General features: G+C 47.1%; 91 protein-coding genes, 1 other RNA gene, 1 pseudogene and 1 riboswitch (2 of these 94 running past the window's edge). Of the genes and pseudogenes, 41 read left to right on the top strand and 52 right to left on the bottom strand.

Annotated features, from left to right (window positions below):
* The 3 genes from phoR to JFT56_RS06165 all read right to left on the bottom strand — a co-directional run.
* Positions 1–505: the 5' portion of a phosphate regulon sensor histidine kinase PhoR gene (phoR, locus tag JFT56_RS06175; RefSeq protein ID WP_198782813.1), read on the bottom strand. It extends 794 nt beyond the left edge of the window; only the first 505 of its 1,299 coding nucleotides appear in the window; its start codon is at positions 503–505; the stop codon falls past the left edge of the window.
* Positions 506–585: 80 nt separating this feature from the next.
* A complete protein-coding gene (gene phoB / locus JFT56_RS06170) occupies positions 586–1,275 on the bottom strand; it encodes a phosphate regulon transcriptional regulator PhoB (RefSeq protein WP_007646631.1) in 690 nt (229 codons plus the stop codon).
* A gap of 186 nt (positions 1,276–1,461) precedes the next feature.
* The gene (locus tag JFT56_RS06165) at positions 1,462–2,430 is read right to left on the bottom strand and encodes a porin (protein WP_198782812.1); all 969 of its coding nucleotides are present in this window, start codon (positions 2,428–2,430) and stop codon (positions 1,462–1,464) included.
* A 291-nt stretch (positions 2,431–2,721) separates the two neighbouring features.
* Here JFT56_RS06165 and rdgC point away from each other — a divergent pair, with 291 nt between their 5' ends.
* Positions 2,722–3,636 (top strand): recombination-associated protein RdgC, encoded by a 915-nt coding sequence (gene rdgC / locus JFT56_RS06160; RefSeq protein ID WP_198782811.1) that lies wholly within the window; start codon positions 2,722–2,724, stop codon positions 3,634–3,636.
* 158 nt (positions 3,637–3,794) lie between these two features.
* On the opposite strand, the gene JFT56_RS06155 is transcribed toward rdgC, so the two are convergent.
* Positions 3,795–5,606 carry a M61 family metallopeptidase gene (locus tag JFT56_RS06155; RefSeq protein WP_198782810.1) on the bottom strand — a complete coding sequence of 604 codons (1,812 nt, stop codon included), beginning with the start codon at positions 5,604–5,606 and terminating at the stop codon, positions 3,795–3,797.
* 134 nt (positions 5,607–5,740) lie between these two features.
* On the opposite strand from JFT56_RS06155, the gene JFT56_RS06150 reads away from it, so the two are divergent.
* The 6 genes from JFT56_RS06150 (at position 5,741) to JFT56_RS06125 (ending at position 12,949) form a co-directional block, all read left to right on the top strand.
* Positions 5,741–7,906, top strand: a complete 2,166-nt coding sequence (locus JFT56_RS06150; RefSeq protein ID WP_198782809.1) for a tetratricopeptide repeat protein — start codon at positions 5,741–5,743, stop codon at positions 7,904–7,906.
* Between the two features lie 150 nt (positions 7,907–8,056).
* Entirely contained in the window at positions 8,057–9,613 is a 1,557-nt protein-coding gene (locus JFT56_RS06145; RefSeq protein WP_198782808.1) for a GGDEF domain-containing protein, read from the top strand.
* A gap of 56 nt (positions 9,614–9,669) precedes the next feature.
* The gene (gene ppnN / locus JFT56_RS06140) at positions 9,670–11,025 is read left to right on the top strand and encodes a nucleotide 5'-monophosphate nucleosidase PpnN (protein ID WP_198782807.1); all 1,356 of its coding nucleotides are present in this window, start codon (positions 9,670–9,672) and stop codon (positions 11,023–11,025) included.
* A 27-nt stretch (positions 11,026–11,052) separates the two neighbouring features.
* A complete protein-coding gene (gene xni / locus JFT56_RS06135; protein WP_198782806.1) occupies positions 11,053–11,838 on the top strand; it encodes a flap endonuclease Xni in 786 nt (261 codons plus the stop codon).
* A 109-nt stretch (positions 11,839–11,947) separates the two neighbouring features.
* A complete protein-coding gene (locus JFT56_RS06130) occupies positions 11,948–12,376 on the top strand; it encodes a DUF3192 domain-containing protein (RefSeq protein ID WP_198782805.1) in 429 nt (142 codons plus the stop codon).
* A 174-nt stretch (positions 12,377–12,550) separates the two neighbouring features.
* Positions 12,551–12,949, top strand: coding sequence for a hypothetical protein (locus JFT56_RS06125; RefSeq protein WP_198782804.1), 399 nt, complete (start codon positions 12,551–12,553; stop codon positions 12,947–12,949).
* Positions 12,950–13,469: 520 nt separating this feature from the next.
* Here the strand turns inward: JFT56_RS06125 and JFT56_RS06120 are convergent.
* A complete protein-coding gene (locus JFT56_RS06120; protein WP_198782803.1) occupies positions 13,470–16,295 on the bottom strand; it encodes a prolyl oligopeptidase family serine peptidase in 2,826 nt (941 codons plus the stop codon).
* A 254-nt stretch (positions 16,296–16,549) separates the two neighbouring features.
* On the opposite strand from JFT56_RS06120, the gene JFT56_RS06115 reads away from it, so the two are divergent.
* Positions 16,550–17,557, top strand: coding sequence for an isocitrate dehydrogenase (locus JFT56_RS06115; protein WP_007646592.1), 1,008 nt, complete (start codon positions 16,550–16,552; stop codon positions 17,555–17,557).
* A 133-nt stretch (positions 17,558–17,690) separates the two neighbouring features.
* On the opposite strand, the gene rlmM is transcribed toward JFT56_RS06115, so the two are convergent.
* The 4 genes from rlmM to JFT56_RS06095 all read right to left on the bottom strand — a co-directional run bounded on the left by rlmM (position 17,691) and on the right by JFT56_RS06095 (position 20,927).
* The gene (rlmM, locus tag JFT56_RS06110) at positions 17,691–18,776 is read right to left on the bottom strand and encodes a 23S rRNA (cytidine(2498)-2'-O)-methyltransferase RlmM (protein ID WP_198782802.1); all 1,086 of its coding nucleotides are present in this window, start codon (positions 18,774–18,776) and stop codon (positions 17,691–17,693) included.
* 176 nt (positions 18,777–18,952) lie between these two features.
* Positions 18,953–19,345, bottom strand: a complete 393-nt coding sequence (locus JFT56_RS06105; protein ID WP_198782801.1) for a DUF423 domain-containing protein — start codon at positions 19,343–19,345, stop codon at positions 18,953–18,955.
* 42 nt (positions 19,346–19,387) lie between these two features.
* On the bottom strand, positions 19,388–20,035 hold the full coding sequence (locus tag JFT56_RS06100) for an alpha/beta fold hydrolase (protein WP_198782800.1): 648 nt from the start codon (positions 20,033–20,035) through the stop codon (positions 19,388–19,390).
* Positions 20,016–20,927 carry a transcriptional regulator GcvA gene (locus JFT56_RS06095; protein WP_198782799.1) on the bottom strand — a complete coding sequence of 304 codons (912 nt, stop codon included), beginning with the start codon at positions 20,925–20,927 and terminating at the stop codon, positions 20,016–20,018. Before JFT56_RS06095 ends, JFT56_RS06100 begins: the two co-directional genes overlap by 20 nt.
* A 177-nt stretch (positions 20,928–21,104) precedes the next feature.
* Between JFT56_RS06095 and JFT56_RS06090 the strand changes: the two genes are divergently transcribed.
* Positions 21,105–21,344, top strand: coding sequence for a hypothetical protein (locus JFT56_RS06090; protein WP_198782798.1), 240 nt, complete (start codon positions 21,105–21,107; stop codon positions 21,342–21,344).
* A gap of 123 nt (positions 21,345–21,467) precedes the next feature.
* Here JFT56_RS06090 and thiI read toward each other — a convergent pair whose 3' ends face one another.
* The 3 genes from thiI to pomA form a co-directional block, all read right to left on the bottom strand.
* Positions 21,468–22,925: a tRNA uracil 4-sulfurtransferase ThiI gene (gene thiI / locus JFT56_RS06085; RefSeq protein WP_198782797.1), complete on the bottom strand. Its 1,458-nt coding sequence runs from the start codon at positions 22,923–22,925 to the stop codon at positions 21,468–21,470.
* A gap of 275 nt (positions 22,926–23,200) precedes the next feature.
* Entirely contained in the window at positions 23,201–24,133 is a 933-nt protein-coding gene (locus tag JFT56_RS06080; protein ID WP_198782796.1) for a flagellar motor protein MotB, read from the bottom strand.
* 3 nt (positions 24,134–24,136) lie between these two features.
* Positions 24,137–24,904: a flagellar motor protein PomA gene (gene pomA, locus JFT56_RS06075; RefSeq protein ID WP_198782795.1), complete on the bottom strand. Its 768-nt coding sequence runs from the start codon at positions 24,902–24,904 to the stop codon at positions 24,137–24,139.
* A 310-nt stretch (positions 24,905–25,214) separates the two neighbouring features.
* On the opposite strand from pomA, the gene xseB reads away from it, so the two are divergent.
* From xseB to dxs, 3 genes are read left to right on the top strand one after another with little or no spacing between them, the layout of a single operon-like run.
* Positions 25,215–25,454, top strand: coding sequence for an exodeoxyribonuclease VII small subunit (gene xseB / locus JFT56_RS06070; protein WP_007646581.1), 240 nt, complete (start codon positions 25,215–25,217; stop codon positions 25,452–25,454).
* Positions 25,455–25,456: 2 nt separating this feature from the next.
* Positions 25,457–26,338, top strand: a complete 882-nt coding sequence (gene ispA, locus JFT56_RS06065; protein ID WP_198782794.1) for a (2E,6E)-farnesyl diphosphate synthase — start codon at positions 25,457–25,459, stop codon at positions 26,336–26,338.
* A 21-nt stretch (positions 26,339–26,359) separates the two neighbouring features.
* On the top strand, positions 26,360–28,228 hold the full coding sequence (gene dxs, locus JFT56_RS06060; RefSeq protein WP_198782793.1) for a 1-deoxy-D-xylulose-5-phosphate synthase: 1,869 nt from the start codon (positions 26,360–26,362) through the stop codon (positions 28,226–28,228).
* Positions 28,229–28,377: 149 nt separating this feature from the next.
* Here dxs and grpE read toward each other — a convergent pair whose 3' ends face one another.
* Positions 28,378–28,998 carry a nucleotide exchange factor GrpE gene (gene grpE / locus JFT56_RS06055; protein WP_198782792.1) on the bottom strand — a complete coding sequence of 207 codons (621 nt, stop codon included), beginning with the start codon at positions 28,996–28,998 and terminating at the stop codon, positions 28,378–28,380.
* A gap of 99 nt (positions 28,999–29,097) precedes the next feature.
* On the opposite strand from grpE, the gene nadK reads away from it, so the two are divergent.
* From nadK to JFT56_RS06020, 7 genes are all read left to right on the top strand, one after another.
* On the top strand, positions 29,098–29,976 hold the full coding sequence (gene nadK / locus JFT56_RS06050) for an NAD(+) kinase (RefSeq protein WP_198782791.1): 879 nt from the start codon (positions 29,098–29,100) through the stop codon (positions 29,974–29,976).
* 728 nt (positions 29,977–30,704) lie between these two features.
* Positions 30,705–32,348: an L-lactate permease gene (locus JFT56_RS06045; RefSeq protein ID WP_198782790.1), complete on the top strand. Its 1,644-nt coding sequence runs from the start codon at positions 30,705–30,707 to the stop codon at positions 32,346–32,348.
* A gap of 76 nt (positions 32,349–32,424) precedes the next feature.
* Positions 32,425–35,229 (top strand): FAD-binding and (Fe-S)-binding domain-containing protein, encoded by a 2,805-nt coding sequence (locus JFT56_RS06040; RefSeq protein WP_198782789.1) that lies wholly within the window; start codon positions 32,425–32,427, stop codon positions 35,227–35,229.
* 310 nt (positions 35,230–35,539) lie between these two features.
* Positions 35,540–36,283: a (Fe-S)-binding protein gene (locus tag JFT56_RS06035; protein WP_198782788.1), complete on the top strand. Its 744-nt coding sequence runs from the start codon at positions 35,540–35,542 to the stop codon at positions 36,281–36,283.
* A gap of 10 nt (positions 36,284–36,293) precedes the next feature.
* Positions 36,294–37,688, top strand: coding sequence for a lactate utilization protein B (locus JFT56_RS06030; RefSeq protein ID WP_198782787.1), 1,395 nt, complete (start codon positions 36,294–36,296; stop codon positions 37,686–37,688).
* Position 37,689: 1 nt separating this feature from the next.
* Entirely contained in the window at positions 37,690–38,259 is a 570-nt protein-coding gene (locus JFT56_RS06025) for a LutC/YkgG family protein (RefSeq protein WP_198782786.1), read from the top strand.
* A 316-nt stretch (positions 38,260–38,575) separates the two neighbouring features.
* Positions 38,576–39,754: an AAA family ATPase gene (locus tag JFT56_RS06020; protein ID WP_198782785.1), complete on the top strand. Its 1,179-nt coding sequence runs from the start codon at positions 38,576–38,578 to the stop codon at positions 39,752–39,754.
* A gap of 99 nt (positions 39,755–39,853) precedes the next feature.
* On the opposite strand, the pseudogene JFT56_RS19895 reads toward JFT56_RS06020, so the two are convergent.
* From JFT56_RS19895 to JFT56_RS06000, 5 genes and pseudogenes are all read right to left on the bottom strand, one after another.
* Positions 39,854–39,979 (bottom strand): annotated as a pseudogene (locus tag JFT56_RS19895) (transposase); the annotation flags it as partial.
* 217 nt (positions 39,980–40,196) lie between these two features.
* On the bottom strand, positions 40,197–40,418 hold the full coding sequence (locus tag JFT56_RS06015; RefSeq protein WP_198782784.1) for a hypothetical protein: 222 nt from the start codon (positions 40,416–40,418) through the stop codon (positions 40,197–40,199).
* Positions 40,419–40,678: 260 nt separating this feature from the next.
* Complete coding sequence (locus tag JFT56_RS06010) at positions 40,679–41,536, bottom strand: restriction endonuclease (RefSeq protein ID WP_198782783.1); 858 nt, start codon at positions 41,534–41,536, stop codon at positions 40,679–40,681.
* Positions 41,537–41,617: 81 nt separating this feature from the next.
* Positions 41,618–41,893, bottom strand: coding sequence for a hypothetical protein (locus JFT56_RS06005; RefSeq protein ID WP_198782782.1), 276 nt, complete (start codon positions 41,891–41,893; stop codon positions 41,618–41,620).
* A 57-nt stretch (positions 41,894–41,950) separates the two neighbouring features.
* A complete protein-coding gene (locus tag JFT56_RS06000; protein ID WP_198782781.1) occupies positions 41,951–42,283 on the bottom strand; it encodes a hypothetical protein in 333 nt (110 codons plus the stop codon).
* Between the two features lie 437 nt (positions 42,284–42,720).
* Between JFT56_RS06000 and JFT56_RS05995 the strand changes: the two genes are divergently transcribed.
* Positions 42,721–42,912: a hypothetical protein gene (locus tag JFT56_RS05995; protein ID WP_198782780.1), complete on the top strand. Its 192-nt coding sequence runs from the start codon at positions 42,721–42,723 to the stop codon at positions 42,910–42,912.
* A gap of 250 nt (positions 42,913–43,162) precedes the next feature.
* Here JFT56_RS05995 and bdpA read toward each other — a convergent pair whose 3' ends face one another.
* Together bdpA and JFT56_RS05985 are read right to left on the bottom strand one after the other, a co-directional pair.
* Positions 43,163–44,674: a BAR domain-like protein A BdpA gene (bdpA, locus tag JFT56_RS05990; protein WP_198782779.1), complete on the bottom strand. Its 1,512-nt coding sequence runs from the start codon at positions 44,672–44,674 to the stop codon at positions 43,163–43,165.
* Between the two features lie 184 nt (positions 44,675–44,858).
* A complete protein-coding gene (locus tag JFT56_RS05985) occupies positions 44,859–46,235 on the bottom strand; it encodes an MATE family efflux transporter (protein ID WP_198782778.1) in 1,377 nt (458 codons plus the stop codon).
* A 400-nt stretch (positions 46,236–46,635) separates the two neighbouring features.
* On the opposite strand from JFT56_RS05985, the gene JFT56_RS05980 reads away from it, so the two are divergent.
* Positions 46,636–48,180, top strand: a complete 1,545-nt coding sequence (locus JFT56_RS05980; protein WP_198782777.1) for an MFS transporter — start codon at positions 46,636–46,638, stop codon at positions 48,178–48,180.
* Between the two features lie 60 nt (positions 48,181–48,240).
* Here JFT56_RS05980 and JFT56_RS05975 read toward each other — a convergent pair whose 3' ends face one another.
* A complete protein-coding gene (locus JFT56_RS05975) occupies positions 48,241–48,756 on the bottom strand; it encodes a DUF3087 domain-containing protein (RefSeq protein WP_198782776.1) in 516 nt (171 codons plus the stop codon).
* Positions 48,757–49,086: 330 nt separating this feature from the next.
* On the opposite strand from JFT56_RS05975, the gene JFT56_RS05970 reads away from it, so the two are divergent.
* Positions 49,087–49,872 (top strand): substrate-binding periplasmic protein, encoded by a 786-nt coding sequence (locus JFT56_RS05970; protein WP_198782775.1) that lies wholly within the window; start codon positions 49,087–49,089, stop codon positions 49,870–49,872.
* A gap of 31 nt (positions 49,873–49,903) precedes the next feature.
* Here the strand turns inward: JFT56_RS05970 and JFT56_RS05965 are convergent, their stop codons facing one another.
* The 9 genes from JFT56_RS05965 to malQ form a co-directional block, all read right to left on the bottom strand.
* Positions 49,904–51,013, bottom strand: a complete 1,110-nt coding sequence (locus JFT56_RS05965) for a CobW family GTP-binding protein (protein WP_198782774.1) — start codon at positions 51,011–51,013, stop codon at positions 49,904–49,906.
* A 7-nt stretch (positions 51,014–51,020) separates the two neighbouring features.
* Entirely contained in the window at positions 51,021–52,457 is a 1,437-nt protein-coding gene (locus JFT56_RS05960; protein WP_198782773.1) for a DEAD/DEAH box helicase, read from the bottom strand.
* A 141-nt stretch (positions 52,458–52,598) separates the two neighbouring features.
* Positions 52,599–55,649, bottom strand: coding sequence for an EAL domain-containing protein (locus JFT56_RS05955; protein ID WP_198782772.1), 3,051 nt, complete (start codon positions 55,647–55,649; stop codon positions 52,599–52,601).
* 108 nt (positions 55,650–55,757) lie between these two features.
* Positions 55,758–57,407, bottom strand: a complete 1,650-nt coding sequence (locus JFT56_RS05950) for a glycogen synthase (protein WP_198783503.1) — start codon at positions 57,405–57,407, stop codon at positions 55,758–55,760.
* A 118-nt stretch (positions 57,408–57,525) separates the two neighbouring features.
* Entirely contained in the window at positions 57,526–58,788 is a 1,263-nt protein-coding gene (gene glgC, locus JFT56_RS05945) for a glucose-1-phosphate adenylyltransferase (RefSeq protein ID WP_198782771.1), read from the bottom strand.
* A gap of 153 nt (positions 58,789–58,941) precedes the next feature.
* Entirely contained in the window at positions 58,942–61,455 is a 2,514-nt protein-coding gene (locus JFT56_RS05940; RefSeq protein WP_198782770.1) for a glycogen/starch/alpha-glucan phosphorylase, read from the bottom strand.
* Positions 61,456–61,473: 18 nt separating this feature from the next.
* Entirely contained in the window at positions 61,474–63,690 is a 2,217-nt protein-coding gene (gene glgX, locus JFT56_RS05935; RefSeq protein ID WP_198782769.1) for a glycogen debranching protein GlgX, read from the bottom strand.
* A 6-nt stretch (positions 63,691–63,696) separates the two neighbouring features.
* Entirely contained in the window at positions 63,697–65,919 is a 2,223-nt protein-coding gene (glgB, locus tag JFT56_RS05930) for a 1,4-alpha-glucan branching protein GlgB (protein ID WP_198782768.1), read from the bottom strand.
* Positions 65,920–65,944: 25 nt separating this feature from the next.
* Positions 65,945–68,152 carry a 4-alpha-glucanotransferase gene (gene malQ / locus JFT56_RS05925; protein WP_198782767.1) on the bottom strand — a complete coding sequence of 736 codons (2,208 nt, stop codon included), beginning with the start codon at positions 68,150–68,152 and terminating at the stop codon, positions 65,945–65,947.
* A gap of 528 nt (positions 68,153–68,680) precedes the next feature.
* On the opposite strand from malQ, the gene JFT56_RS05920 reads away from it, so the two are divergent.
* The 4 genes from JFT56_RS05920 to JFT56_RS05905 all read left to right on the top strand — a co-directional run bounded on the left by JFT56_RS05920 (position 68,681) and on the right by JFT56_RS05905 (position 72,108).
* Positions 68,681–69,316, top strand: coding sequence for a peptidylprolyl isomerase (locus JFT56_RS05920; RefSeq protein ID WP_198782766.1), 636 nt, complete (start codon positions 68,681–68,683; stop codon positions 69,314–69,316).
* Positions 69,317–69,557: 241 nt separating this feature from the next.
* Positions 69,558–70,706, top strand: coding sequence for an L-threonine dehydrogenase (gene yiaY, locus JFT56_RS05915; RefSeq protein WP_198782765.1), 1,149 nt, complete (start codon positions 69,558–69,560; stop codon positions 70,704–70,706).
* Positions 70,707–71,230: 524 nt separating this feature from the next.
* Complete coding sequence (locus tag JFT56_RS05910; RefSeq protein WP_198782764.1) at positions 71,231–71,602, top strand: cytoplasmic protein; 372 nt, start codon at positions 71,231–71,233, stop codon at positions 71,600–71,602.
* Positions 71,603–71,895: 293 nt separating this feature from the next.
* A complete protein-coding gene (locus tag JFT56_RS05905; RefSeq protein WP_198782763.1) occupies positions 71,896–72,108 on the top strand; it encodes a hypothetical protein in 213 nt (70 codons plus the stop codon).
* Positions 72,109–72,166: 58 nt separating this feature from the next.
* Here JFT56_RS05905 and JFT56_RS05900 read toward each other — a convergent pair whose 3' ends face one another.
* From JFT56_RS05900 to aceB, 3 genes are all read right to left on the bottom strand, one after another.
* The gene (locus tag JFT56_RS05900) at positions 72,167–72,535 is read right to left on the bottom strand and encodes an acyl-CoA thioesterase (RefSeq protein WP_011790136.1); all 369 of its coding nucleotides are present in this window, start codon (positions 72,533–72,535) and stop codon (positions 72,167–72,169) included.
* Positions 72,536–72,927: 392 nt separating this feature from the next.
* On the bottom strand, positions 72,928–74,250 hold the full coding sequence (aceA, locus tag JFT56_RS05895; protein ID WP_198782762.1) for an isocitrate lyase: 1,323 nt from the start codon (positions 74,248–74,250) through the stop codon (positions 72,928–72,930).
* Between the two features lie 124 nt (positions 74,251–74,374).
* The gene (gene aceB / locus JFT56_RS05890) at positions 74,375–76,024 is read right to left on the bottom strand and encodes a malate synthase A (protein ID WP_198782761.1); all 1,650 of its coding nucleotides are present in this window, start codon (positions 76,022–76,024) and stop codon (positions 74,375–74,377) included.
* 847 nt (positions 76,025–76,871) lie between these two features.
* On the opposite strand from aceB, the gene JFT56_RS05885 reads away from it, so the two are divergent.
* A complete protein-coding gene (locus JFT56_RS05885; RefSeq protein ID WP_198782760.1) occupies positions 76,872–79,307 on the top strand; it encodes a TonB-dependent receptor in 2,436 nt (811 codons plus the stop codon).
* A 65-nt stretch (positions 79,308–79,372) separates the two neighbouring features.
* Here JFT56_RS05885 and JFT56_RS05880 read toward each other — a convergent pair whose 3' ends face one another.
* The 4 genes from JFT56_RS05880 to JFT56_RS05865 form a co-directional block, all read right to left on the bottom strand.
* Positions 79,373–81,142 carry a monovalent cation:proton antiporter-2 (CPA2) family protein gene (locus tag JFT56_RS05880; protein WP_198782759.1) on the bottom strand — a complete coding sequence of 590 codons (1,770 nt, stop codon included), beginning with the start codon at positions 81,140–81,142 and terminating at the stop codon, positions 79,373–79,375.
* Positions 81,143–81,387: 245 nt separating this feature from the next.
* Positions 81,388–83,130, bottom strand: coding sequence for a GGDEF domain-containing protein (locus JFT56_RS05875; protein ID WP_198783502.1), 1,743 nt, complete (start codon positions 83,128–83,130; stop codon positions 81,388–81,390).
* A 48-nt stretch (positions 83,131–83,178) separates the two neighbouring features.
* Complete coding sequence (locus JFT56_RS05870) at positions 83,179–83,394, bottom strand: hypothetical protein (RefSeq protein ID WP_198782758.1); 216 nt, start codon at positions 83,392–83,394, stop codon at positions 83,179–83,181.
* 39 nt (positions 83,395–83,433) lie between these two features.
* Positions 83,434–84,225: an SAM-dependent methyltransferase gene (locus JFT56_RS05865; RefSeq protein WP_198782757.1), complete on the bottom strand. Its 792-nt coding sequence runs from the start codon at positions 84,223–84,225 to the stop codon at positions 83,434–83,436.
* 333 nt (positions 84,226–84,558) lie between these two features.
* Here JFT56_RS05865 and JFT56_RS05860 point away from each other — a divergent pair, with 333 nt between their 5' ends.
* Complete coding sequence (locus tag JFT56_RS05860) at positions 84,559–85,050, top strand: outer membrane protein assembly factor BamE (protein WP_198782756.1); 492 nt, start codon at positions 84,559–84,561, stop codon at positions 85,048–85,050.
* A 98-nt stretch (positions 85,051–85,148) separates the two neighbouring features.
* Here the strand turns inward: JFT56_RS05860 and JFT56_RS05855 are convergent, their stop codons facing one another.
* Together JFT56_RS05855 and JFT56_RS05850 are read right to left on the bottom strand one after the other, a co-directional pair.
* Positions 85,149–85,481 (bottom strand): RnfH family protein, encoded by a 333-nt coding sequence (locus tag JFT56_RS05855; RefSeq protein WP_198782755.1) that lies wholly within the window; start codon positions 85,479–85,481, stop codon positions 85,149–85,151.
* Positions 85,471–85,908 (bottom strand): type II toxin-antitoxin system RatA family toxin, encoded by a 438-nt coding sequence (locus JFT56_RS05850; RefSeq protein WP_198782754.1) that lies wholly within the window; start codon positions 85,906–85,908, stop codon positions 85,471–85,473. The genes JFT56_RS05855 and JFT56_RS05850 overlap by 11 nt, the downstream gene beginning before the upstream one ends.
* A 269-nt stretch (positions 85,909–86,177) precedes the next feature.
* Here JFT56_RS05850 and smpB point away from each other — a divergent pair, with 269 nt between their 5' ends.
* Together smpB and ssrA are read left to right on the top strand one after the other, a co-directional pair.
* Positions 86,178–86,669, top strand: a complete 492-nt coding sequence (smpB, locus tag JFT56_RS05845; RefSeq protein ID WP_007646482.1) for an SsrA-binding protein SmpB — start codon at positions 86,178–86,180, stop codon at positions 86,667–86,669.
* A 72-nt stretch (positions 86,670–86,741) separates the two neighbouring features.
* Positions 86,742–87,097, top strand: a transfer-messenger RNA (tmRNA) gene (ssrA, locus tag JFT56_RS05840).
* Between the two features lie 620 nt (positions 87,098–87,717).
* On the opposite strand, the gene JFT56_RS05835 is transcribed toward ssrA, so the two are convergent.
* From JFT56_RS05835 to JFT56_RS05820, 4 genes are all read right to left on the bottom strand, one after another.
* Entirely contained in the window at positions 87,718–88,314 is a 597-nt protein-coding gene (locus JFT56_RS05835) for a hypothetical protein (RefSeq protein ID WP_198782753.1), read from the bottom strand.
* Between the two features lie 505 nt (positions 88,315–88,819).
* The gene (locus JFT56_RS05830) at positions 88,820–89,152 is read right to left on the bottom strand and encodes a heavy-metal-associated domain-containing protein (protein ID WP_233095572.1); all 333 of its coding nucleotides are present in this window, start codon (positions 89,150–89,152) and stop codon (positions 88,820–88,822) included.
* Positions 89,149–89,466, bottom strand: coding sequence for a hypothetical protein (locus JFT56_RS05825; protein WP_198783500.1), 318 nt, complete (start codon positions 89,464–89,466; stop codon positions 89,149–89,151). Before JFT56_RS05825 ends, JFT56_RS05830 begins: the two co-directional genes overlap by 4 nt.
* Positions 89,467–89,482: 16 nt before the next feature.
* On the bottom strand, positions 89,483–90,622 hold the full coding sequence (locus JFT56_RS05820; protein WP_198782752.1) for a transglutaminase-like domain-containing protein: 1,140 nt from the start codon (positions 90,620–90,622) through the stop codon (positions 89,483–89,485).
* Between the two features lie 565 nt (positions 90,623–91,187).
* Between JFT56_RS05820 and JFT56_RS05815 the strand changes: the two genes are divergently transcribed.
* On the top strand, positions 91,188–92,462 hold the full coding sequence (locus tag JFT56_RS05815) for a serine dehydratase subunit alpha family protein (RefSeq protein WP_198782751.1): 1,275 nt from the start codon (positions 91,188–91,190) through the stop codon (positions 92,460–92,462).
* A 49-nt stretch (positions 92,463–92,511) separates the two neighbouring features.
* Complete coding sequence (locus JFT56_RS05810; RefSeq protein ID WP_198782750.1) at positions 92,512–93,171, top strand: helix-turn-helix transcriptional regulator; 660 nt, start codon at positions 92,512–92,514, stop codon at positions 93,169–93,171.
* 133 nt (positions 93,172–93,304) lie between these two features.
* On the opposite strand, the gene JFT56_RS05805 is transcribed toward JFT56_RS05810, so the two are convergent.
* Together JFT56_RS05805 and JFT56_RS05800 are read right to left on the bottom strand one after the other, a co-directional pair.
* Positions 93,305–94,891 carry a hypothetical protein gene (locus tag JFT56_RS05805; protein ID WP_198782749.1) on the bottom strand — a complete coding sequence of 529 codons (1,587 nt, stop codon included), beginning with the start codon at positions 94,889–94,891 and terminating at the stop codon, positions 93,305–93,307.
* Between the two features lie 204 nt (positions 94,892–95,095).
* Positions 95,096–96,010: a DUF368 domain-containing protein gene (locus JFT56_RS05800; RefSeq protein WP_198782748.1), complete on the bottom strand. Its 915-nt coding sequence runs from the start codon at positions 96,008–96,010 to the stop codon at positions 95,096–95,098.
* Positions 96,011–96,229: 219 nt separating this feature from the next.
* On the opposite strand from JFT56_RS05800, the gene JFT56_RS05795 reads away from it, so the two are divergent.
* From JFT56_RS05795 to JFT56_RS05780, 4 genes are all read left to right on the top strand, one after another.
* Positions 96,230–96,730 (top strand): hotdog fold domain-containing protein, encoded by a 501-nt coding sequence (locus JFT56_RS05795; RefSeq protein WP_198782747.1) that lies wholly within the window; start codon positions 96,230–96,232, stop codon positions 96,728–96,730.
* Between the two features lie 100 nt (positions 96,731–96,830).
* On the top strand, positions 96,831–97,268 hold the full coding sequence (locus tag JFT56_RS05790; RefSeq protein ID WP_198782746.1) for a nucleoside deaminase: 438 nt from the start codon (positions 96,831–96,833) through the stop codon (positions 97,266–97,268).
* 79 nt (positions 97,269–97,347) lie between these two features.
* Entirely contained in the window at positions 97,348–98,586 is a 1,239-nt protein-coding gene (locus JFT56_RS05785; protein ID WP_198782745.1) for a DUF418 domain-containing protein, read from the top strand.
* 48 nt (positions 98,587–98,634) lie between these two features.
* Positions 98,635–99,153 carry a DUF1294 domain-containing protein gene (locus tag JFT56_RS05780; protein WP_233095570.1) on the top strand — a complete coding sequence of 173 codons (519 nt, stop codon included), beginning with the start codon at positions 98,635–98,637 and terminating at the stop codon, positions 99,151–99,153.
* Here the strand turns inward: JFT56_RS05780 and JFT56_RS05775 are convergent.
* The gene (locus JFT56_RS05775; RefSeq protein ID WP_198782744.1) at positions 99,150–99,764 is read right to left on the bottom strand and encodes a TetR/AcrR family transcriptional regulator; all 615 of its coding nucleotides are present in this window, start codon (positions 99,762–99,764) and stop codon (positions 99,150–99,152) included. The two genes, JFT56_RS05780 and JFT56_RS05775, sit on opposite strands and share 4 nt — an antisense overlap.
* A 263-nt stretch (positions 99,765–100,027) precedes the next feature.
* On the opposite strand from JFT56_RS05775, the gene JFT56_RS05770 reads away from it, so the two are divergent.
* A complete protein-coding gene (locus JFT56_RS05770; RefSeq protein ID WP_198782743.1) occupies positions 100,028–100,507 on the top strand; it encodes an HPP family protein in 480 nt (159 codons plus the stop codon).
* 80 nt (positions 100,508–100,587) lie between these two features.
* Here the strand turns inward: JFT56_RS05770 and tnpA are convergent, their stop codons facing one another.
* Positions 100,588–101,025, bottom strand: a complete 438-nt coding sequence (gene tnpA / locus JFT56_RS05765; RefSeq protein ID WP_198782742.1) for an IS200/IS605-like element ISSod23 family transposase — start codon at positions 101,023–101,025, stop codon at positions 100,588–100,590.
* Between the two features lie 197 nt (positions 101,026–101,222).
* Positions 101,223–102,566 carry a short-chain fatty acid transporter gene (locus JFT56_RS05760; protein WP_198782741.1) on the bottom strand — a complete coding sequence of 448 codons (1,344 nt, stop codon included), beginning with the start codon at positions 102,564–102,566 and terminating at the stop codon, positions 101,223–101,225.
* 250 nt (positions 102,567–102,816) lie between these two features.
* Here JFT56_RS05760 and JFT56_RS05755 point away from each other — a divergent pair, with 250 nt between their 5' ends.
* The gene (locus JFT56_RS05755; RefSeq protein WP_198782740.1) at positions 102,817–103,287 is read left to right on the top strand and encodes an FKBP-type peptidyl-prolyl cis-trans isomerase; all 471 of its coding nucleotides are present in this window, start codon (positions 102,817–102,819) and stop codon (positions 103,285–103,287) included.
* A 119-nt stretch (positions 103,288–103,406) separates the two neighbouring features.
* Here JFT56_RS05755 and JFT56_RS05750 read toward each other — a convergent pair whose 3' ends face one another.
* Positions 103,407–106,013, bottom strand: coding sequence for a glycosyl hydrolase family 18 protein (locus tag JFT56_RS05750; RefSeq protein ID WP_198782739.1), 2,607 nt, complete (start codon positions 106,011–106,013; stop codon positions 103,407–103,409).
* Positions 106,014–106,126: 113 nt separating this feature from the next.
* A riboswitch (cyclic di-GMP riboswitch) is annotated at positions 106,127–106,215 on the bottom strand.
* A gap of 333 nt (positions 106,216–106,548) precedes the next feature.
* On the bottom strand, positions 106,549–107,334 hold the full coding sequence (locus JFT56_RS05745) for an ROK family protein (protein ID WP_198782738.1): 786 nt from the start codon (positions 107,332–107,334) through the stop codon (positions 106,549–106,551).
* Between the two features lie 372 nt (positions 107,335–107,706).
* Between JFT56_RS05745 and JFT56_RS05740 the strand changes: the two genes are divergently transcribed.
* Complete coding sequence (locus JFT56_RS05740) at positions 107,707–109,494, top strand: aminopeptidase P family protein (protein ID WP_198782737.1); 1,788 nt, start codon at positions 107,707–107,709, stop codon at positions 109,492–109,494.
* 72 nt (positions 109,495–109,566) lie between these two features.
* Here the strand turns inward: JFT56_RS05740 and JFT56_RS05735 are convergent, their stop codons facing one another.
* A complete protein-coding gene (locus JFT56_RS05735) occupies positions 109,567–110,820 on the bottom strand; it encodes an HD-GYP domain-containing protein (RefSeq protein ID WP_198782736.1) in 1,254 nt (417 codons plus the stop codon).
* Between the two features lie 544 nt (positions 110,821–111,364).
* On the opposite strand from JFT56_RS05735, the gene JFT56_RS05730 reads away from it, so the two are divergent.
* Together JFT56_RS05730 and JFT56_RS05725 are read left to right on the top strand one after the other, a co-directional pair.
* Positions 111,365–112,933 carry a PAS domain-containing methyl-accepting chemotaxis protein gene (locus JFT56_RS05730; protein ID WP_198782735.1) on the top strand — a complete coding sequence of 523 codons (1,569 nt, stop codon included), beginning with the start codon at positions 111,365–111,367 and terminating at the stop codon, positions 112,931–112,933.
* 276 nt (positions 112,934–113,209) lie between these two features.
* The gene (locus JFT56_RS05725; RefSeq protein WP_198782734.1) at positions 113,210–114,511 is read left to right on the top strand and encodes a DEAD/DEAH box helicase; all 1,302 of its coding nucleotides are present in this window, start codon (positions 113,210–113,212) and stop codon (positions 114,509–114,511) included.
* Positions 114,512–114,634: 123 nt separating this feature from the next.
* Here the strand turns inward: JFT56_RS05725 and JFT56_RS05720 are convergent, their stop codons facing one another.
* Positions 114,635–115,343 carry the 3' portion of a response regulator gene (locus JFT56_RS05720; RefSeq protein ID WP_198782733.1) on the bottom strand. It continues 551 nt past the right edge of the window, so 709 of the gene's 1,260 nt are visible here — the last part of the coding sequence; the start codon falls outside the window, past its right edge — the gene reads right to left on this strand; it ends in the stop codon at positions 114,635–114,637.

Raw genomic sequence — 115,343 nt, 5'->3', positions numbered from 1 at the left:
AAGGTAATTCCAACGGTTCTTTGTATTGTGCGGTTTTAATATAAGCGGAAAAATCGGGATGACGGATGAGGTTATCAATACGCTGACCATTATCCTGCGGCCAAACAAAACCTAGGATAAGTTGCGCTAACTTATTACACCATAAAATATTATGCTCTGAGTCGAGCACGACGGCGGCATCGGGCAGCGCTTCAGCACCTTGGCGGAACCGGGCCAACAACGCGGCTAATTGCCCAACACGGCGGCGATTCTTCCCTTGGAGGCGATAAATACCGTTAAATATCCCTTCCCAGCTCCCACTGCCCTGCGGCGGCGTGAGTTTTCTATCCCGCCATAACCAAAAGTTAAGCCGTGCTAATTGGCGATAATGCCACAACACTAGACCGAGCAGGCCAATAGTGAGTATCCAGAGGGGGCTCCCAACCAATAAACCCAGCAGCAAACAAAGCAGTAGAAAAACTGCCAAGCGCGTAAATAACCGATACCCTGAATAAGAGTGAGACATAGATAAACCCAGACATCAGGCTAAATAGGAGGAGCACAAGATAGCCTAAAAGCCAACTTGTGCCTATCTCTTATTCGGCACTATATGCGTGTTGAAAAACGATAACCTGCACCACGAACAGTCTGGATCAAACGATCATGTCCAGATTCTTCAACGGCTTTACGAAGACGTCTAATATGCACATCGACGGTTCTGTCTTCCACATATACATTGGTCCCCCACACGTTATCGAGCAACTGTTCGCGGCTATAGACACGTTCTGGGTGCGTCATAAAAAAGTGCAATAAGCGAAACTCAGTAGGCCCCATATCGAGTACCGTCTCACCCACACTCACCCTGTGACTGACGGGGTCGAGCAGTAAACCTTGCACATCAATGGTTTCTTCTAAACGAGTAGGAGCACTGCGGCGCAATACGGCCTTAATACGGGCGACCAACTCTTTAGGGGAAAAGGGTTTAGTGATGTAATCATCGGCGCCGACTTCGAGGCCTTTGACTTTATCTTCCTCTTCACCACGGGCGGTTAACATTATGATCGGAATTTGGCGGGTAAACTCATCTTGTTTCAAGCGTTTCGCCAGTTGAATACCACTTCCGCCAGGAAACATCCAATCCAATAAAATCAGATCGGGGTAAGGCTCCTTTAGCAGCGCAATGGCCGAATCAAAATCTTCCGCCGCAGAGGTCGTAAACCCATGCTGTTCCATTACAAAAGTCAGCATCTCGCGGATGGCTAACTCGTCTTCTACTATCAATATCCTTGCAGTCATATGTGATTTTCTGTCAGTGAATGTCAACACGGCTATTATTAGTCATTTTTATTACAGATTTATGAATAAGTGCGCCGCACAAGCCATATAGTAGCGATAATTGTCATATTAAGTTTATATAACTGTTTGTTTATCGCAATAAAAAAGGAGGCAATCTGCCTCCTTAATTCAATCTTAATACTGAGATTAGAACTTGTGTTCTAAACCAATACCTATGTATTTGTCATCATCGGTATTCGCTTCTAACGAACGGTTAGTGTAGAAGGCGAATAATTTTGTTGGCTTACCTAAGCTGTAATCCGCACCGACTGACCATGAATCACCTAAGTCTTCCATGTCTTGGAATTGTGCTTTTAATGTCACAGCATTGATATCGTAAGCGGCGCTTAACAGGTAACCCGTTGCACTTTCTGCTGATACTTCAACTGGTAAAGAGGTTGTTTTATCAAGCTTGTAAGTCTGTTCCTGTTGCTGGTACATACCACCCAGTTTAATTCCGGCTAACTTAGCTTGTAAGCTGGCACGGACAATCTCATATCCAGACACATCTGAATCATAGGCAAGAGAGGCATAAACCGCGGTTTTCTTTAACTTAGCGTCACCATACATGGCCGCAGCACTAAAACCGTCTTGGGCAAATTGACTTTTTACATCGTTACCTTCGGCAACATAAGTAACACCGAATACAAAATCACCGAAGGAAGGTGTTAGGTAAGTCGCCGTTTGAGCAGCACGAACTTCACCCTTGAACAGCTTACCTAAGTCACCTGAAAGGTCGTTGAATTGATCAACATCACCTTGAGAAATTTTTAGCAGTGTATCGTTACGACCCACAGAGAACGAACCAAAGGAGCCTTTCAAACCCACAAATTGGTTACGTGCAGTAAAGTTATCGCTTGATGCGGCACCCGTATCAACTTGGTATTCCACTGTGTAGAAAGCGGTAAGTGAGCTTGATAACTCGAAATCACCCTTCACACCAAAACGAGAGGCATTACTTTGAATAGTTGTTGTAGCATCACCTTTCTCATCATTTGATTGAGCGGTGACATTCAACTTACCATAAACAGTCAGTGGCTCAGCGGCATAAGCTGAAGCCAGAGTTGCAGAAGCTAGCGCAGAAGCAAGTAGAGTTTTACAAAAAACGTTCATCATTTAATCCTTTCGACGTTATGTTCGTCTTGGTTATTGGTTTGGAACGACCGAAAGTGTGCAATGAATGTGTTTCAGTTTTATTTCAAATGTGACAACTTAGTTTTTGCCATTGGGACTCGCCTGACATTTCGAAATAAAAAGCCAATAACCACAAGGGTTACAGCGGGATTTTTTTCAATGTTACAATTTGATGAATTCTGTATCTGGGTAAAGATTTGACTGTTTAGCACAGGTTTACCCAGCCCCAACTATGCCGTAAACTGCCACTTTATTTTCCAATGAGCGCCTCTTATGTGGTTTAAAAATCTTACTCTTTATCGTTTCAATAAACCTTTTGCCGTCGAAACTGAAGCGCTTGAAACTGCGCTGGCCGATTTCACTTTCTCTCCGTGCTCAAGCCAAGATGTCAGTAAATTTGGCTTTTCCAACTCACTGGGCAAACAGGGCAGTTCACTGGTACACAGCGCCAATAATCGCCATCTGATCTGTGTGACCAAAGAAGAAAAAATTCTCCCCGGCCAAGTCATTAAAGAAACCTTGGAAGAAAAAGTCGCCCTCATCGAAGATGAAGAAAATCGAAAACTCGCGAAAAAAGAAAAAGATGCACTGAAAGATGAAATCATCACTAGCTTACTGCCACGGGCTTTTTCACGCCGCAGCCAGACTCGCGCACTGATTTTACCTGAGCTGGAAATGATCCTCGTCGATAGCTCAAGCGCCACTAAGGCCGAAGAACTATTAGCGTTATTACGTAAAGCGTTAGGCAGTTTACCTGTGATCCCACTGAGCTTTAAAGCGCCTGTTGAATCCCATTTAACCGAATGGTTAAAGAATGGCAGCGCACCATTACCCTTTGAAATGCAAGATGAGGCTGAACTTAAATCCGCCGCCGACGAAGGCGGAATCGTACGCTTTAAGCAGCAGGATCTAAAGGAAGATGAAGTATTAGCCCACCTCGCCACAGGCAAAGAGGTCCATAAGCTAGCCCTACACTTTGGACAATCTATTGCCCTGCTGTTGCAATCGGACGCCAGTGTTAAGCGCCTTAAGTTCTCTGAAGAATTTAGAGCGGGTAACGATGAAGTTGGCACCGATGACCCAATGGCCCGTTTAGATGCCGATTTTGCCTTGATGGGCAGTGAGTTAGTCGCCTTAATGCATGCAATTGTCTCTGCTTTAGGTGGCCTTGAAGAAACTCAAGCTTAATACCCAAATTAAGCCCCTAAGCGCACCTAGAAAGTAAAAAGGCGCAGCGGTTAACCGCTGCGCCTTTTTAATGATTAACAATTGCTTTAAAACACCGGCATTTATGCGAGTGAGCCGTTTCATTATCGAATACAGTCTCACTCGAGCACAGGTGCGAATTAGCTTTTAGTCACTAACTCACCTTTATTGTCGAACGGCCAATCAATACCTAACCAAGCCTTAAAGAAAGCTTTTTGCTGCTTAGTCGCTTTAGCATCACCCTTGAGCACTAGCTTACCGCTTTGCTGCTCGCTGAGCGTCATCTTCACTTGCTTGATTTTATCGTTGCTAAATAATGTCACGTCTATGCTATCGCCCGCCTTAAAGTCTTTGATGCGCTTATCAAAACCCGCAGCCGTCACCTTGAGACCATTAATAGCTAACATTTCATCCCCAGCAACAATCCCCGCCTGCCACGCGGGACCATTACGCAGCACTTGGTCTAACACTAAAGATCCGTGGGTGCTGCTTAACTTCATGCCCGCAAATGCCTCGGCTTTTGAATCTTTGCCATAGGAGATCACTAACCCAGCCTGTGACAACAACGCAGGGAAATCTAAGCTCATGGGGCTATTCACATTCGCCTGCCACCAATGCGCATAATCTTTGCCGGATAAATCCTTCAGTATGTGCTGCACATCATCGACACTATAACCCTTAGGCACTCGGTGGTCTTGATATAAACGGCGGTGCACGTCGCGGTATGAATGCTTAAGCTCAGAGTCTTGTAACAGTGAAAAATCCAGTGCCAGTGAGGTTAAAAAACCCTCTGAATAAATGTTTACACTGTGATTAATGGCATAATCGCCCCCTGTGCTGCTCCACTCACCTAAACTCGCCTCTGCAACAGACTGGATCTCACGCCCAGGATTAAGCTGGCTTTTCTCAACACGTTTAGCTAAATCTTCGAGGAACTCTTTAGGTGTTATCACCCCTGCACGTAGCAACAACTGATCTTCAAAATAGCTGGTAGATCCTTCGGCTATCCACAATAATTCCGTCATGTTTTCATGCTGATAATCGTAGGGAACCAGCCCAGCGGGACGGTAGGCTTTCACGTTCCAAGTATGGATAAACTCATGGGAAGCCGTGCTAATAAAACGCAGGTAATCCTTGCGTTCACGGAAACTAAAGCGCGGTAATTGGATCACTGTGGAGTTTAAGTGCTCAGTCGCACCACTGGCGCCGCTGGTGGCATGCACCATATAAACGTATCTATCAAAGGGATAATCATCCCAAATCGCCTTCGCCTGACCACTTAATGCGGTTAAATCCTTAACCACTTTCTCTGTGTCATAGTTACCCTCACCCCAAAAGATTAACTCATACTCTTTGCCGTTAGCACTGAATGATTTGTGGGTGCTGATGCCCGTTTCTATGGGGGAGTCGATGAGCACATCATAGTTGGGGGCCACGAAAGAATGTGCGGCATTGCCCGAGGACATACCAGAGTAACTTTGCCAGTTTTCGGGCACCTTTAATTGGACGGATACGGGTTCAGTACGAAATTGAGGGCTGTACATAAACACGCCGCTCGCATCTAAATAGGCATGACTCGCATCGATATGCCGCACCCTTTGGCCGAGTTCATTAGCATACAACTGATAACTAACGGTGACACTCGTTGGCTTACTGAGTAAAACTTGCCATTCGCCACTGGCGCTGCGCTTCCATGGGAGAACTTGACCTTGGCTATCTTTAGCACTGAATAAACGCACGCCGTCGGATAGGGGCAAGACTTGGTATTTACCCGTCCGCCACACGGGCAGATTAACGGTTAAATCACTCGCGTTCACATGGGGGAAAGTCACACTCACCTGGGCCAAATGCTGCTCTGGCTGACTCAACTCAATTTGATAATTTACATCGGCAAACACATTGCCCGAAAATAATGCACTTAATACCAAGATTGATAATCTGTTGGGTTTCACTCTTGCTTCCTTCTGTTATTATGCTTCTTATGATTTTCCCAAGTATAACAAGTCGATGTAGCATCCTCATTAGGCGCTAACAAAAGCTAACAAAATAAATTCCTTGATTTAGGAAATATGGGATCCCCTTTCAAATGCATAAACTCATCGTTATTCTCGTGACCTTGTTGCTGTCAGTCTCCTTTAGCACCCTAGGGCGCGATCTCGAATCGGAAGAGATTGAACTGCGTGAAACTCCGCAGAAAATGTACGACAGCTTAAATAAATCGATTTCTTTTCCTATCGCCTTTAAAAATCGGGAGCAGTTCGAACGCGCCGCTAAGGAACAAGGCTATAAACCCGATGAGTTCGAACATATTTTGCAACTGCTCGCAAGGCTCAATATGGAGCCAAATGTTAAATCTAAGGTTGGATTCCAAGATGCTAAGACGCTAATCGAACTCCTCACTAGCATTGCCCAATCTCCCTATGAACAAGCTATGGTATCTATGCTGCAAGGCCGCTACCTTGGGCGAACAGAGCAAAAATATCAAGAAGCGATAACCTTCTATAATGAGGCGTTAACTCGCATTAACGACAGCTTCGATATCGAAGCCATGCTGCTCAAACATACGATTCACGAACATTTAGGTGGCTTGCATTTAGTGATCCGCCAGGACGTGCCAGCATTAATGCACTTTCATACCTACAGGGATATTGCCTACAAGCTCAGAAATGATTATTTAATTGCGGCAGCTGAATCAAAACTTGGCCACTATTACAATAAAAATCAACAACTCACTAAGTCGCTACAACATTACAGCGAAGCTGTTCGACTTTCTAATCGCTCTAACTATCCCTCAATGAAAACCCATCTTCAGCTACAACTGGCTAAGGTGTATCGAGATTTAAAACAATGGGATGAAGCACTAAAGAATGCCCATGAGGCTGCGGCTGGCTTTAAAAAACTCGGCAATGACACTTATCTATCCAGCTGTATGACAGTGATCGCTATGGTATACGGCGAGCAAGGGGACTGGAATAAAGCGATAGATTACTACCTTAACGCCCAGCAATTAGATGTTAAGCGTGGCAACTATATTGCCCAAGGCCTCAACTTTCATAACCTTGGCCAAGCCTATTCAAACATCAATGACAATGTTAGTGCCCTAAAATATTTATTGATGGCAAACCAAATATTTAAAGAAAAACAAAGCCATCACTACCTTGTTTACAATGAACTCTTAATTGGGGAGATAGCCCAAGCCAAGGAAGACTGGCCGCTGATGATGGCCCATGCCGACAACGCCCTAGCACTCGCTAGCGAGTTAGAACTTGCGGATGAGCAAAAATCCGCGTTGACACAAATTGCCCTCGCCGCCGAAAAATTAGGGGACCTGAGTAAAACGATTGCGACCCAAAAACGCATTATCGAACTGACTCAACAGACACAAACACCCGAAAAAGACGCTGCAGTATCGGCCTCAGCCCTCGCGGAGCAGCAACTCAAGCTCGAACTCAGCATGCTGCAGGGTAAGCTTGATGATAAGATTCTAGCCTCAAAAACCACCAATAAACTCTTAGCCCTCGGTGGATTCATTGCCGCTATCTTGATGATAGTCATCATTATACTCTTCAATCATCGCCGAAAAATGCACGCCCAAAACGCGGCGCTACTGCAACTGAGTCAAGAGGAGCCGTTTACCCATCATTTAGGCTATGCCGCACTACTCGCTCACTTAGGCGAAGGACGTGCAAACCCGCTTCCCACCATGGCCCTTGGCTTAATTGAATTCCAAGGCTATCTAAATTCAGATATCAAGCATGGCCAATACTTTGCGAATGCGGTAATGACGCAGCTCGCTGACCTTATCTCAGCAACCTTCGTCATGCCCGTTTATGTGATTAGGCAAGGCGTGTTGGCGGTACGATTTACCGAGAATATCGAGCCGCAGCAGGTTATCACACGTATGCGGCAACAATTAGATGAGCGGCAACTCACGCAAACCTTTAATCTGGGATTTATCCACTTGCCCCTGCTCGCCAAATCAGAAATGAAAATGGACCCCAAATTGCAATTTGAAACCGTGCAAATGGCACTCGCCTGCGCCCGCAGTTTACCTATAACTAGGGATCATTTTGTCACCCTTAGAGCATTGGATTTTGTGCCCTCTAGCCTCTTCGCTAACCCACTATTCCTACACCTTGAAAAGGGTATAGAACGCGGGCTAATCCGAGTCGAGACCAACGCCAACAAAGAAGAAATCCACTGGCCTTGCTGGGAAAATAATCAAGATAGGCATTTATTGGAAAATATTTGATCAATATCAGCAATTAATCACAGACACACGGGCAAACAGATTTGCACTCTACCGCCGTTGTTATAACATTAGTTACATGAGAGTTAAGAGCTAACTTGGACAGAGGATCATCATGCTTTTTAGCCTTGCAGAGCTAGGAAAATACTCCGGATGAAGGATTCCAACGCGACAGTTTCACAACTTGCCTTGCTTCAACAAAAACTTCACTCGGCTAAACTTGCCCTAGATGAAGTCAATGAAGATAGAAATGCCAAGTTACAAACCTTACTCCAATTTATTGGCCATTTAAGCCTTGCCTGCAAAGGGCAAAATCTTGAGCTGGATAATAAACTCGCCAAACTCCGCCATAACTTAAATACCTTTGAGCGGGTCGATGAAGCGTTGCCAGAATTAGTCGATGTAGAACGCTTACTAAAGGGTCAGTATCACCATGTGATGGTTCAGCTCGAAGAAAGCCGAGCGGGCCTTGCGCAGGTGGTTCGTCAAATCCAAAGGGTAAACTCTGCCCCTGAAAGGCTCAAAAAAGAAGTTAACTATTTCAAACAGGACCTCTCCAAACCATTTCACACGGTTTGGGAATATATTCCTAAAGTAAAACAAATCATTGGCTTCTACGAAACCATCTTACAGCAGCAGTTTAACGAATCTGAAAAGCTCGATGTTCTCCCCAAACATAGGCAGCTAGCCCATGAGTTGGCGCAGATGATTTCGGAAATCGAATTTCGTAAAGATCAGCGTGATCAAGTCTTAGTCATTAAAGAAGTGCTGGCGTCGGACATCGAAATCGACAGTTTACTCGAAGCCTACCAAACGATTTTATCCTTACTGCTCGACAATATCGCCCGTGAAAAATCGGCATCACAGGAATTTTTATACGCCTTAAACGATGCCTTAGCCGCGGTGCGAGAAGTCGTCACTGAGTCCTATAACCACAATCAGCGGAGTTTCCAACTTAAGACCCAGCTTAATCGGGAAATCAACACCCGCGTCGATAACGCCGGTGAGATCATCATAGATGTGGAAGATGTCGTCGATCTCAAGGCGCAACTTACTGAGCAGCTTAATTCGATTCGTTCAGCTCTGGCCCGCAAAGAAGCCTTAGAGCAGAGAGAGCAAGCCTTACTGCGTAAGTCGATGGAAACTATGCGTAAAGAGCTCAATGAGCTGAGCACTGAGGCCAACACCTACAAAGAGCGTTTGTTCGAGCAGCAAAAACTCAATTTACTCGATAGCCTGACGCAGTTGCCTAACCGCGCCGCCTTAGAAGAACGCATGGAGCTCGAATATCGCAACTATCAACGCCATAAATCACCCCTGTGGGTGGCGGTAGCCGATATTGATCACTTTAAAACCATCAATGACAGTTTTGGCCACAGCACTGGCGATAAAACGCTGCAGGTTATCGCCATGGCACTCAAAAACTCACTCCGAGATACTGAGTTTGTTGCCCGTTATGGTGGTGAAGAATTTGTGCTGCTCCTACCCGATGTTGGCAATGGCGACATTGTTCAACTTTTAAACAGAGTGCGCGAGAAAGTAAAAAATATTCCATTTAAATTTAAAAATCAGAGAATTACAGTTACAGTATCTATAGGGGCTGCGCAAGTTATGGGGAATGAACTCATACATGAAACCTTCGAGCGCGCCGACGCAGCACTCTACAAAGCAAAACATGAAAGCAGAGACAGGGTTGTGATAGACGTATAATTAGACTCAACTATACGTCTCCTCTTATCACTCCTGTCGACATGAAGGAGTGGTAAATGATAGTCAAAATCAGCCCAAAAGGTAGCATGGATCAGCTTTCACAACTCGAAGTTGATCGCCTCAAAAAAAGCGCTAAAAGCACCCTCTATCAACTATATCGTAACTGTTCATTAGCAGTGCTTGCTGCGGGTTTAAAAACCGATAACTCGAAAGCCCTATTCGAGCAATATCATAATTTCGATATCAACGTCCTACAGCGGGAACGCGGCGTAAAGCTAGAACTCATCAATCCTCCAGAACAAGCCTTCGTCGATGGCCAAATTATCATAGGTATTCAAGAACATCTGTTCGCTGTGCTCAGGGACATTCTCTATATCAGCGATAAATACGACACCCTAAAACATATCAATCTCACCAATGCGAGCCATATTACCAACGTAGTGTTTGATATTCTGCGTAATGCCAGGGCAATCGCGCCGATGAAGGAGCCTAACGTGGTTGTGTGCTGGGGCGGCCACAGTATCAACGCCGTCGAATATCAATACACCCGCGAGGTAGGTTACCAACTCGGACTGAGGGAACTGGATATCTGTACGGGTTGCGGCCCCGGCGCGATGGAAGGGCCGATGAAAGGTGCCGCCATCGGCCATGCGAAACAAAGAGTTAAAAACGCGCGTTATATAGGTTTGACTGAACCCAGCATTATCGCCGCCGAGCCGCCCAACCAAATCGTCAATGAGCTTGTTATCCTCCCCGATATCGAAAAACGTCTGGAAGCCTTCGTACGTCTAGGCCACGGCATTATTATTTTCCCCGGCGGCGCTGGCACGACTGAGGAATTACTCTATATCCTAGGGATTTTGCTTAATAAAGAAAATCAAGAAACCCCCTTCCCGCTCGTGCTTACAGGCCCCACGGAAAGTGCAGATTATTTTAGTAAAATAGATGAGTTTATTGGGGCAACTTTAGGGCCAGATGCCCAGAAAAAATACCAAATCATCATAGACAACCCCGCAGAAGTGGCAAGGGTGATGAAGCAAGGCATGGAGCAAGTCAAAACCTACCGCCGCGCCACGGGTGATGCCTATCAATACCAGTGGGCCCTGAAAATTGAGCCCGAATTCCAACTGCCTTTTATTCCAACCCACGAAGTCATGGCAAATTTGGATTTGCACTTCCAAACCAATAAAGCCGACCTCGCCGCCAACCTTCGTAAGGCATTTTCGGGTATAGTAGCGGGTAATGTAAAATCGGATACGATCAAACACATAGAGCGTTTTGGCCCCTTCCTATTAAAGGGTGATCCCCGTTTAATGGAGTTGATGGACAATTTACTGAGCGCATTTGTCAGCCAACACAGGATGAAACTGCCTGGAAGCACATATGTTCCCTGCTATAAGATAGTCAAATAGCGTCAGTTAATTTATGCAAATTTGCCAATGAATAAGTTCTTAATCATCGATGGTCTCAATTTGGTTCGCCGTATTTATGCGGCGATCCCCGATGAGAACGATATGGATAGCCTTAAGGAGCGTGTCAGTTCGGCATGTTCGAAACTGCTGCGCGTGCACCAACCAACCCATGTCGCCATTGTTTGGGATGGCGATGAGATTTCCTGGCGAAAACAGCTTTACCCCGATTACAAAAAAGGCCGAAAACCTATGCCAGAACCACTGGCAGAGGGCCTAAATGCGCTGCAAAACCATTTAACATCAATGGGCATAGGCTCCATTTATGCCGCCGCCGAGGCCGATGATGTTATCGCCACCCTCGCGATGAAAACCGCCAAGGCGCAGGGAGAAGCGATTATCGTTTCAACCGATAAGGGTTTTAGTCAGCTAAATCATGTCCGCATAAGCCAGTGGGACCATTTTAACCAGCAATACCTCGATATCGCCGCACTAGAGCAAAAGCTTGGGGTCGAACGGAGCCAGTTTCTCGATTTAATGGCGCTCGCCGGTGATAGCGGCAATAAAATTCCCGGCATACCAGGAATTGGCCCAAAATCGGCGGCAGAGCTATTAAAAACCTTTAGAACCCTAAGCACACTCTTTTCATCTTTGCCTAACTTGGGCGCTAAACAGGCGAAGAAACTGGCTGAAGGCAAAGAAATGGCACGCCTCAGTTACAAACTGGCGCAATTGCAAACGGACTTACCCCTCAATATCAATTTAAAAGACTTCCGAGTAAGCGGCGCACATCCTGCCTCCGACAGAGAACAATAAGACATTTGTTAACATCAAGTTGCAATAAACGCATTTACCTTAAGGCAACAAAAGCGTATTTTATTGGCGAGCTAGGAAGACTCACTTGATGAGCAAAGGATAAGGTTAAATGAAATCAAAAACTTCGGTAATTATTGGCAGTATATTCGCCGCCTATGTGGCCTTTGTCGCTGTGGTTGTACTCGTCTATGAACCCACCCCAGATGAAATGGATTGGGAAGATAGGCAAGTCTATAACAGCCAAAAAATGACTGATTTAAGCCTAGGGCAGGACATTACTGAGGTGAAGTCGCTATTGGGGAAAGCGGATTTTTCAGAGGCAAAAGAGGTACAAGGTGCACAATTACAAGTGCTCTTTTATCGCACTCACCACCAAAAATCCGATGGCATCACCACTAAAGAAGAATGTACTCCTCTCATTTTTAAGAATAATAAGCTCATGGCCTGGGGTGGAGATACCTATAAACAGTATCTCGATGCCGGAACGGATGTTGCTAGTTCCACAGCCACAGAAACTGAGACTAGCAGCAAAAACTAACTTTGGCTCAATACGATTTGCCGCCCACTTTGATCAAGTTACTTAACTTGTACATGTTGTACCAAATTTTAGTAATGCTACAAAGCAACAACTAAAACAATGGCGATTCAATCAGCATCTTTGTGGGGAGTCATTATGTCTAGCTTGCACATCAAACCGTCAGAGTAGTTAAACATGGATATGACAATTACATTAAGCCTTGTTGTTTCATCATTAATCATAATTGGGGGTTGGTATGTTGCGCACTGGTTTACATCACGAAGGGATTATCAAAACAAGAAACGAGAAAAAAGGCTTGATTACCTAATTAATGCGTATCGAATTATTGGGTCTGCCGCTGCAAGAAAACCAAATTCGGAAGAATTTAAAAAGCTTGAAGAAGGTTTTCATGATGTGCAGCTTTTTGGTAGTAGTGAGCAATTACAACTTTTAAATGAAATTTTTATTTCACATTCAAAAACTGGTGGTGCAGATTTGGATCCTTTGCTGAACAGCCTTCGCACTGAGCTAAGAAACATATTAGGTCTAGAAAAGGCAAATGCTGCACTTAAATTTTTTCGCACACAACGCTAACAATACTCAGCAGTTGCGGTCTGTGGCCGGGGGACGCTCACGAGTTCGCGCCCCTGTGCTTTGCGTTAATCCATAGAAATTTTAATTCGAAATTCACTAATTAGGGCTAAAAGTCTAACTTGGAAATGTCCAAAAACGTGCTGGGTATCTCCTTCAAACCTACAGGTTACGCTAATGCCCAAAAGGTGAGCCATGGTGATTAGCGAGACGACCGTCCGCCCCATGGACGGGGTGGTCGAGCATCCAAGGATGGACTGGCTGCGTGTCGGTGAGCGAACACCATGGTAAGCCTGCGTTAATGGATATCAGCCAACGAATATGCGGGGGCAGTATAAACTAATCTGGTTGCCATAACTTTGCTAATGCGATTACTTATCTTTAGCGCATTAAATATAAATCATTGTTTTAATAGACAAAGCTATCCAAACAAGATATCAATGATTTCCCCCTAGCGCCCTTTCAGCATAAAAACGCCACCTTCTGGTGGCGTTTTACTTATTGTTAAAGCTAAGACTGAGAGTTACTCATCATCGGTTTTATATTCGACATAGGCTTCGCCTTGGCTTAACCAAGCGGGCGCGGGTTTGCCCTTTAGATAATGGTCAAAATATTCCATCATGCGAATGCTGTAATCGAGTTTGTTGGGGTACTTTTTCAAGTGATGTGGTTCATCTTCATATTGCAAAAACACCACCTCTTTACCCGCACGGCGCATGGCCAAATACATTTCGACGCCCTGCTCCCAAGGCACGGCATCGTCCTTATCACCAAACATGATCATCAACGGCGTTTGAATGCGATCGGCATAAAATACCGGTGAGTTTTCAATGTATTTTTGTGGTGCGGCAAACAAACTTGCACCAATGCGACTCTGCCCAGTCTCATACTGGAACTGACGCGCAATCCCGGTGCCATGGCGAATACCACTGTAGGCGCTGGTCATATTCGATACAGGAGCACCTGCTACCGCCGCCTTAAAAATTTTAGTTTGAGTGATGGCAAACGCCGTTTGATAGCCACTCCAAGAGTGCCCTTGCAGACCAATGGCAGCGGGATCGGCAATGCCCATCTCAATCAGCTTTTGTACGCCAGATGTGAGCGCTTGAACTGAGCTCGCCCCCGGATAGCCAATATCGAACCGAATATCCGGTAAGAACACCGCGTAACCGTTATTCACATACCAGGCAAAATTAGGTCTGTGGTTAATGTTCATCTGCGGGAAAGCATGCAGTCTATCCGTCATAAAGCGATAGTAGTAAACCAGCACAGGATAACGCTTACCCGCTTGATAATTGACAGGTTTAATCAGCATGCCATCTAACGGCTTACCATCGCCATTCGTCCAGTGAACTAATTCGGATTTGCTCCAGTTAAAGGCTTGGCGCTGTTTATCTAAGTCGGTTTGTTTAACCGCATTCTGCGGTGCGTTATAGCTGGCCGTATATAAATCGGGGAATAGATCGAACCGCTCCTTAGAAAACACGATAGCGTCGGCGTCTTTACTGCGCCCAAGCACGGTCAGCTTATACTCGCCTTGCATCAGCGTCTTCACGCCCGCTTCACCTAAGGTCGATTGGTAAAAACCATCGGCCTTGGTTTTATCACTATAACCGTGGAGTAATACAGTGGCGTTATAGGCAAGTTCGGTCGGTACATCGGGATTATCCACTAAACCTTCGAGGCGATATTGGATTTTTTGCGCGCGCCCTTGACCCGCGGTTAGCGCAAATCCGTCCTTAGACTCAGTATTAAACTGCCAGACATCATATTTATCGTAAACTAAGAAACCCGCATCATCCTTCAGCCAAGGGCCAAAACCATAGCCAGGCGCATTAGAGGGATAATCATGATCTTCATCGGCAAAACTGACACTTAAGGATTGAGTCAGATTAGTACGCCGCCCCAGTGCGACATCATAAAGATAGACGTTACCTTGTTGATAATAAGCCACATATTTACCATTTCCCGACAGACTCGGCAGCTCATCACTGGGCTGTTGTGTCAAAAATGGCACCTTACGACCGGTATTCAGATCGACAAGGTAATAGTCTTGGAAAAAACCCGCCCAGGTTGCCATTTTACGATAGGGCAAATCGGAACTTGCCAGCATAAAACGCCTATGCTGCGACATCACCACATCGGGTACAGTTTTATCCCCGAGTTGCACCACATTATTTGAGCCTAAATGCAATACTGCAAGGTACGTGCGTTTTTGCTCATCCTCGTATTGTTTGATTTCATTGGGTTTAATCCGCGGATCATCACCATGCCACACCTTAAGCCTGCGCTGACCAGTGACGATATTGGCATCGAACAGATCTTTTTCTTCGGTAATTTTCGCCAAACTCAGCTGTTGACTCACCTGCGGCACGCGGCCGAAGAACAGCCGTTCACTGTCCAAGGAAAAGTTTAAACTCGTGTAACGATTGAGTTTCCACTCCGGCGACTCAGGGATTTTACGGATTTTGCCCGATGGCAAATCGACCAGCGATAACTGATAACTGCGGCCATAGGGCAACTCACTTGCCTGACCTTGAGTAAACACCAACCAACGGCCATTTTTTGCCAGCGCTAAGGCGCCAATTTGTTGGGTCGTCGATTCAAAGGCCGTGGATTGCTCAAAGGTCTTTAAGTCAACTAGCTGCAATTGGTGTTGTTGCTCAGCACTATTATTGACGGCGAGCGCGAGTCTACGGCTATCTTTATCGAAAACATAAGCCGTGACATGCTCAACATCGATGCGCTTGGTTTGATCTTCTAAACTAAGCAAGGTAAAGCGGCGGCCTTGGTCAAACTTATCCACCTTTGGCTTTTCGGCTTTAGCTGGATTTTCGGTGCTAACATCGACCGCTTTAGCCCCATCGACATCTTTTTTGGGCTCCTCATCGGCCTCAAACCCAATCGCTAGCTGTTTGCCATCGTCACTGAATACAAATTCTTTTACCCGTTCGAAACGGGTTTGTGAACCCGTTTGGGTGTCGAGTAACACCATGTCAGACTTGAGTTTTTTCTTCGCTTTAGCATCGCTGATTTCAAGCGTTAATAAGCTAGGCTTAACCACCATAGCCACAAAACGCCCTGAATGGCTAATAAGCGGTTCTGAACCACCTGCAAGCGTAAAATGTTGTCCAGTGAGCAGATTTTTCACTATGCCATGGCTATCACCACGGTCGGGGGCAGCCTCGACCGCAATCACCTGACCATTGTCAGCGATAACCGGCTTTTCGAGGGATTCAAAATGCATAATGTCTGTTAAGGTAAGCGGCTTAGTGCTGGTTTCTGCCTGCACGACTGGCAATATACCGAGGGATAACAGTACCAAAGATGTGATAGGTAATAACTTCAATGTCTTCCTCTTTTATATATTTGTTAGACTAAAGTAGACTTTTTTAACCATTAGCTCTCCATCATCGTTATAACCCAGTATTTTTACAAGTTATACCACACAAAAAATCGTGATATCGCTCACTATTCCCTGTGAAGTTTGACCAAAGATGGTTAAAATAATAGCCAGAAAAAATACCAAATTCATAGTCATGTTACCCGGCTATCGCTGGGGCAGACAATTGCAGTAACGACGAACCGTGGAAGGACTTCTCCATGTCAAAAAGAACGATAACCGTAATTCCAGGTGATGGAATTGGCCCAAGTATTATTGATTCTGCCTTAAAAATTCTTGATAAAGCAGGTTGTGATTTTGAATATGAATTTGCCGATGCTGGCCTCACCGCGCTCGAGAAGCAGGGCGAGCTACTTCCACAACGCACTTTAGAGCTTATCGAAAAAAACCGTATCACCCTTAAAGGTCCACTGACTACACCGGTTGGTGAAGGTTTTACTTCTATCAACGTGACCTTACGTAAGAAATTCGGTCTGTATGCTAACGTGCGTCCAGTGCTGTCTTTTAAAGGCACTCAAGCCCGCTACGAAAATATCGATATCATCACAGTCCGCGAAAACACCGAAGGCATGTACTCTGGTCACGGTCAAAAAGTGTCTGACGATGGGTTAACGGCAGAAGCGACCAGTATCGTCACTCGCCAAGGTGCAGAGCAAATCGCCACCTTCGCCTACGAACTGGCCCGCAAAGAAAACCGTAAAAAAGTCACTATCGTGCACAAAGCTAACATCATGAAGTCAACTTCAGGGCTGTTCCTGAAAGTGGCCCGTGAAGTGAGCCTACGTTACCCAGACATCAAGACCGAAGAAATGATCGTCGATGCAACCTGCATGAAGTTAGTGATGAACCCCGAAAACTTCGATGTGATCGTAACGACCAACCTGTTCGGTGACATTTTATCGGATCTGTGCGCCGGTTTAGTGGGTGGTTTAGGCATGGCACCAGGCGCCAACATCGGCCGTGATGCAGCGATTTTCGAAGCGGTTCACGGCAGTGCGCCTGATATCGCTGGCAAAAACCTCGCCAACCCAACCTCAGTGATTTTAGCGTCTATCCAGATGCTGGAATACCTAGGTATGGCTGACAAAGCGGAGCAGATCCGTAAAGCGGTATCTGCCGTGATCGAAGAAGGCGACCGTACCACCCGCGATTTAGGCGGCACCCACGGCACGACCGACTTTACCCAAGCGGTACTCGATCGCCTGTGACCTTAGCGTGCTTAAGCTAACCGCTTTACATTAAGGTAGCCAAGTAAAAAAGCCCCGAAGAATATTCGGGGCTTTTCGTTAAGTAATCATCGCTTCATACCACAAGCAGCATCACCATTTACTGCAATCAGGATCAGTTCCAAGCCGTATTAGGGCGCAGCCATAAATGCACTGTGACCTCATCTCTGTCATGGTAGAGGTGTTTACACTGCACCTTAAACTCAGTGATGCCGTTTTCCTTTAAAATGGTCTGCATGGTTTCAAGGATCGCCGTGACTTCTTTATAGCGGCTCTTCATCGGTAATTTAAGGTTAAAAATCGCCTCCTTAAACCAACCATTAATCGCCCAAGCTTCGATAAGCTCGGCCACACGCGCAGGCTTTTCAACCATGTCGCACACTAACCAATAGATATTTTTGCGCTGGGGCTCGAAACGAAAACCGTCTTCGCGGTAATGTTTTACTTGGCCCGTCTCCATCAGTTTTTCATCCATGGGGCCATTATCGACCGCCGAGACAAACATACCGCGGCGCACCAGTTGATAGGTCCAGCCACCTGGACAAGCGCCTAAGTCGACGGCATTCATACCACTGCGAATACGTTCTTCTTGCTCTTCCTTAGGCACAAACTGTCCGAAGGCTTCATCGAGTTTCAAACTAGAACGGCTCGGTGCATCCGCCGCCATTTTAAGGCGTGGGATCCCCATAAAATGGGGTGAACTGTTATTACTGTAGGAATAACCCACATAGGCACGGCCTGGCCCGACAAAACACACATGGATAATCGGACGCTTGGGATTTTCCTGGGCGAGCAAACTACCAGACTTTTTCAAATGCTGACGTAAGGGCACAGTAAACTTACGACAAAAAGCCGAGAGCTCTTTCGCTTCATTGGTGTCAGGCGTTTCAACCCGCACTTCACCCGCCTTACTGACCTCACTGAGCGCCGCAACAATTGGGCTGACTCTGTCGCTTTCAGGCAAATCGGCGAGCAACTCACTCGCTGCAAACATTTGACGGGCGAAAATCAATGAATCCAATGGAAGCTGTTTGGCTAAAATATCCGCCGCGCCTTCTTCAAAACACTGGAACACCACATAGGCGTCGTTATTATTGGCCTTAACGAAGCCACCGACATTGAGCTCACCGGCTCGCTGTTGAATTTCTGCTGCGCATTCTTTTTCAAAGCCGGCGCGGCAAAATAAAAATAGGTTTTTCATGGAGATCCTTAAGAAATCCAAGCCAAAGCTCTGGCTGACTATCGATTTGGGCGCCAGTATACCAATTTCAATCCACAAATGCCCTATTTGCTGCACCGCAAACACTAAGTGCGATTTGAGCAATAAAAAAGGCTTAGGAGCATCCTAAGCCTAGTAACTCACATTCTGGCTTGAACTTAAGACTCGTTACCGTCTACCACTTTGTGGCGCCATACGGCGGCGGCAAATAATAACCACCCCAGTAAGAAACAGCCGCCACCCATAGGGGTGATAGGGCCAAGCCACTTAGTCCCAAACAATGCCAGTCCATATAACGAGCCAGAAAACAGCACTATCCCAGCAATAAACAAATAGGCCGACCAATCCAATAAACGTGAGGTTAACCATTGGCCCGAGAAAGCAACCATGATTAAGGCGAAGGTATGGTAGAAATGGTATTGCACCCCAAGATTAAACACGTCAATCAACTCTGGTGGGGCAACTGCTTTTAAACCGTGGGCACCAAACGCGCCTAAAGCCACGGCTAAAAATCCGCTAAGTGCGGCGAGTAATAACAGACCTTTACGCATTTCAATCTCCAAATGGAATGGGCTTAACTCTTAATGACAAATTTAACTAATGATAAATTTAACTGATAAATCAATAGCAAGGGCTAGATTAGCCGCTTCAGTCGTGCCAGACGACTTTCTTGGGGTAAAACTATGATCCCCGTCGGGTAACCAGCCGAACTGGATAGTATCGTTCAGTGGCCAAGTGGGTATTTGGGTTTTATTCCCAAATTTATCCCGCTCGCCCTGTAACACGAGTACCGGGACTTGGCATTCATTTAGTGATGCCAATCTCGGCTCGCCGCCGTTTAGGGGAATAAAGGGATAACCTAAACAAATCACCCTGTCGATCCGACTTGCTAGGTGAGTATCGGAGGCAAGAATGGCCGCCATACGGCCGCCCATGGATTTGCCCATCAGTACCACGCGTTTTACCTGCGGCTGTGCATGCGCCACATCGAGCATTTCGGTAAAGCAAGCGAGCAGTTTGGGCGCCCTATCGGGAGGGCGCTTCTTGCCATCGGCCGCATTAGCCTGCATATAGGGGAAATTAAAGCGCATCACTTTAAAACCCTTGGCTACTAATCCTGATGCCATCGAGCGCATAAATTCAGAGTCCCGGTTGGCCCCGGCCCCATGGGCAAATAAAATCAATGTGTCACTGGGCGCGCCTTCAATCAAATATGCGGGTTTATCCTGGCAATAACTCACTACGGGACTCCTCGGCAAACATATCTAACATCCATTCACGAAATGCGACAACCTTTCCAAGCTCCGCATGATTTTGCTGACACACTAGATAGTAAGCGTCTTTACTGACTAACACTTCTTGGAATGGACACACAAGCCGCCCCGCTTTGATGTCAGGGCGAGCGAGCACACTATAACCCAGGGCCACGCCTTGGCCATGGGCCGCAGCCTGTAATACGAGGGAGGAATGGCTAAAAATCGGCCCTTGGTTCACATTGATATCGTTAATGCCACATTGCCTAAACCATGCCTGCCAGTCGTGGCGGCTCATATCATGCAGCAGGGTGTGATATTTTAAATCTTCTGGCTTTGAAAGCGGCTTAGGACCATTGAGTAACATGGGCGAGCATACAGGGATAAGCACTTCATTACGCAGCTTGTCGGCCCGTAAGCCTGGCCAATTACCTAGACCATAGTAAATCGCCACATCCACATCATCGGTCAAAGAGCTGGCCTCGGTATCAACGGCTTTAATCCGCACGTCAATATCGGGATTTTTTTCACTAAATTTAGCCAAACGTGGCACCAACCACTGGATAGCAAAACTCGGAGACATGCTCACAGTCAACGAACCAATGGCACTGCGGGCTAAAAGTCTGTCGGTGGCGTCGGCCAATTGGGTGAAGATATCTTTAATATCGAGAAAATAACTCTGCCCCTCCTCGGTCAACAGCAAAGAGCGGTTTTTTCGGCGAAATAATTTTAATCCGAGAAAGTCTTCCAACGCCTTAATTTGATGGCTCACCGCAGCCTGAGTCACGAACAGTTCTTCAGCCGCGCGAGTAAAGCTCAAGTGCCGTGCGGCGGCTTCAAATGCTTTAACCGCATTAAGTGGTGGTAATCGTCTTGACATAGTGATCTCTATCTCAATTTTTAATTAGTTTTTCTAATCCGTATTGTTACATTTAATCGTTTGTAAAGGCCAGCGTTTTTGGTTAAATTTTGCGCCAATGAAACACCTAGGTTGGACAATCTCGACAACGATGATGGGAATGTCTGACAGCGTTATTTTGTCAGCCCGGAGGCGACTATGTTCAATTTAAAATCTGCATTTGCGTTAGTGTTAGTCTCAGCACTCAGTGTTAATGTCAGTGCCAATGTACTCGTTGACGAAATCGTCATAGATACCACTGACTTACAGGCAAGTATCAATGCCGACCTCACCGCAGCCATGGATAAAATGCAGCAGGAAGAGTTACAAGCTCCCACCATGCTGATTGCGGAAGAAGGCAAAGTTCCAAGCCAGCAAGTGGTAAAAGTAGAGCAATAATGTTAACGCCTACCCTATCGCAAAGAGGTGGGGATGTTTGACAAAAAAGCCGCAAATATTGCGGCTTTTTCGTTTTTACATGCACCAAAGACGCTGAGCAATCAAGCGATTAGCAGCCTTTATCTATGGACGGTACACTTTAACGTTAGTGTATCCCTGCTCGATTAAATACAGCGCCTGCAACTTGCTCATGACGCCTCGCTCGCAATACAACAAGTAGGTTTTTTGCTTGTCGAGATCCGCAAACTGGGTCGCCAACTTGAAGAATGGGATACGTTTAATCTCAACCCCTTCAATTTGAAGCGGTTTGTTTTCTTCTTCCTCTGGAGCGCGGATATCAATCACAACCTCATTGGTATCTTCGATGGCGACCACGGTTTCTGTTTCTGTTATCCGAGTATCCATTTGCTCTGCAATCTCCCTAATATCGATAACGACAGCCTGCGCCACTATGTGATCGATCAAATCCTCTGAAAATTTCTTCTCTTCGGCTTCAACCTTCGCCAGTACCGCCTTCACTGTCGGCTTTTGCGAAATAACGCCGCAGTATTCCGGCATTGACTTAGCAAAATCTTCGGTACCAATTCTGCGGCTCTCATTGATAATGTCCTGCTTATCCATGGCAATCAAGGGACGAAGGATCAGCAGTTCGGTACAACGGTCAATCACATTTAGGTTTGTGAGGGTTTGGCTTGATACTTGGCCTAAGCTTTCACCCGTCACTAAGGCTTGAATGCCCATACGATCGGCGATGCGCGCCGCGGTGCGCATCATCATACGCTTAAGCACAACGCCCATTTGGCCGTTATCGATTTTCTCTAAAATCTCGGCAACCACAGGCTCAAAGGGCACAGAAATAAACTTCACCTTGTGGGATTCACCATAGGTTTTCCACAAGTGATATGCCACCTGTTTTACGCCAATTTCGTGCTGCGCGCCGCCTAAATTAAAGAAGCAATAATGGGTGCGAGCGCCCTTCTTGATAAATTGATAGCTAGAAACACCCGAGTCAAAACCGCCGGAAATCAACGACAACACATCTTCTTGGGTTGCCATCGGGAAGCCACCTAACCCCTCGATGCGCTTAGTCACCATGTACAATTTATCCCCCTCGATTTCGAGGTTGACTGTCACTTCTGGATTTTTTAAACGGACACCCAATGCATCGGTAAACTGATTTAAGCCACCACCGACATAACGCTCCACCTCGATGGAATTAAAATCGTGGCTACCCGTGCGTTTCACCCGCACACAAAAGGTTTTACCGGCAATTTGCTCACGGTAAACGGGCAACACTTGCTGATAAATATCATCCACAGAGGTAAAACTGTACTCATCAACCTGAACGACATGGGCAATACCAGGGATACATGCCAAGCGCTCACCAAAGGCCTGCGCTAACTCAGGTTTATCCTTTGGTACCATCACCATAATACGGTCCCATTGACGCTGCACTTTGGCATCTTCATCAACTTTTTTGAGCACATTACGGATGTTGGTTTCGAGCATTTTGGTGAAGCGCATCCGCACAGGCTTGCTCTTCATCATGATTTCTGGGTATAGCTTTACAATAAACTTCATGGGATTTCCGCGGGCAATTTTGAATACAGCAAAATTGGTTAAAAGAATAATCGGGGGATTATAACAAACTCACCGCGATTGACGCACCTGTTTCCATGCACCATGTCTTTCAGCTGTGCTTTGCGCTAGATAATGGCGCCTAAGGATGCGCGCCATCACGGGAAAGCAAGTGCTCAATCATTCAACACAAAGCGTTAGGATCTTATAGTCAAAAAAGTCCGAATAAAAAAGCCGCAGTGGATTTGCGGCTTTAGCTAAGAATAAACCCAATGGATTTACGGTGTCTTATCGATTTGAATTTCTTCGGATTCCTTTGCCTTACCTTGCTCGATAGCAATTTCCACTCGGCGGTTACGGGCCCGATTTTCCGCTGAACTATTTGGCACTATGGGATTATTAGATGCCATACCTACCACTTTCATCCGTTTAGAATCAAAGTCTTTGACCTCTAATAACACACTGGCAACGGCAACGGCACGCTTACTCGATAAATCCCAATTAGAGCTATAAAGCTCATCACTTATCTGCATATCATCGGTGTAACCAGACACGGTAATGATCCCCGGTACATCTTTTAATAACTCACCCACGGCACGCACCACAGGTTTAAATTTGGGCTGAAGGAAGCCAGAGCCCGAGGCAAATGAGCCTTTCTCGCGGATCCGGATAATAATCTGTTGACCTAAAGACTCAATTTCAATCGCACCATCCGTGATCTCTTTATTAAGCTCCTGGGCCATTTTTTTCACTTGCTGATTAATCTGATCCTGGGCCGCAGCGGCTTCGGCTTTCACGGCATCGGCGGTTTCCTGGGCCGTCGCACTCGCTTCGCCTCCCCTTTGGGAGCCACTTTGTTGCTGTACGCCACCGGAGCTTTCGTCTTGACCCGCTTGGTAATCCAAGACTGGTTCGGTCATTTCATTGGTTTGTTGGTTGATAATTTCAATCGGGGTGGGATCGGGACGACCCGGCCTAAACTCCAGCGCAATCACCGACGTTCCCTTAGGAATATCTTTCACTTCGACCTTGTTTTGCACCCCGAAGGCATATTTCATCGAGCCTGCGATCTGCTTAAACTTCATCACATCCATTTCAGAAAACGATAGCAGCAGCACGAAAAAGCACATTAACAGCGACATTAAGTCGGCAAATGTTGCCAACCAGAGCGGAGCTCCCGGCGGTGGACAATTGCACTTAGCCTTAGCCATCGGCTACTCTCCGTCCGTTGTATCGATTTTCCGCTGTTTTTCAGCCAGGTAGTTTTTCAAGAAACCTTCAATTACCCGTGGGTTTTGCCCATCTTGAATAGCCAACACAGCATCCATGATCAAGTTGCGGTTCAGCATTTCTTCGCCCATACGCAGGGTGAGTTTATCGGCGATGGGAATACACACCATGTTAGCAACCACAGCACCATATAAAGTCGTTAGCAAGGCTACCGCCATCGAAGGGCCAATGGATTTAGGATCTGACATATTCGATAGCATGGCAACCAGACCAACGAGTGTACCTATCATCCCCATCGCTGGGCCTACGTCACCAAAGGCTCTGAAAATGGCAATACCATTGCGATGACGCTCTTCCGTTAAGGCAATGTCTTTTTCGAGGGCGGCGCGCACCACATCGCCGTCATGGCCATCAACCAACATATCAACGGCTTTTTGCATAAAACTATTGGTAATTTGCGCTTCTTCTAGCGCGAGAAAACCGCCTTTACGGGCGGCATCGGCCATAGTCACAGATTGTTCGATAAGATCATCTGGCTTATCAATCTTAAACATAAAGGCTTTCATCGCGATTTTGACCGCACCGAAAAACTGTTTGAGATTGAACTTCATCATCACAACGAAGAAAGAGCCACCAAATACGATAAAAACCGAGGGCACATCAATGAAGATCATCAAACCGCCGCTGGTCGCCATCGCCCAAAGGATAAAACCAAAGCTTCCGACCAGACCAATTAATGTAGCTAAATCCACAATGGCTCCTCAATATTGGGTATAAACAACATCATACTGACTCTATGAGTAAAATTACACTCGTGTTATTTGCGTTAACATAACACGCTAGTATTTACGTGAGCCTTATCAGTTATGCAAAAATCATCTAAAACACGGTTATCCTATTGTCAGTTATCGGACAAGCACTAAGCAAGTTTAGCGACTATTTATATTTTCTGAAAAAAATTCAGCAACAAAGCGTGCTATTGAGCAAATATCCGCCGTCTGAATTTGACCCTTGCGCCGCCCTGATATACCTTGTGTCCGCTCTTTCAAAGGAATTATTAACGTGGCGAAGAAACCCGAAAACCTTAGTTTTGAAGAATCCCTAGCTGAACTCGAGCGCATAGTCGCCGAGTTAGAACAGGGCGACGTCTCCCTCGATGACGCGTTAAAACAATTTGAACGCGGCATTAATCTCGTGCGTAATAGCCAAGCTAAGCTCGAACAAGCCCAACAAAAAGTGGCCATTTTACTGAAGCCAGATGAAAATGCGCCCCTGTCTCCCTATGCCGTTGAGGGTGAATAAGCGTGTTAGTCAGTGCCATACAGACATATCAACTACGGGTTGATAACCAATTAAAACAGCGTTTTAGTACACTCGAAGATACCGCTCCCCAATTAAAGGCGGCCATGATCCATGGCGCACTCCTTGGCGGTAAACGGATCCGCCCATTTCTTGTTTACAGTGTTGGGCAGATGTTCGGCGTCGCGCTTGAAAAATTAGATGCCTGCGCCGCCGCCATTGAGTGCATTCATGCCTATTCCTTAATCCATGACGATTTACCCGCCATGGATGATGATGCGCTTCGTCGCGGTCAACCCACAGTGCATATCGCCTTCGATGAAGCCACTGCCATTCTTGCTGGCGATGCACTGCAAACCTTAGCCTTTGAAATTGTGACCGAAGTGATTCCAGGTATCAGCAGCGATCAACATATCGCTATGGTCCGGGCATTGGCAAAAGCATCGGGTTATCGGGGGATGTGTGGTGGCCAAGCGATAGACTTAGCCTCAACCGATAAAAAAATTGATCTTAATGCGTTAACTCAACTACACAATATGAAAACGGGTGCGCTGATCAGCTGCGCCGTTGAGTTAGCATTGATTGCCGCCAATGCGCCAAAAGATGAATATAAGGCTATGATGGAATTTGCCCATGCGGTAGGACTTGCCTTCCAAGTGCAAGACGATATTCTGGATATCATTGCCACCACGGAAGAACTCGGCAAGCCCCAGGGCTCGGACGCAGAATCCAATAAGAGTACTTTTCCGCAACTGCTTGGACTACAAGGTGCTAAAGACACCGCAGCGCAACTGATCCAAGAGGCACTATCAGCGCTGGCTAAATTGCCATACAATAGCCAGTTAATTGCAGACTTCGCCCGCTATATCATTGAGCGAAGAATATAATAAGAGACGAAGTATCTCGCTATGAGTTTGGACATTTCTCAGTTTCCCGTATTGGCCCAGGCCAATACTCCCAATGAACTCCGCCAACTTCCTCAGGCCCTATTACCACAGGTAGCCGATGAATTGCGGGAGTTCCTTCTTAAGTCCGTCGGCATGTCCAGCGGACATTTTGCCTCTGGCTTAGGAACGGTCGAATTAACCGTTGCCTTGCATTATGTCTACAATACCCCATTCGATCGTTTAATTTGGGATGTGGGCCATCAAGCCTATCCCCATAAAATTTTAACGGGGCGTCGGGATAAAATGCATACCATCAGGCAAAAGAATGGTTTGCATCCCTTCCCTTGGCGTGAAGAAAGTGAATACGACACCTTTAGCGTGGGGCATTCAGGCACGTCAATCAGTGCCGCGCTGGCGATGGCCGTGGCCGCAGAGAAAGAACAAGCTGGACGTAAAGTCGTGGCCGTCATCGGCGATGGTGCCATGACAGGCGGCATGGTGTTTGAAGCCATGAACCACGCTGGCGACTTGCACAACGATATGTTGATGGTGCTGAACGACAACGAAATGTCAATTTCTGAAAATGTCGGCGCCCTAAACAATCACTTAGCCCAACTGATGTCAGGCCGTTTGTACACCACACTGCGCGAAGGCGGCAAAAAAGTGCTCAAGGGCATGCCCGTCATCAAAGAAATGGCCAAACGTACCGAAGAACACCTCAAAGGTATGGTGGTACCCGGCACACTGTTTGAAGAGCTAGGCTTTAATTATATCGGTCCGATTGATGGCCACGATGTGGAAGCTTTGGTCGAAACCCTACGCAATATGCGCAATCTCAAGGGACCACAGGTACTGCATATCATGACCAAAAAAGGTCGTGGTTACGAGCCGGCGGAGAAAGATCCCATAGGCTGGCACGCCGTGCCTAAATTTGATCCTTCACAGTTTAAAAAGCCTGCGACAAAACCTGGGCTGCCGACCTTCTCCCAGGTATTTGGCAAATGGCTATGCGATATTGCCGAGCAGGATGACAAAGTGCTCGGCATCACCCCTGCCATGCGTGAAGGTTCGGGCATGGTGGAGTTTTCACAGCGCTTCCCGAAACAATATTTCGATGCGGCCATTGCCGAGCAACATGCAGTGACGCTCGGCGCAGGTTTTGCCTGTGAAGGTTATAAACCCGTAGTAGCAATTTATTCGACCTTCCTGCAACGGGCCTATGATCAACTGATCCACGATGTTGCCCTGCAACGATTACCCGTTTTATTTGCAATAGATCGCGGTGGTATTGTCGGCGCCGATGGTCCAACTCACCAAGGGGCATTTGACTTAAGCTTTATGCGTTGCATCCCCAATATGGTGATTATGGCGCCGTCCGATGAAAATGAATGTCGCCAAATGCTGTATACCGGTTATTGCTACGATGCTGGCCCCAGTGCGGTTCGCTATCCAAGGGGCAGCGCGACAGGAGCCACACAGGTCGAGGCAATGACGGCGCTGCCTATTGGTAAAGGGGTCATTAAGCGTAACGGTAAACGCATTGCCATACTGAACTTTGGTACCACTTTAGCTGCAGCATTATCGGCGGCCGAGGATTTAGATGCCACTGTGGTCGATATGCGTTTCGTGAAACCCCTCGATGTCGAGCTGGTTAAAGAGATGGCCCAAACCCACGATGTGCTAGTGACGGTGGAAGAAAATGCCATTATGGGCGGCGCAGGTTCCGGGGTGATAGAGTTATTACAAAAAATGAAGCTGCCTAAAGCCGTGCTACAAATCGGTCTACCCGATGAGTTTATTAAACACGGATCGCCGGAAGAAGTGACCCATGATTTACAGCTCGATGCCGAAGGCATTCTAGCGCAAATCAATGCTTATCTAGCCGAATAATCAATAGATTACCTAGTCAAACAATCTTTAATCCCAACCCTAAATGGTGTTGGGATTAAGGCATAAAAAAGGACTGCATCTGCAGTCCTTTTTCATCACATCTACTGTAGCAAAACCTCAGCTTTATTTCACTTAAACCTCAGTATTGCCTAGGCCTCGATATCAATAGTCGCGCTTTCTTGATTTGGGCTACCCTGAGACACCATCACCATGGCAGGGCGTAGCAAACGGCTGTTGAGCTCATAACCCTTTTGCATCACTAACATCACAGTATTTGCCGGAAATTCGGCACTTGGCTGCATGCCAATCGCTTGATGTTGATCAGGATTAAACGCCTGACCTTGGGGATCGATAGGCTTAACCCCGAACTTAGCCACGGCAGTTAAGAAACCTTTCTGGGTTAACTCAACGCCCTCATAGATGGCTTTTGTCGCTTCATCCTGAGGATTTGTGCCCTGTAGAGCACGTTCCATGTTGTCCAGCACAGGTAAAAGTTCATTGGCGAACTTTTCCAATGCGAATTTGTTTGCCTTCTCCACGTCCATAGCGGCACGGCGACGAATGTTATCCACCTCGGCTGCGGCGCGTATCACTGAATCCTTCTGCTCTTCAACTTTCGCCAAAGCGTCAGCGAGTAACTGTTCCAGCTCTTCAATACGGAAATTGGCTTGGGTAAGCTCGTCGATAAGACTCGCTTCTTCGGTAGAGACTTCAGACTCTACACCCTCTTGGATCAGATCCTGTTCTGCTTTAATCGACTCGTTGCTCATTTTCACTCCAGCTAAAAATGCTTTGTTTCTAAATACTCTGGGCATATTATGGGGATCAATTTTGACGTTTCAAGGCCTAAGGCCAGATCTAGCATAAATATGACCACAAAGTTCCATACCATTGGCCTTATCGGCAAACCGCATCATCAAGGGACTAACCAAACCTTAAAACGTCTGCACCATTGGCTGACGATGCAAGGCTATGAAGTGTTAGCCGAAGAGCGAGTTGCCACCGAACTAGGTGCCAATATTGAAGCGGTGGATTTGCTGGAGATTGGCCGCCGCTGTGATTTAGCCATAGTGGTCGGTGGTGACGGCAATATGTTAGGCGCCGCCCGAGTATTAGCCCGCTTCGATGTGGGAGTGATCGGCGTGAACCGCGGCAACTTAGGCTTTTTAACGGACTTACCACCCGATGCCTTCGAAGAAGCGCTCGCTAAAGTGCTTGATGGCGAGTTTGATACCGAGCACAGATTCTTACTCGAAGCCGAGGTTTATCGCCACGGCATGCTCAAGGCGAGCAATACTGCGGTCAATGAAGCCGTACTTCATCCGGGTAAAATTGCCCATATGATTGAATTTGAAGTCTATATTGACGATCAATTTATGTACAGTCAGCGTGCCGATGGCATGATAGTGTCAACACCAACGGGGTCGACGGCCTATGCCCTCTCCGCTGGGGGCGCTATTTTAACGCCAAATTTACAGGCTCTCATCTTAGTACCTATGTTTCCGCACACTTTATCCTGCCGCCCTATTGTGGTCGACGCCTGTAGCACGATTAAGATGGTGGTATCGCCGGAAAATGGCGAAAACCTCGAAGTCAGTTGTGACGGTCATGTGCATTTGGCCGTGTTACCGGGCGATGAAATTATCGTACGTCGTAGCTCGGAACAACTACGGCTTATCCACCCTAAGGGGCATAATTATTTCCACGTTTTGCGCACCAAATTAGGCTGGGGCAGCAAACTGTTCTGATAACAGCTCTAATAACAACTCTAATACCAGCACCATCGACCTAGGCTTTGAAAAATGGCTAATGCTTTTTTATGCTGTTTTTTATGTAAACGACTTAATTAACGGAAAGTAAATTACACAATTAACTTAATTTCACTAAGTGATCTTAGTCACACCATATTTAACGCCCACCAAAAACGTGATCTATATCACCCTCAAAAAAGCGCAAAAATCAAAATTTTAGCCTTACATATCAAGATAATAGATAATCATCTAATATTCTGATGTATTTTCACCGTTAACTTATGCGACCTTAATCACACCTTAAAAATGTGTTAAAAATCCAGTAAGAACCCATTAATGAAATAAATGGATCAGTTAATTGCAATTCCGAGGGCTAAACCCGTTTAAAAGCTCACTTTTAATAACTTTAATATCGATTTATTGAAACATATATAAGTGAAATTGATATACCCCAGCCATATCGAGTGATCTCGATCACAGATAGAAAATTCCCATGAGAGAAGCACCCCGCAGCGCTGTAAATTAGCATTTCATATAGCAGTCAAAATGATCTAGATCATATTAGTCGAGCACCAAATAGCGTCTAGTACACACCACAGAATGTCGTGACCATTAATATTTTCAGTGAAAACTGCTGATATCAGGTCTGGGAAGTCGACATTAAGGTAGATGCATAATCCTAATATTTTAATAAAAAAGACAGACCACTTTATGAAGAGGCAAGCATGACAATACTTCAACTCCTCGCCAGCTTGACGCCAGTGATCAGCGTAATGCTATTTCTAGTGTTACTCAGAATGCCCGCATCAAAGGCTATGCCCATTTCCATGATAGCTACAGCGCTCGCCGCCGTATTTATATGGCAAATGGATACTACGCTACTGGCCGCATCGGTCCTCGAGGGACTGCTCTCAGCCATCACACCATTAACCATCATTTTTGGTGCCGTATTCCTACTCAATACCCTGAAATACTCAGGTGCGATGGATACCATCCGTGCGGGCTTTACTAACATCAGTGCCGATGCCCGGGTGCAAGTGATCATCATCTGTTGGTTATTCGGTGCCTTTATCGAAGGTAGTGCCGGTTTTGGTACGCCAGCCGCGATTGGTGCACCACTGCTGGTATTGCTTGGGGTTCCCCCCGTTGCCGCAGCCGTGGTGGCTTTGATTGCCGACTCAGCTTGTGTGTCCTTCGGTGCTATCGGTTTACCCGTGCTCTTTGGTATGGAACAGGGCCTAATTCAGGGCGGCGTGAGCATGGCGGCGGAGCAATTTGCTGCACACGGCGGTAACTATGCTGGTTACGCTCAATATATCGTCATGCATATGATCACTATCGATTTAATCACAGGTTCATTAATCCCGCTGGTCATGGTGACTATGCTGACGGGGTTCTTTGGTCGCAATAAATCCTTCAAGGAAGGGTTAGCGATTTGGAAATTTGCGATTTTTGCTGGTCTTGCCTTTACCGTTCCCGCATGGATCATCAACTACCTTGCAGGCCCAGAATTCCCAGCGGTTATCGGTGCGTTAATCGGTATGGCGCTGGTGATCCCCGTTGCCCGCAAAGGATATTTGCTCCCTAAAACCCCTTGGAATGATTTTGCCGAGAATGACAATCAAGAGGGTGTGAAGGTTGAAGCTACGGCCAAATTCTCACAAATTGCCGCTTGGACACCCTATATCATTATGGCTGCCCTGCTAGTGTTATCACGCACAGTGGCACCATTAAAAGCCTGGTTATCTAGCTTCAATATCAGCTGGACAGGTTTAATGGGCACCGAACTTAAGGCCAGCTTTGCTACTTTATATGCACCGGGTGCGTTCTTCGTCGCCGTGTGTATTATAGGTTTCTTCCTGTTCAAAATGAAAAGCCCAGCGATTAAGCAGTCAATAAGCATTTCATGTAAATCAATGTTACCGACGATTATTTCACTAGGCGCCTCAGTGCCTATGGTGAAAATCTTCCTAAACTCAGGAGCTAACGGTTCAGGCCTCGCCTCTATGCCAGTGGCATTAGCCGACATGTTAGGCCAATCAATGGGCGCGGTATGGGCATGGATGGCGCCTATCGTTGGTATCTTTGGTGCCTTCCTATCTGGTTCAGCGACCTTCTCTAACATGATGTTCTCTAGTCTACAATACAGTGTGGCCGACAATATCGGCATGAACCACACTCTGGTATTGGCCCTACAAGGGATTGGCGCAAACGCCGGTAACATGATGTGCGTAATGAACGTGGTAGCCGCAGCAACTGTGGTAGGTATGGCGGGTAGAGAATCAGAAATTATCCGTAAGACTATGCCTGTTGCCATCGCTTATGCCCTGCTGGCAGGTACTATTGCAACCCTATGGGGTGGCTTTTAATCCATTGATTTAATTGAACAGTCGAGGTCACTTTCAGTGACTTCGACTTCAGTCAATTTACAAAGAGAGTAATGCAATGTCGATTAACTATAAATTGGTCATCGATGATCTAAGAGTGCAATTAGGCGACCACCCTGTCACGGATGATCCCGTCCGTCGTTTTGCTTGGTCTACCGATGCGAGTTACTTCAGAATCGTCCCCGAAGTCGTAGTACATGCCGAAACCCTAGAGCAAGTAAAACAGACCTTAGCGGTAGCACGAAAGCACAATGCGCCCGTGACCTTTAGGGCCGCCGGCACCAGTTTATCGGGCCAAGCTATCGGTGAAGGCATATTGCTGATCCTCGGCCACGATGGTTTTAGAAAAATTGAAGTCAGTAGCGACGCCAAACAAATCACCCTAGGTGCCGCTGTTATTGGCTCCGATGCCAATGCGGTATTAGCGCCACTCAATCGTAAGATAGGCCCAGATCCAGCAACCATAGCCTCGGCTAAGATTGGCGGCATTGTTGCCAATAATGCGTCCGGCATGTGCTGCGGCACGGCCCAAAACAGCTACCAAACGATTGCCTCAGCCAAGCTGCTTTTTGTCGATGGTACTGAGCTCGATACTGGCTGCGAAAAATCAAAGGCAGAATTTACCAAAACCCACGGCAAAATGCTCGATGCGATAAAAGAACTGTCGCACATGACTCGCCATAATCCAGTATTGGCGGAGCGGATTCGTAAAAAATATTCCATCAAAAATACCACTGGCTATGGTATCAACTCATTACTCGATTTTACCGACCCCTTCGACATCATTAATCATTTGATGGTGGGTATGGAAGGCACCCTCGCCTTCATTAACGAAGTCACCTACAACACAGTGAATGAGGCTAAATTTAAAGCCTCGGCAATGGCCGTATTCCACAATATGGAAGATGCTGCCCGCGCGATTCCATTGATCAACGGTGAGAGCGTTGCAGCGGCGGAGCTCCTCGACTGGCCATCCATCAAAGCAGTAACGGGTAAACCTGGTATGCCGGACTGGCTATCGGAATTACCGGCATTATCGGCTATTTTGCTGATTGAATCCCGAGCCGATGATGCGCAAACCCTAGAAGCTTATACCCAAGATGTCACCCAAAAACTTACCGGGTTTGACTTTATTCGCCCAATGGAATTTAGCGCCGACCCTGCGGTGTGTGACAAGTATTGGGCCATGCGTAAGGGGCTATTCCCGATTGTGGGCGGCGAGCGGCCAAAGGGCACCTCAGTCATTATCGAAGACGTAGCCTTCGAACTTGAGCATCTGGCGGCAGCAGCACGGGATATTACCGAGCTTTTCCATAAACATGGCTACCCTGAAGGTTGTATCTATGGCCATGCCCTAGCGGGTAACTTCCACTTTATTATTACGCCCACCTTCTCCACCCAAGCCGATATCGACCGTTTCCATGCCTTTATGGATGATATTGCCGATATGGTGATTAATAAGTACGACGGTTCGATGAAGGCCGAACATGGTACGGGCCGCGCTGTGGCGCCGTTTGTCGAAAAAGAATGGGGACAAGATGCCTACACTCTGATGAAAAGCATCAAGCAAGTGTTCGATCCTAAGGGCATCCTAAACCCCGGCGTCATACTCAACGACGATAGCAATGTCCATGTTAAAAACATCAAACCTTGCCCTGTGGTCGATGATTTTGTCGATAAATGTATCGAATGTGGCTTCTGCGAAAAAACCTGCCCAACCTCGGCGCTTAACTTCTCGCCACGTCAGCGTATTGCCACCCTGCGTGAAATTGAGCGTCTAGAGCAATCGGGCGATAAAGCCGCAGCAGCCGAAATGCGCGCCGCAGCAAAATACGATGTGGTTGATACCTGCGCTGCCTGTCAGCTGTGTACTATTGCCTGCCCGGTTGATAACAGCATGGGCCAATTGGTACGTAAACTGCGCACGCCGTACATCACCACCACTGAACAAAAAGTGCTGGATTTCCAAGCCAAACACTTTGGCGCAGTGAACCAAGTGATAAGCTCTGGTTTTGATATGCTCGGGGTTATCCATAAAATCACTGGTGATGGCATTACCAATGCCTTAATGAAAACTGGCCGCTTAATTTCTAAAGAAGTGCCCTATTGGAATCCGGATTTCCCTAAGGGCGGCAAACTGCCAAAACCCTCCCCAGCCAAAGCAGGTCAAGAGACTGTGGTCTATTTCCCTGCCTGTGGCGGCAGAACCTTTGGCCCAACGCCCAAGGATCCCGATAATCGCACCCTGCCTGAAGTCGTTGTCACCCTGTTAGAACGTGCGGGTTATAACGTCATCACCCCAGAAAAGACCCGCGATCTCTGCTGTGGTCAGATGTGGGAATCTAAGGGTGACTTTAAAAATGCCGATGCCAAACGTCAGGAACTGATCGATGCGGTCAGCAAAATGACCAATGGCGGTAAACTCCCCGTACTGGTCGATGCATTAAGCTGCACCTACAGAACATTAACGGGTAATCCTAAAGTTAACATTATCGACCTAGTTGAATTTATGCACGACAACTTGCTCGATAAGCTCAATATCAGCAAAAAAGTCAATGTGGCTCTTCACTTAGGCTGTAGTGCTCGCAAGATGAAACTCGAGCCCAAAATGCAGGCGATTGCCAATGCCTGTTCAGCCCAAGTGCTAAAACCCGCAGGGATTGAGTGCTGTGGTTACGCGGGTGAGAAAGGGTTATACAAACCCGAAATCAATGCCAGTGCACTGCGTAATATTAAAAAGCTGATCCCAGTAGAGATTAAGGAAGGCTATTACGCCAACCGTATGTGTGAGGTAGGTCTAACCCAACACAGTGGGATTTCCTATCGCCACTTAGCCTATCTGCTGGAAGAGTGTACCCGTTAATCATTCGTTAATGACGTAAAAGCGGGGCTAATTTAGCCCGCTTTTACGTCTAAAAGATATCATTCTCATTTATCGCTAAAACACAAGGTAAACTCTTGAAACTCAGCCGTAAAAATCCAAATAAAACACAATAAAATCAACACAATAAAATATTCTCATTTTTGCAAAAATCCATAGGATCATTTACTAAATTAGGGCTACATATTCTGTAAAGATAAGCCTATATTTGATCAACTACCTTAACATTTGTGTGGACATTGGGGACACAATGTAAGGCAATGTCGTTCACTAACAAGAAAGAGAAAACACCATGAAAATTGCTCTTTTCATCCCGTGTCTCGTTAATCAAATGATGCCAGATGTCGCTATCGCCACCTTGGAATTATTAGAAAAACTCGGACACCAAGTGATTCTTCCCGCGGGCCAAACCTGCTGCGGGCAACCTATGACCAACTCGGGTTGCTTCGATGCAGCGCGCAGTACCACCCTTAAATTGCTCAACGCTTTTAAGGGAGTCGAATGCGACGCCATTGTTTGTCCCGCCGCCTCTTGCTTAGTGGCCGCAAAGGAAAACTTCCACGAGTTTGATAGCAGCCCAGAAGCCCAAGCGGTGATCGATAAACTCTATGAACTCACCGAGTTTTTACACGATATCGCGCCCATCCCCGCCTTTAACAAGCCCTTCGCCCACAAAATCAGTCTGCAACTCAGTTGCCACGGCATCCGCATGTTGAGCCTTGCAACACCAAGCGAGCAAATGGGCCCAAGATTCAACAAAGTCGAAGCCGTATTAGCCAACATTGCAGGCATCGAAATCCTTTATCCCGATCGCCGTGATGAATGCTGTGGCTTTGGGGGTACGTTCGCCGTCGATGAGGGCGCAGTCTCAGCCAAAATGGGCAAAGATAAGGCGCAAGCCCACGCGGCGACAGGGGCGCAATATGTGGTCGGTTTTGACCCATCATGCCTATTACACCTCGATGGCATGATCCGCAGACAGCAATTGCCGATTGAAATTCGCCACATAGCGCAAGTGCTCAACGCAGCGCTCTAGGAGACTGACCATGGCTTACAATCATAATCACGGGGCGGTTGGCTCACAAGTCCATGCCCATAAGGCCGATATTTTTTGCCGCGACGAAAATCGTGTCGACTGGCATTCAAAGGCACTCTGGGCACTGAGGGAAAAACGCGACCGCGCCGCAGGAAGCTTGCCAGAATGGGAACAACTGCGTCAGCTTGGCTCTGAAATCAAGCTACACACGCTAACCAATCTTGCTCAATACCTTGAAAATTTTGAAAAAAACTGTATCGCTAACGGTATAAAAGTCCATTGGGCCAAAGATGGCGCCGAGCATAACCGTATCGTTCACGATATTTTATCCAGCCACAAAGTGAAAAAGCTGGTTAAGTCTAAGTCGATGCTGACCGAAGAATGCCACCTCAATCCGTACTTAGAACAGCGCGGCATTGAAGTCATAGATACAGACTTAGGTGAGCGGATTATTCAGCTCGCCAAAATGCCGCCATCACACATAGTGGTGCCCGCTATCCATATGAAAAAGGAAGAAGTCGGTGAACTCTTCCATGAAAAACTCGGCACTAAAGCGGGGGCAGCCGATCCCTTGTATTTAACCCGCGCCGCCCGTGCCCACCTGCGTCAACAGTTCCTCAGCGCCGATGCCGCGATGACAGGCGTGAACATGGCGATTGCCGATAAAGGCGCCGTGGTGGTTTGCACCAACGAAGGTAACGCCGATATGGGCGCCAACCTGCCTAAGTTGCAGTTACATTCGATGGGGATCGACAAGATTGTTCCTGATATCGACAGTGCCGCCGTTTTACTGCGAACACTGGCGCGTAACGCTACGGGCCAACCTGTCACGACTTATAGCGCCTTTTACCGTGGCCCACAGGTTGACGGTGAGATGCACATTATTATCGTCGACAATGGCCGCACTGAGATGCTCAAGGATAAAATCCTCGCAGAATCATTGAAGTGTATTCGTTGTGGTGGCTGTCTCAATACCTGCCCTGTGTATCGCCGCTCCGGCGGTTACAGCTACAACTACACCATTCCCGGTCCTATCGGCATCGCCGTTGGCGCTAAATTGGATGACACTAACTCGATTGCCTGGGCCTGTACCTTATGTGGTAGCTGTACTTATATCTGCCCGACTAAAGTGCCGCTCGATAAGATTATTCATCACCACAGACGCCTTAAGGCTGAGGCGGGACAACTCCCCTATGGCAAAAACAGTTATATGCCATTAGTGGGTAAATTTATGGCCAGTGAAACCATGCTAAATTGCTCTATGAGTGTGGCAAGAACCGCACTACGCATTTTACCCGGTAGTCTACTCAAGCCATTTAGCGGCGCATGGGGCAAATACCGTGAACTCCCAGTCGCCCCCAATTCCAGCTTTGAAGCTTGGTTTAAGAAACACAGGAGCCTATAAGATGTCTAGTAAACTTGAAATTCTCAATGCGCTCAAACTGTCAGCTTTAACCAATCACCCAATGCCGAGCATCGACGTTGAACCAAGGCTCGAAAACCTCGTCGGCCAGTTTGAGACTAACCTCAGTACTGTGGCGGGCACACTGCACAAAGAAGGCGGTCTTGCTGCCCTGCAAGCCAAAGTGGATGAACTTATCGCCCAAGGGCTACAAGTGATCTCCTTAGTTGATGGGATAAAGGCTAATCGTGAAGTGCCGCCGACCGCCCACGAGCTTAAGGATATAGATTATGCGATAATCCCAGGCGAAATTGGCGTTGCCGAAAACGGTGCCATTTGGGTTAACAATCGAAATCTAGGCCACAGAGTGGCACCTTTTATCTGTGAAAACCTGATCTTAGCTCTGCCAACGGATAAGATTGTGCCGACCCTACATCAGGCAGTTAAAGAAATCACCTTAGCCTCCGGTGAGTTTGGGGTGTTTATCGCGGGTCCATCAAAAACCGCCGATATCGAACAAGCCCTCGTCGTTGGTGCCCACGGCGCCTGCAGCTTGAACGTGTATTTGCTCTAGTACCACGAAACCCAGAAAACGCACAGGTTACGGGGCAATCGAAACACAATCCAAAACACAAAAGCCGCCTTCATTGGCGGCTTTCTTATTTAAACTTTAGCATCAGATGACGAAACGAACTGGCAGTGAAACACGGATATTGTTCAAGTCAATCCGAGGATACAAGGCCGCCCCATTCTGCTGGTCAGGCTCCTTTATCAAGTCGCTTTAACCACGTGCGATAGCGCACATACTGAGGATGCCTTGGTAGTTTCCTCGACTCGGTTGGTAGTATTCTCGATTATGTCCATGAGGCATTTATAGTAAAGGTGAGTAAATGAACGAAGTATTACTACAAATAAAGGCGCTCACCAATGGTGATCCTTTGTTGACGGCTGTCATTGTTGGCGTATTAGCATTAACGTTAATTGGACTCGTAGGCTACATGTTAAAAGATGTCCCCGCGAAACTGTTAAGTGGGCTCAGTAGCCTGCTGTTTGTGCGGCTCACGATAGACGATAGCCATCAGGCGCGCACAGAGATATTCAATAAGCTGTCCTTTTTGATCAGTAATACTACCATTCCGTTTTTTTCACGCTCTATCTCAGAGGCGGTGTACTTTGACTATGGTGTGAATTACGACGGGCGTGTCAGTGTTAAATCTATCGGCTACGGTATGCACCTGTTTAAATACGCTGGTTGTTTTATGTTGGCAACCCGTACTAAGGTCGATAGTACGATGGCATACGATTCTATTACTGTAAGAGCACCATGGTGGGCAAAAGATAAACTACATCGTTTTTTAGAAGATACTCGTGAAGACATCTCTACTGAGCCGAAAGTGAATATTTTCGAAGAAACCGAATGGTGTCGCTATGGCACATTGAAATCATCGGGGTTTAGTGAATTAGTGCTAGATGAAGGGTTTAAACAGAAGTTGATGGGGGAAGTTGATAACTTCGCAAGTAGGGGGAAATCGGTTGTCAGTAAGCTAACCATACTGTTACATGGAAAAACGGGTACGGGTAAAACGGGTATAGCGAGAGCCTTAGCTGTTGAGTATCATCGCGATCTATACATATTGAATCTTTCAACTGTCAATGATGCCACTATTCATAAGGCGATTAGAAAAGTACCGCCCGGAGCTATGTTGTTAATAGAGGACTGTGACTGTGTAAAGGCTACGGTATCACGTACAGCTGAAAGCAATGTAGATAATCCACCACTCACTTTAGGCGGCGTTCTAAACGCGTTAGACGGAATCATTCCTCTTGATGACTGCCTTGTCATAATGACCACAAATCATCCTGATAATCTTGACCCAGCATTGATACGTAAAGGTCGTGTAGATGTCAGTATTGAAGTACCGCTTATCAGTGCAAAACAAGTTAATGAAGACTACTTTGAGCGTTTTGGTGCAGTTCTTAATAGAACCGAGCCATTGTTAGGTTGTGAAGTCTATGAACTCCATCGTAGAGCGAGCTTAAGATATGGTGTGTGTTGTAAGCCAGTGTAACCCTCTTCCTCCTAAATGGACTCATTCAATGGTCAACTCTATTTGACCACTACATCCCGAGTACTTATTAGGGTCTGAGTTAACTTTCCTCAGGCCCTTTAACTTGCCAAACTCAGTAGTGGGCTTGAGCCAATTTTCATGGGGGATATTTAATTTTGTCAGTAACCTGGTGCTAGTTTCACTGATGGCGCCACGTTCATCATTGCGAATGATTCGCCCAGTATCCTCTTCCACCAATTGTTCGCTAAGGGCGGGTCATATCTGCACAAAAGTCTCTTTCAAAATACGACCTTAGCACCTTCAAATTCTCAATCAGCTATTTGCATAATAAAGTGTCAATAACCAGCATCGGGCTTGTTCAACACTTGCCATACTTTTGAGAATGGGTCGCGGCTACGCGCGGCCTATCCTTATTTGTTATATATTCTGTATATTATGCAGGTTAGCTAACACTTATATCGAAACTTAAAATCTCATCAGTCTCGTCAGAATAATCATATGTATAATCTACATCGATTTCACTTTTACATTTAGGGCAACTAACTACACCAGTTTCTCTGTGTTGCGTAGTGTGAGTGCCTGATGACTCAGTCTCGACTTCAAAGCCAAAAGTATCAAGTTTAAATTCATGTGCACATTCATCTTTAGGGCAAGTGATGTTCATTTTACTTCCTTATATTATTTATAAAATGGCTCCAAAATGGGAGTCCTATTTCGTCCACTACACTATAAATTTCAAACCATTTAAGTCCAATACTTTAGATAGGGAAATACTCAGCCTCCCGATAGAAGCACATAACACCCGCCACAAACGCGAGCAACTTGTTGCGAGTCGAGCGCCCAAAGGGCGCGTTTTTTGATGGCGCTTGTTAGCCAAATCAATCAGCATCGGGCTTTAAGGTCGCAGCTACGCGCGGTCTATCCTTACTTGCTAGCTTTCTCATGCTTCACTTTGCCGGCTTTAACCAGTTCTAATATATTTTCTAGTTTTCTTATGTTCTGCCGTTCACGATTTTCTGGTGTAAACATTACACAGAAAAAAATAAAATCAGTAAATTCAATAAACCCAGTAAACTCCGCTGTGGGGTAATTCATAATTGTAGCTTTCCGTAGTTTTGTACGTTGACCTTGGCGCTTAATCGTCTGCAAATACTCAACTTTCACGTCAGGATCATTTTCCTTAAATCTAGAAAGTTGCATTTCAAGTAAATCGTCTAAATTATCTCCGTCAGTCTCGCGATCCCAAAATTGAATATACATAAACTCATGTTTTTCCATTGCTTTATCTAGAGTTAAACCTTGTTGATACAGAGTGGCTAGCCATGCTGATGTAGTTTGTCCATCTATAACCCAACCAAACGGAGCTGGAACTATAGCAATATTTTCACCGGCATATGGCATTGCTCCATGAGATTGAAATAGATGGAGGTCTTTGAAGTTTAAAATATCTAATTCAACTTCTGAGGGACCAAAGTGAGCTCTATTATAAGCCGCCTCGCTAAAACCCTTATTTGAAATTAATAATCCCTTATGAGCTCCAATATCTTCCAGCATTCCGATAAAGCTCTCTACTGCTTTAACATCAACTTTTTTATTAAAATATTTGCAGTCAATTACAAGAGTGAAACGATTTCCCGCTACGTATTGCTCGATTAAAACATCTATTTGTCTACTTACTTTTGAATATATTCCGATTTTCTTTGCATCTAAAGTAATTTCCGCATCAAGGTATTGCTGCTGAAAATATTCAAATATTTCTGTTTCATACTGTTTCCAGTCCATACGCAATACTCTAGAGAAAGCTAACGTCCAAAACAGCTGCGCGGTAGGCGTTGGCTGCCTTTGCTTGTTAAATGCTGGACGCTACTGAGGGATTTCAATATTGGCCAGCTCCATTTGCTCTTTCGGGTTCCAGTTTGGCGGAATCAACTTTTTATTGCCCCACCATTTACAGTTATCCTGTTTAACCCACTTGCGACGGATCTTAGCAAGATGCTCAGATGTAGAGTGCAGATCAAATTCTGCACCTGACTCAGAGCCACAGCACTCGCAGATTTCAAATGTGGTGCAGTTGAAATCATCTAAAACTGTTATATCCGCATAACCGCAGATTGGACACCCTTGCTTGCTCATACTCATGGCATTTAACGCCTTTAGCAACGGCGCAGCTTTGCTGCGTCCGATTGCCTAAACTTGTTACATGCTGGTGAGTTGCGGATCATGCCACACGTCCTCGTACTCGCCAGCAACTAAAAATCTATAACCTGGAGGCAATGATAAATACTGCTCTACTTCCGGTAGATATTCCGATATATGACTAGCGTGCAATGGTTTGAAAAAATCTGCGTCTTCGGACATTTCTTCCCCGCACCAAATATACCAGCCACATGTTCCATTCTCGGAGTTATGCCGCAAGCCATTAATTGGCATCTTGCCAATAGTTTCGATAGCTATACCGAGTTTTTCGCCTTCTTTAGAGGGAAGCGGTATTGCACCGAATTTTTTACATATTTCCTGTTGGCTTGGCACAATATCCCCTAAGGCATGTAACGTCTTAGTATTTATGCGCTGCGCTGTTTACCTCATTAGATCAGTGAAAACGCGCACAGTTAACTAGCTGTATGCAAAGAACTTATCAGCTTTTTATCAAATACACCATCAGGAAAAACGCGAAAAGCTACTCAAATTTGAATATGACTGTACACCCATCCAGTTCCGCTCACTCATGAAGAAGCACTAAAAACAGGGTTCATCGATAAGAACTGTTAGGGCAAGTAGTTCGTCAATTTTCGATTCACTAAACGAGTGTTAGCAAGTTTTGTGGCACAAAGCTTTAAGCCGAGTGAATAGTTCAATGGTCGTTAAGATTGGCATTGTTGCACCAGTGACCTTCTAAAACATGGATGTTTTAGTAGAGCCCTCAGGGACGAGTTTATGGCGTGTCACTGGGGAAGCAATGACAATTAATGCGTAATGCGCGTAACTCAACTGTCTTGCTTTGGGGCAATAGCTTTTTAGCTAAACGAACAGCGATAGAGTTAGTTAAGATTGCCATTGTTGCACCAGTGACCGTTGGCGGCATGGCCGCTCTTCCACATCTGACCCATAGGGATATGGGGAATGTCACTATGATGTCTGGAACATTATTGACCATGTGAACGCGGCATTTACACTTCCGTGTGCTACAGATGTCGCCGTAGAGCCTATAGGGATACTTCTTATTAAATCAAAAGACCGCGTGTCACTGGGGAAACAGTGGCAATGTATATAACGCAGTATACGATTCAACTGTCTTGCTTTGGGGTACTTTGGGTTTACGTACAACATGCTCTGGCTAAAATGGCAGCGAAAAAGACTTGCGCTGCCATTTCGATGAAAAAGCTCTGTCGGTGTTTCCACAACAATCCGCTACATAAAGGCTTTGGTGAACGCTTCCTTCGACTGGCGAATATAGTTACGGGCGCTTTGGGCATGTTGCTCCCACACGGCGCGATCGCTTGGGTCGGTGAAGGGGTTTTGTTCGGCGGCAATTGAGCGTTCAAAACGGTCATAGAAGGTTAACATGGCCGAAGTGATCTGGTTAAAACGCTCCTTGAACTCTTGAAATTCATCAATTTTTTCAGTGGTTTTAATCATATACTGCACAAGTTCAGCATTGCTATTTGACGCTAATAGGGCTTCGGCCTTAGCACTAATATTGGCGCTGGCATCGGCGATCACTAATGCGCGGGTTTGTTCGTCCTTACTCATCACTCGGCTGTAATTTTCAGGGGTGCGGGCAATCCCAGCATGCTGTAAATAGCTGCGTAGATGCTTGTCGAGATCGCGACGAAACGTATCTAAGTTCTTCTGCATATTGACTAAATCATTATCGAGCGCTGTGACCTGCTGCAGCTCTTTCTCGATTTCAGACATAAAGCGTTCGGCTTGCTGATAGATCTTTAGGCCGTTTTCCTCAGCAAACTTTTTATCGCTGCGGCTCAAGTCGCTGTTGTCATAGTTAGAGCGATCAAAAGTCGCGGCCAAGAATGACTTAAAAGGTTCGGCAAAGGCAGAATAAGCGCCAGCACTGACCACATTTAATGTGGCGGTGGCTAAGTCACCGAAGGGTTTCACCATAGACCCTAAACGCGCCTGCTGGATAGGCGATGCCACACGTTTAGCATCGGTCAAAACCGACCTAAAAGTGTTATAACCTAATGGGTTAGACATCTTATTGCGCTCAGAGGTCGCCAACACAAAGGTGATACTCGAATAGATGGCATTGGAGTATTCGAGGTATTGCCTTTGGCTCTCAAGCTGGGCGGCGTAATTTTTACCAAGGGTACGAAATGACTCGGATTGCACCTCGTAATTTTTATCTTCCTTTAGCTTATCTAAAATCCCACCGATAATTTTTTGCTCATTTTTTTGCAGCGCAATATCGAGGCGAATTTTATCGAGCGTCAGATCGTCCAAGCTTATAGGGCCATTGATGGACTCGATGTCGAGGCGAATATACTGGCGGCTCGGGTCGTCAATAGAGACGCGATGGGCCAAATATTCATTAGCGCCGGGGGTGATATCGATTAAGGCGACATGCTGCCACTGGGCATCGAGTTTTAATACCGGTGAGGTTAATACGTTGATCCGATATTGGGTTTGGATATTTTGGGTTTTCACCCAAAACTCTAATAGACCCGCTTCCGAAATAGGGTATTTACTGACAATACTGCTATTGCCTTCGGCACAGAGGAGTGCGCTTTCACCGCTGTGGGGCTCAGCGCCTTCAAATTGGCAACCCATGATCCACGACCAAGGTTGAGATAAACGATTACCTTCAAAGTCGCTGGCAAACACTAACTCATTATCTTTGGCACTGGCATTAACACTGGTTAACACGCCAAACAACAGCATAGAAATGACTGCAGTGGTGCGCATAGGGGCCTCATTAAAAACATAAATGACTAAAACCAGCGAAATGTATCAGAGCGCATCATCCCACGCTAGCCCTAAGTCATATTTGCCGCAAAAGATACAAATATCATCGCTAGGTGATCGCAGGGTGATCGCGAAATGTTAGTCATCGCGCTAAAAAACATGCCCTCAACTAGAGGGATGATCCTTAAACTTGGGCAGTTTTAACCGAAGGGACAAGTAAACGCGATTCGACCCGTCCCATGGCGATAAACATCCAAACAGTGAGTATTGCGCTACAGGTCGCCAATGATATCCACACGCCAACAACTCCAAATGCCCAAGCAAAACAGTAAATTATTGCGGCAATCAGGATAAGTTTAGCGCCAGTCAGAATCGAGGCCTGCCGAGAGCAATTAATCGCCTGAAAGAAACTCGCACCGACTAAGATCAAGCCTTCCATAGGCAAGCCCCAGAAATACCAGCGCATACCCTCAATCGCCACCGGCGTTAAGTTAGGATTATCGCCGGCAAATAAATACACTAACCACTCGGGGCGAGAATAGATCAGCAGTAATCCTAATACTGCGGTGAGTAGCGTCATGCCAAAGGCAATATTGCGCGCTTGTTTTACCCGGTCGAACCGCCCGGCTCCCGCATTAAAACTGTAAATGGGTTGAGTACCAAGGGCGATACCCTCAAAAATCAAATAGAAAAACGCTTCGGTGTAACTCACTACGCCGTATGCGGCAACATGCAAAGGTCCGCCGACCCACAAAAAAGCCGTATTGTGCAGGGTTAACACTATCGACAGATAGAGGTTCATCAAAAAGCTGGGAAGCCCCACACGGGCGATATTCAAACAATTGTCGAGCTTGAGCTTCATCTGCTCAAGGTTGATCTTTAGCTGGGTACGCGGACTAAAAAAGTGCTGCAAACACAAAAGCCCAGTCACAGCCTGGGACAACATAGTCGCAATGGCTGCCCCAGCCAAACCGAAGGGAAACACCACAATAAATAGCCAATCTAAGAAAGTGTTAAGCACTCCGCCTAAGATCAGCACAAAGGTCACCATAGAAGGCCGACCATCATTACGCAGTAACGTCGTAAAAGTCATCGAAATAATGGGGAAATGACACAGGGCGAAATACCAAAATAGGTATTCGTTGGCATTCTCAAGGATCTCCCCTTCTGCACCTAAGGCGATTAAAATATCCCGGGAAAATACCCCGCCAATAAGGGCAAAAAACGCGCCCGCCAATAGACATAGGCTAAAGGCATTACCGAGGAGTTTACGCGCCTTAGCGACATTGCCTTGGCCAAGATTGATCGACACTAATGCCGCGCTGCCCATGCCAATCATGGCACCAACGGCATATAAAATGGCCCCAACGGGATACGCCAGCATCATGCCCGCCAGCCCAGTTTCACCTAAGTAATGCCCAACGAAAATGCCGTCAATAGTGACATACACCCCAGTCACTAGCATGGACGCTATGGTGGGTATGGTATAACGCCAAAAAAGCTTGGCGATCGGCTCCTTGAGCAAATGCTGATCTGTTGGTGCCTGGGATAGTGCTGTCATTACCGTGTCTCACAAAGATTAAGGAGGCGCGCATCGGATCTGAAAAAATATCAATGAACAAAAATGCGGCAACGGATTGTACCTAAATTTCGCCATAAAACAAAACCGGAGCATTCGATTTAATTTGTAGCAAAACATAATAATCACAATAAGTTATACAGAAAACAGTTTCATTTCAGCCCAGTGACAATCGCAGCACCACTTGGCAACAGTTCTGGGGCAACTCATCATTTTTCGCTACTTTTTTGGTATTTAATCTTGAATTAGGTAAAGTGTTGGCTTAAATAACTCAAATTGGGTTTTATGCCTTAAGTAAAATAACGAAAGGCAAACACCTAACGTATTGATAAAAAATGAGTTATAGACAATTTAATTTGATAACAATAATAAAGGGAAGGACATGAGTCAAAATAGTCCAAATGCAGAAAACGATCTGCGGGAAGTTAAACAGCTAGGCATGTGGGCCTCGATCACTAGCTTAAGCTACATTTTTTGGCTCGTTGGCGGCATGGAGCTGGTCGAACGTATCGCCTACTACGGTGTTAAGGCGAGTGCGGGTCTGTATGCCAAGGCCCCCGAATCGGCGGGTGGTTTAGGCATAAGCCTTAGTGACTACGGCATTATTATTTCACTGTGGGCCATTATGCAGACCTTTGTTCCAGTATTTACTGGGGGCATTTCCGATAGAGTCGGCTACAAAGAAACCATCTTTGGCTCGACCATCATTAAGATCTTTGGCTATCTGGTGATGGCATTTTTCCCTAGCTTTTGGGGATTTCTCGCGGGTTCTTTACTCCTCGCCATAGGCACAGGGATATTTAAACCCGGTATTCAAGGCACCTTAGTGCTATCGACTAATCGCAATAATACCTCCATGGCTTGGGGGATTTTTTACCAAGTGGTGAACATTGGTGGATTTTTAGGGCCACTGGTTGCCGTACATATGCGCCAACTGTCCTGGGACAATGTATTCTTCGCCTGCGCGGCAATTATCTCACTCAACTTCTTATTTTTACTGACTTACACTGAACCCGGTAAAGCTGAGCGCTTAGCACGCAACAAGCAGATTAAGTCAGGGGAAATCAAGCAAGAAGCCCTGTGGCGTGATGCATGGCATGAGCTAAAAAAACCAATAGTGATCTACTATATGCTGGTATTTTCAGGTTTCTGGTTCCTGTTCAATGCCCTATTCGATGTGCTGCCCATCCATATTTCCGAATGGGTCGATACTAGCGTGATTGTCACCTCGCTTTTTGGTAGCGAAGGCACCAGTAACGGTATCCTGCAATTCTGGCTTGGCCTCAATAACGAAGGCACTAAGGTGATGCCAGAGGGCATGCTCAACCTCAATGCGGGTCTGATCATGACCAGCTGTTTTATCGTCGCCGCATTGACCGCTAAATATCGAATCACCACGGCCATGTTAATTGGTTGCTTGCTGAGTATTTTAGCCTTTGTATTTATTGGTGCTTTCCATGCGGCTTGGTTTATCGTGCTCGCTATTGCCATGTTTTCCATCGGCGAAATGATGATAAGCCCGAAGAAAAACGAATTTATGGGCAATATCGCCCCCGAAGGCAAAAAGGCCATGTACCTGGGGTTTGTGATGTTACCCCAAGGGATTGGTTGGGGACTAGAAGGCTACTTTGGCCCTAAACTCTATGAGATTTATGCCTCTAAGGAATTATTTTCACGGGATTTATTACTAGAACGCGGCATGGGTAGCACAGAGGTAGATGCCATCCCACAGGGTGAAGCCTTTACGACTCTGGTGAGCTATACCGGGGAAAATGCCCATGATCTCACGCAACTGCTCTACCATAGCCACAACATTGGCATGGCTTGGTACATTATTGCTGCGATAGGCACGATTTCTGCGGTCGGGATTTATTTCTATGGTAAGTGGTTACTGACACTGCAAAAGGCGCAGCAAGCGGCGCAGTAACTCAAACAACATTTGAAAGTGAGTATGCAAATACTCACTTTTTTATTGGGCGATTAGCAATCAGTCCAGCAGCTTTGGGGTAAATTGTTCGGCGCTAAGCGCTAACCCCAATTCTTGAATTTGAGTCTGCAGCTGACTTAACGCTTGATCCACTGTGGCTAAGGTTAAGGTATTATCATCCAATAGATACACTTGCCTTAAGCTCGTATAGTAAAACAATAAAGTAATCAGCGCATTAACATCATTTTTAGCCGCAGCAGCCTTTATTTTAATCAGCTTGCGGTAGATACGATTCTGCAACTGTTTTAACTGCCAAACATAGTAAATTTCAGTAAAAAACGGTTTTGCTTTAAGTTGAAACACTATGGCACTGCAGAGGATGACCGCCAGTATCACGCCGAGTAAATTTAAGTGAAAATTCCCCGTAGGCTCACCGGATATCGCAGGTACACCGAAAAGCGCAATCAGCCCAGCCCCGAAGGAAAGCGAGAGCAGTATCAGGCTAAGCACTAAGGCCACCATAAATAAGTTCATGTTTTTGCGGTAAATGCCTTTATCAACATGCTGTAACTTCATAATCTCCATTCTCAAATAGCCGCCTAAATAGGCGTAATGTTCAATGCGAGGCTTAGCATACTCGAATCCCCTTTCGTCGGCCTTAAATGATTAAAGACTGATGAAGATACAAATTGAAACAACCCGGAAATTAAGGTTAACTGTCAAACTAATACAAGCAGTTAATTCAGTACTATGCGCCCAATAAAACTGAGTGACTCGATTACACTTAGCACACACAATGTCTACGAATGTTCAAAAAGGTGTACAATTTACTGCCTACGAATGCCGTTTATCCCCTAAGCCTTGGATCCCACTAATTTAATAATGATAAATCCCCTAAGGAGCGCCATGATACTGAGCAAAATCCATCCCAAAGCCCTCCTTTTGGCACTCAGTGGCTTTTGCTGTACTGTTCAGGCTGAGGATCTGCTTGCGGTTGGTACTCGCTTTAATCAAATCTTTGAACAACAAGCCAATGGGGAATTTACTGGCCTGGGGGTCGATATATTGAACCGTTTCGCCCAGCAACAAAAAGTCACTATTCACTATCAAATGACCCCTTGGCGCCGAGCCCAGTCTATGGTCGAACGCGGCCAAGCAGATATTTTGATCGGGCCATACTTCAACCAAGCGCGGCAACACCTACTCTCCTTCTCGGCCAAGGCTTTCTACCGTGATGAGATTGTTTTTTACGCCCGTAACACCAGCGTCATCCCCTGGAATGGTGACTACGAGAGTCTCAAAGGTCTACGCATAGGTAAGATGCTGGGCTGGAGTTATGGAGAATTATTTAATGAAAAAACTCAGTCACTTGCCATAAATGAGTTTGTTGATATCAAGAGTGGTATTGAACGTTTATCCCGCGGCGATCTCGATCTGCTGGCCACCAATGTGCGCAATACCGAGGCGACCTTAGCGAATATAAAAATCCCCCAGGCGATCGGCCCCATTTTTCCGCTCATCGATACCCAGGATGGTTTTATGGCGTTCCCTAAACAAGCGCAATTTGCACCGCTCAAGCAACAATTCGACCTTTTCTTCGAGGACATGCTGCAAAGCGGCGAACTTGCCAACCTTAGCAAAATCCACCGCGTGACTATTCCTAATCAAATCCCCAATCAAATCCCCAATTAAATCCCCAATTAAATCCCTAGCTAAATCCCAATTAAACGACTAAACAAACCATTAACTGCCGCTCGATATCATCCCAATCCAATTCTTGGGTCGCAATCATCTCTAATCTCGAGTCTAAGGTGTCATCGAGTTCGGTAATATGGCGCTCCCTATCCACCCAATTAATGCCCGCAATACCGTCGGTGGTGATCATCACGGCTTTCAATCTCAGTAGCGATGCTCCCGCCGAAGCCAACTTAGTTTGCCGTTCAACAAACGCCATTAGCCTATCAAAATCAAACTCTTGAGAAGGTTCAAATACCCAGCCACAGCTAAAACATCCTTCGCCTTGATTCTGTTTACGTGCAATTCCACGTGAGTCAAAGGTGAGTAACTGTTCACTTTCACTCCCATTCCCGGCAAAAAGCCCCATATCTGCCAATGAGTTAGCCGTCCCGCGCAGTAAACTGTGGGGTTTGGAAACGGCCTTGGCCTTAAGTACCCATGTTCGCTCTCGCCGTGGTTGATCCAGAAAAACGCGTAACGCCAGTGGCAAGTCCCGCTGCGAACTATGGCTGACGACAGGAATATCAATACGTTGTACATCATTAAGATAAGCTTGCAGCGCCGTTAATAGTGCGTCACTTTCTGCACTATCGCTTCCGGCATCTGAATATAAATCCACCTTAGTGGCCACAATCACATCGGCTACCTGTAATTGCTGGATAAAGTTTGCATGGGTGTTGTAACGGGGATCGCTCACCTTTCTGGCATCGACTAGGCAAAAAGTGCTGCGCAGGGAAATCACATTCTGATAATGGGGCGCTGATAATACCTTAATGATTTCATTTGGATGACCCAGCCCCGTGGGCTCAATAAGCAAGCGATCGGGTTTAGCCTTAGCAATCAGTTGATTAATGGCAACTTGGGTCGGCACCCCCGCCGCGCAGCACATGCAGCCCCCGGCAACCTCACGGATCTGGATCCCTGCATCGCTATTGTTGAGTAAGCCAGCGTCAATCCCCACTTCACCAAACTCATTGACTAATACGGCCCAGGTTTCATTCTCCGGTTTAGTGGCCAGTAATTGCTTGATTAAGGAGGTTTTACCGACCCCTAAAAAACCTGTGATGATATTGGTGGGAATGGCTTTTACTATCATGGCTCACCTATTTCGGCTTATTACCGCGGGATGCGCCAAAACCCGAGCGATTTGCCGAGGGAGATTTAGACTTAGCTTTATTAAAACCATTCCCCGCCGGAGCATTAGCGCCTTGGGTCGGTTTATCTTTAGCGTATTTTCCCGCTCGAGATGGTGCTTGGCGGGACCGCGCTTGACTCTCACCCGACTGACCACCCGACTGACCACTCGACTTGCCGCTCGACTTACCAATAGTGCGATCCTTAGGGGCCTTATAGCTCCACTTAGTCGCCTTGGCCGTCGATGCCGGCGCCTCGCGGTAACGTCCTGGCAACGGTGCGCCCTCTTCATAACCTGGCTCGACCGACACGGGCAGTGTTTGTCCAATCAAGGCTTCAATTTCAGCGAGCATCTCATCATCGGAGGGGGACACAAAAGTGATGGCTCGACCCGAGAGCCCGGCACGGCCGGTGCGGCCAATGCGATGGACATAATCTTCGGCAAGGAAAGGCAACTCTAAGTTAATCACTAAGGGCAAGGCCTGAATATCGAGGCCACGGGCCGCCACATCGGTGGCCACTAATACCCGTAGTTTGCCCGCTTTAAAGTCCTCTAACACGCGGTTTCGAGCGCCTTGGGTTTTATCCCCATGGAACACGCCCGCGGCGATACCATCGAGCTTTAATTCCTGCAATAGGTACTCGGCACTCTCCTTGGTACTGGCAAACACCAGCACTTGGCGCCAGTTATGGCGGCCAACGAGTTCTGACAACAATTCGGCCTTACGGCGTTTATCGACGCGATACACTTCCTGCACTACGGTCGATGCCGTCGTATTTTCGGCCACATTGACCCACTGGGGTTCATTGAGCATCTTCTCGGCGAGCTGTTTGACCGCATCGCTATAGGTTGCTGAAAACAACATGGTTTGGTGCAATGGCGCGATTAAACGCTTCACCTTTTCAATATCGCGCACAAAGCCTAGGTCGAGCATACGGTCGGCTTCATCGACAACGAGCGTCGTTACGCTCGATAAATCCAAATTAAACTGCCCAATAATATCGAACAAACGCCCCGGGGTGGCCACCAGAATATCCACACCCTGCTCCACTCCTTTACGCTGCGGATTCATATTCGCGCCGCCGTAAACCGCTAGGGTTTTAAGGGGTAAGAACTGGCTATATTTTTGAATATTCTCACAAACTTGGATAGCAAGTTCGCGGGTGGGTGTCATCACCAGAGCGCGCAATGTGGGTTTATCGATATTCTCAGCGGACAGTTTTTCAAGCACAGGCAAAGCAAAAGAAGCCGTTTTACCCGTTCCCGTTTGGGCGCAGGCCATAATATCTTTGCCTTCAAAGGCAAGCGGGATCACTTTCTCTTGTACTTGAGTGAGTTGCAGATAGCCGCACTCAGTTATCGCATTCAAAATGGGGGAAGATAAACCGAGTGTTTCAAATTTCATAAAGACTCTTTAGCTAAGTGGCAAAACATCTAAGGGGTTGCAAGGAAAGCGCGCTGCCCTAAAAGCAGGGCCGCGGAGTCTACCAAAATCCGCGGCGTTTTTATAGGCAATTATCCAACCCAGTCTAAAGCCAAGGGAAATTTAAGCGACGGGAGAGATAAGCTTAGCCGATGCCTTTAAATATTTTTCCGCAAAGTCACTCGCTATCAGTGGTTTAGAGAATAAATATCCCTGACCGAAATCACAACCCGCGGCCAACAGTACTTGGCGCTGGGCCTCTGTTTCGACCCCTTCGGCTATGACTTTCATCCCCAACTTATGGGCCATCACTATGATGGCTTCGCAGAGAATTTGATCGTTGGTATCCGTATCCACATTGCGAGTAAATGATTGATCGATCTTGAGATAATCAATATCGAACTTCTTTAAATAAGCGAGTGACGAATACCCAGTACCAAAGTCGTCCAAGGAAACCTGTACCCCCGCATCCCGATAGGCGAGCAGTTTTTCGGTCACTCCCATGCTGGCATCGAGTAATAATCCCTCCGTAATTTCAACGCAGACACCGGCTCCCGTCATATCCAATTCCTGCAGCAGCCCGAGCCAATGGTGCAGTAATGCGCCCTCATCGCGGAACTGTATCGGGGATTTATTCACACTGATCTGGATTTCAACGCCTAGCTCCCTTCGCCAGGCGGCACTTTGCCGCGCCGCTTGCTCGAAGACCCAGTTACCAATGTCGACAATTAACCCAGTATCCTCGGCCACGGGAATGAATTCCGCCGGCGACACAAAACCCCGCTCCGCATGGTCCCAACGGATCAAGGCCTCGGCCTTAGTGATGGCCCCCGTTTCCAATGCCACTATCGGCTGAAAATGCAACTGAAACTCTTTATTGAGCACGGCTTGGCGTAGGTCTTGGATTAGCCGCATGCGGTATTTGGCATACTCCTGCATCGAGGGGGTAAAGTAATTAAAGCGGTTACGTCCCTGATCTTTGGCCGCATACATGGCTTGGTCTGCGTGCTTAAGCAAGCCTTCAATGCTTGTAGAATCATCGGGATATAGGGTTATACCTATACTGGCGCTGATATAGGCGGTTTCTTCCCCTAATAGATAGGGCTCTGCAATACGCCGCAAAATCATCTCGGCGACCCGCTCAATCCCCTTGTGGTCGGCCATAGCACTCAGCACCACAGTAAATTCATCCCCACCAAGGCGTGCAACCACGTCGGTATCGCGCACACAGGCTTTTAAACGGTTGGCGGTTTCAATAAGCAATAGATCGCCCATCGCATGGCCTAAGGTATCGTTAACTTCTTTGAAGTAATCTAAATCTAGGAATAATAAGGCAAAATGATTGCGATTACGGTCGGAGTTTCTTATTTCAGCCCCAAGGTATTCGAGCAGCATACGGCGGTTAGGTAAGCCCGTTAAGGTATCGTAGTTGGCCTGCTTCCAGATCAAATGTTCATTTTGTTTTTTATCGGTAATATCGGAGAACAGTGCCACTCGGCGGAAGGGTTTGCCTGCTTCATCTTTAATGGTATTTATCGTTAACCAAATGACATACTCCTCCTTCCCTTTACGCCTCTGCCACATTTCGCCCTGCCAGCGGCCCTTTTCGCGGATTTCGGCGTTCATGCTGGTGTAAAAATCATGGCTATTGAGATCACAGTAAAGTACCCGAATATGCTGCCCTCGAACCTCGGACTCACTGTACCCTGTGATATCGGTGAATGCGGCGTTGACGGTAATAATCAGGCCGTTTTCATCGAGTACGCTCATGGCCTCGGAACTGTTTTCATACACTAGGGCGGATAATTTTAACGACTCCTCAATAAGTTTAGCCTCAGTGATATCGGTATAAGTACCGCACATCCTCAGGGCATTGTTATTGGCATCGCGGCTCACTACTTTACCCGTATCTAGAATCCAGCGAACGCCTCGATTTAGGGTATTTAAACGATATTCCATCCTATGCTGCGCGGTTTCACCCCGCAGATGGGCTTCGAGGGAGTGCAGCACCTTAGGCCTGTCTTCGGCGACGATGGAATCCATCCACTGGCGGCTGTCGGCATTCAACATATTGATATCGCAGCCCAGCATATCGGCGCTGCGGGCATTACGTTCGATGCGATCAAGGCGAATATCCCAATCCCATACCCCTAAATCGCTGCTGCTTAACACCAGTTCGAGTTGCTCACGACTGGCAAGCACTTCCCTATCCGCCAACGTCTGGGCTGTCACATCTAAGTAACCGGCAATGACCAGCAGTACATTATTGTTCGCGCGCTTACAGGCAACGGTCATATGGGTATAGACAACCGAATCATCCTTAGCGATAAAACGCTTATCCATCTCATAATTATCGAGTTTTCCCGCTAACATCAATTCAAACTTAACGACATCCGCCTCTATATCCTCGGGGTGAGTCAGTTGCTTCCATGTCATATGGAGTAATTCACCTTCTGAATATTTCAGCATTTGGCACAGACGGGGATTCACCTTGATCCACTTTTGGTCCACATCGGTTATCGCAATACCAATATTGCCCACGTTGAATTGGCTGCGAAACAGAAAATCATCCTGAAGGCGAATTTGCTCGTCCCGCTCAGACTCAAACCGTCTCGATAGCAGCCGGCATAGCAGCCAAGTAGCGATAGGGTAAATAGTTAGCACGGGTAAACTGATGGTCATCAGGAGAGGTATAGCGACGTCTAAGGGCAACATAAAAAACCACAGTAGCATCACTATATGGACCAGATAGGCAAAACTGAAGATTTCCTTCACCGAGAGATCCGCAAGGTAGGCCTTGCGATATTGACGCCACATCATCCCGATAAGGCCAGAGGAGATAATCACCCCCACCCCAATCCACATGCCTGAGCCGCCAATGCTGATGCGGTAAAGCGCAGTAAGGGTCACGGCGATAAATGTCGGCAATCCGCCAAAAAAGAGCCCAGAAACACATAGCAGCACGGAGCGGGTATCGAAGATAATGCCAGGTTGGTATATGAGAGGGCTGCTCATAATGGTGATGCATATTCCACCAATCAGAAATCCAATCACCAGACGCCACAGTAAAAAATACTGCCGCTGGTGTTTTTTAGGTATCGCATCATACAAAAACACTAAAGCGAGCAGTAATGCCGCATTTTGTACTAATGGTAATAAAATGCTTTTATCCATGGATCAGGGAGCAACTCCAAAAAGTGAAGGATGGGGAACCTGTTACAACTTTCCCTCACTAGTGTAGCAGAATTGCTTACAAATCATGCGCTAATTACAAGCCTGTTATCACAAATTATCATACAACTGCTGTTGATACAGTCGCGCAATCTGACTCCAATCGAAACGTTTCGCCCGGGCATTTGTACGAATTTCTGACCAATTTTCACTATTAAAACAATCTATTGCCTCTTCTAACCTGTGTAAAAACCCTTCACCTTGTTCAGTGAGGCCATTGCCATTAAACACAAAGCCATCGACGCCATCGTGCACTGTGTCCTTGAGTCCACCGACACCATGCACTAAACAGGGCTGCCCGGCCCGCATGGCCAGCATTTGGCTGATCCCGCAGGGCTCAAAGGAACTTGGCATGATAAATAAGTCCCCATATTGGTAGAGACATTCAGACAGCGATTCATGGTATCCCTGCAAGAATAAAAAGTTAGCATATTTGGCGGCAAGGCTTTGAAAAAATTGAGCAATCCCAGCATCACCACTTCCCAGCAGGATAAATAGGGCCCGGGGTTGGGCCTGTTGTAACTGCTTTAACAGGGTTTCGAGCACAGACAAACCCGAAGGTAATGGCTGGCGCAAAATCAACACTTTTTGATCGGTCAAGCGGCCAACGGATGTCATCAGGAAGCTGGGGACCTCACCCACTAGGGCATGGCGCCAATGGGCCTGAATCCGGGCAAAGGCAATCATATCCACACCGCTCACTTGGGTTTGCGTGCCCTGCCATTCGACTAACGCCGCCTCGATTGTTGTGAGTAATGTTTTAAATTCATCGAGTTGAATACGTTGCAATTGTGGCGTTGCGGGTTGAACTTTTTTGGAGCTTGGGCTTGGGTTTAGATTCGAGCTTGGGCTTAGATTGGGGGTTATGTCTGGATAGTTACAGCCATTTAAGATCCCAATGACCTTAGCCTCAGCGGCTTTTAGCCTTAAGTCTTGCTCTAACCCCTCGCCACCAAAAAATCCCGCGGCGAGATCCGATGGCAGCAACACTTCCTTTGCATAGCTAGGCGAGACAAGGTGCACTCTATCACTGAGCACTATGCCCATTCGCATAGGGTTAATGCAGTGGGGATAACGGGGATCGACGATCAACTGCCTTTGCCCATCACTCAGGGCGGCAAACAGCTCGGGAAACCAAGCCGCCAGGGAGGAAGCATCCTGGCTAAGGGGCCGAATGCCCTGCAGGGCGAGGTTATGAATAGAGAACACACAGCCAATCGTCTTAAGGGCGCTGTACTCAGGTGCAAAAGCGCGCAGCATGGCTAAACAGCCCGCATGCCAATCATGGAGATGTAACATCTGCGGCATAGGGATTATGCCAGTCACTAAGGCCTTAGCGACACTGGCACAGAGTAAGGCAAACTTAGTGGCATCGTCGGCAAAGGGACGTTCGGCACTTCCCTGACTATAAATTTTCCCGGGGGTGGATTGCCAGAGTCCATGTTCGAGCAAGTAAATCTTAGCCCCATCGACCCTAGGATGGGGGATCACAACTAATTTGACCCGCTCTAGCCTTCCCCCAAAGGCTACCTCAAACTCGCCTAAAGCCTGGGCCGTTGGCGGGATCAAAAAGCCATAACTGGGCATAATCACATCGACGCACAAATCCACGCCCGCCAAGGCCGGTGGCAAATCACGGATCACATCCGCCATGCCGCCAACCTTGGCGCCCGTTAGGGCACCATTTTCCGCCGCAACCATCAAGATACGTTTCACTTAAATCGGCACTCCAAAAATTTATGTTCTGAAACTAAAATTATGCTCTGAAACTAAAAGTTATCATCCAACACCACGGGCGATTAATGGCTTAGGCTTAGCCTTACTCATACCCCACGGGTAGGCCTAACATATCCCGCGTCACTAAGGTGATCCCCTTCTCTGAAACTCGAAAGCCTTTGGCCCTGTCGTGGTCATGGTTGTAACCAATCACAGTGCCCTCGGGGATAATGCAGCCCCTGTCGATAATGGCATTTTTAATCTTACAGTGACGCAGCACGACCACATCGGGCAGTACCACTGAATCCTCCACCAGCGAGTAGGAACAGACGCGTACCTCATTAAATAACACGCTTCTACGCACGGTCGCGCCGGAAATAATACAGCCGCCAGAAATGATCGAATCCACCGCCATGCCACGCCTATCATCATCGTCAAACACAAACTTGGCGGGGGGTAATTGCTCCTGGTAGGTCCAAATAGGCCATTTCGCATCGTAAAGATTTAAGGCGGGTGTTGGCGATAACAACTCCATATTGGCCTGCCAAAAGGAGTCTAAGGTGCCGACATCGCGCCAGTAGGCTTGCTCGTTCGGGAAGGCACTCTTAAAGGGGTAAGCAAACACTTTATGCTTTTCGATGATCGAGGGAATAATATCCTTGCCAAAGTCGCGGTCAGAATTGGCGTTCTGCGCGTCCTTTTTCAACTGATCAAATAAAAACTCAGTGTTAAACACATAGTTACCCATGGAAGCTAAGCACATTTCAGGATTGCCAGGTGAATGCTTAGGCTGTAGCGGTTTTTCTTCAAAGCCTAAAATCCGCATGTCTTCATCGACTTCCATCACCCCAAAGGCGCCAGCAGCCTCGGCAACGGGCACCTCGAGGCAGGAAACTGTCATATCCGCACCCGACTCGGCATGGGCCGCCAACAGTCCGGCGTAATCCATGCGGTACACATGGTCCCCCGACAGCACCATCACATACTTAGGTAGCTCGTGGCGAATAATGTCGATATTTTGGAACACGGCATCGGCCGTGCCCTGGTACCAATTCTCGGAGTAACGCTGTGATGCGGGTAAAATCTCCACCGACTCACCCAACTCTTTCTTAAAATGGCCCCAGCCGCGCATAACATGGCGGATCAATGAATGAGATTTATATTGAGTCACCACCCCCACACGGCGGATCCCCGAGTTAATACAGTTCGATAGCGGAAAATCGATAATGCGGAACTTACCCCCAAAATACAGCGCAGGTTTAGCGCGCCAATCCGTGAGTTCATGCAAACGTGAGCCTCGTCCACCAGCCAAAATTAATGCATAGGTTTCACGGGTTAAATTACTGATATAACGTACATTAGACATAAGCTATTACTCCGAAAACGACGCATTACTGTCGATTAATGCCGCGATAAGACACGCCATCGACATCCCCTTAACCCCAGTTGACTGGCAACGGGCTTCCCCATATTGGCATCCCTTCATTTTCACTCTCCATTGATTGATTGCTGGATGCTCTTACAACTTCCAAATTTCATCCCTGTAACCTGCGATGGTGACATCGCTAGAAAAACGGCCGCTGGCCGCGGTATTGCGAATGCTCATTTGCGTCCACAATTTAGGATCTTTGTACACATGGGCGACCGCTTCTTGGGCGGTGCGATAGCTATCAAAATCCGCCGCCGTCATCCACTGATCGTCCTGACTTTCAATGGAGGCGATGATAGGGTCAAAAATACCGGGTTCGAGTAGGTTAAAATGGCCACTCTTTAATAGCGCCATCACCTCAGACAGAGCACTGGACTGGGCGATAATCCGCTGCGGGTGATAATCGCAGCGCATCTGCCCGACTTGCTCGGCATTCAGACCAAACATGAAGAAGTTTTCCACTCCAACTTCCTCAAGCATTTCAATATTCGCGCCGTCTAAGGTGCCTATGGTGAGCGCGCCATTCATCATAAATTTCATATTGCCGGTGCCAGAGGCCTCTTTACCCGCGGTCGAAATTTGCTCCGACAAATCTGTGCCTGGGCAAATTTTTTCCATGGCGCTGACGTTGTAGTTGGGTAAAAACGCAAAGCGCAGATAGGGGGCCACTACGGGATCGGAATTGACCATATGGGCCACATTGTTAGCGAGTTTGATAATCAGCTTTGCCATAAAATAGCCGGGAGCGGCCTTACCACCGATAAGCACACAGCGCGGCACCATGTTTTCAGTGTGACCTTGCTGGATCTGATGATAGAGGTGGATAACATGTAAGATATTGAGTAGCTGGCGTTTATACTCATGGATACGCTTAACTTGCACATCAAACAGCATACTAGGGTCGAACGCGACGCCGCATTCCTTAAGGATCATTTGTGCCAGCTGCGCCTTATTGGCCTGTTTTACCTCGCGCCATTTTTGAATAAAGCTGGCATCGTGCGTTAAGGCATTGAGCGCCGTGAGTTGCTTTAAATCCGTCACCCACCCATGGCCTAAATGGGCAGTCAACAGCTTGGCCAATGCCGGGTTGCAATGGGCCAACCAGCGCCTGGGTGTCACGCCATTTGTGCGGTTATTAAACTTCTCCGGCCACAGGGTATAAAAATCCTTAAATAGCCCTGTCTTTAATAATTGGGTATGCAGCCCCGCCACCCCATTCACCGAAAAACTGGCCACTATCGCCAGATATGCCATGCGCACATGGGGATTGGGGCCATCTTGGATAATCGACATACTCGCCAGTTTTGCGCCATCCCCCGGCCAATGGTGGGCGACTATATCTAAATAGCGAGCATTGATTTCATAGATGATTTCTAAAATGCGCGGCAGCATTAACGCCATCATGCGCACAGGCCAGCGCTCTAAGGCTTCGGGTAACAAGGTGTGATTGGTGTAGGCCATAGTGTGGCAAGTGATGGCCCAAGCGGCATCCCATTCCAGACCATATTCATCCAACAGTAAGCGCATTAATTCCGGTACGGCGATACTCGGGTGAGTGTCGTTTAACTGCATCACATTCTTAGCGGCAAAATCGCTAAAGTCATGGCCATGCTGGTGCACCCAACGTTTGAGCAAGTCCTGCAGACTGGCGGAGGATAAAAAATACTGTTGACGCAGGCGCAGCTCCTTGCCGTTTTCGCTGGCATCATTGGGATAGAGCACCATAGTGATCTGCTCGGCCAAGTTTTTACGGGCCACGGCCTCGGTATAGTCACCTTGGTTAAATTCCGCGAGGTCGAAGTCATCCGTCGCCTCCGCCTTCCATAACCTCAAGGTATTCACCCTGCCATTGCGATACCCTGGCACTGGCATGTCGTAGGCGACGGCGAGCACATCCTGGGTGTCGACCCAAGTCATATGCCTGCGCCCCTGCTTATCCACATAGGATTCGGTGTGGCCGAAAAAAGGCACAGTCACATTATGGTTTGGCACCCGCACTTCCCAGGGGTTGCCCTCACGTAACCAGCGGTCGGGGCGCTCGACTTGATAGCCATCGACAATCTTCTGGGCAAACATGCCGTACTCATAACGAATGCCATAACCCGTTACCGATAAATCCATGCTGGCGCAGCTATCGAGAAAACAGGCGGCGAGTCGACCTAAGCCCCCATTGCCTAAGCCCGCATCATGTTCCACCTCTTCTAGCGCCTCCAATGTGACCGCATAATGGCTCAATGCATCACGGCTATCCTGTTGTAAATCTAAGCTTAATAAGGCATTACCCAGCGCCCTACCCATTAAAAATTCAAGGGAAAAATAAGCCACTTGCCGCCGTTCAAAATGGCTGTCATCTAATCGGGTCTGGCGCCAGTTATCTAACATTTGCTCCTTTACACTCAGTGCAAGGGCTTGAAATAACTCGCAGCTAACCCCTTCACCGCGGCTTAACCCGTAACGAACATGGCGCTCGAAGGACGCGGGCAGCGCATCACAGGGCTCACAGGGTTCTACCGCTTTTTTAACGGTACTCGTTTTTTTGGCGCGGCTGGATTTAGCCGTTTTAGCGTCAGGGGGATTAAGGCTCAGCTCACTGTCATTACTCATAGTTAATTCCTTGATTATTTATAAAATTAAATCAGCATGAAACAGCATAAGACTGCGATCCTGTAACAGGTATCGAGTCGGTAAGACCTGAGCATCCAGCGGCCCAGCACAGGGGGACGATTGACTGTCTAATGGGGTGCCCGATTGCGAGTCGGATTGGGTATGAATGAGGCATTGCCACGGGCTTAAGTGGGCGAGTGTCGGGGGCGTAAAAACTAAGGGATTATCGTCGGCATTGACCATAAGCAGTAACGCCTGTTGTTTGCCCTTAAGTTCTAAGTCCCCAGACAAGACCACGCTCAGGCTACGGCACATGGACTCGCTCCACAGGCTCTTAGTCATTTGTTCCCCTTGACGGCTAAACCAATCTAAACGGGCCGAGGCTGTTGCTAAGGGCCGGGGTGCTAAGGGCTGGGCGACTAATTGCTCGTGGATAAAATGCCTAGCACACAGGAGCGGAAAACGCTTACGCAGGGCAATGAGTGTGCGAGTAAAGGCGAGCAGCTCTCTGTCCATCCCGACAGGCGACCAATCGAACCAGTTGAGCTTATTGTCTTGGCAATAGGCATTGTTATTGCCTAATTGGGTGCGCCCGGTTTCATCCCCGCTAAGTAGCATGGGCACGCCCTGGGATAAAAATAACGTGGTTAATAAATTACGCTGCTGCCGCGCCCGAATCGCCATAATGGTGGGATCCGAGGTTGCCCCTTCAACGCCGTAGTGATAACTGAAGTTTTCTTGGTGGCCATCCCGATTATCTTCCCCATTGGCGAGGTTATGCCTGTGGGTATAACTCACAAGATCCCCCAGAGTGAATCCGTCGTGGCTAGTTAAAAAGTTAATACTGGCAGCGGGGGGCCGACCGCTGTGCTCAAAAAAATCCCCAGAGCCGTGAAAACGGCGGGCAAACTCGGGCAACATACCATGATCGCCACGCCAGAAACGGCGCATAGTATCGCGGTATCTGTCGTTCCACTCGCTAAAGGCCACGGGGAAATTGCCCAATTGATAACCCCCAGGGCCAATATCCCAAGGCTCGGCAATCAATTTCACTTGGCACAACACAGGGTCCTGCAGCAGTGCATCGAAAAAACCTGAGCCTGGATCAAACCCATAGGCTTCACGCCCAAGGCAGGCGGCCAAATCGAAGCGAAAGCCATCCACGCCCATGACTTCGACCCAGTAACGCAGCGAATCAAGCACGAGCTGTAACATGCGAGGATGATTAATATTTAAGGTATTTCCACAACCCGTATCATTGATATAGAAACGTTTATCATTGGGGTGTAAACGGTAATAACTGAGGTTATCTATGCCGCGAAAACTTAAGGTGGGCCCCAATCGACTGCCTTCGGCACTGTGGTTGTAGACCACATCGAGGATAACTTCGATCCCAGCGCTATGGAGCGCATCCACCATGGCTCTAAACTCGCTAATCTCCGCCGAGGATAAATAGCTGGGTTCGGGGGCAAAAAAACCGATGCTGTTATAACCCCAATAATTAGTTAACTGTTTTTCCAGTAAAAAAGGTTCAGTAAAAAAAGCCTGCACCGGAAGGAGTTCAACACAGGTCACTCCAAGCTCGACTAAATAGTCGATGGCGGGCTTGGAAGCTAACCCCGCAAAAGTGCCGCGCCGCTTATCGTCAATCTCGGGATGCGCCGCCGTAAAACCCTTAAGGTGCATCTCATAGATAATGCTTTGCGCTAATGGCCGACGAACGAGTGGCCGAATGGCCGATTCCTTGGCGGCGGCGATGAGCGGCCGAATATCCACCACTTTGCACTTAGGCATAAATGCCGCGTTATCTAAGGTACTGAACGATAAGTCTTCGCTACTGCTATTTAATTCATAGCCGTAGTTAGCCCTATGGTGTTGATACTCGCCCACCAGCTGGCGTGCATAGGGGTCGAGCAACAATTTATGGGGATTAAATCTGTGCCCGAGCTGCGGTTCATAGGGGCCATAAACCCGATAGGCATAAAGTTGCCCGGCCTTAAGCCCATGCACATAGCCATGCCAGATCTGCTGCGTCTGTTCACTCAGGGCAATACGGTGGATTTCACTATGGCCGGCATCATCGAATAGGCAGAGTTCGACCCCAGTTGCATGGGCGGAGAATAACGAAAAATTCACCCCGCCCTCATCCGCAGTCGCCCCGAGTGGAAAAGGGCTTCCGGTGCTGAGTTCATAGGGGAAATGGTGCTTCGGTGTCAGCCAAGCCTCGGTTGCCATAGTGTATTAACCTCGACCCGCTGCAGGGCCTAGAACTAAACAGCCCAGAGGCGGCACTGTAATAAGCGCGCTCTGCGCCATCCCCTGCCATGGCTGCGCCTCAGCCACGACTAGGCCAGCATTCCCCTGATCAGAACCACCATAGAGATGGCTATCGCTGTTGAGGTATTCACAAAAATCCCCGCCTTGGGGTAAGCCGATGCGAAACCCTTGGTGAACCGTGGGCGTCATATTGATCACAAAGACGAGGGGCGCATCCTCCGCTAAGCCATAGCGTACGAAAGTGAAAATGCTGTCACGACCATTGTCGCAATCGAGCCAGCGAAACCCCGCAGTGTCATAATCGAGCACGGATAACGCCGGCATTTGCCTATATAACTGATTGAGATCGCGAAGCCAGTGCTGCACGCCTTGGTGTGGCTCAAAGGCCAGTAGATGCCAATCTAAGCTGTGGTTATGGTTCCACTCGTTGCGCTGGGCAAATTCACTGCCCATAAAGAGGAGTTTCTTACCCGGATGCCCCCACATAAAGCCATAGTAGGCACGCAAGGTGGCAAATTTTTGCCAATCATCACCGGGGATTTTATGCAGCAGTGAGCCCTTGCCGTGCACGACTTCATCGTGGCTGACGGACAACATAAACTGCTCAGTGTAGGCGTACATTAGGCTGAAGGTCAGTTGATGGTGATGGTATTGGCGATAGATGGGATCGCGCCCTAAGTAACTTAGGCTGTCGTTCATCCAGCCCATATTCCACTTAAAGCCGAAGCCCAAGCCAGAGTGATCCGTAGGTTTAGTCACCCCCGCAAAGGCGGTAGACTCTTCGGCTATCATGCAAATGCCGGGAAAGGCTTGATAAAGACGCTGATTGAGTACCTGCAGAAAATCGATGGCCTCAAGATTTTCCCGCCCGCCATAGGCATTGGGTAACCATTGCCCCGGCTCACGGCTGTAATCGAGGTACAACATGGAGGACACGGCATCTAACCTTAAGCCATCAAAGTGAAACTCCCGCAGCCAATAGCAGGCATTACTCAGTAAAAAACTGCGCACTTCACCGCGGTCATAGTTGTAGATCAGAGTATCCCAATCGGGGTGAGTGCCCTTGCGGGGATCCTCATGCTCATATAAACAAGTGCCGTCAAAACGCACTAATCCGTGGGGATCCTTAGGGAAATGGGCCGCGACCCAATCGAGAATAATACCAATATCCGCCTGATGACAGGCATCAACAAAGGCCTTGAGTCCACTGGCCTCACCAAATCTGTGGCTCGGGGCAAAGAGGCCGACGGGCTGGTAGCCCCAGGAGCCGTCGAAGGGATATTCACTGATCGGCATCAATTCGATATGGGTAAAAGCTTGCTCCTTCACATAGGGAATAAGCTGTTCAATAAGATCTTGATAATCTAAGAATTGCTCGCCATTACTCCCCTTTCGGCGCCAGGAACCTAAGTGCACTTCATAGATAGACATAGGCGCTTTATGCCAAGCCGTTGCCGCCCGCTTTCTCATCCAAGCGGTGTCATTCCAACTGTGATGCTGTTTGGGCGGCACGATAGACGCATTATGGGGCGCGCATTCCATTTGGGTTGCCATAGGATCGGCTTTGGCGTGACGCTCACCATTTTGATAGACCAAATCAAACTTATAGTGCGCACCTTCGGCCACATTAGGTAAAAATATTTCCCAAAGGCCATTAGCGATATGTTGGCGCATCACATGGCGGGTATGATCCCAAAGGTTAAAATCCCCGACCAGGGAAACCCGTGCCGCATTGGGCGCCCAGACACAAAAATGCACGCCTTCAATGCCGTCCACATAACGCCAATTCGCCCCTAAAAAGCCGTAAGCCCGCTCGGCGCTACCTTCACCAAACAGATAGACATCATCGTCGCTGAGCAAAGAACCAAATTGGTAGGGGTCGACTATCTCTAACTGGCACAGGGGATATTCCACCCTTAAGCCATAGAGAAACGGCTTAACCCGCCGCCCCAATGTGCCCGCAAACAGGCCCTGTTCGTTGACTCTATCCAGGCTCGCCACTTTGCGGCCATCTTTAAGACTTATCACTTCAACCTTAAGGGCGTTGCGTAAAAAGCAACGTACTATGAGTCCCTTACCATCCGGCGAACTGTGCATACCTAAGAGTGAGAATACGTCCGTGTATTGACCATTTAGCAGCGCCACCTCGGCACCGTCATAAAAATAAGCATTAGCCTCAGTCATCATTTTGCTTCCGTTATTCATCAATGGTTCAATCGGGTAAATGGGTATCGGCTCGCAGGGGCAGTTGCCGCGCGCTGGCAATGTTATGCAAGCGTTGACGGATCTCCCCTTGAGTCTTAGCCTGTGTGACACTAAGGGGTAAACGCCTTTGCCAATTAGGGTATTCGAGCCAAGTCCCCGGGATATTCACCGCGTGGCGATCACCGAGGAGATCGCACCACTGCACGCTATAGAGCACACTGCAACCCGAGGCACCAAGGGTCATCCAAGCGGTTAATAGCTCATTAATAGCAACGTCTTGGGCCGCAGAGTCCGGTAATAGTTTTTGCTGGATTAGCAGGGACACTAACTGCTGTTTCTCATGCTCTCGTGCCGCCAAGGCTTCATCTAGCTGCCCATCGCTGGCCAACAGGGCGAGCTGCCGCCTTAAGTGCAAATCGCTCCCACACCACCAGGCGACCAGAGTCGGCACATCGTGGTTTGCCAGCATCATCAGGCTCTGGGACTTGTATTGCTCAGGTGGCTTAAAACCTTGATGACCTTTGCAAAAATAGAACAACTCGTTGGAGTAAATGCCCCCATGGTAGAGGCGGTGGATAATATCGGGTGGCACTAGCCCTAGGTCTTCACCAATCACGATGCAACGGGCACGTTGGCTCTCGAGGCAAACGATGGCGAGCAAAGTTTCAACGGGGTAATACACATAGGCGCCCTTGCCTAAGTGCTTATCCAGCGGCCACCACCATAGACGCAATAAACCCATCACATGATCGATGCGTAGCGCCCCGCAGTTCTCCATATTGGCACGGATAAGTTCAATAAAATGGCGGTAATCATGCTGTTTTAATTTGACAGGATCGAGGGGCGTTAAGCCCCAATTTTGGCCTTGGGGGGCAAAGGGATCCGGCGGTGCACCTATGCTGGCATTTAGGCAAAACTGTTCGGCATTCGCTTGAACTTCAACCCCTTGAAGCGCTGCGCCTACGGCCAAATCCCGGATAAGTCCAATGCCCATCCCCGCTTCTTTTGCTTTTAACTGACACAGTTGCAGCTGGGTTTCGGCAACAAACTGCAAATATAAGTAGAAGCCCTCATCCTGGGCGATCGCCCTTGGACTTCTTAGGGATTCAGCTTGGGCAAATTCAACTAAAGCAGCCCCCTGCTCGGCAACAAAGTCATTGAAACGCTTTGCTCTCGGGGTCTCCTTCGCTAAATGCACTTCGCAAAAGACGCCATATAAACGGGCAAAGGCGCGGTACTTAAGCTCACTCACCTTAGGGTAGTCGAGCCAATTATCCCGATTAAGTGCAGCAATTGCCTCCTGCCAACTCGGTGACGTTAACTCACTGGCCAAGTGCTCATATTCGGGCACACTTGGTAAATGGATATAGAGAGGGTTAAGCCTGCGGCGATCGCATGGACTGTAAGGGCTTGGGTGTTCCGGCACGGCGATATCTAGGGCATGCAGTGGATTAAGCTGAATAAAATCAGCCCCATGACTCGCAAGAAAAGCGAGCAATTCCTCAAGATCACCAAAATCACCTATGCCCCATTGGCTATCACTGCGCAAACTGTATAGCTGAACGCTCACTCCCCATGGTTTATGGCGTTTCCCTTGGAGCGTGGCACTGAGCACACCTTGGTACGCCGCCCTAGGTGCCACCATTAAAGTGCCATGGAAGGTCAAATAATCTGGGGTTTCAGTCCGTTGACGACAAGTCTCTAGTGGCGATGTTAATTTTAACGCTACCCCGTGGTAACCCAAACCTAAGTCGCCGTTCACTAACTCGAGGCGATACTGAATATATTGCCCTTCACCGCAGAGGGCATGTTGAATACGGTAGTCACCTATTGGCTTTAAGGATGCAAATGGCACATTAAAAACAATCGCTTCGCCTTGTTCATAAGCAATAGTGATAGTTAACTCGTCAGTATAATCCTGGGGTAAGTAAAGGTTCAGCCAAGGATCATCCACATAACACCAATGGAATGTGGGTAAAACTTGAGTCCAATGCTGCGCATCAAGCTGGTGAATTTGAGCTGCAATCCCACTCTCACTGAGTAAGGCTAGCTGCGCCTGAGTGCCTTTTTCACCACTGGCAAGGGTGTTTTTTTCCTGCAGCATGCAAGTCAAAATCCCTTGCCTATCCGTCTCAGGAATGCGGATATATTGGCCAAAGCAGTCAGTAAAGTCTGCTCCAACCCCTCGCAAATACAGCAACTTCTCCAGCCCCATATTTGTCGCCCCCGCGACGGCTCATCCATAGCTTTAGATAGGCAGTAACCATGCCAGCACAAAATAACAGCATGACGACAAATTTATGTCAGCCAAATGACAGTGAAGACAATTTATAAATCAGTGACTTGAATAACTTAGTTTGAAATATTGCAAAATCTTGCCGTGGAAGATAAATGCCTTAGTGCACTAGATTGAAGCAAGCAGTGGTTAAAAAAGGTGCAATGAACTTAAAGGGAGCATTTTTAAATGCCCCCACGGGCAGAACAAATATCAACCCCGCGCCATTACTCAGCCTTCACGCCTTGAACTTTGTTTCATTAGCTTGCAACAATTAAGCTGCAACACTTTGTATCAATTAGATTTTTATCTTGAATTTAGCGATCCACTTCTGTCACCATTCGCTCAGCCACAAAAAAGCAACATACAGCCAACATAAAGCGCTGTTTATTTGAATCCAATATGCACAATCGCGGGTTTATCCGGCGATGAATTGGTTATAAATTTTATTAAAAATAAGGACATAAGATGAAAACATTCACAGGGCTACTCTTTGCGAGTGGACTGACATTCCTGTTAACAGCTTGCGGTGGTAGTAGCGAGGAAGACTCGACGCCAGTCATCCCCACACCGGATCCGACCCCACCCGCATTATCCGCCGATATCTGCTATTTAATGGATACATCGAAGGGCGATATTACCCTCGCCATTGACCTAACGAACATGCCAATCACAGGTAAAAACTTTAAGCAGTATGTGGATAAGTCATTCTATAACGGCACTTTATTCCATAGAGCCGTCAATAATTTTGTTATTCAAGGCGGGGGATTTACGGCGGGGTTAAAGAGTAAACCGACCAGTGCCCCCATAGTCAATGAGGCCGCAGTCGGCATTAGTAATGAACGTGGCACTATCTCCATGGCGCGCACGGATAATCCTAATTCTGCAACATCACAGTTCTTTATCAATATTTTAGATAACTCGGATCTGGATGCATCGACCAGCAGTTATGGTTTTGCCGTTTTTGGTAAAGTCGTTGAAGGGATGGAGGTGGTCGATCAAATAAGCATAGTGCCCACTAAAACCAGCGGTGGTTTCGCCTATACGCCGGTGGAAGAAATTTTTATCAATTCAGTGACAGAAACCAACTGCCCAGCCAGCTAAATCCCCCGCTAAAGCGAATGTTATAGCGTAAAAAAGCACTGAATATTCAGTGCTTTTTAATACCCGTGCGACCCCGTCATAAAAATTCATCATTTTGTTACCAAGTTCCAACTTTAGTGAGAATTTAGCCCCAGTAAACCCATGAACTCGATCTAAATCACATATCGACTCCCCCTTAATTGGTAGCTTGGTAACCAGAAAATGAAACAAATTTATCTTTGTAAATTATATAGGTGGATATATGGCTGCTAAATTTTTTATTCCTTCTGTCAACGTATTAGGCCAAGGCGCAGTGGATGACGCTATCGGTGATATCAAAACCTTAGGCTTTAAACACGCACTCATAGTGACGGATAAACCCTTAGTCAAAATTGGCTTAGTCGGTGAAGTGGCCGAAAAACTCGGTCAAAATGGCATTACCTCAACCATTTATGACGGCGTGCAACCAAACCCAACCGTGGCGAACGTCGAAGCCGGTTTAGCCCTGCTAAAAACCAACGAGTGTGACTTTGTGATTTCCCTCGGCGGCGGTTCACCCCACGATTGTGCTAAGGGTATCGCTCTGGTTGCCACCAACGGCGGCAGCATTAAAGACTACGAAGGGTTAGACCGCTCTGCCAAACCACAGCTCCCCTTAGTGGCGATTAACACCACCGCTGGCACCGCCAGTGAAATGACCCGTTTCTGCATCATTACCGACGAAGCCCGCCACATTAAAATGGCGATTGTCGATAAGCACACTACGCCTTTGCTGTCGGTCAACGATCCTGAATTAATGCTGAAAAAACCTGCAAGCCTGACGGCGGCAACGGGTATGGATGCACTGACTCACGCAATCGAAGCCTATGTGTCAATCGCAGCAAACCCAATCACAGATGCCTGTGCTATCAAGGCGATTGAGTTAATTCAGGCAAACTTAGTGAATGCTGTTGAAAATGGTCAAGATATCAATGCCCGTGAGCAAATGGCCTACGCCCAATTCTTAGCGGGTATGGCCTTTAACAATGCCAGCTTAGGTTATGTGCATGCTATGGCGCATCAGTTGGGCGGTTTCTACGATCTACCCCACGGTGTGTGTAACGCCCTGCTGCTGCCCCATGTGCAGGAATACAACGCCCAGATCGTCCCCGACCGTTTAAAAGACATTGCCAAGGCGATGGGCGTGGATGTATCTGCGATGACAGATGCGCAAGGTGCCAGTGCGGCGATCGCAGCAATTAAAAAACTGTCTGTTGCGGTCAAAATTCCTGAAAATCTGACCCTGTTAGGCGTTAAAGCGGAAGATATTCCAACCTTGGCTGAAAACGCCTTAAAAGATGCCTGTGGATTCACCAATCCAAAACAAGCGACCCATGGGGAGATCTGCCAGATCTTCACTAATGCGCTCTAATCAGAATGAGGTCTGGTGAAATCGCAATGCAATCTCACCGTTATCGCAAAATGATATAAAAAACGTGATCTCTGTGGGTTACACACTGTTACAGATCCGATAAACTGCAGCCAGTTCGCTTTTTCCCTGCAAAAGATGAAGCCAGCTGAGAGGCCCATTCTAAGGAATGGGCCTCTGTCCATTCCGCCTTCTGCTTTTCATCCATACGCGATTCAGCCTATTTATTGCGCCTAACACTCTTTTTATCACTTACACTGATAGCACTGCGGTCAATTGTTGCTTTATTAATCAGTAATTCAGCAAAAACGAAACTTCATTCTAAACTGAGAGCTAGCACAAAGTTATTGGTAAAAAACTCATGCTAAATAGAGTCATAACAAACCGAAGCAACTGTTTAATTTTCATACAAAAACAAACGCTTTATTTAGAAAAGTAACCGAACATAATCGCCATAATTAATGATTGACCGAATTCAAAAACGATGCCTATGATGGCAACAATATCCTCGAACAGGTAGGTACGCTATGACAGCAATTACGCACGTATATAACTACACAGTTAGATGTCCACATTACAAAGATCCTGAACATCCGGTTACTTGGTTAAACCATATCGAAATGAACCAGTCCTGTGAAATTGCGTTAAACCGTATTACCAAATGGCATGAACTTTCAGGGAATAAATCCTTCGAAACCAATAAATTTGTCGTTCGTAAAGCCGAGAACGAAGACGCTTACTTTTCCATGCAGAGTGACAGATTAAAAAATGATGGCCACGCCCTCGTCACCTTTAAAATCTTTTTAGATGAATGTTGTGACGATGCCGCGCCAGAGGAAATTATGCAGCATCTGATTGAAGATTATCAGCAGCGATTAGCCAAGCTCGAACAGGCCTAATCTCCCCAGCGGGTGCCACGCCCAGTGCTGGCACCCATGATAATCACCACTATCAACCCCACAATTCACTCTCAGCACCACTCACATCCAGCCCTCTATTCACTCTCAGCCCCTAATCACTCTCAGAGCCTATTCACACTCATCACCCTAAAAGCATCGATAGTATTAACCATTGGCACCTAAAGTGACATTAACGACAACACCTGTATCCTGATCAAACGTGAAATAGAGTGCAACTATCTGTTATATTCCCCAACCTGACGTTACTAACACTTTTAAGTGATGGATATAAGATGAATAAAGCGACGCTAATCATGATCCCGCTATTGCTTGCAACTTCGGCCTGTGCAGATTTAAAAGATGCAGGGCGAGCCATTGGCACCACCACAAAGGATGTCACCAAGGAGATAGGTCACGCCACCAGAGACACGACTAGAGCAATAGGCCACGCATCACGGGATGCGGTCAACTCCGTCAAGGAAGATTTGTCCAAAGACACAGAGTGACGCCTTGGCGTCACGTCATTTTTGAAAGGGCTGGCATATTTGAAAATGCTGGGATCGTTCAGGCCGCGTTAGCACGAATGCCATGGGGCACAGGCAAACCTTGCGCATTGACGTTTACAAACACCATCTTATCGATACTGACCACAGGCGCCTGCGTCATCTTATTGCGAACCTGACAACTGACAGTGATGGAACTGTGTCCAAGACTCACCAACTCTAAGCCAAATTCGAGCACATCCCCTTGGCGGGCGGGCGTCATAAAATTGATTTCTGAGATCAACTTAGTGACATGGCTAGTAGTCTTCATCTGACAGGCGGCAAAGATGGCGGCCTCTTCGTCAATCCAACTTAATAGCTGGCCACCAAACAGTGTGTTCGCAGGGTTTAAATGTTCGGGTTTAACTAAACGACGACTGTAATATTTCATGGCGATGACCTCTATATGAATGCCAACAAACAGCTTAAGTACGCAAATAAGCGTGCCTTATATTGAGAGCATTATTCAGGCCATTTTTACTTGCCATTAAATAACAATGAGATAGCAATAAGCGTTTATAAAATGCGCTAAAAATTGCACCAACTCGAACCAGAGTTGCACCATAATAATCAGTCAGTTAACGATAAAAAAATAGCGACTCAAAGAGTCGCCAAGCTTAGGCAAGCAATACTTACTGGGTAGGAAGTTAAGTCACAAGTTTTGACTTAAAAACCCGTGCAGCACATGTAGGCGAACTGCACGGGGGTACAACAGCTGCAACGCAGCTAAACACAGGATTTACATTGACAACATCTTACGGGTAAATCGACCCTAGCAATCCCTTAAAACTGCTCCTCTTCGGTTGAGCCAGTCAGTGCAGTGACCGATGAATGACCACCCTGGATCACTGTCGTCACTTGGTCGAAATAACCAGTACCAACCTCCTGCTGATGGGCAACGAAGGTATAACCCTTCTTGGCCGCAGCAAACTCAACTTCTTGAACTTTCTCAACATAGTGCTTCATGCCTTCGCCACGAGCATAGTCATATGCAAGATCGAACATGTTGTACCACATGTTGTGGATACCAGCTAAAGTGATGAACTGGTACTTATAGCCCATGTCGGATAAGGCTTGTTGGAAGCGCGCAATAGTCGCGTCATCCAAGTTTTTCTTCCAGTTGAAGGAAGGTGAACAGTTATAGGCCAGTAATTGATCTGGGTATTTGGCATGGATAGCCTCGGCGAAAATGCGCGCTTCTTCTAAATCAGGCTTAGCGGTTTCACACCAAATCAAGTCGGCATAGGGGGCGTAGGCAAGACCACGGGAAATCGCTTGGTCAAGACCCGCTCTCACGCGATAGAAACCCTCGGCAGTGCGCTCGCCTGTCACAAAGTCACGGTCATAGGGATCGCAATCGGAGGTTAACAGATCGGCTGCGTTCGCATCGGTACGGGCAATAACTAAGGTTTCAACGCCGCTCACGTCCGCCGCTAAACGGGCTGCAACTAACTTTTGCACCGCTTCTTGGGTAGGCACTAAAACTTTACCGCCCATGTGGCCACATTTTTTAACCGAAGCTAACTGATCTTCAAAATGCACGCCGGCAGCGCCTGCATCGATCATCGACTTCATCAATTCGAAGGCGTTTAATACCCCACCAAAACCCGCCTCGGCATCGGCAATGATCGGCAGGAAGTAATCCACAAATGCTTCATCTTCTGGATTGACGCCATTACCCCATTGGATTTGGTCAGCACGGCGGAAGGAATTATTAATCCGCGATACCACAGCCGGAACTGAGTTTGCTGGGTACAAAGATTGGTCTGGATACATAGTGCCAGCCAAGTTCGCATCGGCTGCCACTTGCCAGCCTGAAAGATAAATCGCTTCAATACCCGCTTTGGCCTGTTGCACCGCCTGACCGCCAGTTAAGGCACCGAGGGAGTTAACATAACCTTTTTTCGCACCACCGTTGACTAAATCCCATAACTTAGCCGCACCCCGTTTTGCGATGGTGTTCTCTGGCACGATTGAGCCACGTAACGCCACCACTTCCTCCGCCGTGTAAGGACGACGCACATGTTTCCAACGTGGGTTTTCTGCCCAGTCTTTCTTGATCGCATCAATCTGCTGTTGACGTGAAATCTGCGTTGCCTTAGTCATAGGGTCACTCCTTTCTCTGTGATGTTGTAGCTATCATGAAACTGCCCCCCAGTTTCACTCTGCTTATGGGTTTGATTGGCGGTAGCCCCGCCACAGCTAATAGTGTTTTAGATAAACGTTTATGCTAAGCCGTGAGCATCTCGTAACCGGGTAAGGTTAAGAAATCGACCAGTTCGTCTGAAGTGGTAATATCCTCGAGCAATACTGCAGCTTGGGTAAATTTGCCATGGGTAAATCTGTCGCTGCCCACTTCCTGCTTCACATTGGCGAGCTCTTCCACCAGCATGTCTTTAAAGAGTTGTTTAGTAACAAGTTTGCCGTTTGATAACGACTTACCGTGTTGGATCCACTGCCAAATAGATGCCCTGGAAATCTCCGCCGTGGCCGCATCTTCCATTAAGCCGTAGATAGGTACGCAACCATTGCCGCTGATCCACGCTTCTAAATATTGCAGCGCAATACGAATATTGAGGCGCATCCCCTGTTCGGTACGCTCACCGTCACAGGTCTTGAGTAACTCTGCGGCGAGAATAGGCGCATCGACGTCGCGGGTTATATGCAACTGATTACTATGGTCTTGACCAATGTATTCGTTGAAAATCCCCATGGCCGTGTCGGCAAGTCCAGGGTGTGCAACCCAAGTACCATCGTGGCCGTTACGCGCTTCTAACTCTTTATCCCTACGCACTCGCTGCAAAACCGCTTCATTTTGTGCGGGGTCTTTCGCTGGAATAAAGGCAGCCATCCCGCCCATGGCTAAGGCGCCACGTTTATGGCAAGTCTTAATCAAGAGTCTTGAGTAGGCGCTTAAGAAAGGTGTATCCATAGTGACGGCCTGGCGATCAGGCAACACTCTGTCACTATGACGTTTTAATGTTTTGATATAACTGAAGATATAATCCCAACGGCCGCAGTTAAGCGCGACAATGTTAGAGCGCAATTCATAGAGGATTTCATCCATTTCAAACACTGCGGGCAGCGTCTCAATCAGGCAAGTACACTTGATCGTTCCCGCCTGCAGGCAGAATCTTTCTTCAACAAAAGCAAACACTTTTGCCCACCAGCGCGCCTCAATATGACTCTCTAACTTAGGGATATAGAAGTAGGGTCCACTGCCTTTGGCCAGCAGTTGGCGATAGTTATGGTAAAAATACAGGGCAAAGTCGAACAGTGAGCCGGGAATGGCCTGACCATTAAACTCAACATGCTTCTCTTTTAAATGCAGACCACGGACGCGGCAGATCAATACCGCTGGATTTGGCCCCAACTTATAATGTTTGCCCGTTTCGGGGGCCGTGTATTCGATATCTCCGCGCACTGCATCGCGTAAATTAATTTGACCTTCGATGACTTTTTGCCAACTCGGCGCTAAGGAGTCCTCAAAGTCAGCCATAAACACTTTGGCATTCGCATTGAGCGCATTGATCACCATCTTACGTTCAACTGGGCCGGTGATTTCCACCCGGCGATCAAGTAGATCTTGAGGAATACCTCGGATTTGCCACACCCCATCTCGAATCGCACGGGTTTCGGGTAAAAAGTCTGGCAAAGCGCCCTTGTCGATGCGAGCTTGCTTATCTTTACGTTTAGCCAGTAACGCTGGTACCTCGTCACCAAACTCGCGGCAAAGAGACTCGAGTAAGGCAATGGCCCCTTCGGTAAATATGACTTCCTGCCCAGGGATATGTTTGCCCACTATGGTTAATGGACCGCTGGAAATTGATTTCCCCTGCGCTGAATTCAACTGCTGTTCACTCAAAGTGTGTTCCGTCATCTTCTCGCCCTCCCAAGAGGCTCAACTATCACAGTTTTGTCGTAGATACTGGGACAAGCCCCCAATCACGCTGTCTAAATATCAGCCACAAAACCATCAAATGTTTGTTTCGAACTAAAACTTACCGACAAACCTTTGTATTTGCAACAGTCCATCCAAGGTTAAAAACAGCTTAAACTTGACCAAAACCGCATTCAAAATTGGTCAGACCATGCGAGTGATTACAACTTAACTCATTGATTTAAAAATTAAATTAATGAGTGTCAATATCATAAATATTTACTAATATGAAAATTGTCAGACAACTTTACCAGCGACGATGCGATGTAATTAATTTCGTACTTTAATTACATTAAGTAAATTTTTAAATACACTCTTAAAGCCTTATTAGACCTAAGTAGAAATATGAAGATGTTTTGAACTAACCTAGAGGTAAAGATTTAAATGTGATAAAAATCATGACTTTAAATATTAAGTCATACACAACAAATTTAAACACTCGTTTCAATTTGACGTTTACGTAAACAGTTGAGCACATAAACCTATAGCTCACTTCACTTAGGGTTGCGTTTCCAGATCAACAAGGTCGGTTGCTCTGGTTAACTCAAAAAAATAATCACTTTTTTATAAAAAAAATGAAACAAAGTCGAAATAACAACGGCATGTTAGCGAAAATGCCACCAACAACATGGGAGTAACTCGATAATAGGGCTCCCTCCCCTTAGCTTTTACCGTTTTATATACGTAAAGAATGTCAATGCTATACCCCATCCGAACCTGAAACATTTGTTGCAAACAAAATGAAAACCATTATCATTCGCAACCTTTTCATGGGGGAATTACATTTATGAAGCCATTTTGCTTATCACTCACCGCACTCGCCTGCATGGGCAGCCTGTATCAAACCGCGTTGGCAGATCCCATTTCAGCGCCAAATAACCAAACCAATATCGAACGTATTACGGTTTACGGTAAACAGAACTCCGTCGTTAAAAATTCAGGGTTGGCAACCAAATCCGATATGTCACTAATGGAAACCCCTGCCGCCGTTGTGATTGCTGATCAAGAACTAATAGAAGCCCAAGGTACAGATAATCTTCAGGATTTAATCCATAACATCAGTGGTGTAATCCAAGCGGGGAATAACTACGGTATTGGCGATAACTTAATGATCCGTGGTTTAGGCGCTAACTATACCTATGACGGTATGTATGGTGGCGCAGGCCTTGGTAACACTTTTAACCCTACACGCTCTTTAACCAATGTAGACTCAGTTGAGGTGCTAAAGGGCCCTGCGACGGGTCTCTACGGTATGGGGAGTGCAGGCGGAGTTATCAACCTGATCGAGAAAAAGCCTCAATTTGAGTCAAACCATAAATTTACCGCTGAAATCGGCCAGTGGGAGACCTATTCACTGGCACTCGATAGTACCGGCGGTCTCACGGATGACCTTGCCTATCGCGTAGTCGCCAAATCCGCCCGAAGTGAAGGTTATCGGGATTTAGGGACCGACAGAGACGAAGTGTACGCCTCCTTAAAGTGGCTAATCACTGATAGCCAAGATTTAATGCTTTCAGGGGCTTATATCAAAGATGCCATTGCCGTTGACTCCATAGGCCACCCTATTCGGATCTATAACGCCGACTCAGTTAATGGTAAAACGGCCGGGGAAGTCACTTGGCAAGATTTGATCAACGATCCTAATGGCAAAGGCATACAACTGACCGATGAGCAGCGCCAGCAATTAGCAGCATCATTGGCCAGCGGTGATGGCCTAACGCCCTATTCCTTTGGCGATGCGGGCCTGATTTCACCCATGGCGAAGGATAACGAAGGCGAAGAATTAAGATTTAAGCTGACCCACAATATCTACTTTAACGACAATCTCTTCCTCAATCAGCAACTGCAGTACCGTGACTATACCTCAGGGTTTGCTCGCCAAACTGGTGCCTATAACTACGTCTATTGGAATAATAAAGGGGCCATCAATGCCGATCCGCGCGCGCCCTTGGTTGAAAATGGCGTGTTATATCCCTTTGCCGCCAGACGGCAGGAATACCGTAAAGTCGATGCCGATGAAACATCCTGGCAATATTTTGCCGATTTACGCTATGACTTCCAAATTGGCAATATAGACAATGAGTTATTACTTAATGCTAACTACGAAGACCGTACAATTGGCTTCCAGCAATACTCTATCTACGATGCGGATCAAATCTTTAAAAGCAAGGACGGGAAAACCACTTACCAGGGATCACTCCCCTACATCTACGACATTCGCCACCCTAATTGGGGTACAGGTACATTTGAGGACTATGATCCACTAAAAACCGCCAACTATAACAAGACAGTCAGTGCCTGGGGCCTAGGGCTACAGCATGTTGGTTATTTAGGTTACGGTTTTACGACTCGGATTGGTGTTGCCTTTAATGAGATAAAACAAAGCTATGAACATTTAGGTGTCGATGCGCGCTACAGTGCCAGCGAAGCCAAAGCGACCCAAGAACAGGACACCACGGATAACGGTACTACCTATAACTTAGGCATGACCTATATGCCGATGGATGATCTGTCATTCTTTATCAATCACGCTAAGGGACGCACCGCCTACAATATTTTAGGCTCTGTCACTGGCACTCTTACTGACCGTGAAGATTCTGAATCGATAAGCAATGATCTGGGCATGCGCTTTAAAGCCTTCGATGATCAACTGCTCGCATCCCTCGTATTGTTTAAAAGCTCACGCACCAATGTGCCCTATACGAATGAAGACTATAAATTAGGCGTCTCAGGGCCAGAAGTCCCCCTGTATTTCTACGACGGCAGCGAAGATACCCAAGGGGTTGAACTCGATCTCAATGCCCACTTAAACGACAATTGGCGTATCAACCTCAACGGTATGTACCAAGATGCAAGGGATAAACAAAATCCAACCAGTTCAACCTATAACAGCCGTCAAAAAGGTGTGCCCTATGTCACTGCCAGTGCTTGGGTAACCTACGGTGCCGATTGGTTTGCACTAGCTAGCCCAATTGAACTCAGCCTTGGCGCAAAATATGTGGATGATAGAAGCACGCACTCGAGCTCATTTGGGATCCCAGAGGGCTACGTGCCTAGCTATACCATAGTGGACTCGGCAATCAGCTACACCGCCGACTCGTGGAAAGTGCAGCTCAATATCAACAATTTGTTCAACAAAGACTATTACAGTAAAGCCATGTTCCTCGGCGGTATGCCCGGCGAAGAGCGCAATATGACATTGCAATATAGCTATAGTTTCTAATCATTCCCCCGCGGCCGTAAACAACAAGAGAGCCCATGGGCTCTCTTGTTTCTCTTAGACAAAACTTAACTCACATTTTCCCTATCGCCGCGCATCAAGGACTCCAACTCGGCTTTTCCTTTGTTAGATAAATCAATCAGCGTCGCTAAATCATGTTGATGGACTGCACTGGCGACCACCAGCTTTTTATCGTGCTCAGCAAAGATTTTTACCCGTTCATTGGCCTGCACCTGCGACAAACCTAAGCCTTGCAGGATCTTCTCACTGGCGGATAATGCCGAGCCAAAGGTTTCCCGGAACACATCGGTTATCCCAAGACTCATCAAGCGATAGGCATGGTTACGATCCCTTGCCCGCGCCACAATATGGATATGGGGAAAATGGGTTTTCACTTGCTGGGCAATCTCAATGGAATCCTCAACGTTATCAACCGCCAGCAAGAGTAACCGTGAGCGCGCTATCCCCGCCGACATCAACATATCTAAGCGTCTGGCATCACCAAAATACACTTCACCGCCATATTTACGAATAACATCCACATGGCTGGCATCCTTATCCAAAGCCACAAATGGAATACCCGAGGAGGCCAAAATCCGTCCAGTTATCTGCCCTACTCGCCCAAAGCCAGCGATCACCACCTCTGACTCAGTCACATTAATGGTATCGGGTAACCTTGTATCCACCACTTTAGCTTTAGTGGCCCGGAACAAGGTGAAAATTAGCGGTGTAACCGCCATCGATAGACCGATAGCCAGCACTAAAATCTGTGCAATTTTGTCGCCCACAATACCGGTTAATTGCGCCTGCGATAACAGCACAAAGGCAAACTCACCGCCCTCGGCCAAGATTAACCCAAGGGCAATGCTCGGGCGCCAAGTATGGTGACGTAAGCGTCCAAGTAGCATCAGCACTAAGGTTTTAATCACTAACATTCCCAGCAATATGGCTAAAATAAGCAAGGGTTCGGTCAGTAATAACGTTAAATCCATACTCATACCGACCGCCATAAAAAATAGGCCGAGTAAGAGCCCCTTAAAGGGTTCTATGTCCGTTTCAAGCTGATGTCGATAACTGGAGTTTGCCAGCATAATCCCCGCTAAAAATGCCCCCATACCCGCGGATAACCCGAGCCATTCCATCAACTCGGCACTGCCCATCACCAGCAATAATGCAAAGGCGGTCAGCACTTCACGTACACCGCTACTTGCCACTAATTTAAGCACTCGCGGCAGTAAATATTTCCCCACCAAAACAAAGCCGACTAATGCCACACAGGTCCAATACCAAGGCACGGCATGGTGTTCAATCTGTGCCGAATTGGGCGCTAAGTAGGCCGTGAGTAACAACATGGGGATCACGGCAAGATCCTGCATTAACAGTACCCCAAAGGCATCACGCCCGAGTGGTGTAGTGAGCAGTCTATGCTCACTCATCAGCTGCACCGCAAAAGCGGTTGAAGATAAAGATAGTGCAGCACCGACCACTAACGCCGCCTCAACGGATAGACCAAATCCCCAAGCTAAACCACCAATCGCCGCCCAAGAAAGCAATAACTGGCCGCTACCTAAGCCAAAGATAGCGCTGCGCAGTTCCCAAAGTTTACTTGGATTGAGTTCAAGCCCGAGCACAAACAACATCAGCACCACGCCAAGCTCGGCAAAGTGTAAAACGGCGGCAGGATCGGAAACTAACGCCATGCCACCAGGCCCTAAAATCACCCCAGCAGCAAGATAGGACAGAATAGGCCCCGCGCCAAAGCGCTTACCCAAGGGCACAAAAATCACCGCGGCGAGTAAAAAAAGTAGCACAGAAGTCAGCAAACTCGACTGTTCCATCAGGGCTCCAACAAAGTAAAAATGATAGGCAACAAACGCGCATAGATTATCGCTAATCATACCCGATTTATTTGTTAACAAACCCTAAAACTTAAGAGGAAAATCAAAACATCAGGATAAATCGGCGAAGGAGGAAAACAGGAATAAACGCGGCTAAAGACAAGAAGAAATTAATATCAACACCTATCGACCCGCGGCGATATAAGCAACCCCAACCGCTAAAACCCTTAGCGCATACTCACCAATTAGCGCATGCTCACTAATCGGTTACCTAAACTGGTCGCTTGTTTATCGGACTTTAATATATCCGAATAGCAAAAAACGTTATTACGCCCACTGGATTTCACCGCGTATAGGGCCATATCGGCACGGTGCAATAAAGGATCGAGGCTTAAATCCTCCGACCTCATACCACTCACCCCAAAACTGGCGGTGATCACAAATTTATGCCCCGAATGATGGGTATCAATTGCCTCAATTCTGGTTCGGCACTGCTCGGCAACCTCCATCCCCTTTGCTTCATTGGCATAGGGCAGAAAGATTGCAAACTCTTCACCACCAATACGGGCAAACACATCACCATTGCGAATATGGGGCTTAAGTGACTCAACGACCTTCTTCAGCGCCCAATCTCCCGTACCGTGGCCATAGGAGTCATTAATCAACTTAAAATGATCTAGGTCGAACAAGATCACGCAAAAATCCCCACCCCGGGCCGCAACCTGCACAAACAGGTTTTCCCCGAGTTCTTGCCCCGCGCCACGATTAAGCACCCCAGTGAGGGCATCAATCCTCGCCATGCGCATAAATTTGCGCTTTTGCAGACTGCCAACGATTAATAAAATCCCAAGGAAAAACAGTCCACCCACTAATATAGTGATAAACATCAGCATATTAGTATACTCACGCTCCTTGACCATTTGCTGGGCAATATAGAGTTCACGCTCTTTATTGAGTAAATTGATTTCACGCGCCTGCTCGTCGGCATTGAATTTTGCGGCTTGATAAGCGAGGGTCTTCATCTTAGACTCATCAAAAAGCAGTTGATTATAATGCTGCTCTTTTCTTGAATATTCATAGGCTTGCTCAAACTGTTTATCTTGAGCGCTAATCTTGGCGAGTACCCGTGAGGCAGTGTGCTTAAGTTCCGTATTACTAGAGTCATCGGAAAGTTTCATAACATGCTGAGCATGTAACTCTGCTTTCGCAAAATCTTGTAACATCAAATAGGCTTCACTGAGCAAAGCATGTGTACTATTTATCTCAAGTTGAAAATTAAATGACTCATAACCTTTTAGCGCATCTAATAGATAGGATACGGCTGGGAGTGGTTCATCCAACCTTAACTTAGATTCACCCATACCTTTTAATGCAATATATGCAATTAGTGGGTAGCCATTGGACTCACAAAAACTACGAGTGGATTTAAATTCATCAAATGCTTGAGAGTAAGACTTTAATTCTAACTGGTGAACGGATAAATATAATTTAGCCCCACACACATCTTTAACATCATTAGGAGAAGCAATAGCAAGAGCTTTAGCTGCGTATGTAGCCACTTCCTCTGTAATCCCCATGGCGGCATAGAGACTGGCCAAACGTAAATATGAGGCACGTTTAAGGTTAACATCTTCAATGCGCTCAATTAATCTAAGACTCTTCCCCATCACATTGAAAGCATCATTAAAATGGCGTAAAGCAATATAGGCTGTCGCCTCATAGCTATACGCAGAAAATAACATATCAGAATCTTTCAGTAAGGCTTCCGACTGATTCAATGTATCGATAGCAGTTTGATACTGCCCGGCATAAATAGAAGCGGCCCCTTTAAAGACCAAAAATCGCCCCTGTTGCAAACGTGGCATAGATTCAAATTCAGACTCAAGGGTTTTAAGCTGTTCTATTGCTTCAGGCAAATTCGAATGTTGTAGTATTTCAATCTTAGTTAGCGCTTCATCATAATTTGTAGGTGCAGCAATTAAGGGCATACTGAGTATGCCCAAGATAACCGTAAATAGAGCGTAAACACGCTTCAACTAATCACCGTTTCCATGAGAAATAATAAGGTAGGACTGATAATTTTCATCCCCGCTCAGGTTTTTCAATTTTTCCATATCCCCCGTCATCACGGCGGTAATTTCTTCATCAGTTAAGCCATGGGCACGCATCACAGCCTCTGGATCCTGTTGATAGTCTTCCATTAGCTGGGCATCTTGGCCTAGCTGAGTAAAAAAATCCGATAATGCAGACATCGTTTCTCCTTATTGTTAGTCATGACTAAATATCATCTATTAGCCTAAATCTTCGGGGCTTATCCCTAACTTAGTCAAAATAGCATAGTTGTACTCGAGCTTTTTTGCTGGTGGAATTAACAAAGTGCTAATTGGCGTAAGGTGCGCTTGGGGTAAACTCGCCAGCGGTAAACGTTCGATACGCGCCGTTTGCACCGGCAAGTTTGCCGCCTCATAAATAATCACCTCATGCTCAAGGGGATACCATTGGCTAAGTTGCTCCACCAGAATTTGTAATCTGTCCGCCGACGTATGGAACTGAGTTAATGTATGCTCACCCGCAATGGCAATTTGCCAGAGTAATAAATGGGTTGTCGTATCAGGCACATGATTAAAAAACATAAACTGACTGGCTTCAAAACTTTGGTGGCCAGAGTTACCGGGGTCGATACCCAGATCCGCCCATAAACAGGCTTCAGCGGAGATCCCTGGCTCCATCTTGGCCGAAAATCCCTCCGTCCGTGCCCGCGCAATTGCCATATGGGAAACACAGGCAAACACCCCCGGATGACCATAGAGTGCACAAACGGTTTTTTTGCCGGCCCTCACGGCCTCCAAAATGGCATTGACCATTTGTTCATAGGTTTCTCGGCGATTTTTTATCTCGCCATCTTGCGCATAAAACTGCTGCAAATTGATGACATTTGGGTTGAGCTTCATCAGCCAACGCTGGGAAAAACCATCGGGCAGGAGCGAAAATACGATATCGGCATGCTCAATATAGCTGCGGCTTAAGACGCTTATCTGTCCCGCTAACTGCAACCCCGTCCCTACACAGACTAATGACCCCAAATTGCCCCCAATTCGCCTAACAAGAGGCTAACGCCATCAAAGTAAAACCTTTTCACAACTCTACCTATGTTTTTACAACATTGCCACATAGCAACACTCCATTTGGTAAAATTTGCCTAACCATTGAGCAATCTCACACCAGATAAGGCACAAAATGAAAACCTAGTCCCAATAAAGGCACAAATATCTCCACTGTTTGAGAACTTAACCCCATATCCTAGGTCGAAAACTCACACAATTCGAACTATGAAGGCTGCAAAGCCCAAATGCCCTTGTCATAAGGGGGAATGCTTGGGTATTATGGCCGCCAGATTTTCAGAAGTAGCGCATACAATGATCAATAAAAAGCAAAGTCTTACCCTGCTGGGCGCTGTGGCGCTCTCTGTTTCGCTCAGTGCATGTAGTGTGTTTGATTGGCTGATATATAAGCCGGACATTCCACAGGGTAACTACATGGAACAGCAACAAGTTGAAAAGTTGCGCATTGACATGACCAAAGAACAAGCCGAATACATTCTCGGCCGTCCTGTGTTACGCGATAGTTTTGCCGACGATGCTTGGTATTATGTTTATCACTATAAGAGTGGCCGCGATGCCAGTATCACCCACAAAGAGTTGATCCTGCGTTTTACGGGCAACAAATTAACGTCGGTCACTGGGGATTACGAATTAAGTAAAGAATTTGATACCCCACTGGAACAAAGCAAATTGCCTATGGCGACAACGGCGGAAACAACGCCCTTGATCCCAGTGCAGCGTCCGGATGAAAAGCCGCTAGTAAAAGAAAATCAATCTGAAGCACAAGTGCAAAAACCTATTAAGTAGTGTCAAAAACTTAATAACACTTTGACTGGATTCAGCAATAAAAAAAGCGCCTAAGGCGCTTTTTTTATTGCTGATGACCCACTATGTGCAAAATGCAATTAAGCACGGCCACCCGTGACTTTGTTCGCGCGGCCCTCATCCTTTGCCTTATCGGCACGGCGACGGCGTACATCCTTAGGATCGGCAATCAAAGGGCGGTAAATTTCAACCCTCTGCCCCGGTAAAATCACTTGGTCATGTTTAACCAGATTGCTAAACACCCCTAACTTAACCGTTTCTAGATCGATCTCAGGGAAAAAACTCACCATATTACTCTGGCGTACTATCTCAATCGCACTCGTGCCAGGGTGCACGCTCACCGAAATGACTTTCTGCTGCATCGGCAGCGCATAAATCACATCGACTACAAACTTATCTGCTTCATTTACCACGGTAAATTACCTTAGCGCGGCTCGTAAACGCCGTCACCATTGATACCATAAGATCATTAAACACTTTACCAAAGGCCATATCGACGAGTGAGCTTGAAAACTCAAAACTTAAATCGAACTCCACCTTACAGGCATCCTCGGTTAATTCGGTAAAACGCCACTGTCCGAGTAAATGTTTAAAAGGCCCATTTTCTAACGTTAAATCAATACTTTTACCGGGAACAACCTGATTACGTGTTGTAAAGGTTTTACGGATCCCCGCCTTGCTCACATCAACCGAAGCCAGCATAGTTTTACCATCAAACTCTAGCACTTTTCCGCCAACACAACCGGGTAAAAACTCTTTATATGATTCAACATCATTAACTAAATCATACATTTGCATCGCACTAAAACGAACTAACACACTTCGAGAAATTTGCGGCATAGGGCTTAGGTACTCTTAACATAACCAATTCACGCGAGCAGAAGTCATCTCACATGCCCTAAGAAACCTAGGGAAACTAAAAATTGCATGGGATTTTATCACGATACGCAAAAAACGCATCCCTTGCTCACATAAGGGCATCACCCCCATAGCGTTTTGCACTCAGTGAGTGTAAAAAAGCAGCAATAAAATACTATAGGGTTGAAATAAGTCAAATAAGCCCTTATATCCATTTCAAATTGATTCACCGTGCGTATAATGGCGCCACTATGGTAAAGAAAAACTCAAAAAAAGCCGCGCCTGCGACTATCGCACGCAATAAGCGCGCAACCTTCGAATACCGTTTCGAAGAAAAAATGGAAGCTGGCCTGTCCCTTATGGGATGGGAAGTGAAGTCGATCCGCATGGGTAAGGTCAACCTGTCGGACTGCTATGTATTCCTGAAAAATGGTGAAGCCTTTATGCATGGCTGCACTATTATTCCGCTCAATACCGCATCGACACACGTAGTTTGCGACCCGCTTCGATTAAAAAAATTACTCCTAAGCCGCAAAGAACTCGATAAACTTGCAGGCTTAGTCGAACGCCAAGGCTACTCTATTATTCCGATCTCTATGTACTGGCGTAAAGGTGCATGGGTCAAAGTAGAAATCGGCCTAGGTAAAGGTAAAAAAGATCACGATAAGCGCGAAGACACCAAAGCACGGGAATGGGAAGTTGAAAAAGCCCGGGTGATGAAAAAAGAGAAAACGCGCGGATAATGAACAAACGATTGAACTTGTTATAAATGATACTAGGTTATCTTTAAACGACAGGTTACAATCAACTTTCTTGGGGGCGATTCTGGATTCGACAGGATTCACGAAACCCTGGGAGCATGCCGAGGGGCGGTTGGCCTCGTAAAAAGCCGCACAGTTATAGTTGCAAACGACGATAACTACGCTCTAGCCGCTTAATGCCGCTAGCCATCTGACACAGGTCTCTCAAATGGGCAGTGTATACAGATGGTCATCTTACATTTGATAGCGAGGGAACTCCGTCCGGGGGTGAACCGCGAAACAGTACCGGACTCGCCTGATGAAATCCTGTCTTTCGGAGTTTATTCAGGTTAACCAAAAGAAAGACTAAGCATGTAGCGCCTTGGATGTAGGTGTTCTGGACGCGGGTTCAAGTCCCGCCGCCTCCACCAATTTTACCAGAAGGGCTTAACCGCAAGGTTAAGCCCTTTTTGTTTTTAGTGGCGGCAAAATGGCGACAATCAAATACGAACTACCGCTCTTTGGGTTGCTAAGAGTCCTTTTAACTAGATTTGTTTAAATTAAATAGATTAACAGATACAGTAGCAAACCTAACTGAATTAAGTAGGAAAGCCTCAGCTAAAGGGTTTGCTTCAAATACGAGGTAAATACTTAAAGCAAAACCAAATAGAGCCATAGATAAAACGAGGATTGGCAGCATAGCCAGCTGCAGCGCATGAATTAGCACTGTATGCAGTGAACTAGTTACTTAAAGGAATGTCAGTTTTGTGAATTAGCTTCTGGAGGGAGCGATGAGGAGATTTGAAACCGAGCGAGAAATTAGCACACTAAAAATACAACTTCAACAACGATTTTTGACACGACCAGCGAAACATCAAAGAAATAAAATAAACAAATTCAATAACTTGAGCAATTGCACTTCACACTATCCTCACGTTTGGTAAGCAATCCCATCTTGTCGTTTATTGGGGCCTTCTCATAGCCCCTGCTACCTGATGCTTGCTACTAGAAAGCAACGCAACTACCTTGTTAAAATTCCAATCTTCAACAGCTATCTCGTAAACTCCCACACAGCCGAGCAAAGTGGGGCGCCATACTTCTTGGGATGTGTGCTTTTGTATTCAGGTAGAGTGTTCGAAGAATATTTGACTTTAACGTCTGGGAAGTGTTCAGTAACAAGAGCCTCAATCTCACCGTTTCTGGTATCAAAATGATTAATGTCACGATGAGCAACTACGGCAAGAAAGTTCTTTTCGAGCTTATGACCATCAGGAGCTTGAGCACACATCCAAGCAAGTCTAAGCACATCCTTTTTCAAAGACTTGAACGATACTGAACGCTTGAACTCGATGATGTGTCTGTCTCGAAAGGATTTCTTAGATTGGATAACTAAGTCTGCTCTAGTGAGGTTAGAAATTCGGTATTCTTCAGGTACGTCGGACACATCGTAACCAGCGTCTTCACAAATCCTATCTAGGTGTTCTTCCATTGAATACGTAAATGATTCGAAAGCTGCGTGTAAGTAATCCATCACCTTTACAGATAAAAAATACTCTGGAAGCCTATTCACACTATGCCCAGTCAATTTTTCAGCTTGTTCACAGGCATGTTCAATGCCGTTCAAAATCTCATTACGAATAGATGCCATTTTACTTTCCTTGAAAAACAGAGTGATATGTTATACCGATAATATAGTGTTGATTTTAAATAAGTAAATAGCTATGACTACAATCAAAACTTGAATCGCCACTGTTTAGCTCAATTGAGGCATGCCACTAGGTCAATTATTGGGTAATGCTAAGAGTTTAAATTATATAAAATTTGTAAGTCGCAATAACTTTTAGGTACACATATGGGTACATAAATAAAAACTGAATCAATTAAATCCCTTTACAAACAAAACCATACAACACAAATTCAAATGACACCGCCCCATCAAATATAAAACCATAGACGTCCAATAATGATTGGTAACCCCCATGCTCTTAGTTAGATCAGAAGTCACCCCAAGGCTTCATATTAAAGTTTGGTGTAACACAAATAAGTAGCTGTTAGTTGTGAACTTACCATCAGAATAAAGCCGACGTTCTCTATCTAAACCTACTCACTTTTGCACTATAAAGTGTGTGGACTCATTTTGATCTATCTCCGACTCAACTCTGCTTTTCGACCTTGTTGATGCTGCCTTTATATCCGGTGGCATCGACGGCTTTAAGCAGATTATCGAGGTTAACATCCTCTGCGACTGTGACCACGGCTTGCTCGGTTTTCAGGTTTGCCTTGGCTTTAACCACGCCATCGGTTTTGCGAAGGGCTTGATTGACGACTGTGACGCACAATGGGCAGGTCATGCCCTTTACATCGAGTGTGACCAAGAGATTTTCTGCCCAGGTTAATGGCGTAAAAATCAGTAAGGTGATGACTAATAGGGTCGATTGTGTGGTTAATCCTGTGATGAATCGTGTAATACGTGATAATGGCTTCATTCAAACACCTCAAGCAGCCAAGGTAAAACAAAGGGATAGAGTTGGAATGCGAGCACAATTGGCACTGTGAGCCAATAGATAAGCAGCATTTGTGCTCGGCTAAATTGGCCAGTGCAAAGCGGTTTTTTGGCAAAGTATAAGCGCCAAAACCCAAGCAAAATCAGCCCTGTTGACAGTATCAACATAGGCACTTGCAACCAAGCTAAACTCGATAACCCCGACAGCCCCGCCGCAGATACGCCAAACACTAAATAGATTAAGGGCGCGATACAGCAGAGGCTGGAGGCAAGGGCCGCAATCACTGCGGCGGCCATGGTGGCAAACAGCTGTTTAACGCTGCTCGCTTGACTTGTAATCATAGGCAAAGACTTTTGGCTCATAGTAATTTACAGGGTCGCCGTCCACTTCAGCATAGGGATAACCAAAATTGTTGAGCGGAGTCTGCTCCGCCACGGGGAATAAGTCAAAGTCGCGGCCATAATTAAAGCCAACCCAGTTCATTTCCCAGTTACCAAACAGATAGTCATTAACCGCTTGCACCGCAGGGTCGCTGTGTTCCTTATTCTCGGTGAGGCGCATTTTAGTCACATCGGCGGGATCGGCGGGTAACCAGCCATAACCAGCAAGGTAGAACATGGCACGGCAATGTTGGCCGCCGGTGACATCGGCAATGCCTTTATCGTCGGCGCTGCCAAAGGCTTTTTTAGAGTACTGGCCCACTTTAATGGCTTGGCCTAAACGAATACCGAACATCTCACGGGCTGGGATCCCCACGGCGCGCATTAGCGCGACAAATACCGAGTTGATATCGGTACATTTCCCGCCAAGTTTGCCACTCTCGAGGATCGTCGCTACATCACCGGTGCCGCAACCAATCACATTGTTATCGCGGAACATATTGGCGCTGACCCAGTTATAAATGAGTCGCGCTTTTTTCAATGGTTCCGTTTCACCAGCCACGATTTTATCTGCCGTCTGCTTAACAATACCGTCGATTGGCATATGTTTAGTCGGCTGTAAGTAGAGTGCAACATCGGCGGGATAGTGGAGTTTTGTTGGTGTCCGGTAGTGGGTCAATTCCCCTCTTTTTACGGGCTCCCAATCTTCGGTTTCTATCACTAATTCAACCGTTATCGTCATCTTGCCTTTGGCATCGGGCCAAGTGGCAAACAGGGTTTTCGCCCCATAGGCATTATTGGTGCTGATGTAGGCATCTTGGTATGTGCCGTTAAAATCAAGTTTGCGGACCTGTTGAAATGCAGTGTCTTCCGGTAGCGGGATCCATAAATTAACGACGCCCTCGGAGCCATAGGGAGCTTTCAAATCAAAGGTGTTCATCAGGGCAAAACGACGGCGACCCTCTGAGGAAGGGAGTTCAATGGTACTCGATTTAGCGGAAGCTAATACCGGAGTCATCGCCGCTGCGGTCGACAACAGCGCTGCCGTTTTTAGAAAATCACGTCTTTGCATGGAGTACATTCCTTACCATTGATTAGCGTCAGAAAAAGAAGAGAGAACTAAAGTAATGCTCGGCATTATAGGGAGTCCTACATCGAGCACAATAACGCGGCGACCCCAACACTCAAAAACCTACGGCAGAGCACAGTAAGTGCACAAATTCACATTTGTATCAGACAAAATGACCCAACTCATTACGCCTATTTAGGCTCCATAGCAGATAAAGGCATAACGAGTCGTCCACTTTGTACTTCAGCTTTGTTTTGTCAGCCTTTTTATGCAAAAGATGTTAAAGCATTAAACTCATCAACCAAAATACTCAACTTTTGTTGAGTGAAGCGTGAAGACAAACAACCTTGGCCTAATGGGCAATAGGCAGCGCAAAATCACCACTAGCGGTGAAATTGATTAAAAAATAATTGCAATAATACCTAAAAATACAAATAATGTTGCGCAGCCGTTGAGCCTGTCATTCAATTTTATTTGCAAATTACAGACAATGAAAGCCACAGGCCTAAAAATAGCAATTGAAGCCATAGCCCACGTTCACATTTAAGCATTGTAAGGTTGTAACCCCATGATCCCCCAATGGCAGCAGTATATTCAGATCATCAACCAAGTCGTCAAACCCGCATTAGGCTGCACCGAACCCATAGCCGCCGCCTATGCATCGGCCGTGGCACGTGCACTGCTTAATGCAGCGCCTGACTCCATTGCAGTACAAGTATCAGATAACCTCTACAAAAACTCTATGGGCGTGTATGTACCAGGCACAGGCAAAATCGGCCTTGCGATTGCGGCTGCTGCGGGGGCTATTGCGGGTAACGCAGATGCGGGCTTAGAAGTACTTGCCGCTATCACTCCCGAACAGGTCGACCAGGCGCAACGCCTTATCGATGCGGGCCAAGTGAAAGTGGAACGTACCGAAACGGCAGAATTTATCTATTGCTGCGTCACCCTCAAGGCTGGCGATCAAGAAGCGCAAGTAAAAATCTGCGGCGGTCACACCCTGATTGCTGAAAAGCGCCTCAATGGCGAGCCTGTTTACACCTCAGATAGCACCCAATCGGTAGCGACTGGCTCCATCTGTGATGGGGTTGAGATCAATATCGAATCTATCTATAAGTTCGCCCAGGAAGTCCCCTTTGAGGAGATTAAATTCATCCTTAAAGCCTCTGAATTAAATAGTAAATTGTCCGATGAAGGCATGGCGAACCCCTATGGGCTCGAAGTGGGTCGAACCATGAAAAGTGGTATTGCTGCCGGGATCATTGGCGAAGACTTACTGAATAAAATTGTGATGCTCACTGCCGCGGCCTCCGATGCCCGTATGGGCGGCGCCAATCTGCCCGCTATGAGCAATCTTGGCAGCGGTAATCAAGGCATTGCGGCCACTATCCCCGTGGTATTAACCGCACAATGCTATAACGCCAGCGAAGAAAAACTTGCCCGCGCCTTGATCATGAGCCACCTAGGGGCGATTTATATCAAGTCGCACTACCCGCCATTGTCGGCATTTTGTGGCAATACTGTGACCAGCGCAGCCGCCTCTATGGCCATGGTGTATTTGGCGGGGGGATCGTTTGAACAATCCTGTTTCGCAATCCAAAACGTAATCAGCGATAGCTCTGGCATGGTGTGTGACGGTGCCAAAGCCTCCTGTGCCATGAAGGTCAGCACCTCATCCAGTGCGGCCGTGCGCTCATTTCTGATGGCGTTAAGTAGTCACAATGTTTCTGGCCAAGGTATTATTGCCACCGATGTTGAAAAAACCATTAAAAACATAGGCAAAATGGTCCTTAATGGCATGTCATCCACCGATGTCACCATAATCGATATCATGTCGACATAATGGCTTTAATCCGCTGCGATTGGCGGATTGATAATGAAAGGTTGAAATTGTGAAGCTGCAAGATTTAACGCCAACTGATCTAAGTGTGCTCAAATCCATCGAAAATATCGTTGATGGCATTGCCGCCATGTATGGCGAGCACACGGAAGTGGTATTGCATAGCCTAGATGCCAAGCATCCCTCTGTGGTTAAAATTGCCAATGGCCATGTCACTGGGCGTGAAGTAGGGGCTCCGATCACCAATCTTGCCCTGCTGAAGCTAAAGACGGGGCAAGATATCTCTAACTCTTACCTCACGAAATGCGCCAATGGTAAGACGCTAAGATCGATCACGACTGTGATCCGCAACAGTAAAAATCTGCCTATTGGGCTGTTATGCATCAATACCGATATGGATGCACCGCTGCAATCTGTGCTGCGTACTATGATGCCGGATCACCTATTTAGCAGCGAACTCACGAGTTCACCCGAGGTTTTTGCCCGTAATATCGATGAAGCGCTCCACAGCACTATCGATAGCATTAATAATGAAGTTCGCTCGAATCCGGCGATTTCGCCATCACAGAAGAGCCGTGAAATTGTCAATCAGCTCCATGAGTTAGGCATTTTTGAACTCAAAGATAGCACTCAGGTGGCCGCAACCCGATTAGGGATTTCAGTACATTCAATTTACCGTTACCTGCGGGAAATTAAAGCCAACCACGCCTGATCAGGCTTAATGCCATCCGTTAATATCATCAGTTAATACCATCGCTCAAGACCATATCTTTACCATTGCCTAATGCGCTAAAACGGAGCTGAGATGCAACAAATCTCAGCCACATTTTTAGGGTTCAACCACTTCAATAAAGACGATCAGGGTCGGCTTCACCGCCATTACCTAGCAGATCCCAGGTCAACACTTTACCCTCAGGCGTGAGTGCTATCATGTTTGAGATATTGCCACTAATCTCAATAACATCAGTTAAATTAACATCTTGATTATTGACTTTCCAACTCAGCCCACCAGACACCCAAACAGAAAGGCTCCCATCAGTGTGCTTAGCCGTAAATCCTAGGACACTCGGGATAAGTTCGGCAACCTCAGAGACCCCAGCCTTAGGTCCCGCACTGTCCTCCACCACAGTGCCATCCGCCCTCAACGCTGCATAACCCTGATTTAACGTGACTATCTGTGCCACGTCGGTAATCTCTTGCACTATAGGTTCAGCGCTTAAATCGTCCACGCCTTGCCAGCCTATTGCAGTGCCATCCTCACGCAGTGCAACAAACCCCATCTCAGTAGCATAGAGCGCACGTACATGTTGCAACTTTTTTTGCAGGGCAGAAGCATTGGCGCCATGGCGAATATGGCCCCAAACCACGACATCGCCATTCGCTTTTAACGCAGCATAAGCGCCATCATTAGCAACGATTTCAATAACTTTTTCTTGGCTATTGGCTGGCGAGTTAGCTAAGGCTAACGGAAAAAGCACTCGGCTCTCAGGCAAAAAACCTTCGCCCCACCCATAGACTCTGCCATCGGCCATTAATGCTGCAAAGCCAAACGCGGTATTAACCACTTTGATGGCTGAAGTAAACTCACTGAGTCTAGCCAGTTGTTTTTGGCTTTCTTGCCCATCATTGACGCTCCCCCAAGATATTAACTCTCCATTTTGAGTCACGGCAGTAAAGGCACTGGGCCCCGCATAAATAGCTTTAACATCCTTAAGTTTTTCAGCAAGGTACTGGCTCTCACCACCGTGATATGCCGAGCCCCAAGTCACTACCGTGCCATCCTGTTTTAGGGCTGCAAATGCCGCATCATTCATGCTTACACTCAGCACATCTTTCATCTCTGGCGCCGAATAAATCCCCTGGGTTAATTCATCTAAAGACCCATCCACGATAGACCAACTGATCACGCTGCCATCTCGTTTTATGGCGGCAAACAGATCATCACGCATCACAAAATCCGCCACCTGCGTAAGCTTATCTTTGAGTAATGCTGGCGCATCCCCCATATCCCAAATCACCAGTCGATGGTCTTGGGTTAATGCCGCAAAACCACACCGATTTGCCGAAGCAAAAATGGTTTTGACATTGACTAATTCAGCCGCCACTGCGCTATGGTCGCCGCCGCACTGGCGATCGCCCCAGGTCACCACGCTGCCATCTTGCCGAAGTGCAGCAAAAGCGCCCTTATTAGTGTAAATATGGCGGACATTCTCAAGGTTGTTGTCAGTGAGATGGGTATCATCGGCTTGAGCATATTGGCCATACTGAGATCCATTGCCCTTGGGCCCATACTGCTGCAAGGTGTTTTCCATCTGCGTGCGCTGCTCAGGGGAGAGCCCAACATCTTGCTTATTGATACTATTGGTAATCACATGGGTTAACGCGAAGAAAGCGAGCGCAGCGCCCGCCCATGAAACGGAATTCTTATTCACAAAACATCCTTATCGTAACGACAAACTCATACTGAGTTTATACAGGTGCCTTCAACCAAGGGCACACCGCTGTAAAGGCTAAGGATTGTATAAAAAAAACCAAGAAAATTAAATATCTGACGCCTTTGAGGTAAAAACAACAAAGCAGCGAAGGCTCGCTGCTTTGAGAGGGGAAACCTTATACCAATGGTATTAAATAAAGGATTAATCCCTTTGCCCGACTTTCTCTAATCCCCAAACCAGCGCAATGGCCGCCAACATACACACTATGGCAAAGGCGAGCTGCGAAGGTTGGCCCGTCACTTGTTCAAAATTAAGCGGCGAAATATTCTGTTCCAATAACGGCACTTGCTCGCCATGGGAGTTTGTCCGCCAGGTTAAGGTTTCCTTCCACGGCCAAATTTTACCTAAGGTACCGAGCATCAAGCCGGTTAAAAAGACGATAGTCGCATCGTGGTATTTGCGCAGCAACGCCGACAATAAATGGCTGAACGACAGTAATCCCATCACGGCGCCAGCGGCGAAACAGGCCAGAATATCCAGTTGGATATCTTTAGCCGCCGCCAGTACCACTGGATATAACCCTAACAATAATAAGATAAAACTGCCTGAAATCCCGGGTAATACCATGGCACAAATCGCAATCGCGCCGCCAAAGAAGATATTCAAATAACTGGCTTCGACCGACACAGGATTAAGCACAGTAATCGCCCAAGCCGCCAGTACACCCAGGGCAAATAAGCCTAAACGCGCAACAGTAAAACCTCTCACTTGCTTAAGCATATGCACCACAGAAATAATAATTAAGCCGAAAAAGAACGACCAGATAGGGATAGGATGCGTCGCCAACAACCAAGAAATTAACTTAGCAAAGGTAAAGATACTGGTCAGGATCCCCGCCAGCAGACTCACTAAAAAACCGCCATTAATATGGATAAATGCGCCTTTTATCCCCTGCGACTTAATCACGCCCCAAAGCGATGGATTAATGCGTTTTACGCTGTCGAGCAAGGTATCGAGGATCCCCGTAATAAAAGCGATAGTACCGCCCGAAACGCCCGGTACAACGTCTGCGGCGCCCATGGCCATTCCCTTCAAATACGTCAGCAAGTATTTCACTCTGAGTCCTTGTTATTCAATCCAATTCCAGTCGTTAAACGACAAATTAGCCGCAATTATACGGCGTTACGCTTTAAAGCGCGAAATGAAGTTTGCTTAATTAAGCAGGCTGGTATTTGTTGTTACCCTAATGTTACACTCATCCGACCAGAGCGAGTGCAAACCTCACTTAACGCTCACCCAATATCACGCGCGACATTTGCCCAATTAAGGATGACCATGAGCCAGACTGATACTCCCAACACTGCAGAACAAAAACCCAATAAAGTATTAGCGCTCTACCAGAGGACTCGCCGTTATCCCTTTGGCCAAAAAATCTTTTCAATCATGGTGTCACGTATGGCGCCGTACTTTGGCACTATCAAGCCACTGATCACTGAGTTACGCGTTAATCGCTGTGCCTGTTTAATCAAAAAACGCCATGCCGTGCATAACCACATCAAAACCGTTCATGTGATTGCGATTTGTAATGGCCTCGAAATGGCCATGGGCGTGATGGCCGAAGCCTCGATTCCCAAGCATTTACGTTGGATCCCTAAGGGCATGAGTTTGGATTACACGGCTAAAGCGGGCAGCGATATTTTATGTGTCGCCGAAGTCACGCCGGAGCAATGGGTACCCGGCGATATGCTTGTCCCCGTCACCGCCTATGACACCCAAGGAGTGATAGTGGTCAAAGGCCATATCAAGTTATGGATCTCGGCAAAACCACAACAGTAATTGCTGGCGATAACGGCTAAAGTCACTTTCTAAACAGTCACTTGCAAAACAGTCACTTGCTGCTATGCTAAAAATCACACAACCTAGAGGGAATACCAAGATGGATGAATTTTTAGCGGTGGCCATTGAAGAAGCCAAACAGGGACTCGCCGAGGGCGGCATTCCCATTGGTTCTGTGCTGGTTATCGATGGCAAGATTGTCGGTCGTGGTCACAATAAACGAGTGCAAAAAGGCAGCTCAGTATTGCATGCCGAAATGGACTGTCTCGAAAATGCAGGACGATTCACCGCCGCCGAGTACCAAAGGGCGACGCTGTATTCCACCCTCTCCCCCTGCGACATGTGCAGCGGCGCAGTATTGCTCTACGGCATACCTAAAGTGATCGTCGGTGAAAACTCCACTTTTCAAGGGCCCGAAGCCTATGTCAAATCCCGCGGCGTGGATGTCACTGTGGTCGATAATGCCGAATGTAAGCAACTGATGCAGGACTTTATCGCCAATAATCCCAAGCTTTGGAACGAAGATATCGGCGAGTAGCACGTCTTTCTCTGTGTGATTTCCTCTATTTCATTAAGGGCTAACCCCTGCTAGGCTAGCCCTAAAATTAACAGCCAACATGCTTAATAGCGAAAGGAACTCGGCTAACGTGTCAAGCGAAAACTCCCCCCAGGATCCATGGACGACTCCTCCTGAATTCACTAAAGCACAAGATACTTGCCCCATACCCGCCCAGCGTAACGCCAATCTCGATGCCATTCGCGGTTTAGCCGTGTTGGGGATATTTTTTATGAATATCTATTTTATGGGCATTACTTTTTATGGCTATGCGCCCCACGAAACCCAGCCACTGTTAGATCGCATCATCGAAATTTTGAGTAATTTTTTTATCGAGGCGCGCTTTATCAGCCTGTTTTCCATCTTATTTGGTGTCGGGCTTTTCATCCAATATCAACGATTTAGTGCTAAGGGATTTAACGCCTATCCCCTCCTACGTTCACGTTTGAAATGGTTAATTGTGTTTGGCCTTATTCACGGTATTTTTATTTGGTCGGGTGATATCCTATTCACCTATGGGATCAGCGGTTTTTTAGCTTTGTGTTACAGAGAGTTAAGTATTGATGCCCTTAAGCGCAAAGCGAATATTTTCATCTTTATCGCCCTAGTGATTATCGCACTGATTAGCCTGACGGGCAGCGATGAACCTTTTACCCGTGAATCGAACCTATTCACACAGCAATACAGCGCATGGACCTCAAGCTATGCAAATCAACTGCTGTTGCAATTGATGCAAGTGGGCTATATGGCACTTGTTATCCCTTTGACTTTGATGTGGTTTACCGCTGGCTTGATGTTACACGGCATGGCGCTATACCAGCAGGGAACATTTGAGCGGGGATTTAACAAGCCAGAACTCCTAAAGTTAATACTCGCCAGCGTGACACTCTCGCTGCTCGCTACCATCTTAGGGTTATCGCAAAATCCCACCTTAGTGGTGTTTTCAGACGTATTGATTATGCTAAGCGCCATCCCTATGGCACTGATTTATATCCATATCATGGTAAAACTATGCCAAAAAAATCCAAAAAAGCTGACAGCATTGCAAAATGTCGGCAAACTCGCGTTCAGCCTCTATATTCTGCAATCCATCGTTGGCGTACTCGTGTTTAGGCACCTCGCCCCCGAATGGATCTTGAGTCTAGATAGAGGGGAATATATGGTGATGGCGCTCGTTTATTCTGTAGTGCAACTGTTGTTAGCTAGCCTGTACTTACGTTATTTCGAGCAAGGACCGCTAGAAAAACTGTGGCGCCACCTCGCGTTTAAAAAACAGGCGGCACCACAGGAACACCAGTAAGCCTTAACACACAGGCACGAGATAGAGACAAGGGATAGAGACAAGAAAATGACAAACACAAAGTCAGCCAAAACGGGCGGCAAAGCTTCACCTCAAACCAATCGTCCTCAAACCAATCGTCCTCAAACCAATCGTCCTCAAACGAGTCGCATACAGAAGAGCCGCCCCAAAAGTCGCGGTCAAAAATCCAATGCCGCAGCGTCAGGCTCGAGCCTTATGCCACTGTTATTGGTGATGATTTTTCTTGCGGGATTAATAGGCGCAGCCCAGCAACATATGCTGCCTGTTGGCATTGTGGGTATATACCTCACGCTGAGCCTGCTGACTTTTATCGCCTATGCTATCGATAAATCCGCCGCCAAAGGCGGTAAATGGCGCACAAAAGAAAGCACTTTGCACCTGCTCGCCCTGATGGGCGGCTGGCCCGGCGCCCTCTTTGCCCAAAACCTGCTAAGGCATAAGTCCGTTAAAGCCTCATTTAGAAACGTCTTCTGGCTGACCGTTGTCGCCAACCTAGCCATGCTGGGATATGGCATACAAGCCGGCGCTATGGATCTGTTTATCTAAACAGCATGAGTCGCAGCATCGAGCAACTGCTCAACCACTGCCAGAGCCAACAGTGCTGACTGAGTTTCACCCTTCAATTGTGCCGAGACTATCGCGCCCTCTTTAAGTAAACCTATCGCAGCCACGAGATATTGGGTCTTAGCTTCTGGCAAGTCCAATATCGACACTTGCCGCTCAATTAAACTCGCCACTCGCTGTTTATGCAGGGCACAGAGTTGGTGCACCGGATGACTCGGCTCAGTAAATTCGGCACTGACATTGATAAAAAAACAGCCGCGAAACTCACACAGCTGTGGCACCCTTTGATTAAACCAATCATCGAGTGCCATAAATAACCCACGAATGCCCTCTCGTCCCGCTGGCGATGCGTTCACTCGTTCGCTAAGCCATTGATAAAATACCTCATCACGATAGCGAACCACGGCCTCGACTAACTCATCTTTACTGGCAAAGTGGTGATACAAGGTTTTCTTGGCGATCGCAGATTCCTGCAGGATCTGATTAATTCCCACCCCATGAACACTTTGAAAATAAAACAGTTTAAATGCGGTAGTGATCAATTGCTGCCGTTTATCCGATGGCGTAGCCGCCTGAATGTCTGTGTCCTGCATCAACTCATTCCTCTTCTTTGGTAAACATTAGCTGGCAAACATTAGCCCTATCTTCTCACGAGTAGACAAATCAGTCTACCCATGAGAAGATGTACAAAGTAGACAGATTGGTCTACCAAATAAGTTAATTATTAGTTAACTGTGAGATCACGAGTGAGCACGGGACCCCTACAGTGTTCACGGCAACAGCATTGGTGCCCACTTTTCAATATCAATCAATATCAAAATAAGGGCTTAACACAAGCCATCAAAAGGAGAAAAAGATGCAAAAAATCAGTCAGCAGCAGCTAAAGATGGCCTTACTCGCAGGGTGTGGAGCCATGTTGTGTATCAGTAGTTTAGCGGCACTTGAACAGCTAACCCCGCAAACCATTTGGTTAATGGCCCCCTTTGGCGCCACTATGGTGTTATTGTTTGCCTTGCCAGAAAGTCCACTCGCTCAACCAAGAAACATCCTCTGCGGCCACTTACTCACAAGTCTGATAGGACTGATCATGTTAAATACTTTGGGAGCCTCCCCGCTAACCTTAGGGCTTGCGGTCGGATTGGGTATCGCGGTCATGATGCTGACACAGACTGTGCATCCACCCGCAGGAGCGAATCCTCTGGTCGCTATGCTCACGGCGCAGCACTGGGATTTTCTGTATACGCCCGTCGCCAGCGGTGCTTTGCTCATCTTGGCTTTTGGTTGGCTGTATCACAACCTGCTTTGCCATCGCCAATATCCACAAAAATGGTTTTAATCGTTGATTCATTGCAGTAAAGAATCCGCCTTCTTAGAAGGCGGCTTTGACTTGCCCCTGGAAGGGGCTATTCCAAGAACCTACGTCATCTGCAACGACAATTGAGCCTCATGTTCCTGATCTTGTTTATCTTGATGGCGCACATATCGTCTAATGATTTCTTCATTAACACCTACTGTATCTACAAAATAACCTCTGGCCCAAAAGCTATTGCCCCATAGCTTTTTACGTACATGAGGGAATTTATTGAATAGCCTTATCGCACTTCTTCCTTTCAATACTCCCATCAGCGTTGATACTGACAGCTTCGGCGGGATTATCACTACCAAGTGAACGTGGTCTATCTGAACGTTTAATTCTAAAACCTCACAGCCCTTCATATTGCAAAGGATATAAATTGACCTGTATAACTCCTTACCAAGGTTTCCTTTTAAAATTTTAAAACGGTACTTCGGAGTCCAAACAATATGATATTTGCAACGCCAATAAACATGTGATGAACTTCTATAATCGCCCATGCTTTTCGTTTCCTCTTACTTGTGGTGAATAAGAAGTCTCTTTTAGCATGGGCGTAATGCAGGCTATAGCCTCAAGGAACAATCACCACCGCCAGAGGCGGTGGTTTTGGGATGACAATAAAAAAGGGCAATTAAAGATTGCCCTTAGCTCTAAAATTCAACAGGAATAAAATGCAAAACCGACTGTCACTCTGCCTTTAGAACCAGCTCAATGCGATGCTGATAATCACGCCGGTGATCATCAGCTGCATTAAGCAAAAGCCCATAATATCCCGTGCTTTTAAGCCCGCAATGGCCAACACCGGCAGTGCCCAGAAAGGTTGAATGAGGTTAGTCCACGCATCGCCCCAGGCAACGGCCATTGCGACCCGAGCGACATCGGCACCTAAGGCCTGCGCTGCGGGTAACATAATCGGCGCCTGCACGGCCCATTGGCCACCTCCCGATGGTACAAAAATATTCACAATTCCCGCACTGATAAAGCTCCAAAATGGCAGGCTATCGGCACTGGCGATGGCCACAAAGCCCTCAGAGATACTCTGGGCTAAACCCGATTGCACCATCACCGCCATAATGCCCGCATAAAAGGGAAATTGGATCACTATGCCTGCGCCGCCCTTGATCGCCTCATTTAAGCTGGTGAGTAAACTGCGTGGCGTTTGATGTAACACTATGGCGAGGAACAAAAATAAGAAATTCACTAAATTGAGATTTAAGCTGCCGCCCTGCACCCAAAAGTAATAGCATAAGTACACGAGTCCTGCGCCACCAACACTCCAGCCGAGTAAGCGGCTATTTTCTAACTTATCTGCGGGACGATTCGAATTATCCTTACCACTGTCCGCATCCAACATAGAAGGAGCATTTTCGACGTCAGGCTCATTAAGCACCTTAGGATCCACATAAATGCTGTCCTTTTCCTCAGGCAACATAAAACGATTCACTAGGGGGATAACCACAAATAAAACTGCGACTAACAGTAAGTTAAAGCTTGCAAAAATGGTTTCACTGGTGGGGATGATACCAATTTGTGATTCGGTGAAATGTCCCGCCGTCGCTATGGTTAATGGGATAGACCCCGCAAGGCCGCCATGCCAAACCACAAAGCCCGCATAGGCGCTGGCGACCAGCAGTCGATAATCCACTTTCACTCGACGGGCTAAGGCTTTGGCAAATAAGGCCCCGATCACTAACCCAAATCCCCAATTAATCCAACTGGCAACTAGGGATACTAAGGTCACTAAAATAATGGCTTGGGGCGCAGACTTAGCGAACCCCGCAATCATATCGAGCAACTTTTTTATCGGTGGCGAGCTTGCCAACATAAATCCCGCCACCAGCACTAACAGCATCTGCATCGAAAAACTTAACAGGGTCCAAAAGCCATCACCCCAATAACTGATGACTTCCAGCGGCGTTTTGTGTTCGGCGACCACTGCCGCAATTAACACCACTAAGGTGAGTAAGAGCACGAAAATATAGGGATCGGGTAGATAGCGGTCGACGAGTTTGACCAGAGGTTTTGCCGCTTTGTTTAACATAGACTTTCCTTGTTTATTATCTGGACTAAAACGTCAACACGCCCTAGTTCTTATCTGTTTTTATTGAATTTTTATTGAGTCTTAAGCTCACAGGTTAAGCGATCTCTAAAGCGGTATAAAGTCTTGCAGCAGTTTTTAACTGTAGGAAAATGTAACGCCAGTCATCCAATTAAAGGCTGAGTTGCCATAAGTAGCCTCACACGCTAAAAAACTGATAACATGGCGAAAATTAACTTAAGGTGCTCTTTATATGAAAATGTTACTTGCCATTGTGGTGATAGCTGGGGTGATTTTTTACTTCTTTACCTCGATGAACGGCCAAAAAGCCGCCCAAGAGAATATCCGTTTAGGCAATGAATTTTTAACCCAAAACAAAACCAAAGAAGGTGTGATCACCACAGCTTCGGGTTTGCAATATCAAGTGTTAACCCAAGGCGAAGGCACAGTTCACCCTAAAGCCAGCGATACAGTAACTGTGCATTATCACGGCACTTTGATTGACGGTACTGTGTTTGATAGTTCGGTTGATCGCGGTGAACCCATCGCATTTCCCCTTAATCGCGTGATTAAAGGTTGGACCGAGGGCGTGCAGCTGATGGTGGTTGGCGATAAATATCGTTTCTTTATCCCGAGCGATCTCGCCTACGGCAACCGCAGCACGGGCAAGATTGGCGGTGGTTCAGTGCTCATTTTTGATGTGGAACTGCTTAAGATTGATTAAATCAGCCGTAAATTCGACTGCCTAAAAACATCAAGCAAAAAATCTAATCAATAAAAAGCCCTGCATTATCGCAGGGCTTTTTGTCTCTATAACTCAAATAATATTAGTAAGTTGGATAATTAAGGACAGCTTGCTGCACCAATATCGACCCATACCGCCGCAACGCCGGGTACATCACCTTTAGTCCAGTAACTCGCCTTCCATTGACGACCGTTATAGCGAGTAGTTTGACCGCCAGTATAGGCGACACCCGCATCCCAACCGAGATCCACTTGACTGAGTAACTGCCATTGGTCTGCGGTGCGAGATGGTGTATTGCCCTGCGTCCAATACTTCGCTTTCCATACCAACTCACTATGACTCACAGTATCGCCCGTGTTGTACACCACACTGGTTTGCCAAGCAGGATAATTACCGGCATTGGGATCGGTCGCATCGCAATCTCCACCTGCCACTTTTGGTGTTACCGTCAACTGAGTCGATGCGCTCGCATCTAAGGCACCATCGGAAACCAGCACACTCAGACCATAACTGGTCGCTTCGGTGACATTGGGCCCAGTGACCACTAATGTGGCACTATTTTGTCCGGTTGCCGACACACCAGCGGGCACAGTCCAAGCGTAGGTTAAGGCATCACCATCGGCATCGGAGGCGCTCGCCACTATGCTGACGGTTTTCCCCGCTTCCACTGTCGCAGTGGCAGCCACACTCACCACGGGAGCTTGATTGGGTGTATCCGCCTTGTTGGTCACTGCCATAGAATCTGTGGCAGATAGCCCCTCTGGATCCGTTACTTTGAGGCTAAAACCATAAACGACATCGGTAGATGTTGCACTCAGTTGAATCGTTGCACTCGCCATATCCGCATTTGCGATGGCAATCGTTGGACCAGACACTTGCGTCCAAAGATACGTCAGCGCCTCATTTTCAGGATCCCGCGAACCTGTGCCATTGAGCACCACATCGCTTGGACCAGTGACAATGACATCCGCGCCCGCATTGGCAATCGGCGCTTTATTCACCGGTGGCGTCGTGCCTTCACCATGACCTAAACCTTCGTGCATCGCATTGAGGATATCGCCGTTATCGGCATCGATTTCCCACGCAAACAGGCCTCCGAGTTGATTAGAGAGCACATATTGGCCCTTGGCTTTAACTGAACGAGCATCATCGAAGGTGATTAAATCGCCAGTCGATGCCTTGAACAGCGATGGCGCCTCGGCCGTTTCATCGTAACTGTAAGTCCAACCGCTGCCCATGTAGTCGTTCACTATCTGGCGATAATCCACTACGCCAGCTTCCCATGTGCCTTTCACTTTACCCGTTGCAGTGCCCGTGAATGGGTTATCGCCGCTGTAGCCATTGACGCCCGTCCAGCCGCGGCCGTACATAGCAGCACCGACCACAATTTTCCCGGGTGTCACACCTTGGCCTAACAGGGCTTTTACGCCCTTGTCTGTGGTATAGCGGGTATCGGGATCCCAACTCGCCTCATAAAGGTTGGTTTGATGACCAAGTTCAGTGTTAGTCCAACCACCATTGAAGTCGTAACTCATCAAGAAGATGTAATCCATATACTGCTGTGCAGCCTGGTAGTCGACTTTAGCAATCTTGTCATCACCCGCACTGATGGCAGAAGTGAGCTCATAGGTACGGCCTGTCTCTGCGCTCAGCTCATCGAGCATGGCGCGCAGTTCACGCATCAGGGTCACATAGGTTTCACCGTCGTTGGCATTACCTAGATTAGGGTTAGCGCCATTACCACCGGGGAATTCCCAGTCAATATCCACACCGTCGAAGAATTTCCACGTCTGCAGGAACTCCTTCACCGACGCGACAAAGGTATCGCGCTTGGTTTTATCACCCAAAAAGAAGAAGGGATCGGATAGCGTCCAGCCACCGACCGAAGGCAAAATCTTTAAATCGGGGTGGGCTTGCTTCAGTGCCATCAATTGGCCGAAGTTGCCCTTGTAGGGATCGGAATAGTCACTCACGCCCGCCTGCGGCATTTGGACCGCCGCCCAAGGATCGTGGATAGCGACTTTAAAATCGGCGCGGCCACTACAGGCACGTTGCAACGCTTGGAAACTGCCTTCGATTTCTTTCAAACTGTCGTTGATGCCATCGCCGCCACAGATAGGGGTAAAGCCATATAAAATGTGGGTTAAGTTTTGTGCTGGAATTTTATCGACCGGGAACTTACGCCCGTATACTCCCCATTCGACAAAGTAACTGCCGACCACTTTACCGGATTTATTCGCGTAGGGACGATTGTTTTCCTGTAGGGGAGCATTGAGCGGCACTAAATGGCTACCATCGGTATCGGCGACAAGGATTTCTTTGGCATCGCTGGCGGTACAACCTTCGTTGTTACACAGCTGCACTTGCATCTGATAACGGCCGCCCTTATTCACCTTAAAGTTAGCGGTGCCCGAAGCACCCGAGGGGCCTTCCCAAGCCAGATTGCCGTTGAGCAACACTTGGGCTTTATTGCCTACATCGCCACTCCAAAGGTTCCAACTGACGGACACGTCGGCGGCATCTTTGACAGTCACTAACTGATTGTAAGCCGTAGCGGATTGATTAACTTCAATAATGGCGAATTTAGTTTCGCCCCAACCTATCGTCGGTTTACCGGGCGCGGCGGCAAATGCACCAAAGCTCACGGTAGATGCCAGCGCCGATGCCACCAGCAAGGCTGATGTTGAAATTTGAGTCTTGAACATGAGATATCCCTATTGAATGTTGATATGCATCAATAAGGCAAACAAAGCTTAGACAGGAAACAACACTCTCTTAAGACCATGCAACACGACGGACCATTGCACGAAGAAAAACCTGTGGTATCCCCGCTATCATAGGTACTGACGAACCCTTAGACCGGAGGCTTTGCGTCCCAGTCTTTCAACTGGTTTGCCTTTTACACGCAATGACAACGTTGTCATTACGATAATCAGCATAAACGCACCTTGATTTAAATTGCAACCAAATATTAACAATATGGGATATCATACTGATAAAAACGATGCTATCCCGACGTCGCTTTCTAAAGCGATTAATCCTGGGAGCAATATTTAATCAACTGTTTTAACAGCAATAAAATAATTACATCATTCACTAAATAGGCGGTGACAGCACAAGGACGGGCGAAAATAATCTCAAAAAATAACGTTAAAAAGGGCAGCCCATGTATCACAGTAAGATGATAACAATAGACCGCCCTATTCTGTGGTTTATCAAACGCGAAACTAACGTCTATGCCTAGGCTGGTGAAAAATCCCTCGCTAGGATCACGGATAACCCACGACACACTAAGGTTTCCATATCATCGACCCGATGAATTTTCATCTCGGCTAGGGGCGCGCTCAAAGCCATTTGTTTTAAGCTTTCGAGACACCCCTTGTAGTAAGGCGCACTGTTCATCATGCCGCCCGCTAACCAGATGCGATTGGGATTAAATAAATTAACCGCCCACGCCAGCCCCATGCCAAGGTAACTGCCCGCACGATACAAATCATCCTGAGTGGAAATTTTGCGGCTTCGCACTGAATCGCCACTGGCGAGTTGCTCTAAACTAAACTCGCCGGATTCGGTCATCACGCGGCAATGACCAAGCTCCCCCGCCACACCGGATGCGCCGGTAAATACCTTGCCATTGAAGGCAATTGACATACCTATCCCTGTGCCGCACATCACCAATAACTCACAGGCATATTTTGCATCGCAGGTTGCCTGCATACCGGCATCGATATCGTTGCAGATAAGCTTAAGCTCGCCCTGGGTTTTTACTGTGTCAAAACTTAACCCATTGAGACCGGGTAACGACTTACAGGAGACCAAACGATTATGTTGTACGAGTCCAGGTACGGCTATCGCTAATTGGTAATCTTGTAAATCGTAATCCCGTTCTAGGGCTGCGATTTGATTATTTAACTCTTCAATTTTAAAGCCTTCACCTGTGGGGATTTTATATTGTTCTGTATGCCCCGCGAGCTGAAGTTCGAATAGGGCTTTGGTACCGCCCACGTCTATTGTTAATGTTTGCATCGTCAACTCCACTGATACATGTGCTCCCCTCTGACCCCGAGCGGAGATGGCGAATGTTAGCACAAGGGGGGTATATTAGCGATTGAATAAAAGTTAAGTTGCTAATTTGTAAGGTGTAGTGCCAAAAAATACGTGAGGTAGACAGCAGGCGGTAATAAATTTTTGCAGGAGATCACATCAAAATACTGGCCCTAGTCGCGGGTAGTTGGGCACCCTTTAAAAAAATTGTATACAAAATCCTTTATTCCATCCCCTTGCAACTTTGCCATAGTGCTTGCGATAATCGCCGCCAGCAATACACCCAAATAACCTGAAGATGCAGGATTCAGTGGGAATGTACCCCACGACCAAAGCAGACCCATTGGAGCCCCTATGTCACACAAGATAGCCCAGCGTCTCGATGCGATTCGTAGCGAAATGGCCGCCGCCCATTTAGATGCTTTTATTATTCCCCGCGCCGATGAGTACTTAGGCGAATATGTGCCAGAACACAATGAGCGTTTATATTGGGCAACGGATTTTACCGGCTCGGCGGGCATGGCTATCGTATTGAAAGATAAGGCCGCTATCTTTACCGACGGCCGCTATACGGTGCAAGTTCGCCTGCAAGTCGATGCCAACCTCTTCAGCTATGAGAGTCTGACCGACACCCCACAAATAGAGTGGTTATGTGACACGCTAGCCGCGGGCTCCCGCGTTGGCTTCGATGCAAGATTGCATACCTTAGCTTGGTATGAAAATGCCAAAGCAACCTTAAGCAAAGCCCAAATCGAATTAGTGGCTGTGGAACAAAATCCCATCGATTTGCATTGGCAGAATCGCCCCGCCCCCTCGAGCGCGCCTATCACTTTGTTTTGCAATGACAGTGCCGGCAAAACGAGCCAACAAAAACGCATTGAAATTGGTGCCTTAGTGAAAAAAGCCGGCGCCGATGTCGCCTTAATCGCCGCCTTAGACTCCTTTTGCTGGCTACTCAATATTCGCGGTAACGATGTACCGCGCCTACCGGTGGTGCTCGGCAGTGCGCTGCTCCACGCCAATGGTGATATGCAGCTCTTCACCGATTTAAGCAAGCTCCCAGAGGGCATTGAGGAGCATGTCGGGGCTGGCGTAAGCTTTAAGAGCGAGGCATCTCTTGCCGATACACTCGCCAGCATGCAGGGTGTAAAACTGCTTGCGGATCCCAATTCGGCTAACGCTTGGGCACAAAACCTCGCCCGTGAAGCCGGGGCAAAATTGATTGCCGGAATCGATCCAGCCTCTTTACCTAAGGCGCAGAAAAACCCAGCAGAACTGGCTGGCATGCGCGCCTGTCATATCCGCGATGGCGTCGCCGTGAGCCGATTCCTTGCATGGCTCGATGCCGAAGTGGCAGCCAATCGCATGCACGATGAAGGCACCCTTGCGGATAAATTAGAAAGCTTTCGCCTAGAAGATGAGCGTTACCGCGAGCCAAGTTTCGATACCATTTCAGCCGCCGGTGCCAATGCTGCCATGTGCCATTACAATCACAACAATGGCACACCAGCCATGATGACAATGGACAGTATCTACTTAGTGGATTCTGGCGCGCAATATATTGATGGCACGACAGATGTGACCCGTACCATTGCGATAGGTGAAGTGACCGATGAGCATAAAAAGATGGTCACACTGGTGCTAAAAGGTCATATTGCCCTCGACCAAGCTCGCTTCCCGAAAGGCACCTCAGGCCAGCAGCTCGATGCATTCGCCCGCCAATATTTATGGCAACATGGTTTTGATTACGATCACGGTACAGGCCATGGTGTGGGTCATTTTTTAAGTGTGCACGAAGGTCCGCAGCGCATAGGCAAGAATGTTAACGCTATTGCCCTGATGCCAGGCATGGTGCTCTCTAACGAGCCAGGGTACTACCGCGCAGAGAGTTTTGGTATTCGCTTAGAGAACTTAGTGGTAGTGCAACACTGTGAAGCACTTAACGGGGCCGAGCGTGAAATATATGAGTTCGATGCCCTGACAATGATCCCGATGGACGCACGCCTTATCGATAAGAGCCTGTTAACCCAAGGGGAAATCGACTGGTTTAATCAATACCATAGTAAAGTGTTTAATACCCTCGCCCCCCTGATGTCGGGCGATGAACTCACATGGTTAACACAGGCCACCCGCGCCATTTAACCCATACCGAGTTTTAACTAAAACGCCCAAGGGTCTATGCCTCTTGGGCGTTTTTGTATCGGGAATTAGCGACTACACAACCTTAGGCTGCATCATAGCGAGCCGCACCTCGTTATCTAAAGAGGCCTTAGATAGGGCTTCAAACTCCCCGTGAATCGCCATAAAACACTCGACTAAAACGGGATCGAAATGCTTGCCTTTTCCCTCAAGGATCAAATCAATCGCCTCTTGGTGACTGAAAGGACGCTTATAGCAACGGGGCGAAGTGAGCGCATCATAAACATCGACAAGGGCGACAATTCTGGCCGACAGTGGGATATCTTCCCCTTTTAAACCATAGGGATAGCCACTGCCATCCCATTTTTCATGGTGTCCGGAGGCAATATCCCGTCCCATTTGAATAAAAGTACATTGGGGCGCATATTCCAACAAACTGCGTAACACTTGCCCCCCAATGACAGGATGGGCTTTGATCTGCTCAAACTCTTCGGGGGTTAATTTACCCGGCTTAAGCAAAATGGCATCGGCGATACCGACTTTACCTATATCGTGCAAAATGGCTGATAAACTAATGTCTTGAATAAAATCTTCGTTCAATTCTGCGGGGGGATTTTCGGCTAACATGCGCTGGGCGGCGAGCATTTTAGAATACTGCCGCATCCGTAATAAATGCGCCCCTGTCTCGTTATCTCGATATTCGGCCAACTTGGCTAAACCCAATACGGTTGCTTGCCTAGAGGCTAAAGTGGAGTCTAAGGCCACACTGAGTTTTTCTAATAGATAGCCCATAGTTAAGGTCAACATCGCATTAGTGACTAAAAAATTGACCGCCACTACAGCCCAAATTCCTACGCTATAGTCTTGGGTTATTGGCCAGTTCAACCATTGAAAATGGTAAGCGATGCCAATCAATATCAAACTGAATGCATTTAAAAACTGCGCATAAAAGCTGGCTCGACGCCCCAAAAAAATACTCACTAATGGCGGGAAGATAAATAACCAGAAAAATCCCGCGCCAGAAGGACCTATAGTGATCAAAAAACCAACCCCGATGGCATAGCCGAGCAAACAACCGATACCAAAACGGGTCTTATCGGAAAAATGAGGAAGCAGGAGTAAAGCCAGTAAACATAGATACGCCAACGTATCAAATATCACCATGCCCCATAACTGGGCAATCGCACAGAGATACACGCTGGTGATATAGACGGGCACGCACAGAATGGCGAGAAACCCAAATAAACGTTTAAAAATCAATCGCCGCCAATGTGGTAGGCATACGGCATTATTTGAGCTGGTTACATCACTTCGCAGAGCTATCGCCATGGGAAGGTCCTTTTGCAATGGTATTCCGTGGTAACCCAGTGGGTTAAAGAATGCATCCCCCCATCAATATAGATGAATAATAGGTTAGGCTGCACACAAGAACTCAAACCCATTAAAGCATAGTCGAACAAGTATAAACTGGCAGATCAACCCCATAGACGCTCATTATCCCCACAACGACCCGGGCCTTATCTCTTTATAGGTATTTAAGCTATCAAGCTCTGCCAACAACAGCAGACTCCCACATGAATTAAACCCAGATCCAATTAACCCTATATAAAATACTGGAATTAGCCAATAAACAGGATAAACGCGGGTGCTACATTGCCACAAAACATCAAAAATCTCATATTGGGCAGTAAGTTATAAATACAACGAACGATTGATAATCACAGGACTAAGGTAAAAAAGCCCTCTCCTATACCCACACTAAAATGATACCATTGTCACATAACAAGCTACCTCCTATGAGAGATGGCGCATATTTAGCACATTCGATTTTACCCAAAATCATAATATCGGCCCTGAATGGACAGACTGCACAATGAGCCAGAGTAACGTCATCGATAATCGCCCCTCCCCTATGGGACGAACTGAACAAGAAATCCGCTTAACCGCACAAGACGAACTGATTTCCACCACAGATAATCGCGGCATCATCACCTATGTGAATGACCGCTTTGTTAGCATTTCCGGCTATAGCGCCCAAGAGTTGCTGGGGTCCCCCCACAATGTGGTGCGTCACCCCGATATGCCCAGTGCCGCATTTAAAGAAATGTGGGAAAAGCTTAAATCCGGTCAATCCTGGCGTGGCGTCGTAAAAAATCGCTGTAAAAACGGCAATTTTTATTGGGTCGATGCCTTCGTATCCCCACTGTTCGAAAACGGCACTATCGTAGGATATCAATCGGTACGCATTCAGCCCAAAGCGGCCTATGTGACTAAAGCGAGCGATATCTATCAAAGGCTTAAGCTGGATAAATCCATACCAAAACCCTTAAGTTTGATGCAAAAGCGTTTTGTCTCAGCCATTGTTGCCACGACGGGATTACTGATCGCGGGTTATTTTTGGGGATGGGGCGTGATCATCGCAGGGGCCATTTTAATGAGCCTCAATTTGGCCATTTTCTACGATGAGGCCTTTCGCATTCCGGCTCAGCTGTTGCAAATGCAGCAAAAATACGACTCTATCAGCCGTTATATATATTCAGGTGCCGATACCTCATCTATCCTTGATTTCCAACTGATCATGCTACAGGCCAAAATGAATGGTGTTCTCGGTCGAACCCAAGACCAAGCCAATCATCTACATGCTATCGCCGACCAATTAGTCGTCACCACAGAGCAAACCTATGTAAGCCTAGATCAAGAGAAAAACCAGCTAGAGCAACTCGCCAGTGCGATGGAAGAAATGAGTGCCACTATCGCCGAAGTCGCACAAAATACCCACCTAACATCGACCAGCATCAACACAGCTTACGACCTCTGCCTTAAAAGTAGCGCCAATATGAAGGCTAATACTCAACAGATTGAATTATTAGCGAAATCCGTTGCCGATGCGGCTAACAATGCCCATCAATTAAATCGCGAGGCGGAACGGGTTGCCAACGCCATGGGTGAAATTGATTCCATCGCCGAACAAACGAATCTGCTCGCCCTCAATGCCGCCATCGAAGCCGCACGCGCAGGTGAGCAAGGAAGAGGATTTGCCGTCGTTGCCGATGAGGTGCGCGCCCTCTCGAGCCGCACCCAACTGTCAACCAATAGCATTTCCCAGAGTGTCGATAAGATGTTTAGCATGTTAAATGCCTGGGCCAAGGAAATGGAGCAGAGCCGCCAACACGCCGAACTCTGCGCCAATGATATTCAAGCATCCGCCAATAACGTCAACACCATCTACCAAGAGGTCAGTGAGATCCACACCTTTGCCCAGCAAAACGCCGTTGCCGCCGATCAGCAGCGCCAAGTGGTCAATGAAATCACCAATAATATTCACTCTATCACTCAAACTAGCAGTGAAAACCTCGCCGCAACCCATCAAATTGGTGATGCAGCTAACCACCTAAAACACAATGCCCAAAAGGCGCAGGGGTTACGCCGCGCCTTTGGCTAGGGCATAAACATATTCAAAACACCGCTTCTAGCGAAAGGTCGCTTATGCCCCAATACCTTACTCGATTGAGGTATTGGGGCCACCAAGTCGGCATAAAGCGCAGCCTAGGTTAAAAAGTACAGGTTTTAACCGAAAATTTTGCTATACTCCGCGCCCGCCATTTTTCTTATAAATCTGTGTGGAAGAATGAGCAAACCCAGTGTGATGTCGCGCCCTGTGTGGCAGAGTCAAACTTGGCGCTTGAATGTTTGAATAAGTGAATGATAGGAATCCAAAATGAGATTTGAATCTTTTAGTTTTTCCCCCGAGATTTTGCGCGCTATCTCAGATTGCGGTTATCAAAAAATGACGCCTATTCAGCAGCAAGCGATACCCGCTATTCGCCGCGGCCAAGATGTGCTGGCCAGCGCACAAACGGGCACAGGTAAAACAGCGGCCTTCGCACTGCCTATCCTGCAAAAGATGGTTGAAAACCCAAGCGAAACCCTAAAGTCAAATGCCCGCGTATTGATCCTTACGCCGACTCGCGAGCTTGCGGCACAAGTGGCTGATAACGTCACAGCCTACTGTAAATATTTAAACTTCAGTGTATTAACGATTTACGGCGGCGTAAAAATCGAGACTCAAGCGCAAAAGCTCAAACGCGGCGCCGATGTGATTGTCGCCACACCTGGTCGTTTACTCGAGCACCTTACCGCCTGTAATTTAAGCCTGTCTAACGTCGACTTTTTAGTGTTAGATGAAGCCGATCGAATGCTCGACATGGGCTTTAGCGCCGATATTCAAAAGATCCTCCAAGCGGTGAATAAGAAGCGTCAAAACTTGCTTTTCTCGGCCACTTTCTCGAGTGCCGTGAAGAAACTCGCCAACGACATGATGGTCAAACCGCAGGTGATCAGCGTCGATAAACAAAACACCACCGCAGATACCGTCAGCCAAGTGGTTTATCCGGTTGAACAACGCCGTAAACGCGAACTGTTATCTGAACTTATCGGCAAGAAAAACTGGCAACAGGTATTGGTATTTACCGCGACCCGTGAAGCCGCCGATACCTTAGTCAAAGAATTAAACTTAGATGGGATCCCATCTGAAGTGGTCCACGGTGAAAAAGGCCAAGGCAGTCGCCGTCGTGCCCTGCGCGAATTTGTGGCAGGTAAAGTTCGCGTATTAGTGGCGACCGAAGTTGCCGCCCGTGGTCTGGATATTCCAAGCCTCGAATATGTCGTCAACTACGACTTACCTTTCCTCGCCGAGGACTATGTCCACCGTATCGGTCGCACTGGCCGCGCGGGTAAAACCGGTGTCGCCATTTCATTCGTTAGCCGCGAAGAAGAGCGCACGCTGGCGGATATCGAAAAATTGATCGGCCAACAGATCCGCCGTGTCACTGTGCCTGGTTATGAAGTTGGCAGCCGCGAGCTGCTCCTAAAACAACTGCAAACCCGCCGTAGCTTTGCCAAAAAGCAACAAAGAACCGACAATGTTGGTGCACAGGTTATAGCTGAAAAAAGCATGCAGGGCCGCCGCGTCAAGGTCAAAGTCGGCCAAGCGCCAAGCAAAGCTAAAAAACTAAAGTGATTTGCGAGATAAGCTTAAATAGCTGCATGGTTGAATCAAACTAAAATATACATAAAAGCGTCCTAAAATGGACGCTTTTTTATTCGACTGCCGTTAGGATGACATTCATTATCAAATTTTATATCAACGTAAATGCAATGGAATATCGTATTTCCTAAAAAGCTTTACTATCGATTCCCTATGCAATGGCTTAATAATGTAACCTTTAGCACCGGCTGTGATGGCCTGCTGAACAGATGACTTATTTTTATTTCCCGTCAACATAACAATAGGCGTAATAGAGTTTATTCCATTGGTTTTATTTACATGGTTTATAATATAAAACCCATTAGTATCGGGAAGATTTATATCCATTAAAATAACATCGTATTTTTTCTTCGACAATAAATCTAATGCCATACGTCCCGATAGAGAAGTATCAAGTTCTATCGCATAGGTTCTAAGCAGCATAATAGTGAGGTTCAAACTAATATGATCATCCTCAACAATTAACATCTTTGGGACTATCGGAATTTCAATTGCAGCCTGCGATGGGGTAACACCTTTTGACTCAGAATATAATCTATTGTATGTGTATTTAGTGTCAGATGCTGAAGAGCCATTCTGATGAATGACGGAGACCTCCTGATCTTCTGGTAAAGGAGCTTCTGCAACTGATGCAACATTTGATACGTCTGTCACGACAAGCTCGAGCAAGTGCAATGCCTTACTCTGCAATTTCAACAGTGCTGGTCGAATCTCGTTAGAACGAATAAAAGATAATATTTTTTTTAATGATGCTACATCTAATTCAGCAACTTCTTTATTTGCTAGGTGGGATTCGGCCTTATCT

Origin of the sequence: Shewanella putrefaciens, assembly GCF_016406305.1 — a bacterium.
Classification (GTDB): Bacteria; Pseudomonadota; Gammaproteobacteria; order Enterobacterales; family Shewanellaceae; genus Shewanella; species Shewanella putrefaciens_C.
The sequence above is the reverse complement of the archived record's forward strand: the minus strand, read 5'-3'. Positions and strand labels throughout refer to the sequence as shown.

What these genes read in the sequence shown, in the direction of transcription:
- phoB (WP_007646631.1), bottom strand. Translation starts at nt 1,275, where the DNA reads ATGACTGCAAGGATATTGATAGTAGAAGACGAGTTAGCCATCCGCGAG.
- JFT56_RS06165 (WP_198782812.1), bottom strand. Translation starts at nt 2,430, where the DNA reads ATGATGAACGTTTTTTGTAAAACTCTACTTGCTTCTGCGCTAGCTTCT.
- rdgC (WP_198782811.1), top strand. Translation starts at nt 2,722, where the DNA reads ATGTGGTTTAAAAATCTTACTCTTTATCGTTTCAATAAACCTTTTGCC.
- JFT56_RS06150 (WP_198782809.1), top strand. Translation starts at nt 5,741, where the DNA reads ATGCATAAACTCATCGTTATTCTCGTGACCTTGTTGCTGTCAGTCTCC.
- JFT56_RS06145 (WP_198782808.1), top strand. Translation starts at nt 8,057, where the DNA reads ATGAAGGATTCCAACGCGACAGTTTCACAACTTGCCTTGCTTCAACAA.
- ppnN (WP_198782807.1), top strand. Translation starts at nt 9,670, where the DNA reads ATGATAGTCAAAATCAGCCCAAAAGGTAGCATGGATCAGCTTTCACAA.
- xni (WP_198782806.1), top strand. Translation starts at nt 11,053, where the DNA reads ATGAATAAGTTCTTAATCATCGATGGTCTCAATTTGGTTCGCCGTATT.
- JFT56_RS06130 (WP_198782805.1), top strand. Translation starts at nt 11,948, where the DNA reads ATGAAATCAAAAACTTCGGTAATTATTGGCAGTATATTCGCCGCCTAT.
- JFT56_RS06125 (WP_198782804.1), top strand. Translation starts at nt 12,551, where the DNA reads ATGGATATGACAATTACATTAAGCCTTGTTGTTTCATCATTAATCATA.
- JFT56_RS06115 (WP_007646592.1), top strand. Translation starts at nt 16,550, where the DNA reads ATGTCAAAAAGAACGATAACCGTAATTCCAGGTGATGGAATTGGCCCA.
- rlmM (WP_198782802.1), bottom strand. Translation starts at nt 18,776, where the DNA reads ATGAAAAACCTATTTTTATTTTGCCGCGCCGGCTTTGAAAAAGAATGC.
- JFT56_RS06105 (WP_198782801.1), bottom strand. Translation starts at nt 19,345, where the DNA reads ATGCGTAAAGGTCTGTTATTACTCGCCGCACTTAGCGGATTTTTAGCC.
- JFT56_RS06095 (WP_198782799.1), bottom strand. Translation starts at nt 20,927, where the DNA reads ATGTCAAGACGATTACCACCACTTAATGCGGTTAAAGCATTTGAAGCC.
- JFT56_RS06090 (WP_198782798.1), top strand. Translation starts at nt 21,105, where the DNA reads ATGTTCAATTTAAAATCTGCATTTGCGTTAGTGTTAGTCTCAGCACTC.
- thiI (WP_198782797.1), bottom strand. Translation starts at nt 22,925, where the DNA reads ATGAAGTTTATTGTAAAGCTATACCCAGAAATCATGATGAAGAGCAAG.
- JFT56_RS06080 (WP_198782796.1), bottom strand. Translation starts at nt 24,133, where the DNA reads ATGGCTAAGGCTAAGTGCAATTGTCCACCGCCGGGAGCTCCGCTCTGG.
- dxs (WP_198782793.1), top strand. Translation starts at nt 26,360, where the DNA reads ATGAGTTTGGACATTTCTCAGTTTCCCGTATTGGCCCAGGCCAATACT.
- grpE (WP_198782792.1), bottom strand. Translation starts at nt 28,998, where the DNA reads ATGAGCAACGAGTCGATTAAAGCAGAACAGGATCTGATCCAAGAGGGT.
- nadK (WP_198782791.1), top strand. Translation starts at nt 29,098, where the DNA reads ATGACCACAAAGTTCCATACCATTGGCCTTATCGGCAAACCGCATCAT.
- JFT56_RS06045 (WP_198782790.1), top strand. Translation starts at nt 30,705, where the DNA reads ATGACAATACTTCAACTCCTCGCCAGCTTGACGCCAGTGATCAGCGTA.
- JFT56_RS06040 (WP_198782789.1), top strand. Translation starts at nt 32,425, where the DNA reads ATGTCGATTAACTATAAATTGGTCATCGATGATCTAAGAGTGCAATTA.
- JFT56_RS06035 (WP_198782788.1), top strand. Translation starts at nt 35,540, where the DNA reads ATGAAAATTGCTCTTTTCATCCCGTGTCTCGTTAATCAAATGATGCCA.
- JFT56_RS06030 (WP_198782787.1), top strand. Translation starts at nt 36,294, where the DNA reads ATGGCTTACAATCATAATCACGGGGCGGTTGGCTCACAAGTCCATGCC.
- JFT56_RS06025 (WP_198782786.1), top strand. Translation starts at nt 37,690, where the DNA reads ATGTCTAGTAAACTTGAAATTCTCAATGCGCTCAAACTGTCAGCTTTA.
- JFT56_RS06020 (WP_198782785.1), top strand. Translation starts at nt 38,576, where the DNA reads ATGAACGAAGTATTACTACAAATAAAGGCGCTCACCAATGGTGATCCT.
- JFT56_RS06015 (WP_198782784.1), bottom strand. Translation starts at nt 40,418, where the DNA reads ATGAACATCACTTGCCCTAAAGATGAATGTGCACATGAATTTAAACTT.
- JFT56_RS06010 (WP_198782783.1), bottom strand. Translation starts at nt 41,536, where the DNA reads ATGGACTGGAAACAGTATGAAACAGAAATATTTGAATATTTTCAGCAG.
- JFT56_RS06005 (WP_198782782.1), bottom strand. Translation starts at nt 41,893, where the DNA reads ATGAGTATGAGCAAGCAAGGGTGTCCAATCTGCGGTTATGCGGATATA.
- JFT56_RS05995 (WP_198782780.1), top strand. Translation starts at nt 42,721, where the DNA reads ATGCGTAATGCGCGTAACTCAACTGTCTTGCTTTGGGGCAATAGCTTT.
- bdpA (WP_198782779.1), bottom strand. Translation starts at nt 44,674, where the DNA reads ATGCGCACCACTGCAGTCATTTCTATGCTGTTGTTTGGCGTGTTAACC.
- JFT56_RS05985 (WP_198782778.1), bottom strand. Translation starts at nt 46,235, where the DNA reads ATGACAGCACTATCCCAGGCACCAACAGATCAGCATTTGCTCAAGGAG.
- JFT56_RS05980 (WP_198782777.1), top strand. Translation starts at nt 46,636, where the DNA reads ATGAGTCAAAATAGTCCAAATGCAGAAAACGATCTGCGGGAAGTTAAA.
- JFT56_RS05975 (WP_198782776.1), bottom strand. Translation starts at nt 48,756, where the DNA reads ATGAAGTTACAGCATGTTGATAAAGGCATTTACCGCAAAAACATGAAC.
- JFT56_RS05970 (WP_198782775.1), top strand. Translation starts at nt 49,087, where the DNA reads ATGATACTGAGCAAAATCCATCCCAAAGCCCTCCTTTTGGCACTCAGT.
- JFT56_RS05965 (WP_198782774.1), bottom strand. Translation starts at nt 51,013, where the DNA reads ATGATAGTAAAAGCCATTCCCACCAATATCATCACAGGTTTTTTAGGG.
- JFT56_RS05960 (WP_198782773.1), bottom strand. Translation starts at nt 52,457, where the DNA reads ATGAAATTTGAAACACTCGGTTTATCTTCCCCCATTTTGAATGCGATA.
- JFT56_RS05955 (WP_198782772.1), bottom strand. Translation starts at nt 55,649, where the DNA reads ATGGATAAAAGCATTTTATTACCATTAGTACAAAATGCGGCATTACTG.
- JFT56_RS05950 (WP_198783503.1), bottom strand. Translation starts at nt 57,407, where the DNA reads ATGGTTGCGGCGGAAAATGGTGCCCTAACGGGCGCCAAGGTTGGCGGC.
- glgC (WP_198782771.1), bottom strand. Translation starts at nt 58,788, where the DNA reads ATGTCTAATGTACGTTATATCAGTAATTTAACCCGTGAAACCTATGCA.
- JFT56_RS05940 (WP_198782770.1), bottom strand. Translation starts at nt 61,455, where the DNA reads ATGAGTAATGACAGTGAGCTGAGCCTTAATCCCCCTGACGCTAAAACG.
- glgX (WP_198782769.1), bottom strand. Translation starts at nt 63,690, where the DNA reads ATGGCAACCGAGGCTTGGCTGACACCGAAGCACCATTTCCCCTATGAA.
- glgB (WP_198782768.1), bottom strand. Translation starts at nt 65,919, where the DNA reads ATGATGACTGAGGCTAATGCTTATTTTTATGACGGTGCCGAGGTGGCG.
- malQ (WP_198782767.1), bottom strand. Translation starts at nt 68,152, where the DNA reads ATGGGGCTGGAGAAGTTGCTGTATTTGCGAGGGGTTGGAGCAGACTTT.
- JFT56_RS05920 (WP_198782766.1), top strand. Translation starts at nt 68,681, where the DNA reads ATGAAAACATTCACAGGGCTACTCTTTGCGAGTGGACTGACATTCCTG.
- yiaY (WP_198782765.1), top strand. Translation starts at nt 69,558, where the DNA reads ATGGCTGCTAAATTTTTTATTCCTTCTGTCAACGTATTAGGCCAAGGC.
- JFT56_RS05910 (WP_198782764.1), top strand. Translation starts at nt 71,231, where the DNA reads ATGACAGCAATTACGCACGTATATAACTACACAGTTAGATGTCCACAT.
- JFT56_RS05905 (WP_198782763.1), top strand. Translation starts at nt 71,896, where the DNA reads ATGAATAAAGCGACGCTAATCATGATCCCGCTATTGCTTGCAACTTCG.
- JFT56_RS05900 (WP_011790136.1), bottom strand. Translation starts at nt 72,535, where the DNA reads ATGAAATATTACAGTCGTCGTTTAGTTAAACCCGAACATTTAAACCCT.
- aceA (WP_198782762.1), bottom strand. Translation starts at nt 74,250, where the DNA reads ATGACTAAGGCAACGCAGATTTCACGTCAACAGCAGATTGATGCGATC.
- aceB (WP_198782761.1), bottom strand. Translation starts at nt 76,024, where the DNA reads ATGACGGAACACACTTTGAGTGAACAGCAGTTGAATTCAGCGCAGGGG.
- JFT56_RS05885 (WP_198782760.1), top strand. Translation starts at nt 76,872, where the DNA reads ATGAAGCCATTTTGCTTATCACTCACCGCACTCGCCTGCATGGGCAGC.
- JFT56_RS05880 (WP_198782759.1), bottom strand. Translation starts at nt 81,142, where the DNA reads ATGGAACAGTCGAGTTTGCTGACTTCTGTGCTACTTTTTTTACTCGCC.
- JFT56_RS05875 (WP_198783502.1), bottom strand. Translation starts at nt 83,130, where the DNA reads ATGCCCTTAATTGCTGCACCTACAAATTATGATGAAGCGCTAACTAAG.
- JFT56_RS05870 (WP_198782758.1), bottom strand. Translation starts at nt 83,394, where the DNA reads ATGTCTGCATTATCGGATTTTTTTACTCAGCTAGGCCAAGATGCCCAG.
- JFT56_RS05860 (WP_198782756.1), top strand. Translation starts at nt 84,559, where the DNA reads ATGATCAATAAAAAGCAAAGTCTTACCCTGCTGGGCGCTGTGGCGCTC.
- JFT56_RS05850 (WP_198782754.1), bottom strand. Translation starts at nt 85,908, where the DNA reads ATGCCGCAAATTTCTCGAAGTGTGTTAGTTCGTTTTAGTGCGATGCAA.
- smpB (WP_007646482.1), top strand. Translation starts at nt 86,178, where the DNA reads ATGGTAAAGAAAAACTCAAAAAAAGCCGCGCCTGCGACTATCGCACGC.
- JFT56_RS05835 (WP_198782753.1), bottom strand. Translation starts at nt 88,314, where the DNA reads ATGGCATCTATTCGTAATGAGATTTTGAACGGCATTGAACATGCCTGT.
- JFT56_RS05830 (WP_233095572.1), bottom strand. Translation starts at nt 89,152, where the DNA reads ATGAAGCCATTATCACGTATTACACGATTCATCACAGGATTAACCACA.
- JFT56_RS05825 (WP_198783500.1), bottom strand. Translation starts at nt 89,466, where the DNA reads ATGGCCGCCGCAGTGATTGCGGCCCTTGCCTCCAGCCTCTGCTGTATC.
- JFT56_RS05820 (WP_198782752.1), bottom strand. Translation starts at nt 90,622, where the DNA reads ATGCAAAGACGTGATTTTCTAAAAACGGCAGCGCTGTTGTCGACCGCA.
- JFT56_RS05815 (WP_198782751.1), top strand. Translation starts at nt 91,188, where the DNA reads ATGATCCCCCAATGGCAGCAGTATATTCAGATCATCAACCAAGTCGTC.
- JFT56_RS05795 (WP_198782747.1), top strand. Translation starts at nt 96,230, where the DNA reads ATGAGCCAGACTGATACTCCCAACACTGCAGAACAAAAACCCAATAAA.
- JFT56_RS05790 (WP_198782746.1), top strand. Translation starts at nt 96,831, where the DNA reads ATGGATGAATTTTTAGCGGTGGCCATTGAAGAAGCCAAACAGGGACTC.
- JFT56_RS05785 (WP_198782745.1), top strand. Translation starts at nt 97,348, where the DNA reads ATGCTTAATAGCGAAAGGAACTCGGCTAACGTGTCAAGCGAAAACTCC.
- JFT56_RS05780 (WP_233095570.1), top strand. Translation starts at nt 98,635, where the DNA reads ATGACAAACACAAAGTCAGCCAAAACGGGCGGCAAAGCTTCACCTCAA.
- JFT56_RS05775 (WP_198782744.1), bottom strand. Translation starts at nt 99,764, where the DNA reads ATGCAGGACACAGACATTCAGGCGGCTACGCCATCGGATAAACGGCAG.
- JFT56_RS05770 (WP_198782743.1), top strand. Translation starts at nt 100,028, where the DNA reads ATGCAAAAAATCAGTCAGCAGCAGCTAAAGATGGCCTTACTCGCAGGG.
- tnpA (WP_198782742.1), bottom strand. Translation starts at nt 101,025, where the DNA reads ATGGGCGATTATAGAAGTTCATCACATGTTTATTGGCGTTGCAAATAT.
- JFT56_RS05760 (WP_198782741.1), bottom strand. Translation starts at nt 102,566, where the DNA reads ATGTTAAACAAAGCGGCAAAACCTCTGGTCAAACTCGTCGACCGCTAT.
- JFT56_RS05755 (WP_198782740.1), top strand. Translation starts at nt 102,817, where the DNA reads ATGAAAATGTTACTTGCCATTGTGGTGATAGCTGGGGTGATTTTTTAC.
- JFT56_RS05750 (WP_198782739.1), bottom strand. Translation starts at nt 106,013, where the DNA reads ATGTTCAAGACTCAAATTTCAACATCAGCCTTGCTGGTGGCATCGGCG.
- JFT56_RS05745 (WP_198782738.1), bottom strand. Translation starts at nt 107,334, where the DNA reads ATGCAAACATTAACAATAGACGTGGGCGGTACCAAAGCCCTATTCGAA.
- JFT56_RS05740 (WP_198782737.1), top strand. Translation starts at nt 107,707, where the DNA reads ATGTCACACAAGATAGCCCAGCGTCTCGATGCGATTCGTAGCGAAATG.
- JFT56_RS05735 (WP_198782736.1), bottom strand. Translation starts at nt 110,820, where the DNA reads ATGGCGATAGCTCTGCGAAGTGATGTAACCAGCTCAAATAATGCCGTA.
- JFT56_RS05730 (WP_198782735.1), top strand. Translation starts at nt 111,365, where the DNA reads ATGAGCCAGAGTAACGTCATCGATAATCGCCCCTCCCCTATGGGACGA.
- JFT56_RS05725 (WP_198782734.1), top strand. Translation starts at nt 113,210, where the DNA reads ATGAGATTTGAATCTTTTAGTTTTTCCCCCGAGATTTTGCGCGCTATC.